This window comes from Tolypothrix campylonemoides VB511288_2 (assembly GCF_045999855.1).
GTDB lineage: Bacteria > Cyanobacteriota > Cyanobacteriia > Cyanobacteriales > Nostocaceae > Scytonema > Scytonema bouteillei_A.
Map to the genome: position 1 here is coordinate 980,414 of NZ_JBFPMW010000001.1, position 93,954 is coordinate 1,074,367.

The window sequence follows — 93,954 nt, forward strand, 5'->3', positions numbered from 1 at the left end:
TTCCCCATTCAACCACTGTAGGAGAAACTTATCATGTCAGACGAAAAAATTAGACAAATAGCATTCTATGGTAAAGGTGGTATTGGTAAATCTACCACTTCTCAAAATACTCTTGCTGCTATGGCAGAGATGGGTCAGCGTATTTTAATTGTAGGATGTGACCCGAAAGCAGATTCCACCCGTTTGATTTTGCACTGTAAAGCTCAAACTACCGTATTGCACTTAGCTGCTGAAAAGGGTGCTGTAGAAGATTTAGAACTTGAAGAAGTTGTTTTGACTGGTTTCCGTGGTATTCGATGCGTGGAATCCGGCGGTCCCGAACCTGGTGTAGGTTGTGCCGGTCGCGGTATTATCACTGCTATTAACTTCTTGGAAGAAAATGGAGCTTACCAAAACCTGGATTTTGTCTCCTACGATGTGTTAGGCGACGTGGTTTGTGGTGGCTTTGCAATGCCAATCCGTGAGGGTAAAGCCCAAGAAATTTACATCGTGACTTCCGGTGAAATGATGGCAATGTTTGCCGCCAACAACATTTCTCGGGGTATTCTCAAGTATGCTCACTCTGGTGGCGTGCGCTTGGGTGGCTTAATTTGTAACAGCCGTAAAACTGACCGGGAATGGGATCTCATTAGCGAGTTGGCAAGACGATTGAGCACGCAAATGATTCACTTTGTTCCTCGCGACAACATCGTACAACATGCAGAGTTGCGCCGCATGACAGTGAACGAGTATGCACCTGAGAGCAACCAAGCAAATGAATACCGCACATTGGCAACTAAAATTATCAACAATACATTCCATGCCGTTCCAACTCCTCTGGAAATGGATGAGCTTGAAGCATTGTTAATTGAATTTGGTATCCTCGAAAGCGAGGAAAATGCCGCCAAACTGACTGACGTTGCTCAAGCTCAAGAAGAGGCTGAGAAAAAGCAGGAAGACCAGATCGGCGAAGCATTGGAAGCAATTAAAAAAGGCGATGTGGAAATCGTGGCAGGTGACAAGAAATGAAAGAATAAAGGGTAAAGGATGAAGAATAAAAGGTAAGTTTTTCTCCTTTGCCATTTTCTTGTAATACAGCCTCTGCTCTTCTCTCTGTGCTCTCTGTACCTCTGCGGTAAAAAAGTCATTTATTAACTGTGCTAGATGCAAAGAACGCAGAGGTAAAAAGAGTTGTTTGTCTGGAAATTTTGTTTAGTTTGATAGGGCTGGCTGTACCAGCCCACCTTTTTTAACCTTTGACCCCGGTTTACCTAATTATTAGAGACATGAAAATCAGCCAAGGAGAAATCAACGATTTGCCCGATCGCTCATCATACCAAGGCGATCGCCAAACGTGTCAAGCATCTTATCATGTTCGGGAGAATTGTACTTTTGAAGGTGCAATGTTTGCGCTTGTACCCATTGTCGATGCTGCTCATGTAATCCACGGACCAAGCGGTTGCACCATCAACTGCTGGCATAATGGAGCCAGTCTTTCTTCTGGCTCCATGTTATATCAAGTTCGTTTTACTACTGATATGGATGAAAGCGACATCATCTTTGGAGGAGCAAAAAAGCTGTACAAAGCCATCCTAGAAATAGAAAGAAGATACAAACCCTCTGCGGTATTTGTTTACTCAACGTGCGTCTCTGCCTTAATAGGTGATGACCTTGATGGAGCTTGCAAAGCCGCTTCCGAGCAAACAAGAATACCTGTCATTTCCGTAGACTCTCCTGGATTTTTTGGTAGCAAACATTTAGGTATTCGTCTGGCTGCTGAAGCTTTGTTAGAAAAAGTTATCGGAACAGCTGAACCATCATCTACCACACCCTACGATATTAACTTGATTGGTGAGTACAATATTGCAGGTGGAATGTGGAATATTGTACCAATACTAGAGAGACTCGGTATTAAAGTTCTGGCAAAAATTACTGGTGATGCTCGTTATAAAGAAATATGTTATGCCCACCGTGCAAAACTCAATGTTATCAGTTGTGGATCGGGATGGTTGAAGATGGCAAGAAAAATGGAAGAACGCTTTGGTATTCCCTACATTGAAGCATCTTTTTATGGTGTAGAAAATGTGAACAAATCCCTGCGGGACATTGCAGCGAAATTGAACGACCCTGGCTTACAAGAACGTACAGAAAACTTAATTCTCCAAGAGACTGCTGCGATAGATAAGAACCTTGCACCATATCGTACTTACTTTCAGGACAAGCGCATTGTCATTTATCCACAAGGGGCGAAGAGTTGGTCAATTATATCGGTACTTCTTAAGTTAGGGGTGGAAGTCATTGCGATCGCTCATCAAAAAGTTAGTCAAGAGGATAAAGCTCGAACTAGAGAATTGCTGGGTAAGGATAGCATCATTCTGGAACAAGAGTATTCTCAGGAAATATTGCAAATAATCCAGAAAAGTAAGGCTGATATGTTCATCGCTAGCGATCGCTATCAAGAGGTGGCTCTCACAGCTACAATTCCTTTTTTCAATATCAGCCGAGCGTTCTACCAGTCTTATGAAAGTTATGCAGGAATCTTAGAAGTCGCACGAGAACTTTATAAAACTTTTACCAACCCCATATGGAAGCAAGTACGCAAATTTGCACCATGGGAAGGGAGAAAAGGAAAAGAAGAATGATGTTATGAGAAATTACATAGCGGCGATTTCAATCGCAAACGTGTTTTTTCACTCATTGGGATGCTCCCACTTTACGGCGCAATGCATTGCCCCCTACAAACCAATAACCTTTGGATGTGGTACTGTACAAAAAGAATAACAGCGCAATTGTTTATTGATGATAGTCCCATTTCTTTCAAAGATAATGAAGTGTTTGAGCAGTTCTGTAAATCGCCGCTTGTCAAAAATTCCTTGAATCAATATCTCTAATTCTGTTTCTTCTTTATGAGAAAAGCTTTCTCCATCAACGGTTCGCCATGGTTGAAACTCTTCCCAATCAGAGGTTAAAGTACCAATTCTTGCTCGTCCTCCACAAGCGATCGCTAGAAATTCATTGTAGGCCAACCATTTAGGATTTTGTTGTTTGTCAGCTTGAAATTTCTGATAAACTTGCTTTAACGTAGTATACCTGCTGCTCGTGTCAGTACAAACAATTAATGCAAGTGGCAATCCGTTGATGAAAACAAGAGTATCCCAACAGCGAATCAAACGCCTTTCAATCGGGTTCTCTGAATAAGTCACTAACCAGTCATTGTTAAGTAAATTAGATGGATCGATGAGCCAAACTTTTTCAGAAACTATTTGGTCATTGTCCCGGTACACAATGTCTATACCTTCAGTCAAGTATTGATGAAAAATTTTGTTGCTTTCAAATATGTTTCTGTTATCGCTCTGGATGCCGACAATTTGAGAGATAGCTTTCTGAAGTACATCTGCTGAAACTTTGGAGTTAATCTGTTTTAAGGCTTTGTAGAGGCGATCGCGTAAAATTCCCCTGAAATCGCTGCTTTCTTCTACCCACTCTTTTCGGATATCTGAGTCTGATTGAATCGTATATCCAATGACCTCAAACCATGTTAGCCAGTCTTGTAAGGCGACATTAGATTTTTTGTCTATGCGTTGGCAAAGTCTACCAGAAAGATGGTAGGCTTTTACGGTTGCTACTTGTGACAATTTAGAGTTCATTAGAAAGACTTAGTTTTAAGGTAATGCAGAGTGTCTGCTTAAGCCTGCAATTAACAGAAAAAATTTTGGTTGGTAGATTTCAATGGAAGACGTAACCATCTCTAAAGAGTATCAAAACTGAAGTAGTTTCATAAAACTGTATCAATTGCATCATTTTACCAATATGGTTGGTACCAAAACACTCTTGATTTTTTACCAACTTAGCTGGTAATTTATAAAAGCATACAAAAATGTTGTTGTATATTCTGCGACAACAGGAGGAATCAAATCAAAAGCGTTAAAAGACCACAGTACCTGTTGTAAAAAGTACAAAGCAAATAAGCCTCAATATGTTTAGCTCAAATAATATAGGCAAGTCTTTACTTGCTATCTCTGTATTCACTTGTATTTCCAGTGTTACACCTACTAGGGCTTTCGCTGCGACATTTAGCAGTCAATCTCAATCTGAACCTCAAGCGATCGGTTTATATGGAGCCGGAAGTTTGAGAGGTGCTTTAACAGAAGTTGCTAACGCCTTCTCACAAGAGTACAAAAATCCTGTAACAACAGAATTCGGTCCATCTGGAACGCTGCGAGAACGCATAGAAAACGGAGACAAGCCTGACGTATTTGCCAGTGCTGACATTGGGAACCCGCAAAAATTGTACGAACAAGGTTTGAGCAATCCCATTGTTAACTTTACTAGCAACCGCATGACTCTAGTTGTCAGACCTGGATTATCAGTGACATCGGAGAATCTTGTAGATACGCTTTTAGATCCTGAGATTAAACTAGGTACTTCAACAGCCATATCCGATCCTTCTGGGGATTATGCACAGGAAATATTCCGCAAAATTGATGACTTAAAACCAGGAAGCTTTCAAACGCTTGATGCAAAAGCTTTGCGTTTGGTAGGTGGACCAAATTCTCCACCAGTTCCAAACGGAAAAAACAACCTAGTATACTTCCTTGAAGAGACTCAACAAGCAGATGTCTTTTTGTCCTATTACACTAGCGCCCTAGCAGCACTTGAAATCTCTCCTAATTTACAAGTGATAGAATTGCCTGACGAATTAGCCGTTAGAGCTGATTATGGTTTAACTGTTTTGAAAGACGCCAATCCTGATGGTACAAAGCTCGCTGAATATATTCTTTCACCGACAGGACAAAGTATTCTAGCAAAGTATGGCTTTAGTGCGCCTTCTCGCTCAACTAAAGTCCCCGAACACCAAAGTATAGCCATTTTTCTTGCAGCTAGTGTTGCGTTGTTACAGAAGAAAAAGTTTGTATCTTCCCAATCGGTTAACTAAAGTTAAAGCAGAATTTTTAACCAAACAGTGAACATGGTGGCTTAAAAGTGGCAAAGATGGGTTAATAACAGCATTAATTGCTGCCATGGCTACAGTCGCTTGATAGCTATCCCAAGATTGCAGCCAGGGTGCTAAGTTTGCGATCGCCGTGTTGACGAGTGTTCCCGACCAAGGTAAGGTGCGGGTTGGTTTTCCCGGACTCATACCTATGAATCACACTTTTAGTAAATTGCAAAGTTTATGCTGCATGACCGATCGCGTATCGTGGTATAAACAAAGTTGGTAACAGCTACAGAGTTGGTAGTAACTCCAACAGAGACTTCCTCTGTACTGGTTCCAACTAGAAATGAGCAACAGACAAACTGCCTCCTTGAATGAAAAGCTGAAACATACTTTATGCGTTTGACTCGCCGCATCGCTCTTGTGTCCCTGACGCTATCAATGTTGGGGTTAGGACAGCCTACTTTGGCTGACTCGTATAATGATAATGACGCAACTTTTGAACAACAAAAAGAGTGTTCTGCTGGTCCCTCAGACCGTTTCCGTTTGGGCGGTCAAGTTGTAAATTGGAGAACTTTTACCCTATCAGATCTTCAGTCATTACCGTCAAGTGAAGTCACTGTTAGTTTCCTAACAGGGCAAGGTCAAGAAACCCATACCTACGTTGGAGTGCTTCTATGGCAACTTATTGAGAGTGCAGGGGGATTAAAACCAAATCCTGACGAAAGTGTGAAAAATAACTTCCTGCGACAGTACATTGTCCTTGAAGCAACTGACTGCTATCAAGTCGTTATAGCAGTGGGTGAAATTCAACCAAACTTTGAAAACAAACAAGTGCTAGTTGCATATGCAACAAACGACGATCCATCTTTAGGTCCACAATTGCTAACAAATGAGGGGTTCGCCCGTCTAGTAGTCCCTGGTGATGCAAGAGGAGGACGTTATATTAGTAACATTAGGCGCATTTATGTGCTTTCCGCTCCAGATTTTCGTTTCAAAAGATAAACTTTCACTGCCAGATATAAGTAGGTAAGCGGAAATAAACAGAACTACCTTACAAAATTTGACATACTCACCGGGCTGAAGCCACGGTGATTCTAGTTCATGGTTCACAGAAGTCCACTTGCTATATCGAGTTTCCCTTCAATAGTAGAGGCGGTCTTCTCCCCATGCTTTCCCTCGCAAGAGGCGGATTCTTCTTGCCCAGAAGTACCGTTTAGTTGCCACTCAGTACCGAGTATCTTCATTCCTTTTTGCAAAATGTTCAGAGCCGCATTGGTATCTCGGCATAGTTCAATTTTGCACTTAGGACAGGAATGCGTTCTGGTACTGAGAGATTTTTTCACTCTATGACCGCAATTAGAACAATCTTGTGATGTGTAGTTAGGTGACACCGCCACAACTGCTTTGTCCCAAATCTTGCCATAATAGTCTAGCCATTGAGTGAATTGATACCAACCAGCATCAGAAATGGACTTAGCCAATTGATGATTTTTTACCATATTGGCAATCTTTAAATCTTCATAGACAACCACATCGTTAGAGTGGACTACGCACCGAGCTTGCTTAATTGCCCAGTCTTGACGCTGCCTCTGAATTTTTAGATGGATTTTACCCAGTCTTTTCCTTTGTCTGTGATAGTTTTTTGATTGGGGTTTAGCACCCTTGACGAATTTCTTACTCAGACGGCGTTGGGCTTTCTTTAATCGCTTTTCTGACGAACGCAAGAATTGTGGATATATCACGGCATTATCGTGTTGATCTTTGGTGAAAAACTTTAACCCCAAATCTAACCCAACAACGTTACCCGTATATTTTCCTGTTTCCTTGCGGTCAGCATCAAAGCAAAACTGAGCATAATAACCGTCTGCTTTTCTAATTACTCGCACCCGATTAATCTTTAATCTGTGCAAGTCTTCTTGAGTTTCATTGTTGCAAAATATAGAAAAAGTTCCAGCCTCAAAGCCGTCAGTGAAGGTGATTGATTTACAATCACTTGATAACTTCCATCCCGAAACTTTGTACTCTACCGAGCGGCAATGTTTTTTGAATTTTGGATAGCCTTTCTTCCCCGAACCTTTTTTGCATCGTGAATAAAACGTAGAGATAGCAGCCCAAGCCCGTTCAGCACTAGCTTGTCTAGCAGCAGAGTTTAACTTCTTTGCGAAAGGAAACTCTGCTGCCAAATCTTTGCATAAGTTGTACAAAATAGCTTTACTAACTCCTTTATTGTCCATCCAAAACCGTACAGCTTTATTTCTAATAAACTGCGTTGTTCTGATAGCCTCATCAAGGGCTAAGTATTGCTCTTTGGTTCCGTTTTTTAGCTTGGCTTCTCTTACTATCATGTCCTGATTATAACATATTTTATCTGCTATATTGCTAGATAAAATAATGTAAAGCCGTCCTTGAAGGACGGGGCTTTAAACCCAGTTTTTTGGTAAAAGTCCCTGACCCTTTAGTTCATTCATATTTTCACTAGAAGCTGAAATAAAAATATCTATTTTTGCGCCTTGTTCAATTTGTCGTGTCAGAACACCAGAAGCAGCAAAATTATAATTAATCTTGAAGTTCGGTGGCTTATGTGTATAAGCTTTTTGAATCTCTTCCAGCACAGGCTTCAAACCCGCACCAGCTGATACGGTTAGAGCGACTGTATTTGGCTGTTGGGCACTGCTTTGTGAGAGATTTGATAAATTTCCAACAAACACCGTGAGGGTTATTGTGACTATCATAAAGGCAATATTTAAAATATGCTTCTGATGTAAACTTTGTCTCAACATTGTGTTAAAAATGTCTTGATAAGATTGATATTTGAGTGACAAACTACCAATACTCTTGGTAATTTGTAGCTGCGAGTTTGTGGTGCAATTATCTTTGCCTGTGTCTTTGCGAAGAACGAGCCCTGAGACTCTTCCTTTCTTCAGAATCGAAATGTTGTCCGGAGAACTCCCGTGTAGATAGTATCGTTATTACTGTTATGTTCTGGATTAAAGATAACGATAACACCAGGTGTAATAGAAATGTTCCGATTGAGTTGATAGCGATACAGCGCTTCTAAGTGAAAAGAAGTATCGCTGTCCTCACGACGAGCAGTTGTAGGACCGGGGTTAGAAGGACCAAAGTCATTTTCAGTGACTTTAGGTGGTTGACCAAAGATAAGACCTCCAACGTTGCCTTTTCTACCAAGATCGGGAAAGGCTAATGTAACTGCCCAATTCCAAATATCTGCTTTATCACCTGTGTTGACTGTGGCTAAACCACGACCATTTTCTGCGATCGCTTGGGTATACCCAACCCAACCAGAAAGAGCAAATTTGGGGTGAAGACGAAGACTTGTTTCTACACTGTAGTGGTTAGCCGAAGTAGCAACGTTAGCACCAAAGGGCTGGTTGGCAAAAGCACTGCCATATGCACCTGAAACTGTCACATCGTTATTTGTACCGCTAAAGTAAGAGTGAGCGTAGGTCAAACCAATAGTAAAAATTTTACTGGGCTCGAAAGCGAGTTGTGCTAGCGCTCCATAACTTCCATCAAACAAACCCCTTCCCTGACCCGGATCGTTGCTTCTTCTGGCAAGATACCCGGCAGAAAAAGTGACAGAGTCGCTCAATTTAAAAATAGCACTCACACCAGAACCCGTGTTACTAGCAGAACCCGTGTTACTAGCCCGGTAAATAGGGGAAAAGCGACCAAAGCGAGATATGGCTCCTTGCGGTGCTGAGGAGAAGAAGGGGTTGACGGTGTTGAAATTGTCATAAAATTCTCCGCCTATAGCATCAACAATCACATTCAATCTATCGCCTATAGGAAACCGATAATAGAGCTTACCTAACAAAATGTCATTCTGAGTATCGCCATCCCATCCCAAACGGGTCATATTAGTACCTGTAACTGCTCCACTAAACGCAGTCGTATTATTCGACTCCAAACGAGCAAACAGTTGGTCTTTGCCTGTAAAACTGCTTAATAAGTTCAGGCGGACGCGATTGGCAAGAATAGGATTATCTTGAAGTTCGCGTCCTCCCCCCTGTGCATATTCATTTGCTCTAGCTGCTTCTCTCTGTGGTCCCGCAGGAGCAGCCTCAATTCTGCGCCATCGGTCAGAGTCCAATGCTCTCTCTTCACCAAATACACTCCCTAGAGTAAAGATGACCTCTCCATTTAACTTTGTCGTCGTGGAAAATTGTTGGCTTTCTACCACAGCAGAACGAGCTTCTAACCCATCTATCCGTCCGCGTATTTCTTTTAGCCCGTCAGCAAACTCTTGTTGCAGTCTTTGAAGAGTTTCTAAGTCTTCCTTTCTCATAGCCTCAGCTGTACTTGTGGCAATCAGCTCGTTCACTCTATCCAAACAGGCATTTAGACCAGCTGCAAATTCATAACGATTCAGTGCTCTATTGCCTCGGTAACTTCCATTTGGATACCCTGCAATACAACCATAACGCTCAACTAATGATTGCAATGCAACAAAAGCCCAATCTGTTGGTTGCACGTCAGAAAGTTGCGATACAGAAGTGACTTGACTTTTTAAAGAATTCGGATTTCTGTTGTCGTAATCCTGAATACGCTTTTGTTGGCGATCGCTCGTCAGCTTGACGGGTTCAGAGAAAGAACTGTCCTGCGTTTGTGCTTGCGAAACTAAGACTTCTTGGGTTTGTGTTTGAGCCAATGAATTGTTGATTTCTTGACTTTCATTTCTTGATGAACTTGTGCTTGCTGCATGAGTATCATTTGCATTCATTCCTAACAGGATTGCAGCTAGCCACAACGAGTTCCTAACGAGACCAGACATTTGCCTCACACCTTTAATACAATAATACCAATTTAACCAGTATATATACTTCTACCAACTAAGTTAGTAAAAATATGTGTTTAAAGTTACGGATAAACCCGATTGAAGGATAAAGTAAACCCAATCAATAACATTGAGAAGCGAGTATCCATTTATCAATCTATTTTTCATTCTTTGACAAAACACAAGTCACAATCGATGTTGGTTGTTTAATCTTTAAGAAAAAATTAAATGTCACGAGCAAACCAAGTATCAAGCTTAATGTGGTAAATTCTGAAGCTAGCGTCAGCTAGTATTGTGTAACAGTTAAAATTATCGGGGGCAAAATAGCCATGCAAGTTAGTGCTCGTAACGCTCTTAAAGCAACTGTTAAGAAAGTTGTTGAAGGATCTGTTAACACTGAGGTCATTCTGGAAGTCGCTCCTGGAGTAGAAGTGACAGCGATTATTACAAAGTCATCAGCAGAGAAACTGCAATTGACTGAAGGTAAGCAAGCATACGCCATTATCAAATCTTCAGATGTCATGGTAGCTATTGATTGATAGCTTCATCTTTGAGGTAATTCTCAGTCACCTTAAAAGCTACCCCACGGAACTTTGAAACCTCGATCGCGTAAAGGCTGAGTGGGTATTCTGTGCGGAAAGAAATTGCGAGGAGGAGACCGTGACAGTACTGTAAATGGGTCTCCCACTACAGACAGCTAATCGTTGCTTTCCTCCTTCGCAAACTATACCTTACAGACACGCTGTGCTCATGAAGAGAAATTTCCTTTAAAGAAAGTGTCCGTCCCGATATTTATGTCAGGGCAGAGATTTCGTGTCAGCTACTAAATATTCGCTGATTCAGCAGCAATCCATTGCAACTCCAACCACAACTGAGGACGATCGTGCTTGAGCGTTGATTTGGGATCTTGCAGCAAGCTCGTTGCGTTTAAACAGACAACCTCAGCCAACCCCATATATTTTGCAACTTGTCGAAACACAGAGATTTGTGCCTTAACAGATAAAAACACGTTATTTGGACAATAGATGGCAATGTATGGTAGAAGGTGTGCGTGAGATTGTCCCCAAAAAGATCGGACGAGTTGTACGGAACAGTATTTGAGTAATGCGCGTACTTCTGGAAAAGATTGGTTGACAATTGTCATGAATTCTCCAATGAGTTCTTGCTCATACCAACTTGAGTTCGTGAGTGTAAATGCCATACTAATTATGTAAGTCAAGAATTGTAAGAACGCTAATTGTTAGCGGTTAGTTAGATGCGACTCATAAATACCAACCACTAACTACCAACCTGTTTTCGTTAATGCAGAGTGTCTACCAAGCCTAAAGTCAACAGAAGAAAATTTTGGTTGGTATATCTCAACGGAAGACATAACAGCCCCTTAAACATTATCAAAACTGAATGAGTTTCACAAAACTGTATCAATTACATCATTTTACCAATAATATTGGTAATTCTATTCGGCTTGATTTTCACCAACTTTGCTGGTAAGTTATAAAAGCGTAGAAAAATACCGACGTATATTAGGCGACAACACAAGGAATTAAACCAAATGACTCAATCCAGTGGGACTTACTTGATTTGAAAGTTCTTTAGAGGTTGTTTGAAAAGTGGTTTGCTGTGTTTTTAAGCACCTATCGCTCCCCCTAGTCCCCTTTTTAAGGTGGAAAAGACCTCTTAAAGTCCTCCAATAAATTGGGGGAGCTAAACGTTTTGCTACCAACAAGAGGACTTTTAAAACATCCTCTTAGAGACATTTAACAGTATCTTGAGCGCATTTCTATCAGCATCTCTGGGTAAAGTGCGTTCAATCTAATTTTTGGTGTGAGGCAGAATCTTGAAGACAATTGAGTTACTTGGGTTATTAACCCTTACGAGCACTACGCTGACAGTACTTGTAGAGTCAGCACCAGCTCGAGCCGTATCAAATGGGGTACAAGGTGTATCATTAGAATCGAAAAAACACACGCACGCGATTGAGGAAAAAATTTCTAGCTTTAGTGGCTTAAAGCCCGCAGTTACAAACGCTTCTCTATTGCTTCAAAACTCGAACGATACAACTGTTGTACAAGTGACAGGAGTTAAGATTAACCCAACCTCCACTGGTGTTGAAATTGTATTGGAAACACCAACAGGAACATTACAACAGCCTTTTACAAAAACTGAAGGTAATACTTTCATAGCTAATCTTCCCAATGCTGTTTTAGCGCTAGAAGATCCTCAAGACCTTCGAGTAAAGAACCCTACACAGGGTATAAAAGTTATTACTGTTACCCAAATCAATACTTCCACTATCCAAATCAGCGTGACCGGAGAAACTGCTTTACCAGAAGCACAAGTTACTGCAAATGCTAATGGATTGCTATTCAACTTAACTCTTTCTCCAGGAAAGCCCGATATTGAATTAGATGTCATGGGAAATCCGTCAGGTTACAATGCTCCTGACTTTGCCACCGTTAACAAAACAGGAACTCCATTACGGGACCTTCCTTTTTCAGTGCAGGTTGTTCCACAGCAAGTGATTCAAGACCAACAAGCCTTGACTGTTTATGAAGCCGTTCGGAATGTGAGTGGATTTGCTCTCTCTGGTAGGGGAGGCGCACGCAATGAATTTTCCCTTTTAACTCGGGGTTTCACAGCTGACCAGTTTCGAGATGGATTGAATGAAGGGAACAACGCCAATCGAGTTTATACAGAATTTTCCAATATTGAGCGCGTCGAAATTCTCAAAGGTCCATCTGCTGTACTGTACGGACAGGCGGAACCAGGGGGAATTGTCAATTTAGTAAGTAAAAAACCCCTTTCCATGCCTTATTATGCAGCAGATTTTATTGCAGGAAATTATGATTTTTATCGAGCCAATCTTGACTTATCCGGACCTCTCGATCGCACCATTGATTCTCGGTATCGTTTAAACCTTGCTTATGAGAATAGTGGGAGTTTTCGCTCTGGAGTGGAATCAGAACGCTTCTTTGTTGCACCCAAAATTTCTTTTAATATTGCTCCAAACACAACACTCAGTCTCTTTTATGAATATTTAGAAGATAGCCGTCCTGTTGATTTCGGCTTGGTCGCTGTTGGCAATCGTGTAGCAGATATTCCTATCAGTCGCTTCCTTGGCGATCCCAATCGCAAAAATGATGTTTATCAGCAAAGGGGTTATGTATTTCTAGACCATCGCTTTAGTGAAAATTGGTCTTTGAATAGTGTTTTTCGGACGACAACAAGCGATCAATATTTCTCTGCCATTCAAGCACGAGGTAATAATGCCTTACAAAGAGATAATCGAACATTAAACTTGCAATTACAAGATAGCGAGCAGTTCTTTAGTACAAATACCTTTCAAACAAACATAATTGGTAAATTTTCGACAGGATCGATCGGACATACAACACTTATAGGGTTTGACTATGGTAATGAAGCTAGAGATGTTGACACAGACAATGCAACAGCAGGTTCGATCGATATTTTTAACCCTGTCTACCGCTTTCCTATTAGTCGAAGAACAAGAACCATAGATCGCAATGAAGAGACAAACCTTTTTGGGGTTTATTTACAAGATGAGATAGCTTTAGCTAATAACTTTAAATTCTTATTGGGTGGGCGCTTTGATTTTGTAGATTTCGATCTTCAGGACAATCTCCTTAGGAGAAAAACAAGCACCTACAGCGAAGCATTTAGCCCCAGGCTCGGCATAGTTTATCAGCCAACTCAACTCATTTCACTATATGCTAATTACAGCCGCTCCTTTGTCCCCCAATCTGGTAGCACTTTTGAAGGGGAATCATTTAAACCAGAACGAGGAACACAATATGAAGTCGGAGTCAAAGCAGATTGGCTTAATGGTCGCCTGACTTCCAATATTGCCTTTTATCAAATTACCAAAACAAATGTATTAACAGTCGATCCCCAACGTCCAAACTTCTCGCTCCAGACAGGAGAACAACGCAGTCGCGGTGTAGAGTTAAATTTAATAGGTGAGATTTTGCCCGGATGGAATGCGATTGCATCTTATGCATACACCGATGCTATCCTCACAGAGGATAACACTTTTCCTGAAGGAAACAGTCTTGCAAGTGTTCCGCGAAACAGCTTTAGTTTCTGGACAACCTATCAGCTCCTAAAAGGAGATTTGCAAGGATTGGGTTTTGGTGCTGGCGTGTTTTTTGCCAGCTCCCGCCCTGGCGATCTAAACAACAGCTTTACGTTGTCTGATTATGCTCGCGTTGACGCTGCTATTTACTATAAGAAGGAGAATGTGAGAGTAGCACTCAATATCAAGAATTTATTTGACATTCAATACTTTGAATCTGCTCAAAGTAGAACGCAAATCTTTCCTGGCGCACCGTTTACTGTTTTAGGAACTCTTTCCCTAGAGTTTTAGACCCTAGGTTACCAATTTTGTAGGAACAGTAACTTATTGCGATTGAGAACGATGCAGCCGTTTGACCCAAAATACTGTTGCTGCACCTAGAAACCCAGCGATCGCACCAAATACCAAATGTGTCATCAGAGGGTAAAACGGACCAGCAACAAATAGTGCTCCATACCGCCAACCTCCACCAGCACTTACGATCGTCTGAGATAAAGGTTTAATAAGGTGGACAAGCCCCGCAGCGATCGCCCAAAACCAAATTTTTTGTCGCCGTTGTTTGTTGAAGTGGTACGCCAAATCTAATAATTCTCCCACCACAAGATACAAAAACCAATCAAAAGGATTGTGTCTGACTCCGAGGAGGAGCGAAAAGCCTGTTGCGCTAAGGCTGGTAACAGATGCAGCACCAAAGAAAGAAGTTGACAAACGAGTCGCGACAAGAGGTGTTAACCAAGTCAGCCCGCGCCAACCGGGTAATCTCAGTGGTACGCGCAGATTTGCCTGCAAAAAGGCAATGAAAAAGCCTATTCCCAACAGACCGATAACTTTTAGCCAGTTGACTTTACCCAGACGCTTAATATTGACGAACGATGTTTTTGGGAGCCATTTGGTATTCATAGTCTTCCTGTTTTACTTCGCGAGCTTCATCAGTGGCTTGAGCCACCAGCATGATAATTTGACCGTTGAGTAGCACCGGACGAGGCCAACTGTTGACTTGTATTCGCATCCCTTCGGGTATTAACTCCCCTGTCAAATCTTGAATGCGATCGACACCAACGACATTTTGATAAAGTTGACGAGCAGTATATATGCCTTCTAGTTCGTATAAACCAGGTAACCAAATAAATCGCCCATCGTTTCCAGTTTTTCGCAAACCTACTCCAGCAAGTGCTCCAATGATTCCGCCTTTAGTACCTGTCAAACCTTCCAAAAAAAGCCCTGCTTCTTGAGCCACTGCAATTGCTTCCTTCTGAGTCAGGACTTTTTCTTTTGCCAGTTTGCCAAACGTCTGCACTGTAAGGTTAACCCTATTCCAGGGAGCCAAACACAACCCAGCATCCGATCCACTTGCACTGTTTTTAAGAAGAAATTCCCGGCAATAGCCAGTCAACTTGTCAACTTTGTCTGTATCAGTCTCTACCATCATGCAGGCTGAACTATTGTGGGAAGTAAAAGGAATTTCAGGGCTAACTAAAAGCTGGTGGCGAGTTGTTCCAATGACTTGGGCTAATTCTCGAGCAACTAGCTCTAGACCCAACATTCTGACCAATTTGCCAGTTCCAATACTTGTCAAATTATCAGTATCGTCTATGCCTATAAGAAGACGCATCCTATGCCGTGCTTTGTTTTGAGAACTCTACCAACCTTACCACAATTTTACCAACTTTTTAAGTTATCATATGGACGACAAGGATCTTTACGAATATGGCTACAAATACCTGAATCCTTGGTTTTGTTTCACAGCAGGCTGGATGTTTCTCTTAGCCAAAACCGCTTCAGCAGCTACTGCTGCATTGGGATTTGCTAGCTACACTGTAAGTTTTACGTGTGAGGAACTCCAACGCTCGATAGCCAGAGTTCCACTTCAGTCGCCAAGCTTGACAGTAAAAAAATTACCTAATCAACGGAAACAATCACATCTGAAGCTTTAATAATAGCGTAAGCTTGTTTTCCTTCTTGAAGTCCTAGCTTCTCTACTGAAGTTTTTGTGATAATCGCAGTTACCGCTACTCCCGGTGCAATTTCTATCTCTATCTCATCGTTGACTTCCTCTAGCGTATCTTTCAAGCTAGCAGCAGCAGATATAAGTAGGTTGGCGTTAGATTGTGCGATCGCAGGAGATGGATCGAACCATCGCAAGCCACTTACCAGGAGTAAACTAGCAACGGCTAATCTAATGAAGGCAAAAAGTTGTCTTCTTTTCATGGAAAAACTTAATAAAGAATTTGCGATTGGTAAAATCGTACCAAGATAAGCCTCTTTTTACCAATAATATTGGTAAAAAAATTCAAGAAACTAAGAAGGATGACTTGTACATTCAGCAAATCGCAAAGTTTTTCTCAAAGGCGATCTCTGCTTTGTATGCCAACACAGCTATTGCACTCTCCAGCTTAAGGAAAAGGTGTAAGGGCGCACAATACCTTACACCCCTACCAAAACTGTTGGGTAATTGACAAACAACTCTGGTACACTCGAGCCACATTGTTCAAAATTCGATTTCTTCCCGACCCTCACTAGTAGTTACTTTATCTGAACCTGCGATCGCCCAACGCATAGTTTCAATATATTTTGCCAGTTCTGCAACAGTTGGTGCTTCAAATAAATGACGTACAGACACATCAACATTCAAGACATCGCGTATTCGAGAAACTAACTGAGTTGCGAGTAAAGAGTGTCCGCCCAATTCAAAGAAATTATCGCACACCCCCAAGTTCTCTGTCCCTAAAAGCTGATTCCAAATGTCTGCTAGTACTTCTTCAACTGGTGTCCTTGGCGCTAGATAATCTTCGTCTCTATCAAATATCAATTGATTTGGTGCAGGTAAAGCATTGCGATCCACTTTGCCATTTGGTGTTAGTGGAAAAGATTCTAATACAATACAAGCTTTGGGTACCATGTATTGTGGCAACTTTTGTTTTAAGAATTGACGGAGTTCGTGGAGTTGTGAATTGTAGACTGTGGATTTTGGATGGTTGGCAATATCTATATACTGATTATCGGTTATGATATAAGCCACTAAGTCTTTCTCACCCCTCACTTCTTCCCGCACGATCGCTACACTGTCTCTGACGCCGGGATGCTGTTTTAAAACAGCTTCAATCTCTCCCAACTCAATCCGAAAACCGCGAATTTTCACTTGATTGTCAATACGTCCTAAAAATTCAATATTCCCATCTGGTAAATATCGGGCTAAGTCACCTGTTTTGAAAATAGGGGTTCGGGAAGAGGGATTTTTTTGCTTGGGTGTGCGAGATTGGTCGTAATTCTTAAAAGGATTGGGAATAAAGCGTTCAGCAGTTAGATTCGGGCGTTTGAGGTAACCACGCGCTAACCCATCACCGCTAATGTATAACTCACCCGAAACACCAATAGGTACGGGTTGTAAACGAGTATCTAAAATATATATTTGCGTGTTTGCGATCGGACGACCGATGGGTAGAGAAGCAGTTGTTTCTGGAAATTCTTTTACATTATAATAAGAAGAAAATGTTGTCCCCTCTGTAGGACCGTAAACATGGATCAATTGATGGGGTGAACCTTGTTTTAAAACCTTCTCAACCCATCTGACATCAACGGTTTCTCCACCAAATAACAAACATCGCAATGAAGCAAAAGCTTGTGGGTTGTCTCTAGCAATTTGTTGAAATAAAGCTGTCGTTAAAAATAAAATACTAATTTCTTTTTCTTGGAGTTGTCTTTTAAATTCACGTGATGATAGAAGAGTTTGTTTGTCGATTGAAACAAGTTGAGCCCCGTTCAATAATGCTCCCCAAATTTCAAAGGTAGCTGCATCAAAGGACATAGTTGATGCTTGAGCTACTTTATCTATTGTCTTTATTGTTATATAATTTGTGTTACAAACAAGTCGATTGACAGCTTTGTGAGTTACTGCAACTCCTTTGGGTTTACCTGTAGAGCCGGAAGTGTAAATCGCATAAGCCAAGCAAGCACTATCAATTTTAATTTTGGGGTTATCTGTGCTTTCCTGCGAGACTTTATCCCAATCTTTATCTAGATAAATGATTTGCTGAGAAAAATCCATAAATTGCTTGCTTGTATTTTCTTGCACCAGCAGTATGGAAACTCCTGCATCTTCTAGGATAAAATTGAGACGTTCTTGCGGATAGTTAGGGTCTAAAGGTACATAAACTCCCCCTGCTTTCAAAATTGCTAACAAACCGACAATTGCGTCTACAGATCGTTCTACACAAATCCCTACTAAAACTTCTATACCCACACCCCGTTGTTGTAGGTAATGTGCGAGTTGATTGCTGCGTTGATTTAATTCCCTGTATGTCGTCTCTACATCTCCAAATACTAATGCAATAGCATCGGGACTTTTTTGAACCCAATCCTCAAACAATTGATGAATGCACTTATCATCAGGATACTCAATATAAGTATTATTCCATTCTACTAATATCTGGTGTCGTTCAGCTTCACTGAGAATAGGTATTTCTGTAATGCATTGTTCTGGATGATGCACAAGACTTTTTAAAAGAGTTTTAAAATGTTTCAAAAAACGAATTATAGTGTTCTTCTTAAATAAATCAGTGTTAAATACGATGACACCTCGAATTCCATCAGAGTGTTCCCAATTCCCACCCCATAAACTTCTAAAATCTTGGGAACATTTCCAGAGATGTAACTCTAAATCAAAACGTGTTGTTTTAAAATCAATATTCATAAAACTAGGCACCAATCCAGGTAATTCCAGGGCTGACATTGGTGCATTTTCAAAACCAAAAACCACTTGAAAAAGTGGGTGATGGCTTAAGTTGCGATCGGGATGCAATTCTTCAACGAGTTTCTCAAAAGGCAAATCTTGGTGGCTGTACGCACCCAGTGTCACTTCTCTCACCCTAGCTAGCAACTCTCGAAAAGTTGGGTTTCCAGATAAGTCAGTTCTAAGTACCAGACTATTCACAAAAAAACCGATAAGCCCTTCAACTTCACTGCGGTTTCGATTGGCAATTGGTGAACCCACCACAATATCTTCTTGATAGGTGTAGCGGTAAAGCAACATCTGAAATGCAGCCAGAAGTGTCATAAATAAAGTGACACCCGCTTGCTGTGAAAGAATTTGGAGTTCGTCAGCCAACTGCTGCGATATCTCTAAAAATTGCGTTTCTCCTTTATAGGATTGTACAGTCTCTCTCGGTCGATCTGTCGGCAGATGCAACATGGAAACACCCTTCAATTGCTGTCGCCAGTACTCTAACTGAGTTTGCAGTGGTGAATAACCGTTTGTCCCTTCTCCATGCAACCATTCCCGTTGCCAGCAGGCAAAATCCGCATATTGTAGGGGAAGTTCCGGCAAAGATGATGTAGAAACATTGCATACAATGTCTTGATAGAGCGTTCCCAGTTCTCGAATAAATACTCCAATCGACCAATCATCACAAATAATGTGGTGCATATTCAACAATAAAATATGCTCCGTTTCAGAAAGCACAAGCAATTTCACTCGCAGTAGGGGTCCTTGGGATAAGTCAAAAGGGCATTCTATTTCTGAGGTGACAATCAGCTTTGCTTCTATCTCTCGTTTCTCTGTTGGCAACTGCTCCAGATTCAGTGTAGAAAGAGGGACACATAAAGAAGGTGAAATCAGCTGTACAGCCTCCCCCTCCAGTATCCCAAACCTAGTGCGTAAAGTTTCGTGACGGCAAACAATTTCCTGCAAAGCCTGCTGCAAAGCAGTGCAATTCAGCAAACCTGTCAAACGAATAGCAGTTGGCACATTATAAATAGTATTGCCCGGTATCAACTGGTCGAGAAACCAGAGCCGTTGTTGGGCGAAAGATGCGCGAAAGACGAAAACCTCTTCAGATGACATAAAGATTCTCCCAAAGCAATCTAGAATTTTAACTGATTTGGTGGAATTCCCCATCCCTCTTAAAGTTAACCTGAGTTCAACAGACCTCACCCCAAGCCTCTCTCCTCTTACCTCTGCGTACTTCCGTTCGCGTAGCGTGCCCGTTGGGCAAGTTTGCTCAACGGGGGCTTAGGGGTCCCCAAGTTAATAAGCAAAATTCGGGGTTAACATTAGGAATAACTTTAAATTATTATATCGATACAAAATAATATTTGATTGAGTTGACTGGGAAGCCCTAAAGTAAAAATTAACCAAAAAAACAAATTTTCGCCAGAGTAGAACTGATAAATTCAAGTCGAACCAAGAAGCAAAAGCTCAGCAATAGAAGGAGATAGCGCAACCTGTAAAACATCAGTCTTATACGAGTCACGATCTATTGCTACTCCTATGTGCTGGAATTTTTTGGGCTGCCACTTTAAGTTTGTTTGCCTGGTCCCTCACTCAAACAAGTGTGGCTATCTCTGTTATCTTACACAATTTAGCCCCTATCTTTACTACCGTAACAGCTTGTCTGTTGTTTCGTCAGAATTTTGACCGCCCATTTTTCATTGGAATGGTCATTGCTATCGGGGGAGCAATTATGATTGAAGTTGAGGAACTACATATTGCTCCGAGTCAATTCCAAGGAGGCTTAGCAGCAATTGGTTCCGCAATTTTGTTAACCGCATATTTATTAACAGTAGAAAAATTACGGTCTAAATTTGACCCGATGACAATTCAACTGTGGATTTGTGCGATCGCTTCATTAACTATTTTCCCCATACTTTTGGTAACTCAAGATGGGCTTTTTCCGTCTTCAGTTAATGGCTGGCTTTGCGTTACTTCTTTAGCATTTCTCTGTCAAGTTGTAGGACAAGGACTTATAACTTACAGCCTTGCTAGGTTTTCTTCTGTAATTGTGTCCTTGGTACGTCTATTAGCTCCGGTATTAGGTAGTGTTTATGCTCTAGCCATCTTTTCTGAAAGATTAAGTTTCTCTAACTGCTTGGGTTTTACAGGAGTTCTTATCGGTCTGTACTTAGCTGTATCCAACCAAGTTGTTAATAATTCTCTCATGAAGCCGAACTTTCCCCTCAAGCACAAAGAGTTAACTCTTTTCACGAAGAGTTTTCCATAAATTTTTTTTATCTTTTTCAAAGATAATAATGATTGCTTTTATTGGACAGAAAACTTAATATGACAAGCGCTACACACTAAAGATCAACAATTGAACTCTCTCCTGAATCGCGCTCACTTCTGGAAATAGAGAAAGACTACAAGCAACTTTGAATCATTGTAACAACGCTTATGAATTGGCTAATTGGTACATTAATTACAGGGATTTCTGTTGCTTTTGCAACTACCTTTGATGACAACATATACTTGACGGCTTTCTTTGGAAAAGTCAACCAGATCTTTCGTCCCAAGCACGTTATTCTTGGTGAATTTGTTGGATTCACTCTATTAGTGATTGCCAGTCTCCCCGGTTTCTTGGGTGGTTTAGTTATTCCAGAAGCTTGGATTGGATTGCTTGGTATCCTCCCAATTATAATTGGTATCAGTAATCTGATGAGTCGAGAAGATGGAGTAGAGGCTGTACAAGATGTGTCCTTTGACTTTGGTCATTCAGTTAAATCTAGGCATCGGAAAAAATCATTATTAGCAACTTTGACCGATCCTCAAACTTACCGCGTTTCAGCAGTTACCATTGCCAATGGAGGAAACAACATTGGCATTTACGTACCGTTGTTTGCGACTAGCGATCTTCCCAGTCTGGGCGTGATTGTGTGTGTTTGCTACTTGACTGTTGGAGTGTGGTGCTTCCTCTCTTACAACATGACTCGCAATCCTCTGATGGCTCCAGTTATAACCAGATATGGTCGAAAAATCTTTCCATTTGTGTTAATTTGGCTTGGGTTTTCCATCATGATGAAAAGTGGAACATTTCAACTTATACCGGGTCTCGCAACACTTTTCTCTTAAATAAGGCAGATGGCAGCTATGTTCACTTCTGTTGGGAATTCTGACCCCAACCTCTAACAGGACACCGTGTAGACAGTGGGTTTGCATATCGGAACAGTGCTTTGAGGTCTGTAATGCTAAAATCGGGATTAAATCGACGGAAGTGAGAAAGCAAAACCTGGGAAACATTAACCATAAAAGCCATCACCACAGCACCATTATTCCCAAAATGACCATCTAAAACCAAGTAAGTCAATGATAAAAACTTATTTAACTTTTTGAGCATTGTGATTCTTCCACTCATCCCTAGAATCGCGTATGTGATGACGCTCCAACGTCTTAGAGTTGTTCTTGCCGTATATCGCTGCAAACATTCCAAAAGTGCTAATATATCTGGCATGGGTTTTCTGTCGGTGTTGAGTTGTAGTTGTGGTAAACAATAACTCTACTACGGAAAGCCCTCTTTATTTTGGCGGAGGTATTGTTGGCATTTAAGATTAAGATCTTTGAGATTGTCAGGAGATTAAGTTATGGTACAAACTAAAATTTACGGATTAAGAGAGCGACTTAACCCAATCAAATCGCAACTCTCTGATATCATTCATTCTTGTGTCATGGATGCGCTTCAGTATCCCTCCGATAAACGCGCACATCGATTTTTCCCACTTGACGCTTCAGATTTTTTCTACCCCGCAGGTCGTACCGATCGGTATACCATTATTGAATTCAGTATGATTGAGGGACGGAGTGTTGAGACAAAGAAGCAATTAATTCGTCTATTGTTTGAGCGAGTTCAGGTACTTGGAATCTCAACACAAGATTTAGAGATGACTATTTTTGAGACACCAAAGCATAATTGGGGCTTTCGAGGTTTACCCGGAGATGAGCATCAATTGAACTACAAAATTGAGGTGTAACTGTAGATGATGTTTTTCATCATAGAGATACACAGAAGCCAGCGCCATGCAAGGGTTCCTCAAACAATAAGTTTTGCTCGAAAATTCCGCAAACGCAAAGCATTTGTAACAACGGACACCGAACTAAATGCCATTGCTGCACCTGCAACAATAGGGTTAAGCAGCCAGCCAAAGATAGGGAAAAGAATTCCTGCAGCGATGGGAATCCCCGCTACATTATAGATAAAAGCAAAGAAGAGATTTTGACGAATATTATTAATTGTGGCACGGCTCAGTTGAATTGCGGTCACAATTGAGAGTAAATCCCCAGATATTAATGTAATATCACTTGCTGCAATTGCAACATCTGTCCCAGTACCGATCGCTATGCCCACATCGGCTTGAGCTAATGCAGGTGCATCGTTGATTCCATCACCAACCATAGCAACAATGGAACGGGACTGTGGCGGAACGGGGAATAATTGTAAATCTTTTCCCGCCCTCTTCCTTTCTCCGCCTCTTCCCCTTCTTTCTGCTTGGAGAGACTGAATGACTGCAGCTTTTCGATCGGGACGCACTTCAGCGAAAACACGGTTAATACCAACTTCACGGGCAATAGATTCAGCAGTCCGGCGGTTGTCACCTGTCAGCATCACAACTTCTAAACCTAATTTTTGCAATGCTTTCACTGCTTGACCAGAAGTGGGTTTGATAGCATCTGAAATGCCCATCAATCCTTGCATTTGTCCGTCAACTGCAATCCAAACTGCTGTTTTGCCCAAGTATTCCAAACGTTCTTTATCTTGTTGCAAGGCTTGGGTTGGAATGCTCAATTCTTCCATCCAGCGTTGTGTACCAAGTTGTACGAGATGGTCACAGACTATACCTTGTACGCCACTACCTGCAATTGCTTCCAAATCTTTGACTGCGGCTAACTGTACTTCTTGAGATTCGGCATATCTGACAACAGCGTCTGCAAGGGGATGTTCTGAATAACGTTCCACAGATGCAGCAAGTTGCAACAATTTCATTTCATGACTGTTAGCTGTTCCATTTACCGTTATAAAGTCCGTGACTGTGGGTTTACCTTGGGTAATAGTTCCAGTTTTGTCAAGTACGATAGTTTGAATTTTGTGTGCAAGTTCCAAACTTTCGGCACTTTTAATGAGAATACCATTTTCCGCACCTTTCCCAGTGCCCACTATGACGGATGTGGGCGTAGCCAAACCTAAAGCACACGGACAGGCAATAATAAGTACCCCAACTGTTGTTATCAGTGCTAGGCTCAAGTTACCCGTGACGTTAAACCAAATGATAAAGGTCAGCAGTGCAATCGCTATCACCACAGGTACAAACCATCCAGTCACTTGGTCTGCGAGTCTTTGAATTGGGGCTTTAGAACCTTGAGCCTGCTGTACTAATTGGACTATCTGTGCCAGTACGGTATCTTTTCCAACTCGTGTGGCTTGAAATTTGAAACTGCCAGTTTTATTGATAGTGCTACCAATGACTTCATCACCTGGTTGTTTTTTAATGGGAACACTTTCCCCAGTAATCATGGCTTCATCAACAGTGGATGTGCCTTCTACTACTTGACCATCTACGGAGATTTTCTCACCAGGTCGGACTAATAGAACATCTCCAACTTGTACTTCCTCAATTGGAATATCGATTTCGCGTCCTCTGCGAATTAAACGTGCTGTTTTGGCTTGCAGACCAATTAACTTACGAATAGCTTCTCCGGTTTGACTTTTGGCACGAGTTTCTAACAGTCTTCCCAGTAAAATCAGTGAAATAATGACTGCTGCGGCTTCATAGTAGACATCAGGGCTGAGACCTTGGGCTGTCAACCAATTGGGAAAAAAGGTGGGAAAAAGAGAATAAACGTATGCAGTGGTTGTGCCTAAAGCTACGAGTGTGTCCATTGTAGCGGCTCGACGTTTTAAAGCTTTCCACGCATTGACGTAAAACGATGCACCGCACCAAAACAGTATTGGAGATGTTACAACCAACTGCAACCAGGGATTGTGCAGCCACGTAGGAATCAATGGAATATGTAGCCCTGTCATCATTGGTATTGACCCAATGACGAGCACTGCACTCAGGATACCCGAGATCGCCACTTTACGCGTTAACACTCGAATTTCTTGCGATCGCACCCGTTTTTCTACATCATCTTCCGCCAAAGGGCTCTGTTGCTGTAGGGGATAAGCAGAGTAACCCGCCTCAGCTACCGCATTTTGAATAACTTGTAAATCTGTTTTTTCGGGATCGTATTCTATTGTTGCCTGTTCTGCACCAAAATTCACAATGCATTCATCCACACCAGAAACGGAACTAATAGCTTTTTCAACACTTCTGGCACAAGAGGCACAACTCATACCCCGGAGCTTAAGTATAGCATTCTCCATAAGACTGCTCCTGACTCTCAATAGCACCCATTAACAACTTACTTTCATCATGAATGCTCCAGTACACTGGAGAGTCAAGAGGGTCAGAAGAAAAATATCTCTCACTTCCCACTACGAATATCGCCGATCTTCCTTTTTCTCGCTCTAGCCTGTGGCAACTCCTTCAGAGTACGCTTCCTTTGTTGCGTCTTTGCGGTTCATATCCTCACAACAGACATTTGCTAAAGCACAGATTGACAAAGCCCCCCATCGACTTGCAACATCACTCCATTGATAAACGAAGCCGCAGGCGAACACAAGAAAACAGCAACGTTAGCAAACTCCTCGGGTTTACCCATACGACCTAAAGGCACTGTAGAATTGATATTCGCAATTTCTTCTGCGGGAGATTTTCCATTTCTTGCAGTACGGGCTGCTATCAATTCTTCAACTCGTTCTGTATAAGTCCAACCAGGTAAGATACTATTAACACGGATTCTGTCAAGCCCGAGTTCTCGACTTAAACTTTTTGTTAAACCAATCACAGACAAGCGAATAGAATTCGACAAAATTAGATTTTGAACTGGCTGTTTCGTTGAAGAGGAAGTGATGGTAAGAATTGCCGGAGTAAATGATTTACGCAAATAAGGTAATGCCAGTTTAATCAGTCGAACTGCACTTAACAAAATCAAATTTACAGAAGTCTCCCATTCCGTTAGATCGACATCATCAAAACTACCCGATGGCGGTCCGCCTGTATTTGTTACAAGGATATCCAAACCTCCAAATCTGGTGACAGTAGTCTCAATAACCCGTTCAACATCTTCGGGTTTAGTCAAATCTGCACGTATGGCCAAGACTTCTGTACCCGTTTCGTTTTCAATTTCAGCAGCCGCTTTTTCAACTAACTCGCTGCGGGCGCAAATAGCTACTTTTGCTCCCTCACGAGCAAATTGACGCGCTGTCGCTTTACCCAAACCTTTGCTTGCTGCTGTTACTAAAACAATTTGACCGTTCAGTTGTAAATCCATTTTTTTATACATACTTACTAGTGAGTGATTAATAGTTAGTTGTTGTTAAAAAGATTACAGCTAACAACTAACTACTAACCACTAACCATTCTCTACCGTTATCGCAGCTCGAAGCCTAAAGTTTTCAAAGCTTCACGCAAGCGATCGCGTCCGGATAAAGACTCAGCCGAAATCACTCGCTTAACAGAATGCTCCGACCAGTCGCCTGGAACGCTCATCTGTTGCGAGGTGTAAAAATCTTTCATGACCTCATTATATTGTGCGATCGCCTCATCTTGCTCTGCCAGCTTGTACGTTTCCCGATGCAATATAGCTGACTGGGACAAACGTGGTTTAATAGCAGCAGGTTGAGCGGGATTTGGATAACCCACGCACAACCCAAATACAGCAAAGACATGAGGAGGCAAATTAAGAACTTCAGCGACTTCCTCAGGATGATTCCGCAATGCACCAATATACACTGTTCCCAAACCCAGAGACTCAGCAGCTACAGTTGCGTTTTGGGCTGCTAGTGCTGCATCTATGGCTGCCATCAGGAACATTTCTAAATAATCCAAACCCTCATGAGGCAAACCGCGACTCTCAGCAATGTAAGCCAGACGGGCTAGATCGGCTAGCCAAACAAGAAATAGAGGACATTGCCGAATATGAGCCTGATTTCTAGCCAGTTGTGACAATTTTTCTTTGCGTTGTGCATCTTCTACAGCTACGACACTCCATGTTTGAAGATTAGAGGAAGTAGAGGCAGATTGAGCCGCAGCAACCAAAGTTTCCAGGGTACCGGGCGGTACAGAATCGGAAAGATAAGCACGAATCGAACGGTGAGAAAGCAAATTTGCTATAGTCTCGTTCCAAGGAATATCTGTATTAATGGTATCAACACCATAGCGGTGGTGTAATAACTCGGTTAGATTTGTCATAAGTGGTTGGTGGTGAGTGGTTGGTAGTTGGTGGTTTTCAAATACAAAATATCTTGCGATCGGGTATCTTGCTCGCTCCTAAATAAAGGACAGGCAAATAGTAGGGTGGCAATGCCCACCAATAACGGGATGTAAGTAGAGAGGCGCAAAAAAACGAATTATATAACGAAGCCTAAAAACCTCTTCCCTTCTGCCATCTGCCTTGTCATGACGACAATTTTTCACACCACCTACTTAGTAAGTATTACTACTAAAAACTACCCAAATTATGTTTTAGGAGACAGTGACGCGTATTGTTCTGGTTTTAACATAGCTTCTTTAACATCTATCTTCTTCGGTATCAACTTCAAGTTGTAGAATGTATCTGCAACTTGCTGTTGCGTAGCAATCAGATCGTCAGTGATGGGTACAACCCCAAAACGTTTTCGATTGGTAGCTCGTTTCATTGTATCCAAATCAATCCCCAATACGGGTGAAAGAGTTTCTGCCACCGCCTCCCGATTTTTATCAGACCATTCCTCCAATTTTTGGATTTCTTCTAAGACTGCCTTGATCGTTTCTTGGTTTTCATCCGCAAACTTGCGACTGGCTAAATAATATCCGCCTTGTTTGTTGACACCCGTACCATCTACCAAAACACGAGCATTCGCGTTTTTTTCAGCAGCTGCATAAAAGGGGTCCCAAATAGACCAAGCATCTATACTACCCTTGACAAAGGCAGCACGAGCATCAGCTGGAGGTAAATACACGGGTTGAATCTCACTGTATTGCAATTTTGCTTTTTCTAGCAGTTGCAACAACATATAGTGAGCGCTAGAACCTTTTTGAAAAGCGATTTTTTTGCCTTTTAGGTCGGCTAATGTTTTAATAGGAGAATTTTGCGGAACAAGAATTGCCGAACCTTGAGGGCTAGCGGCTATTCCTGCAATGTATGTCAGTGCTGCACCAGCCGCTTGGGCAAAAATTGGTGGTGATTCGCCTGTATGACCAAAATCAATACTGCCAACATTTAAGGCTTCTAGAAGTTGCGGACCCGCAGGAAATTCAATCCACTCAACAGATACGCCTTCGGGTTGCAGGCGTTTTTCCAAAACCCCCTTGGCTTTAATGAGAATTGCTGATTTTTGATAGCCAAATCTGAGGACTGATGCTTTGGTAGAACCACTGTTAGCAACAGATGTGGCTGTAGGGTTAGAAGTGTCAGCAGTATTATTGGCAGAACATGCAGCAAATAACAAGCTCAGAAATAAGCCAGCAAGAAAAGCTCCAAAAAATGGCTTGGAAAAGACAGACAACAGTCCCTGGCTTCTGTCACGCCTCTGGAAGCGGAGTTTTGTCAATGCTTTCCATTGACTGAGTAAGATTTGAAGAATTTGGTCAAGCACCCAACTTTGCTCCTACAAAAAACATTGCTTACTTTATATTGATTGATTTACCGTAGTATTTTAAGAAAAAAAACAAATTGGCAACATAAACTTTTGCTAAAAAGCAAAACTGGTACGAAGAACGCCTACCCAAATTGGGTCATTAGCATCATTATGTTCTGGTTTGGTAATCACATAAACAACGGGCGTAACACTGATATTGCTATTTAACCGGAAGCGATAGAAAGCCTCAATATGTAAAGAAGTATCTGGATCTTCTCTGCGCTGTCCTGCTACTCTATAGTCAGTATCTGTCACTTTGGGCGGTACACCAATCACAAATCCTCCTAAATTACCTTCTTTAAATAAATCGGGGAACCCAAGAGTGAGCGCACCATTGAGAATTGTTGCTTCGCTATCACCTCCTGTTTCTTGGTGTGCGCGAGTATAGCCAAACCAACCGCCCAGAGCAAAGCCAGGAGTGGCTCTCCAGTTGAATTGAAGCCCAAAATTATCAGATGTTGTAGCATTTTGCTGAAAAGGATTTCTGGCAAAGGCGCTTCCCGTACCTCCAGTCAAGTTAAAACCAGATTGAGCAATATAGTATTTGCGAGCATAAGTCAAAGCAACATCTAATTTGCGACTGGGAGAGAAAGTGAGTTGACCAATGGCGAGGGACGTGCTGTTGCTTAAACCTCTTGTTGGTAAATTAGATTGAAAGTTCTCAAGTATGTAACTTGCGTGAAATTGCAGTTGGTCGCTAAATCGGTAAGCAAATGCTACCCCCGCACCATCAAAACCGGGTCGGTAAACAGTGGGGTTAAACTGTCCAAATCGAGAAAAAGCACCGTTGAGAGCGCTACCCGTTAAGTTTGTAACTGTCGGCATATAAGCAGGTGGATTGAGTGTCCGAGTACCTACCCAAGCAGTTGCCTTGCTGCCTATGGGGAAACGATAATACAGAGCATCAACATACAAGTCATTATCTGGGTAGTTAGCCCCTCCATCTAAGGTAAAACGGGTCATTTGAGTTCCTGTGGAAGCTCCCATGTTAGGAATACCATATGCCGTTAAACTTGTTGTTAACTGGTCTCTACCGGTAAAACTAGTTTGTAAACCCAGTCTGGCGCGGTAACCAAAAATGGTGTTAGAGTCATCGTCAGTATCATCCGGTTCTGTGTTGTTTGCTCGCGGTCCGATGGCATCAGCCAGTACAAAGACGGCATCACCTACCAATTTGGTCGTTGTGGAAAATTGATTGGCTTCTACTTCAGCAACACGAGGTTCCAAACCGTCCACTCGCCCTCGTAACTCAGCAATTTCCGGTCCAAACTCTTTAGTTAATCTTTCTAAAGCAGCTAACTCTTCTTTAGTTAACAAATCAGCTGTAGAAGAGGCAATGAGGCGATTGATTTGATCCAAGCATGAATTAAGACCTGCAGCAAACTCATAACGAGAAAGAGCGCGGTTACCACGATAAGTGTTGTCTGGATAGCCTACAATACAACCATAACGCTCAACCAACGATTGAAGTGCGACAAAAGCCCAATCAGTTGGTTGTACATCCGAAAGTTGGGAAACCGATGTAGTTTGTGGCAAATTTCCTTTCTGTTTTGCTGAAGAACTTTGCGATTGTACAGTTGGTGTAGAGCCACTTTCCAACTCAGAAACTGATGGTGTTCGTGAGAAACTCTTTTCTTTAGGTTTGAGCAAAAAAGAACTTGATGAAGTATCTGGTTCACTTAATCTTTCTTCACTTTTTTTTGTCTGTTCTGTTGTTTCTGTTGACTGGGCAACAGCTTTTGTATGAGTGGCTGAGAAGATACTTAAAATAACCGGAGTAGCGAGCAGTAAGTTCCAAACAATTTTGTTCATTGCAGAAGAAATTTACTTTCAAGTTGAATCAACTACAGGATGCAGGATGAAGTATACAGTATGAAGCTATTCCCTCAATAAATTGAGGGAAATCATATTTATTTTGTCAGATTTTTGTTCATCCTTTACCTTTCATCCTTAATCCTTTTTTTGTCAAGTCAATAATTCAAAATTCAAAAGACTAGTGCTGAAAAACTATGGGTTTTTAGAGTAAAAAACTTTATTTTCAAACAAAGTACGGTAATACAGTCGAATTTATGATGTTTGATTCTACTAGATACAAGTATTTCATAAAAACTGTAGTTACTAAGTATTTTTAGCTACAATTCCTTATGAGTGACTTTTTGAAAACTTAAGTTGCTTGTTGAAGTTAAGTCTGATAGTATCTTAAGATTTTCTTGTAAATACGCATATTTTGGTAGGTTTGCAGTATTTTAATGTCAAGATGTAGTATTTTTAAGTCTTAGATAAGAAAACCATCGGAAAAAACTTTGTCTGACGTATGAAGTACAATCAGCTTGGTGAGAGCGACCTTAAGGTTTCCGAAATTTGTCTTGGAACCATGACCTACGGTCAGCAGAATACCATTGAAGACGCACATCTACAGCTAGACTATGCCGTTAGCCAAGGGATTAACTTTATTGACACGGCAGAAATGTACCCAGTACCACCCCGTGCTGAAACACAAGGGCGAACTGAAACTTTTATCGGTGAATGGTTGAAAAAGCAACAGCGGGATAGACTGATTATTGCTACAAAAATTGCCGGACCCGGTCGCCCCATAACTTGGGTAAGGGGAGGAGCGACGAACATAAAAAGCGACAACATCAAGCAAGCGGTAGATGACAGCCTCAAGCGATTGCAAACAGATTACATCGATTTGTACCAAATCCACTGGCCCGATCGCTACGTTCCTACCTTTGGACAAACAGAGTACAACCCTCATTTTGAGCGTGAGACAGTACCCATCGCCGAACAGCTAGCAGCTTTTGCTGATGTCATTAAGGAGGGAAAAATCCGCTACCTGGGTTTAAGTAATGAAACTCCTTGGGGAGTGGCTCAGTTTAGTCAGATTGCCAAAGAGTTAGGGCTGCCCAAAGTTGTTGCCATTCAAAACGCTTATAATTTACTGAATCGGGTGTTTGATTCTGCTTTAGCAGAAGCTTGCCGTTACGAGAATGTTGGTTTGCTAGCTTACAGCCCTTTAGGATTTGGTTTACTATCAGGCAAATACTTAGAAGGCAATAAACCGGAGAAGACACGACTGACTCTTTTTGAAAACTTTGGACAGCGCTATCTCAAGCCGAATGTAAGTGAAGCGGTTACGGCTTATGTTGAAATTGCCCGCAGTCACAATCTCAAACCCTCACAATTAGCTATCGCCTTTGTCATCAGCCGTTGGTTTGTCACCAGTACGATCGTTGGTGCAACAACTCTCGAACAACTTCAAGAGAACATAGATAGCGTTAATGTAACTCTAGATAAAGAGATACTGGCAGAATTGAATGCCGTTTACACTCGTTATCCCAATCCTGCCCCATAACGGGTAATCTTTTTTTTAAACTGCTTGCTTTTCCCAAGAAACTATGCAAAACTCTCCTATTAGGTTAATGCGGTAAATCTACCAATTAACCGTATTTTATAGATGCCAATGCGAACTCGATCGGCAGCTTTTGCTAGAAAGCTGCTGGTTTTCATCCTTACACGAGTGGTTTGTCACATGAATTTTGATGGAGTTGCGTATCTGGCAGCCCCTCACAATTCATGCGGTCAAAGACTAGCAAACAATCATCAGGAATCCCTATTATGAAGCATTCATCTACAGGCGATTTTGACCCAAACATACAAGCAGATGTACTCGTTATAGGAGGCGGTCCTGCTGGCACTTGGGCTGCTTGGAGTGCAGCAACTTCCGGTGGGAATGTTGTTCTCGTAGATAAAGGATATTGCGGTACAAGTGGATGTGCGGCTGCATCTGGAAATGGTGTGTGGTATGTACCGCCCGATCCAGAAGCAAGGGAAGCAGCTATGGCATCTCGCGAAGCTTTGGGTGGCTATTTATCAAACCGCGATTGGATGAAGCGGGTTCTCGATCGAACCTATACCAACGTGAACTTGCTTGCTGACTGGGGTTATCCCTTTCCTACAGATGATGAGGGCAAACCCTACCGCCGTTCTTTGCAGGGTCCAGAGTATATGCGACTGATGCGAAAGCAAGTCAAACGGGCAGGGGTAACAATTTTAGATCATAGCCCAGCTTTGCAACTGCTTGTAGATTCTGAGGGTACAGTTGCAGGAGCAACCGGAGTCCATCGTCAGTCTGGTAAAACATGGATGGTTCGGGCTGGGGCGGTCATCATTGCAACTGGAGGCTGTGCTTTTTTAAGTAAAGCACTCGGGTGCAATGTCTTGACAGGGGACGGCTACCTCATGGCAGCCGAAGCGGGTGCTCAAATGTCAGGTATGGAATTTTCTAATGCCTATGCGATCGCACCCGCTTTTTCTTCCGTTACCAAAACCCTATTTTACAACTGGGCAACATTTACTTACGAAGACGGCACACCAATTCCGGGTGCGGGATCGCAACGAGGTCGTTCCGTTATTGCCCAAACCCTTTTGACACAACCAGTGTATGCCATATTGGACAAAGCAGAAGAAGATATGAGGGCAGCTATGCGGAAAGCACAGCCTAACTTCTTCTTACCATTTGACCGTGCGGGTATCGATCCATTCACCCAACACTTTCCCGTCACGCTCCGTTTAGAAGGAACCGTGCGCGGTACTGGCGGAATCAGAATTATAGATAATACCTGTGCCACATCTGTTGCGGGATTGTATGCAGCAGGAGATGCTGCAACAAGAGAATTAGTTTGTGGAGGATTCACAGGAGGCGGTAGCCATAATGCAGCTTGGGCATTGTCTTCCGGTTATTGGGCAGGGCAGTCTGCGGCATCCTACGCCAAACAACTAGGAGAGCGAGCAAAAGTTCGCGACACCGAACCAATAGGCGAAATTGCATTCAATCCTACAAGCAAACACACTCTTAACGTGGAAGAAGCAATTCGGGCAACTCAAGCCGAAGTCTTCCCATACGATCGCAATTATTTCCGCACCGAAAAAGGCTTGACAGAATCCCTACACAACTTAGATGACCTTTGGAAAGAAATCCGCACTAGCCTTGCAGTGAACGATCGCAATCTCATCCGAGCAAGAGAAGCCGCAGCGATGGTAGCAACGGCAAGATGGATGTATAACAGCGCTCTAGCAAGGAAAGAGACTCGCGGAATGCACAAACATTTAGACTATCCACAACAAGACACCAATCAACAGCGTTCTTTAGTTAGTGGAGGTTTAGATAAAGTGTGGGTTAAGGGACTGGAGGCTGAGAACTGGGGACTGGGAAGTAAAAACTAGAAAAAAGAAACTTCCCAATCTCCAATCTCCAATCTCCAACATCTAAGGAGTAAGAGCATGATAGAGTTAGTCAGTGAGTCAAAGTGCATTGAGTGTAATGTGTGCGTAAACGTTTGTCCAACAAACGTATTCGATATGGTACCAGATGCACCGCCAACTATTGCCAGACAAAGCGACTGTCAAACCTGTTTCATGTGTGAGTTGTATTGTCCCACAGACGCTCTTTATGTCGCACCCCAAGTTGAGCCACTTGAGTCAGTCAATGAACAAGTTTTGGCTGAAAAAGGGTTTTTGGGAAGTTACCGCCGAGACATTGGCTGGGGACGCGGGCGTGAAAGCGGGGCAAAACAAGACTCAACTTACGAGTTGTTGAAGCATATGAAGTAACACAACAAGTTTTTAAGCACATCACACATATCAATATCTGACTATGAAAAGGAAGTGTCACTCTGTTCGCGATTCCTACCTCATGCAGATTCTACCAAGTTCAAAAGTTCTGCCAAAAGCAAGCAGACCAGCTAAATTCACAGCCCTAGTTACACTTGTGCCATTGTTTTTGGGAGTGTTTCACGGTTCGAGTCCAACTTTATCTCAACCTGCATCAAGCAATGGTGCTACCCTACGTCTTGGTTATATTAGTAGCGGCGGTGGTAAAAGCCCAATAGGACCTGCGGGATGGGCGCTTCATAAAGGTCGCCTCAAGCCAGAGTTGCAGAAGTTGGGTATTACAGAGTTGCGATTGCTTAGTTTTCCTAACGGACCAAACCTCAATGAAGCCTTAGTAGCAGGTCAAGTAGACGTTGGGATTTATGGTGATACACCAGCTATTGTAGCTCGCTCTAATGGGGTACCAACAAAATTGATCGGTCAAGAACAGGTAGGTACAAATGCTTGGTTAGTGGCTAAAAAAAATGGGCCTCGTTCATTAGCAGAGTTGAAAGGGCAAAAAGTAGCTACATCAAAAGGGTCCTATATGCACCGCTATTTGATAGGATTGTTACAAAAGTCCGGTATTGCCCAACAAGTCACTGTTGTTCACTTATTACCTCCTGAAGCACAAGCAGCATTAGAAAGAGGCAATGTAGCTGCGATCGCAGCAGCAACCGGAACAGGTCCCCTTTTACGTGCTAAAGGATATCCAGTTCTGGATGAAGCCGTCAAACATCCAGATTTACCTGGCACAAGCGTGGCTGTAGCAACCGAAACTTTTCTGACTAAGTATCCCGATTTTCCCAAAACATGGAATCGAATTAGACAAACATCACTCAAAGAAATCAAAGCTCGTCCACAAGAGTATTACCAATTTCACGCTCAAGCGTCTGGATACCCAGTCGATATTGTGAAAGCTTCTTTTCCTTTATCACAATTTCCTGAAGAACCACTACCAGCAAGGGGGCTGCAACTGTTAGAAAGTACAAAGAAGTTTTTAGTTTCACAAAAACTTGCCAGAGCGGATTTTCCACTCAGTGAGTGGATTCACAATCAAAAACAATAGTAAAAAATTATACTTGTTTTTCATCTCCGACGTTTTAACCTACCTCAACCTCTCCGATTTAGCTAACTTGTGCGTAGAAGTGAGATTTACCTCCCTTAATCTCCCCGATAGAGGGAAGCGAATTTTCAGTTCCTTCTTTATAAAGAGGAGGGTTAGGGTGGAGTAAAGTTCGCTATTACAGACTTGTGTGTACACCGTAACTTAATAAAGGAGAGGCTTCTCTAAATTTATCTGTCATTTATAACTAAACAATGAAACTTATATTACCTACAGACATTGTAGAAGACCTCAAACCACAACTACCTTCAGACGTCAATGTTGTACGTCTAGATAGTGATGGCAATATTGATGGCGATGCGACAGATGCTGAAGTTTATTTCAGTTGGTTTTTGCTAAAACCGACAATCTTAAATACAGTACTAGAAGCAGCACCAAAACTACGGTGGCATCATGCACCTAATGCTGGCGTCGATCGCATTCTCACACCAACGAACTTGGAACAGTACTTAAAACGCGATATTACTCTCACCAATGGGGCGGGAGTTCATTCGATCCCCATAGCTGAATTTGCGATCGCTTTTATGCTAGCTCATGCCAAGCATCTGCGAGAATTATACGATTTACAAGACCAACATCTCTGGAAAAGAGGTTTTCCCATCCGAGAATTATTAGATTCAACTCTATTAATTATTGGTGCTGGTGGTATTGGACAAGAGATTGCTGCTCGTGCTAAAGCCTTTGGTATGAGAATATTGGGAAGTCGCCGCGATCCCCAAGCATTACCAAATTTCGATAAAATTGTGGGTGCAGATGAATGGCGTTCTCTTCTCTCTGAATCAGACTATGTCGTTGTTGCAACACCGCTGACCCCGGAAACTAGGGGTTTGATAGATGAAGCAGCACTGCAAGCCATGCGTCCTGACACCTACTTGATTAATATAGCTCGCGGTGGAGTTGTAGATGAACCTGCATTGATCAAAGCTCTCCAAGAAGGTTGGATTGCAGGTGCTGGATTAGACACAGTATTGACCGAACCCTTACCACCCGAAAGCCCTTTGTGGTCGCTTCCCAACGTCTTTCTAACACCACACTGCACCGGTCACTCTCCAAGAGTCAAAGAACGCACTCTAGCTCTTTTTTTAGATAATTTAGAACGTTACCGTACAGGGAGATCCCTACGAAATGTGGTGGACAAAAAAGCAGGCTACTGAATCATCTCAACAACACGATCCCTATGCAGCATGGCGCTACCGCGATTACTGTTTTTATGCACTCGGTCACAACCTCTTACTTTTAGGCAACCAAATGCAAAGCGTTGCTATTGGTTGGGAACTTTACGAACGAACGGGTTCGGCATTGATTTTAGGTGGAGTTGGTTTAGTACAGGTTATACCTGTTATCTTACTGACTTTACCTGCAGGTCATATTGCAGATAGGTGGGATCGCAAGCGCACTGTCTTGTTGACCACTTTAATGCTGGCATTATGCTCCCTTGGTTTAGCAGTTTTATCTTATGCGCGAGGTTCAATACCTCTTATTTATGTTTGTTTGCTTTTAGGTGGTGTTGCTAAAGCCTTCAATAACCCAGCATCTTCAGCTCTTCTACCTCAACTCATACCGTTAGAAGTGTTTGGTAATGCAGCAACATGGAATAGCAGTGGGTTTCAGCTAGCTGCAGTACTCGGTCCGGCTTTGGGAGGATGGGCGATCGCACTCACAACAAGTGCTACATCAGTTTATGTTATAGATGCCGTGCTGATTTTAATTTGCTTTGGCTTAATTGCAAAAATTAGCGAGGTACAAGCAGTACGTGCGATCGAACCTCTAAGTGTTAAAAGTCTATCAGCAGGGCTCAATTTTGTCTGGAAGCAAAAAATTATATTTGCTGCCATTACTTTGGACTTGTTTGCAGTCTTATTTGGTGGAGCAGTTGCTTTACTACCAATTTATGCTAAGGACATCCTGCAAGTTGGTCCTTCCGGTTTGGGATGGCTGCGTGCTGCACCCGCTTTTGGAGCTTTGACAATGGCGCTGTCTCTAGCTCACTTACCACCTATGAAAAAAGCAGGCAAAGCACTGTTATGGTCAGTTGCGGGATTTGGTGTTGTGACTGTTGTTTTTGGGCTGTCGCAATCGTTTTGGCTCTCGATGTTAATGCTTGCATTGAGTGGAGCTTTGGATAATATCAGCGTAGTCATCCGTCATACTTTAGTACAAATAGGTACACCGGATCGACTGCGGGGAAGAGTCTCTGCAGTAAACGGTGTATTCATTAGTATATCTAACGAATTAGGAGCTTTTGAATCCGGATTTGTTGCAGCTTTTTTCGGACCTATTTTTTCTGTAGTCAGTGGTGGTCTTGGAACACTGTTAGTTGTGCTGATGATTGCTTTATTGTTTCCAGAAATTCGCCGCTTGCGATCGCTTCAAGAAATTGATAGCACTGGATTGAATGCTTGAGGTTAAGTTGGTGGGGAGCGAAGGCTCCCTCACTTCTCAATTAAATCCCAACATATAACTTTGACTGCGTCTAACTCTTGATATTATTTTGAGTCACTTTTGCTTCAAATCAATCACTTTTTTTCCATCAGATCCAACAACGTAAAAATTTTGAGGGTAGACCCATTGTGTCTCTAAAGGTCCGTGGATTTGAATACCTGTCATGACAGCATAATGGAATATAGAAGAGTTTAAAGTCTTCAAAAGCTTTTCTATATCTTTAGAAATAATCTGGCCAGCTAACTTTGTGATCTCAACTAAATCGGGTTTATCTCCATATTGGAGGGTAGAAATAATTTTCTGACGAACAATGCTTTGCTCAATGTCTTGCATATCAGTTTCTAGATGGAGACATCCTAATTCCAGTTCTTTGACAATCGCTTCCAATGCACCGCAAGCATGAGAAGGTTTGTCGAGACCTTGGCGGTAGACTTTCCCAATCTCACCATACCGCGAAATCGCAATATGAGGCATGGCATAAAAAGTGAAACGACGCAGACCGTCAAAGATGGGAGTATGGTCCATTGCTGCTGCCAAACCCGTTTTGCCCATCGTGATGAACCCTGCTAAGCTGCAACAGTTGAATGTTTTCCCCCAATATCTAATGACGGCATCAAAGAGTGGATCTGTAATCTCATCACGACATATAGCTACCATACCCATTGTGTTTTCATCAATAAAGCCATGGGAATTCAAACACTCATAGGTCTTGCTCATATAGCTTTCTAATGGCAAAGTTCCTGGGAAATGACTTTGAACCGTTTGGTGGAAAGCAGGAAACACATTAGGATTGTAGCCATTTAGATCTTGCACAATGGTTTCTTGTTCTCGAACGTGGTAGTTTTGTATCATAATATGACTGCTAAACTTAACACTTCTTAATGGTTATAGCAAATATTGAGTCGTGAAGCCCTGATTGAAGTTGGAATTCATTTAGGATTTCTTGCAGCATCTGAGTTAATTTGAACAATGGCATCTTCCCTACCACTCAGACCTGAGTATTTATACGTATTTTAAGCAAACGAATCGCACACAAAATTTTACTTTGTATCCATTTTTACACGTGTTTTATTTAGCATCCTATAACACTTTCAAATTTTGGACAACTTACATAAGCTTCCATCCTTAAGGAAGCTTGAATGAAAATGAAAAATTTTCTAAAAATGTTATCGGCTGTATATTCTTCAATATTTTTAGTATAAATTGAGTCGATTCTATCCAATCTTGTTTTGATAACCATAGCCAAATCGAGTTATGTTTGGCTGTGTTTGCTGAGAGAGCAGATCTTGGACAAAATCTTCCGAAAAAGGACAATTTCAGTTTGTAGATAAAGCTATACAAACTTAAACAAACCAATTATGAAAAACGTAGATTGCAAAGGGACGAAATCTCTTTTGGGAATTTTAGCTATAGCTTCTGGAACTGCTTCCATATTAACAGCAACACTGGGAATAGCGAAGCCTGCTCTTGCCGCTAGAGGAATATTTAGCTGTAGCGCTGAAGGTGTAGTTGTTGAAGTTTCTCGACTCAACACCGGAACACTTCGTTATTCCGCATATAATATACCCACGACATTACAACGCCCGGATCTTATAATTGATAATGGTACAGTTAGATATAATCGAAATGGAGAGACAGTTTACAGATTTAGAAATAGAAACTATCAATATGTAGCCGTTAAAGATTCAGGTTATGGTAGGGTTTTGGTATATAGAAATAATCAACTAATCGCTACAAAATATTGTGGAGATGTTTAAAAATAACTGCAATAAAAAATTATTAATTCTCTAAATTAACTTTTATTCACTCTTGGTAAATAGAGTTAAGTAGAGCGCAAACTAAACTTCTTTACCAGAAGAGTATGATTATTACCCCTATACAATCTTATTCTAGTACAGTTCAGCGTAAATAAAGCAACCATTAGTGACAGAGAAAAAGCTTACGCGTTCGGATTCTAAATAGGATTGCTTTAGCTCTGTTAGATATTTTTATCTAAAACATTAACCTCCTCAGCATTGGACAAATTTTTAGCTCAGTTATGATGCGGAAAGTGCCATTCAGATAGAGAATGGCACTTTTTTCAGTCAAAAACTTAAAAACTCCCCGCTACCCAAACTGGCTAGAGAGGAAGTGCAATAGGGCTATGGGAGATAGCGATCGCCAATAAAATCAAAATTTTCTGTAGATTTACTGACTGGATCTGGCAACAGATTTTTGTAAGCGCTATATTTTTAGAATTGCACCAAATTTCACAATTGGCTAGTGTTTTTTTCGACCTTATCCAAAAAAATACATAGAGAACAAGTTAGTTATAAGTACTGATTCTTTTTGCTGAAATATTTATTTTTCATGAAGACAATCCTTTTATTATTCACAATATATAAATTTTTATCTGACCTCTGATATAGAAAGCCAACACAAATTAAGTTTGACTATCGCTCATCAAATTTCATCTCACTTCTGTACTCTCAATCAAGCTCTGTCAAAGACAATAGTACTGCTGACTGTTGAATCTACCGTACTTTGCCAGATTCAGTAATAATTTTAATTAAGTATCTCATTAGCCCTTGAGTGTAACCCAATCAATTAGTCACTTCTTTTTTAAAAATTCTGAGTATGGTTAAATTAGCCACAATTAATATCCTGTTCGATTTAGAAGAGTGGGAGCAGCGACGGTCTCTATTAGTCGATGGACTAGCAGCAGAGCAAGCTGACCTGATTGCTTTACAAGAGGTTAAGCTGCCAGAAAATACAGCGTTGGAGCTTGCAGAGCGGCTCGGTATGCCTTACGTGCAGTTAGTGCAAGAGCCAACATTAGGTTTACAACAAAAGACTCACACAATAGCAATTCTGAGTCGCCATCCATTTGTTTTACAAGAAGTACTCGATTTACAAAGTCAAGGACGTTTTGCCCAGTACGTTCAGGTTGTTATAGACGGTCAACCGTTGGTGTTCTGCAACGGACACTATTACTGGTATCCTGGTTCGCATCCAGAACGCGATCGTCAGGTACAGTTGCTGCTTGACTGGTTAAGTCATCTGCCACAAGAGATGCCAATTGTAGCTGTCGGTGATTTCAACGGTACACCGGAAACAAGTGCCATCGCTCTCATGCGATCGCGATTCTCCTCAGCTTATGCTGCACATCACAGTCATGAGCCAGAGTACACTTGTCCGACACCTCTTGCTCGCCGTACATGGAAAAAAGCACTGCGTCTACTGATAAGAGATTGGAGATCTAACCGTACCTTACGTCCTTGGCGCGGCACACTAGATTACATTTTTGTTAACCAGCACATCCGCGTGCAAGATGCATATATTATTCTTGATAAACCTGCACCATCAAGCCGTACCTTATATCCCTCTGACCACTTTGGCATTGCTGCTGTTGTGGAAATAGTGGGAAGTTAATCAATCATGCGATGATACCGTGTTTTTTCCCTAGCAAGAATATCTTTAACGGTTGCACGATCGCGCTTAATCTACTGCCACTTTTTTATAAGAAAAACGGTTTAAAGTCATAGGTAGCGGGAATGTCGTTGATAGTTGCGCCATACTCGTTCCAGTAGGTCGCAGGATCGAGTTGTTTAGCATAGCGATCCGTAGTAGGTTATGAGAACAAGTTTTTGGACAGTTTTGGAAAAAGAAATTTGGACACAAAGAAGCCAGGTATTATCTGTTTCTTGGCGTGCATCTCCCAAACTACTTTTAATCTGGTAATTTCATCCTGTAATCCACAACTGTACATCATGGTTACAAAACTCGTCCTCTTTCTTCTAGTCGCACTTGGTGGAGCGGGTCTTACACTTCAGATGGCTTGGAATGCTCGTTTGCGAACTTCAACAGGCTCTCCGGTTCTCACGACGATGATCTCAGTATTCGTAACTCTCGTTTCACTCGCTCTGTTGTGGGCCAGTGGAACGACTGACCGGGGCTCCATCCCTGCGTTTAATTCTCTTCCAAAATGGGCCTGGTTTGGTGGCATTTTTGCCGCTTACTACCTTGTGGCGTCTCTGATTGCAATCCCAAAATTAGGTACCGCAGTAGTTTTTTCTCTCGTGATTGCCGGACAGATGGTTGCGGCACTCATCTTGGATTCTACAGGCGCATTTGGTGTTCCTCAGATTTCCCTCAACACGTCTCGCGTCTTGGGAACAGTATTATTGCTGATTGGAGTCATCTTCATTCAAAGACATTGAGAAACACCTAACCAAGGGCTGTAGCTAAACTGGTCATGGTTCACGTGAGGGTGAAAGCAGAATTCCCCAACTTCTAGTTGGGGGAGTGGCGCAAAATCAATTTTTTGCTGAGATTCTTTAAGAAGTTTGATAAATGTAACACTGAATAAAGGCAGTCTTTACCATTACATTCTCTTCGCGTATATTCGTACAGTTAACCTTTAACAATTGCTGACGTTTTCTTTGCTTATGACTGCAACTCTAAGTACAAGCGTCATTCCCAGCGCCGAGCAGATCGCTAAGACTCAGGAAGCCATTAATACATATATTCGCAGCATTGATACCAACCCAAATCATCGATCTGGTGCTTACCCCTACTATCGTTTTCACGATCCAGGAAAACCTATTCGTGGAACGGTGCTGCTGTTCCACGGCTTAAGTGCTAGTCCTCACCAAATGTGGCGATTGGCTGATTACTTATTTTCTAATGGGTTTAATTTCTATCAGCCCTCGATTGCAGGTCATGTCTTGCTTCCACCAGACAAATACTGGCCTCAAATCGATTTGAAGCCAGAAATTGCTAATCCCTTGCGTCAAAAGGTTCAGCAAGACTGGGTTATGCAAAACTTCTTGTCCAATTTAGCAACAGCAGACACGAGTAACTTTAAGCGTCCCAATTTGTTCATCACTGCTGCCTTGGTTGCTCGTATTTTCAAAATCGAGCCACGTCTACTCGATATAATTAAGGCGCTCCAGAAGCAGGACGATCCAGATTTTGACAAGTATTTTATCTCGTCCCATATGAATTATCTCATCGAAGCTCGTGCCAGACTAGCCGAACTAGATACCATGCCGGGACCAATTTATACTCTTGGGCTATCAGTAGGAGGAGCCGTGGCGCTAGCGCTGGCGGCGGACAGACCGGACCGGGTTAAAAAAGTTGTAGCTTATGCACCACTATTGAAAATTTATAGCGAAGAGCGACGGCAGTATGTTCTGTTAACTGGACCACTTGATATTCGCGAGACAGGTTGGGACCCAAATCTACAATTTCCTGTTGGGGTATTTACTGCTTGCGATCGCTTTGGTGGATTTGTCCGCAATGCCAAGAATCTAGCTAGTTTACAAAATGTTCCTACATTTCTCGTGCTAACTGAAAATGAGGATGCTGCCGATGTCCAAACTAACAAAGACTTTTTTAACAAGATTGGTGGTGAGCGAAAAGGGCATTGCTTGTACACCTATCCTACAACCGATCTTGTACCGCATCCAATGGTTGACCCAACAGAAGTCAGCCAAAATATGAGCAATCGCTTTTGGCAAAGCCTTTACCAAGAAACTTTCCGCTTCCTCACCACTGGTAAGGTTAATGCTAGCAACATGAGTAGCATTGGTCAGGAATCAGATGTGCCTGTTGTTGCCCCTGTTTCTTAAAGGTCGCTAATAGAAATCTCTGGAAATAAGGGAGTCACTCAGACTGTAAGGGGTTTTCATCTATTTTTCTTATAATCTTTTGACTGAGCCACAGGTTTTTACCAGAAAGTCGGGTTTTTATAAAGTTGCGATCGCAATTATGTTACCCCATGGCTTTGTAGAGACGCTATGAATAGCAAGTCTCTACAAAGAAACCTGATGTTTAATACTGTAAAGTCGTGTAGCTATCGAAAATCGCAATAATATGGTTGAGTTTTCAGAAACTGCTTCAGTATTCGCTTGAGTGAATTTCTTTTAATCACGCGAACTGCTTCACGAGCATCCAACCATTGTCGTTTTCTTTGAGTCACTTCCGGATAATTATCGCTGACTTGCTCAACAAATAGTGTATAAAGTTTGACTTTGTGATTCTTGCCTCGTTTGCGATATCTGTAGCTTCCCAATACATTAGTATTGACTTGTCCTACAACTCCAGCTTCTTCCCATGCTTCTTTTGCTGCAGATATGGGTGGACTCATCCCCTTGCAAATTCCCCCTTTGGGAATTAACCAATTTTTGCGGTTAGAAGTTGTAACTAATAAGACTTCAAGTTTTCCGTTGTCTATCCGATATGGAAGTACGCCAGATTGTGTAAGTACCTTTTTGTTTTTCTGACCCATATTTACTCACGAACCTTTTTAATTAACTTTTGTATAATTTTGACTGGTTTAAGCCACGTATGATGCATCAGCAAAAACAATTTCTACGTGACTCTCTCATCCATAAATTTAATCTATTGATTCAAGGCTTGTTGCGATCGCAATTTAGTCAAGTAATCATGACATTTCGGACGAACTCAACGACTCCGGTAAATTTATGGATAAGGTGTAGTAAAGATTTTAGGTTGGACAGAAAGTTAAGGTAAGATTAATTTATTTAAGAAAAGGTTAATAAAATGGAAGCATCCAAGTCAATAAATAAAAGCAGTTTTCTCTACCCTTGCGGGCGCTATTACGGTCAAACAAAGCCGGAAAACATAGTATTTAACGCTAACCTTCAAGAATTTACACACAAAGTTAGCATTATTACCAGTTTAGAAACATCTGGAAAACTTTCTCCTTTGGAGGCTTACAACCAGATTCAATCACTTTGGGAACAGTTGAAGCGCAGTAAAACGGAACTGGGGATTGGCAAAGAGGTTTTGCAGTGATTGCTAAGCTTCATAAGTTTGCTCTTTGCGGCGTGTACTACTCTACGCACGCAAAACTGACAGCACAAATTGGGACTCTTGGTTGATGGCAACTGAAGGCGGGAAATCAGTACACTGGAGTAAGTAGCCCTGCTGGGATTCACGTCCGGAAAATCAATGACTCAACAACCTGCTAGAATTTGTATCCTTGGAGGAGGCTTTGGTGGTCTCTACACTGCATTGCGCCTGAGTGAATTGCCTTGGGAAAATTCACAAAAGCCGGAAATTGTTCTGGTAGATAAAAGCGATCGCTTCCTCTTTTCTCCCCTTCTTTACGAATTATTAACTGGAGAATTGCAAACTTGGGAAATTGCCCCACCATTTGAAGAACTTTTACAAGGCACAGGTGTACGCTTTTGTCAAAGCATGGTGTCCGAAATTGATATAGACCAACGACGCATACACCTACATGATGGACCGGAATTGTCTTATGACCGATTGTTATTGGCGTTAGGTGGCGAAACACCCTTAGATATAGTACCGGGAGCAACATCATACGCTTATCCATTCCGGAGTATTACAGACGTTTATCGCTTAGAAGAACGGCTGCGAGTGCTAGAAGAATCAGAAGCAGACAAAATCAGAGTAGCAATTGTTGGTGGTGGATATAGCGGAGTAGAGCTAGCTTGCAAACTAGCAGATAGGCTTGGGGAAAAAGGAAGATTTCGACTGATTGAACTCAGCGATCAAATTTTGAGAACTTCCCCAGAATTCAACAGACAAGCAGCAACCAAAGCTCTAGAAGAACGGGGTGTATTTCTTGATTTAGAAACCAAAGTAGAATCCATCGGATCGGACAGCATCTCCCTAGAGTACAAAAATCAGATTGACACCATTCCTGTAGACTTGGTTATTTGGACAGTGGGAACGAGAGTCTCACCTGTAGTGAGAAATTTACCCATCAAACAAAACCAACGAGGTCAAATCAGTGTAACACCAACTCTTCAAGTTGAAGATCGTGCTGAAATTTTTGCCCTAGGAGATTTAGTAGATTGCCGTGATGCAGACAGTCAGCAAGTTCCTGCAACAGCCCAAGCTGCTTTCCAACAAGCTGATTACGCTGCTTGGAATATCTGGGCAACTTTAACCCATCGTCCTTTGCTACCCTTCCGCTACCAATACTTGGGTGAGATGATGACGTTAGGTCTAGATAATGCAACGCTCACTGGGTTAGGAGTAAAATTAAACGGTCCGCTAGCATACGTTGCTCGACGTCTTGCTTATCTTTATCGACTGCCAACCTTAGACCAAAAATTTAAAGTTGGTTTTAATTGGCTCGCCCGTCCTATTATAGAAACACTAATAAAAAGCAGTTAGTGCTGATTGCTAATTGCTAAAAAGCTAATTGCTAATTGCTTTATGATGGAAAGACCGAAAGTTATCTTTTTAGATGCTGTTGGCACTCTCTTTGGGGTTAAAGGGAGCGTGGGCGAGGTTTACAGTCAAATAGCACAAGAGTTTGGTGTGGAAGTACTGTCTGAAATTTTGAACAAAGCATTTATCCAAAGCTTTAAAACTTCCCCACCGCCTATCTTTCCAGATGCAGAACCACAAGATATTCCTCAATACGAGTTTGAGTGGTGGTATTATATCGCCCGAAACACCTTTGAAAAAGCAGGTGTTTTAGAAAAATTTACCGACTTTTCTACTTTTTTTAGCGAAGTTTACATCCACTTTGGAACAGCAGAACCGTGGATTGTTTATCCTGACGTTCTGCCTGCTTTAGTAAACTGGCGACGACTGGGAATAGAACTAGGTATACTGTCTAATTTTGATTCTCGAATTTATTCAGTGTTACAGGATTTGGAACTCAGAGAGTTTTTTGGCTCGATCACCATTTCTACCCAAGCTGGCGCTGCTAAACCAGACCCTAAAATTTTTGCGACTGCTCTAGAAAAACACAACTGTCCACCTGAAGCCGCATGGCACATTGGTGATAGCGTTGCAGAAGACTACCACGGGGCTAAAACAGCTGGTATCAGGGGGATTTGGATAAATAGGAAGAGCTAATAGCTAATAGCTAATGGCTAATTGTCAATTACCATTAGCTATTAACTATTAGCCATTAGCCTCTTAAGCTATTTGCTTTGCTTCATCCTCTAGCAAGCGAATGAGATTTTCATCTCCCTGTTCTCGAGCAACTTGCAGGCGATGTTCTAAATTACGACGGATACTGGTGAGATGCGCTTTGGCTATCTCATTTGCACATTTTTTGACGCTGCCAGTTTCTACCACACTGGCTTCTTTACAGCGCTGCTTGGACAGCATCATTAATTCTACGTCTAATGGATCGCCGATAGTGTAATTTACACCACGATACTTCAACTCAGCTATGGGTTGAGTCTGAGGAATGTGTCTTGGGTAATGGCGCGTCCAAGCTTTACCCCGATACTTCCCTCGAGTCTCGCCTGCAGTAACTTCGGGATTTAGGGGATTGTGTTCATAATGAGTACCACGATATGTGAGTTTCATTTGTCTCGCCTCTGAATCGAAATGAGTTGTTTGAGTCGTTAAATAGAATGAGGCGCGTTCCTTGGGGATGTTTCCCTACTTCCGTCTCTACAAGAGATTGCGCTGAAAAATCTATTTTCGAGCCTCTTATAAAGATGAACGATTTATTTCTGTATTTATTGTAACAGTTTTTCTGCTAAGTTGGCAAATCATGACAAAAATCTATAGGAATATTTTATGTATATCTTGAGTCGCAAAAGAGATCTCCAGCCTTCTTTCTTAGGGTGTAACAAGGCGAGATGAGGGTATAACAGTAAGATAAATTCATAAAATTTAATAATTTATTCTCTAATCAGAAGGGGTAAGAGGCATAAAACTTCATATCCGCTACGCTGTTGTTATTGTTGTTATTTATAATTTAATAAGACATAAGTTTACGCCAGGGAGTTAGTCAATGACTTTTAACTACCTTCAATGTGTTTAAACTGCTATCTGCACATCCACTAATAAAACCGCCTGTTCTTTGGATGTATTGGAGATAATCTAAAGCTGTTTTGGTAATGACTTCTCCTGGCATCAAAACAGGAATTCCTGGAGGGTAAGGACAAACAATTTCGGCACAAATTCTTTCTGTGGTTTCTTTTAACGGTAAAGTTTCTGTTGCAGCAAAGAACGCTTTACGAGGTGAAAGACACAGAGAATTATTTAAGGATGTTAATTCCGAGCGCATAGAGAAACTATCAATATCACTCCCTATTTGCCAAACTCTACTGTTTATCTTTGTAGAAAGGATTGTGAAAGCTTGCACTAATTTCTCTATATCTTCTTGGGTGTTTCCCAAACTAATAATAAATGTAAGATGTTGTAGGGATGCCAATTCAGCAGTCACGCCTAATTTGTCATTGAGAATTTCTTCTGCTTCAAAGCCAGTTACACCTAAACCAGAAATGGTGACAGTTAAACGTGTTTTATCTAAGGCGATCGCTCCTTGAAAAGCAGGGTTGGGAGAAATTTCTAAAACTGAAAATCCGGGAATTTGACTGATACGGTTTCTGGCATTTTCTGCTAGTTCTAATGTACGCGACATTAACTCTTTGCCATGCAGTGCCATTTGTTGGCGTGCTGCATCTAGAGAAGCTAACAATATATAACTGGGGCTGGTGGATTGCACAAGTTGTAACGCTTTGCTCACTCGATCGGGATCTATCCTATTACCTTGAATGTGCAGCATGGATGCTTGTGTCATTGCACCAAGTACTTTATGTATGGATTGCACTGTTAAATCCGCACCTGCAGCTAAGGCTGGAGTGGGAAGTTGGGGATGAAAGGCAAAGTGTGCGCCATGTGCTTCATCTACAAGTAGGGGAATGTTATGTTGATGGGCAAGGGATGCGATCGCTCTGACATCTCCACACACACCGTAGTATGTAGGGTATACCATCAACACAGCCTTAGCATCTGGATGCTTTTTTAGTGCAGCATGTACGGCGTTGGGTGTGATGCCGTGGGCAAGATCTAAAACGGCGTCGTATTCTGGATAAACGAAAATAGGGATTGCGCCAGAGAGAATTAAGCCTGCGATCGCAGAAGAATGAACATTGCGAGGGAGTATAATTTTGTCATCGGCTTCACAAGTAGCCAGAATTGCTGCTTCGATACCACAAGTAGAGCCATTCACCAGAAACCAAGTTTGTGAAGCACCAAATGCATCTGCAGCTAATTGTTGCGCCTGATGGATAACGCCATTGGGTGAAAAGAGATTATCGAGTTCTGCAAGTTCTGGCAAATCCGCACGAAAGACAGATTGACCAAAAACATCAGTTAACAATGGAGAAATTCCTTGTCCTCGCTTGTGTCCTGGCGTGTAAAAGGGAGCATGAGGGCGTTCTGCACAAGCTTTTAAAGTGTCTAGCAGGGGTGTTTGATTTTGATCGAGCATCGCTGGCAGATATGTTTTTAGGAAGATGTCATTAGCATCTAATGTTATCTAGCTTGGGAATAAGAAATAATCATCTCAGTAGATACAATATGATTTACCCCGATCCCGGACCATTACCAAACGTCCCTCTAACTCCCGACCCAGTACCCCAGCCAATACCGGGACCGGTACCGGAACCAGTACCCGCACCAGCACCGGAACCAGTACCCGCACCAGCACCGGAACCAGTACCAGCGCCCATTCCTCAGCCAGTACCCGGACCAATTCCCCAAACAGTTCCCGGTCCTGTATAGTAGCTGAGCTACTATAATTTAGAATCCAAAATCTAAAATCCAAAATCCAAAATGCTACGAGCCGGAATTGTCGGACTCCCTAACGTTGGAAAATCGACTTTATTTAATGCCGTGGTTGCCAATGCTAAGGCAGAAGCAGCCAATTTTCCCTTCTGTACCATTGAACCGAATGTCGGCGTTGTTGCTGTACCAGATGAACGGTTAGATGTTTTAGCAAAAATTTCCTCCTCAAAACAAATCGTTCCGGCGCGTGTAGAGTTTGTAGATATTGCCGGCTTGGTTAAAGGTGCTAGCCAGGGTGAGGGGCTGGGTAACCAATTTTTGTCTCACATTCGACAAGTGGATGCGATCGTTCATGTGGTACGTTGTTTTGAAAATGACGACATTATCCACGTTGCTGGTTCAGTCGATCCCGTGCGGGACATTGAAATTATCAATCTGGAACTTGGGTTATCTGACTTGGAGCAAGTTAAACGGCGGATAGAACGCACCCGCAAGCAAGCGCGGACTAGCAAAGAAGGACAGATTGAATTAGCTTTACTCGAAAAAATAGCGGTTGCTTTAGATGAAGGGAAATCAGTGCGACAGGTAAGTTTAACTGAAGAAGAAGCTGAGATAGTTAAACCACTGGAATTACTCACTGCAAAACCTATTATTTATGCTGCCAACGTCTCAGAAGATGACCTTTCTACAGGAAATGAATTCGTAGAAAGAGTGCGGGAATTTGCAGCCAAAGAAAATGCCCAAGTTGTGGTTGTTTCGGCTCAAGTGGAATCAGAATTGATTGAGTTACCAGAAGAAGAAAGAGCAGAATTCCTGGAGTCTTTGGGAGTAGAAGAAGGCGGGTTAAAATCGTTAATTCGCGCTACTTATACTCTGCTAGGTTTGCGGACATATTTTACGACTGGGGAAAAAGAAACTCGTGCTTGGACGATCGTAGCAGGGATGTCAGCACCGCAAGCAGCAGGTGTCATTCACAGCGATTTTGAACGCGGATTTATTCGTGCGGAAACAGTTGCTTATAAAGATTTGGTAGCATCTGGCTCAATGAATGGTGCGAAGGAAAAGGGTCTGGTTCGCAGTGAAGGAAAAGAGTACATCGTTCAAGAAGGCGATGTTCTGTTATTCCGTTTTAACGTCTAAGTTTGGGCTACACTGAGCCGCAACCCGTGACGTGTGACCTGTAACCTCGTTCCCAGGCGGAGCCTGGGAATGCCTTTTGAGAGGCTCCGCCTAGGGTGTTGATTTACAGCCATTTTCAGATTAATAGACCACATGGGGTGAGGCGGGCGAGGACGTCCGCTTTTTGGAATGCCAACCGATTGAAATCGCGGCTATACAAACGAAGCCTGCCTGCGCGGACTAGATTATAAAGGGGGTACAAAATTATGGATGAACGAGCTTTCCGAGAAATACTCAAAAAGTGCTGGTCAAAAAAATCAAGTTCTCTTTGGTCTTCTGAGAATCCGAGTTGCGGACAATGTAGTGTAACGGCGCTTGTCGTGCAAGAAATATTTGGTGGAAGAATTCTGAAAACATCGATCTGCGATCGATGGCATTTCTACAATGAAATACAAGGTATAAGATACGATTTGACAGACGAACAATTCCAAACGCCTCTCAACTATGAGGACATTCCGTCGAATGCTGAAGAAGCATTTACTGATACCAGTCAGGAGCAGTATGAATACTTACGCCATCAAGTCAAACAAAAATTAAAACAGATGGGGTCGCATTTCCTCAAATCAAGTGCATCTGTAGGGAATTGCAGCCAGAATTAGGTTTGTTTGCACGGCTGTGCTGTCACTCATAAGAATGTATAAAGCAGATATTTAAGATTGACTTTTTGACAAAAGCAATTTATACCTTTTAATAGATGGAATTAAATTTAAATTGTGTATTTATGACCTAATTTAAACCTTTAGAGATAGGCAATGTAGTAAGTATCGATCGCTGTTTTATACTGCATTACGTTCTGACCGTAAGTCTATTGATAAATATGCCAATTTCAGTAAACTTACTAATATTTTATGTTTTAAAATTTTCTTAATTTCCGAATTTCTCTGGTTTTGAAAAGAATCTATTTTGTCTTTAATAAAGAAAATTAACTTTCATGTACTTCTCTGAATTTTTGTAAGGGCTGAGACCTCAGGGAAGAACATTGGACTTGCTTTTAAACAGGAAATTATGTTTCTTCCCCTCTGCCCTGGACGCTTTCTTCAATCGGTTGTGCAGTCTCTAATTGCAGGAAAAGTCAGCATGCTATTAACAGAAGAAAAAGTTTATCAGGTTGCGGATGTAATCCCATACATATACCAACTGAAAGAGGAATTTGAAAAAAGCAGATTAGTCCAATATATGCAGCAGGAAACAACACCTGTGGAAGAGCGGCTTAATTTTGCTCCCTACTTTGCATATTTTGCCAATTCTTTTTCGGATTTGAGTGCCTATATAATTCCGTATGAGAATCCAGACACGGACTTGAAGAAAAAGATTAATCAACATACCAAAGAGGATATGTGCCATAATGGCTTATTTCTTCAAGATATGCAACTTTTTGAAGAGAAGTTTCATGATTTTACCTTTACGAAATGTTTGGAGTTTTTGTGGGATGAAAAGATAAAACACAGCAGAATACTTTCATTTGGAATTACAAAATTAACATATCTTGCCTCAGAGCCATCACTTAGATATTGTCTGATACGTATTATAGAAGAATTAGGCAATACCTTTTTTCAAATTTCACACAAATGTAAAATAGGTGAAAGAGAGAGTAAGTACTTTGGGCATATACATTTGGGATATGAGCCCGGTCATCTTCATGTAGAAGATGAGAAATTGTTTGAAAGTCAGAAATTAACTTCAGAACAATATGAACTAGCTAAGCAGATTGTTCGTGAATGTTTTACTTTGTTTTTTAATATGATGGAAGAAATTTACGAGCGAACTTTAGAAAGAAAGTTCTGCTAGATCTTTGGGCAAATACAACCAAATAATTCCTAATTCTTCACAGGGAACGGAGATCTCTTAATAAGGAGATTTCCCTGGTTTCCCTGTATGTCCCATTTTGCGGACAATACAGCGAGAAAAATACCTTTTTTCTTAGTAGGCTTTAAACCTTGCATCTGCTTTCGCAGAGCAGTTGCAAAGATATAAGCATTGAAATAATTAACTGAACCCAGAGTGACGCCTTTTTTCTTAGGGTAGGATAACCCATATGCTTCAGCAAGAAAAACCTCAAGCCTTACAGAACACCCCCGCACAAGCAGCAATGCTACAAATGATTACTGGCTCTTGGCTCGCTCGGTCAATCTACGCCGCAGCTAAGTTAGGGATCGCCGATCTCTTAAAAGAGAGTCCCAAGAGTTGCGAGGAATTGGCAAACGCTGTTTTCGTCAGACCCAAACCCCTTTACCGTCTCCTACGTGCTCTTGCGAGTGTGGGAGTGTTTGCTGAAGAACAGCAGGGTTATTTTACCCTGACTCCTCTGGCAACTTGTTTGATAAGCGATCGCCCAGGCTCATTGCGTAGTCTAGCAATGATGCTTGGTAGCACTGAATTCCACCAGGCTTGGGGAGATATCCTTTACAGTTTGCAGACTGAGAAGAGCGCTTTTGAGCATTTATACGGAATGTCACTGTTCCAATACTATACCCAGAACGCAGAAACAGCAAGAATTTTTGATGAGGCGATGACTGCTTTTTCAACAACAGAAATTGCTGGAGTCATTGCCAATTATGACTTTTCCAAAATACACAAGCTGGTTGACATTGGTGGCGGGCAGGGGCTTTTGATAGCCTCTATCTTAAAAGCTTACCCAGCAATGGAAGGTATTCTTTTCGATCTCCCGTCGGTTATTGCAAGTAGCAAGAATTTTATTGAGATAGAGGAAATAAAAGATCGTTGCTCCGTTGTTGAAGGAAATTTCTTTGAGTTAGTACCAAGCGGTGGTGATGCCTATATTCTCAAGAGAATCGTTCACGATTGGGATGATGAAAGCGCAGTTGCTATTCTCAACAATTGTCACTGCGCTATGCAAGAGAAGGGAAAACTTTTACTCGTAGAGATGGTGATTCCACCTGGCAATGAACCTTTCTTTGGCAAGTTTCTTGACCTGGAGTTAATGACAGTGTTTGGCGGTCGCGAACGCACGGAAAAAGAATATCGAGAACTGCTTGAGGCTGCTGGCTTCCAATTGACTGGAATTATTCCTACAGGGTCATACGTGAGTGTGATTGAGGGAGTTAAGATGTAGTCCATTTTTTGAAGTTTTGTAGGGATGTAAAATTTCTACACATTGGCAGCTATCTGTATGTGCTGTTGGGATAAAGATGTTGAAGCTGCAACTGCGTAATCATCGGATGTAATGATAAATTACGTAAAGAATCATTACATTCGTCTGTAAGTGCTACTCAATTCGCTTAACCATAATTTGTATAAAATCATGGCGATCGATTAAAGAAGTCGGAAGAGAATGGAACAACATCGGAAGTCAACGGTCATAATTACGGGTGCCTCCTCCGGAATCGGTTTGCAAGCTGCAAAAGTTCTTTCCCAATCCGGGCAATGGCATGTGGTGATGGCTTGCCGGGATTGCTCCAAGGCACAAAAAGCTGCCCAATCTGTGGGTATGTCTCAAGATAGCTACACAATTTTGCACTTGGACTTAGCATCCTTAGAAAGTGTTAGGCAATTTGTGAAGAACTTCAGGGCAAGCGGAAGGTCTTTAGATGCGTTGGTATGCAACGCGGCTATTTATATGCCTTTATTAAAGGAACCGAAGCGAAGCCCAGAAGGATATGAATTGAGCGTTGCTACAAATCACTTGGGCCATTTCCTCTTGTGTAACCTCTTCTTAGAAGATTTAAAAAATTCTCCATCTTCGGAACCAAGGTTAGTGATTTTGGGAACTGTAACACACAATCCCAAAGAGTTGGGAGGAAAGATTCCCCCACGTCCGGACTTAGGCGATCTTAAGGGTTTTGCAGAGGGATTTAAAGAGCCAATTTCAATGATTGATGGTAAAAAGTTTAACTCTGTCAAGGCTTACAAAGACAGTAAGGTTTGTAACATCCTGACTATGAGAGAATTGCACCAACGATATCATAAGTCACACGGCATCACTTTCAGTTCCCTCTATCCTGGGTGCGTTGCAACATCGGCACTTTTCCGGGACCACTATCCCTTATTTCAAAAACTTTTCCCAGTTTTTCAGAAGAATATTACTGGGGGTTTTGTATCTGAAGAGGAAGCAGGTAAGAGGGTTGCAGAAGTCGTGACCTCTCCTGCATACAGTCAATCTGGTGCTTATTGGAGTTGGGGAAATCGACAAAAGAAAGATGGCAAGTCTTTTGTTCAAGAAGTTTCTCCGGAAGCAAGCGATGAAGAGAAATCGCAACGTCTGTGGGAACTGAGTGCAAAGTTGGTTGGGCTGGCATGATGTTTAACGGGGCTTAGCTGCTGTTCGCTGCTTGCGATCGAGATGCTTCAAACAGCGAGTCTTCCCATTTTGGTTTTCACAGCATTCCCAGGCAGAGCCTGGGAGTGCTTTCTGGGAGGCTCTGCTTTCTGCACACAGCATATCTAATGTAAGTGTACGGACAACACAAATAATCTTTGAGCGATCGCACCCAACCCCAAACCTATGAGAGATAAAGTGGATAAAATCCAAAAGGTCTGTCCTTGATTAAAAGCAGATGTTTGAAAGTCTATTCTTGCCAAGATAGAAGCAGCAATAATAACTAAAGTATCTAAGAATACTCGAAACCAGGCAAGCATGGCAAAAAACAACAGAGCTGCCAAAACAGTCGTGGTAAAAGACCTGAGATTTGACTTGAATAGAAAAAAGGTGTAATCTGCAACTTTACTGAAAGGACTTGTTAACCCTCCTACAAGGAGGATAGCAGCCGTAATAGCAAGGAGCCATACAAGCAAGGGTGGGTTTGCTTTGGATATCAACCAGCCATAGGTGGCATAGGTTAGTAGCAGGAGAGAAAGGGAAACCCAAGGAAGTCTTCTCAAAAATGACATGGGTTAGATTTTCAGGGCGAGCAATAACTCTGGAATTCTCTCAAAATAACCCATCTCCTCGGTCAATAAGGGCATACCTGAAAACTTTTTCTACCCTTCTACACTCTAGAGTCTGCCTCGTGCTGTTCCCAAAGGCTGATAAACTTGTATAGAATGTAGCTTCAATACTTTAAACTATAAGCTTATCATCATAATTTATTCTTCATTAAATCAATAGGAATTTATGCTCTCTCAAAGAAAGCAAAACAAGGTTCGCCAGAAGTGCTATATAAAGTATTAAATATTTTCTTAAACATTTGTAAACTATTAGCAGAATGCGTAGCTGCACATCACGTCTTGTAAGGGAATTATCATGAGACAATTGGTTATCACTGAGCGTATATGCCTGATCGGTCATATTTCAGCCAAGGTTTTTGGGCTGATAGGTATTCTATTGGTTATACCTCATGCCGAGGTTATTCTGAACTTGGGAGGGGGCGTTGGACAGACAGCTATGCAGTTAAGTATGGCTGATGGTGGTGTGGTAGACATCATTTTTGGGACAATAGCTGTCTCAATTTTTGCCTCGCGAGTCTTGGGGTGGCGCAATTGGCTGTTATTTATGATTCCGGCTCTGTTGATATCGGTAGGGAGTGAGTTATTGGGAACCAGTACGGGGTTTCCTTTTGGCTACTACAGTTATCTGAGTGGATTGGGTTATAAAATAGCGGGGCTTGTGCCGTTTACAATTCCCTTATCTTGGTTCTACGTAGGTTTGTCTGCCTACCTTCTGGCTCGTGCAGGGCTGAAAGTGGCTGAAAAGCCCTCTTTAGGTCGTCAAATTGCCGCAGTACTTCTTGGGGCTTTACTGTTTACGAGTTGGGATTTTGCGTTGGAACCCGCTATGAGTCAAACAGCCTTTCCTTTCTGGTATTGGGAACAACCAGGCGCGTTCTTTGGCACACCTTATCAAAACTACGCTGGTTGGTTCGGCACCAGTGCCTTGTTTATGAGTGTAGCAGCACTGTTGTGGAGAAACACACCCGTTAAATTAGAGCGATCGCAACTCACCGTGCCAATTATTGTATACTTGAGCAACTTTATCTTTGCTGCCGGACTCAGCTTGGGGGCTGGGTATTTTATACCAGTTTCCTTGGGATTGGGACTTGGGGTTGTTCCTGCTGTTGCACTTTGGTTGTCTGCAACTGCGATCGACAATCTCAAGGTTACATCTCCCACAGCCTCTGCTGAAGTTTCAATAGCAAATGTTAAGGTTGCTGTCAAGTAGACTTTACCAATTGTGATTGATACCTGGACGATAGCAAATGCTATCTCACTTCTTCTGTTGGTCATCCAACTACCAGCGACAGCCATATTACTGTCGCGCCTTTTGAAAGGTCCCAGCCGTCAACCCCCCATCTCACCCCAAAAACCAACTCCGGAAATTTTGGGGTGCGTGAGCATCGTGATTCCCACCTTAAACGAAGCCAGTCGTATTAGTCCTTTACTAACAGGCTTAAGTCGGCAAAGTTACGAAGTGCGGGAAACGATTGTTGTCGATAGCCGGTCAAGTGATGGTACTCCTGACTTGGTAAAAGCAGCTGGGCAAAAAGACCCTCGCTTTCGCCTCATGACAGACGATCCCCTCCCTCCTGGCTGGGTGGGGCGTCCTTGGGCGTTACACAATGGATTTTTGCAAAGTTCAGAGGCAAGTGAGTGGTTTCTAGGTATGGATGCTGATACTCAACCCTCACCTGGTTTAGTGGCTGGATTAGTCAAGACAGCAGAATCTCAAGGATATGACTTGGTTTCTCTATCGCCTCAGTTTATTCTCAAGTACCCAGGGGAGTGCTGGCTGCAACCAGCCCTCTTGATGACTCTGCTCTATAGGTTTAATCCAGCTGGGGTGAACTCAGAACAGCCAGAACGAGTGATGGCAAATGGGCAATGCTTTTTATGCCGTCGCTCTGTGTTAGTTGCTGTTGGAGGCTATTCCAGTGCAGGTCATTCATTTTGCGATGATGTGACGCTAGCAAGAAATATAGCCGCCTCTGGATACAAGGTGGGTTTTTTGGATGGGGCAAAGGTTTTAAAGGTTCGGATGTATGAGGGAGCACTAGAAACGTGGAAAGAGTGGGGGCGAAGCCTCGATCTTAAAGATGCTTCCTCTCGCGCTCAACTTTGGGGCGATTTATGGCTGCTTACCTCAGTCCAAGCTCTACCCCTTATCGTTATCCTCAGTTATCTCGTCTTTTTCTACCCTATCCCCCTATCTCCCACTCCCCCCTTCCTCCTCCTGGGACTCAATCTCTTCCTACTGGTGATTCGCTTTGCACTACTTTTTGCGATCGCACCTTCCTACGATCGAGCACAAGCAAAAGGCGGTTGGTTATTTTGGCTTTCTCCCTTTGCCGATCCCATAGCAGTGCTGCGAATCTTTTTATCCGCATTTCGTACTCCTAGAGAATGGAGGGGAAGGAAGTATGGTATGGGGACTGGGGATGAGTGATTGGGGAGACAGGGGGAAAAGGGGGACATGGTAGAAAAAGCTACCTTGTCTCCCCCCCTCTACCTTGTCCCGATCGCTCTAATCACCTTCCTCCTCACTCGCTACTTTATCACCGCGTTCTAGTTCCCAAAGTATCTGATTGCCTTCACGCCTTACCCGCGAGACAATCCAATTTCGCCATCGCCATTCGTCGCCACGACTGGTAACTGCACTTGCATGGACATCCATTAGGTCTGCAAGTTCGGAACTCGTGATTAAATAGCCTTTGTCTGCTATTTCGTCTGCAATGCGGAGGGTTTCTACTAAGTTACGGAGTTGTGTAACCCTCATTTCTCGTGGAACTTCTTCAGAGACAGAGCTAGCATGGGAGGTTTGTGGTTCCATAGGATTGGTTATATTGTTTTCAAGAGTACTGATTTCTTGTTTCTTTTCGTTAATTATTGTAGAGTTTGACTCAAAATCAGATGCTCTGGTTGCATTCCCCTCATTTTTTTGCTCTTTTGGTTCGTGTTTGAAGATTTTTTGTTTTAAAGCCAGACTTCTGCCGTTTGCATAGGCACGAGCGATCGCATCACAGCGTTCGTTACCAATATTACCAGCATGACCCCGGACGTACTCCCACTTTACTTTAGAGTTATTGAGTCGATCTAGAGTTTCTAAGAGGTCTTGGTTGAGAACGGGTTTGCCGTCTGATTTCTTCCAGCCTTTGTTTTTCCAGCCTTTTACCCATTTGGTAATGCTATTAATGAGATATTCGCTATCGCTATAAAGGGTTATTGGCTGGATTTGTCCTGATTCTTTCAGAAATTCAAGGGCGGCAATTGCTGCTTGCATTTCCATCCTGTTGTTTGTGGTTTGAGGGTATGCGTCACCCATTTCGTGAGTGGAACCATCACTGAAATAAACGACTACGCCCCAACCTCCTGGGCCGGGATTTCCCGTACAAGCTCCATCTGTGTATATGCTTTCGATTTTAGGAAGTGAAGACATAAGTGATATTTACATAAATGCCAAAACCCCAAGAAAGGGGTTGTGTGATGTGCTGACTGGTCTGTTGCATTAAGGGTGGGGGCGGATCGCTCCCCGACTTCTTTGAGATGCCGGAGAGCAGAATGTCCATAAAACATAAAGGTTAATTAAGGTTAGCATAACTGCTAACTCTGTTTGTTTCAGTGTGAGTCATTGGTACTGACTTGGGTAGGTAATACCGCTCGCTACACGCGTACATAGTGAGTGATGAAAGCTTTACTCTTGCGGTTTGTGGTCTCGATACATCAATTGAATACCACTTGTATTAGCCGTAAAGTTCCACTTTTCATAGAAAGGAATCATCTCTGGCAGACAGTAAAGAGCAATTTGCTCGACTGAGGCTAACTTAGGATGGTTAACAACACTATCAAGCAATTGAGAACCAAGCCCCTTATTTCGGTGAGTGGATTTAACAATAACATCATAAATAGTTGCCCTGTATACGAAGTCTGTTAAAACTCGTGTAAATCCAATTAATTGGTCGCTATCATCAACTAAAGCGATCGCAATATCTGTTGCTGCAAGCATTTTAACAACATCATCTCGCTTGCGTTTCTGACTCCAAAATTCTTGTTTGTACAAATCCAGCAGTTGTGAAATCTGATGTTCAGTTAAATGATGAACAACTCGGTACCCCGTAACTGAATCTATATTCATTTGGCTCTGTGAGATTATTCGTTTGCTATTATACACTCAGTACTTTGGGGTAAGTGGTATGGGATGATTTTCAGATGGAGCCGATTTCGCTGGCTTTTTGGAAAGGTTCCAGATGGTATGGGTTCCCATACTTGTCGGTTAAGCCTAAATTCATTGTAACTATGCGTGTTTCCTCGTTCTTTGCTGGTATTGGTGGTTTCGATCTCGGATTTGAAAGAGCGGGAATGCGTGTTGTTTTTCAGTGTGAAATAGATCCTTTCTGTCAACAAATACTCAAGCGCCACTGGCCACACGTACCTTTTCATGACGACATCACGACCCTCAATTCAACAACTATCCCTACCTCTGAACTTTGGTGCGCGGGATGGCCATGCCAAGACATCAGCACTGCCAACACAGACCGAAGAGGGCTCTCAGGCGAGCGAAGTGGTCTTTTCTTCACGTTTATGGCATTGGTTAGAGAAGTTCAACCAACTTGGCTGGTCATGGAAAATGTGCCTGGGTTACTCTCAGCAGAGCAAGGAAACGCTCTTGAGACAGTTATCAACACGTTGGAAGAGAATGGGTATTTGGGGGGATGGGTATCGTGCAACGTTGTGCATGCGGGCTTACCCCACAACCGAGACAGAGTATTCTTTATCGCAAGTTTTAGATCGGAACGTGCCTATCACTTCTTTACTAACAGCAGCGAATTGTCTTGGGATACTTCGACGAGAGAATCGAGCCGGAAGAAAGCTAGATCCAATTTTCGTCAAAGCGCTCTCGGAAACCCTCCGCTTGTGGTACAACGTCGCGGAGGCTTCGGGTATACCTTGGCACAAAGCATCTGCCCCACGCTACGTGCCCAAACTGGAGGACATCAAGGAGGTCATTCAGATCGACCAATACTGTGTGGCGAGAAACTTGACTTGGACAGAGTGGGAGAGGCTTATGGGGTTTCCCCCAGGTTGGACGGTCGTCGAGGGAGACTCCTTGGTAACGCCATCGTCCCAAGCATTAGTGAATGGATCGGAAAGCGAATTTTAGATATTGAGAACAACGAATCTTAGCTACTCCCTTTCCCTTCTAAAAATTACAAAGAAAGGCAACCTTGCTGGAAGCACCTATGCTGCTATGCTTTCTGCCTCCTACCCTCTGAAATAAAAATGCGTATTGTGGGAGTAGCGCCCACTAGAAAAAAAGATGTGTTTCCAAGCGGAGAGTGCCACGAGGAAAAACGGTGAGTTCACAACTGTCATCGGGTTTCCCTCCGGATATTTTCGTATTGATATAAAAATTAAGAAATTTTTTTGAAAATATTTTTAATGATTTAAAAGTACAAAAAGTAGGAAAAGTGCTTTAGCAAAAATTATCATGATAAAAAATAGTCAAAAAAGTGGGGATGTCACCTACTTTTTTGACCTTCCGTTCTTCTTCAACTGTAAAAATACTTAATAAAGTAATAGGAGACTTTAACATTCGCTATTGGAACTTAGCCTGCAACGTCCCTGACTTTTACCTTCAATACGCTTTTGTCGTTCAGCAACAATCGTCGCCATATTTGGTCGTCCGGTAAGAGCAAGTCGCAAATTAGCCCATACCCCATAAATTGCGTCAACAATCGGTCCGATAACGGGCAATTTGGTGGCTGCATAAACCCAACCCATTCCTAGAGTCTCATAAACTCGACGAAAAACTTCCACATTTTTAATAACTGTACCGTCAGAAAGCACGGCATGGATTCGTCCCATCGCAGTTTCAAAGTCAATACCACCATGAGCTTCAGGGGTATAGTTATCATCTGCAATATCCACAAACGCTACCAAACCTCGACCTGCATCCCGTCTTTTCAAAAAGTTGACCTCTCGCAGACATAGCGGACATTCACCGTCGTACAACAGCTTAATTTGCCATGACGGTGAAGAGGTGACTTGAGTAACATCAGGAGATTCGGAGGACTGAATTTTGAAAGATGGCATAGGTGGTTCTAAGCAATATTTTTATAAGATTCATATAACTATTTTAAGAAAAGTTAAGACTCTATTGCATTAGAACAACGTGTAACGGCGGTTAATCATATGCGTGAAAACTCAGACAGTTGGCTCCTGGTATTTGACTCCTCGTTTTTTATGACGTTACTCAGCGACGATAGGATAAACTATACCGCATAACCCCACCTACCTACGCTTTCCCTTAATACCCGTGGGGTTGTTCAGTTCTCGATCTCTACCTTGCCTTAAAACGGTCTTTGGCTTCCTGAAATGCTTGTTGCATAACTGACTGAATTTTTTGGGGATCGGGTTTTTTGCCTCCCATTAAATCACCAAAGTAAACACAAGCTCCTTCACCTAAAGCCCAGGTGTATGCGGCTGCCCAAGAAGCAGCTATAACGCTGCCAAAACCTGGGATAAATTTGATTAGCTCACGTCCAATTGCCCGTGCTAAGAAACCACTCGCAATTGTACTGACAATTCCCCCAGCTTGGGATGGACTTAATGTTTGTCCGTATAATTTCCCTAGCAAACCTACCATTGATACTTGCAAAGCCGTAAGTACTGGCAAGGTAGCAAATGGTAACGGGACAACTGCGATCGCAGCTGTCATGACAGAAAACACTAAAATATAGCGCCGCCCGGTATCGCGGTAAAGATTACCAATTTCTTTTCCCGTGTCCTCATCTAACAACTGATGAATTGCACGGGATTCTGCTTCTGGAAGCAAGTCTGCAAGTGTGTCTCTGAATGCTTCCAAACCGTAAAAGACTGGCGTGTAACCATCCTCTTCCAAAGTAAAGTCAATCAAGACGGCGCGATCGTACAATCCTGCAAAAGCTTCTTGCATGGCGGTAAACGCTCTATTAACCTCCTCGTAATCCGGTGGATAAGCCGGATGATCCTCTACACCGGGAGGATAAACTTCATGCAAGCAGGTTACCGCTAACAGACAGGGAATTTCTGGGTGCTTTTGACGCAGTTCTCGAGCGATTTCCCGCAGTGTATCCGTTGCGAAATCATTAATTTTGACTGTCAAAATCAGGGATCTAGCACCATGATTTTGCTGTTGTAAATCCCCTAGCAGTTCTTGAACGATCGCCTCAGTCTCCTGAGTCACATCTCCAAGTCCCACCGTATCTGTAAAAATGAGCAACGGTAGATCGTTAGAAGGATAGGCGTAACGTTCGGTGTGTTGCGTGTGAGGGCGAAATCCCTGACCAACAATTGCCGCAGAAACGCCTGTCAAGCCCCGCACAATCGAACTTTTCCCCGCTTGGGGTTTGCCTATCAATAAAGCTTCAGTCGTTGGTAGTTCTGCTCGAACTCTCTCCAAAATTTCCGCAACTTGACTTTCACTGACACTAAACCATTTAACCAATATCCGAGCGATCTGGTCTACAGGTAGGAGTTTCAGGAAACTTGCTGTTGCTTGATTCCAAATGGCGGCTGCAGAATTTGTCAGGGAAGTTTCCCCTGACTTCAGATTTCCTTCTGGAGTCGGCAGACTCGGTGGTTGAGAATCAGTTGACGGCAAGTCAGTGTTGCTTTGCTCAGCCATTGGGCAAAATAAGGACTAGGGATTACGGGCTAGGAAACAGAGGTGGTGAGAGACTGCAAACTCCCCGACTTCTTCAAGAAGTCGGGGCTCTATCCAGAGCAGCAACCATTCACCGGTCACTGTTAATATCTTATCTATTTTCAGGACGCACAATATACTGATAAGCAGGCGTATTAATAGCCACTGGTTCCATCCTTCCGGCAGCTACCAGTGTTTGATAAACTAAAGCACTCATTTCACCACGAGATAGGGTTTTTCTGGGGTTAAGAACGTTACGCTTTGGATAATTCACTACAAGATTTGCCCTAGTTGCTTTTGCGATTTCATCTACCTTGTCTTGAGGAATTTCTTCAGCATCCGCGTACAAACTCGTGACCGCATACGAGCTAGGGCGGTTAGAATTGGCCGAGCGAGCGCTTGTTTTTGCCTCTTCACCCTTACCCATTTGTTGTACTGGAGGAACACTAGCTGCATTGGCTTTTGCTAGTAATAATGGCTGCATGAGAGAAGTCATTGCCAACGGCAACAGTGCAAACTTTCTTGTTGGTTTTCTTGCTTGTTGAGTCGCTACAGGTACGGTAGTAACTTGTGTCGCTGTTTGTGCCTTTGTGGAAGTTGAATTTACCACTTTTGATAAAGCAGCTATTGCATCAACCTTTGAAACATTTTGATTGGGACGAAAGACACCATTAGGATAACCCGTCATCAATCCTTGTTCGTAAGCGTCTTCTATAGCAGGAGCTGCCCAATAACCTTCCGGGACATCTTTATAAGCGCTGCCGCTAGATATTTGCCGGACTGGTGGTTGATTGAACGCCTTGTCAATCATGGCAGCAAACTCATCACGATTGACTGATTGTTCGGGTCGAAACGTACCATCTGGATACCCAGCTACAATATTTTTCTCTGCTAGCCCCTGAATAAATGGCTGCGCCCAATGATCGGGCTTGACATCTGGAAAAATTTGTTGAGCTGTATTTTGAGCGGAAGTTTCTTTCGGTATACCTGACAGTAAGAGTAAACATAAAGTTGGCAAAGATATAAGTGGTAAAAATAACCGCAGTAACCCGTTCATTATTTATGCCCCCGAATACATCTCTCTTTACTGGTAATTTTAAAGAAATTACTTTATTCGTTTATCCCTCTAGCGATATAGAGGATTTTTACCAATTAACACGCTGTTCAAAAAAAACTAAATCTTTCTCATTATTGCGAAGCTTTTGCCTTTGTTCGGGAGTGAGAATGGCTTCTATTTTTTGCACATATAACTGCATGAGTTCTTGCAATTTAGCTTTTTGTTCTGATGTTGGTCCTTGCAAAGTAATTTGTACGGTATGACCGGATTGAAGTTGATTCTGTTGTTCTTCTGTTAATTGTGGCTGAGGAATCAGTTCTGATATCTGGGGTAATATTTCTTGTCTAATTTGCCAAATTTGCTTTTTTTGTTTATCAGTTAAATTAATATCTTGGACTTCAGAAAGCGAATCTTTTTGTGAAATAGCTCCATCATGAGGTTTAACTTTTAGTGTTCCGAGTTCGGTAGAAGGTTGAGCAAAAGTTTTTGCTTCCCCAAATGCGATCGCAAAACTGATTGTGACAATTAGTATGGATATAAGGTGAGGTTGCATAAGTTTGAGTATTGTTAGTTATTGTGGGTGATTGTAGTGAGTGGATAACCGATAACCACAAACTACTAACCATCAAACACTCACTAACTTTATACATTTGCGATCGCTTTATACATGGAACAAAATTCCTAGAAAAGGATAAGCCTAAAGTACTAACTTCGATCGGTACTTAAGTCCTATTTTAACTATAGTTAAAATAGGACTAATGTCTCTTTGAAAATTTTAAGGAAATTATAAAAAATCTTATCTATGGTGTGCATAACTACCACACATTTGTTTAAAAAATCAAATAAAATTTATATACTCCCTACAAAATCTTGTTTCATAGAGTGAAAAAAACTAGAATTGCCACCATACAACACCTCATTCAGCCCAAGCCTCATCCCTTTCGCTTACTACTCTATCTTGAGTGGATACTTTTAGGTATTGCGCTTCTGGTTGAGTTCCCCTTAGTCGAAGTTCCACATCCAACATTTCTACCGCCTCCCTCTTCCTCCCAAGATCCTCTGCCATTATCTTTATGCATTGCTAGCTTTGGAATAGCAGGTTTGTGGTTACCAACTGCTAGATCCTTAATTGTAAAAATACTTTACACGGGATTTGAGTTTGGACTCGTTTTTTTAGCAATTGTCATGAGTCGTCGAGTCGTAGGTCTTTCACCTGCACTTTTGTTGATTCTTGTCGTTAGAAGCTGCTTGCTTTTTCAATTGAGCGGACGTTTGCTCGTAGCAGGTTTAGCTTTTCTATCTTTTGTTTTCACTTGGTTGCTACCGCTACAAAATGTGTCTTTTTTACGAGCACCCCTACAAGCACCCCTCCCCCGAGTACCCCTCCCCAAAGTACCGCCGCCGCCTATGGCAGCTTTGATGCCAAAACCAATGCCAGATGGAGATTTTAGAACATTGGTTTGGCATTTGGCATTAAATTCAGGGTTAATGTTTGGGTTGGTGCTAGTCTTTGTGTTACTTTTGGTTAATGCTTTGCTTGCAGAACGACAAAGCCGGGAAAAGTTAGCTAAAGCCCACCAAAAACTCCGAGAATATGCTCTTCGGATCGAAGATCAGGCAACTTTACAGGAGCGCAACCGCATTGCACGAGAAATTCATGATTCACTCGGTCACTCACTGACAGCCCAGAGTATCCAATTAGAAAATGCTGTAGTCTTCCTACAATCTAATCTTGACAAAGCCACAACTTTTTTATTAGAAGCAAAACAACTGGGTAGCAATGCTCTCAAAGAAGTTAGGATGTCCGTCGCCACATTGCGTTCTGACCCTCTTTATGGAAAATCTTTAGAGTCTGTACTAACAGTTTTACTAGTAGATTTTCAGCGTCGAACTGGGATCACTCCAAATTGTATCTTTAACTTATATCAATCTTTACCTGCTGAAGTCTGTACGGCAAGTTATCGTATTGTTCAAGAAGCCCTGACAAATACTGCAAAACACAGTGGGGCAACTCATGTAACAATTAATATACAAGTAACCGTGACTTTACTCAGTTTAGAGATTTATGATAACGGTAAAGGCTTTAACCCACATCAAAATACAACTGGATTTGGCATACAGGGAATGAGAGAACGAACACTGGCATTAGGAGGTCAATTCTATATTGATAGCAAACCGGGTGAAGGTTGCTGTATAAAGGCTTTATTACCTTATTAATGGAAATGGGAAATTGTATGAATTTTCACAATACCCAGTACTTCATACTCTGTTTCTCATGGAAAGTCCAAAATCTAAAACAGTAAATCCAAAATCTAAAATCCAAAACCCCATGATTCGCCTGTTACTTGTAGATGACCAAATTATTATTCGTCAAGGTTTAAAAAGTTTGTTGGAGTTAAAACCCGACTTTGAAATTGTGGGGGAGGCAGAAGACGGTGAAAGTGCGATTTCATTTGTTGAGATGTTTGACAACAGTTCTCAACAACCAGATTTGGTTTTGATGGATATTCGCATGCCTGTGATGGATGGTGTAGCAGCAACTCAGGTGATTTGTCAGCGATTTCCTCTTGTGAAAGTGTTAGTATTAACAACCTTTGATGATGATGAATATATAGCTCAAGCTATGCGATTTGGAGCAAGAGGATATTTATTAAAAGACACTCCTTTAGAACCATTAGCAAATGCAATTCGTTCTGTTTATTTGGGACACACCCATTTAGGTCCGGGGCTATTTGAAAAAGTTTTTACTCCCTTACCAGACGTCCCAATAACCAAATCTCCCAGTCCTCCGCCCGAATTTGCTGAATTAACTCCTAGAGAAAGAGAAGTGTTGCATTTAATTGCACTTGGTGCCAATAACAGAGAAATAGCTGAGTCTCTCTATATTTCGGAAAGAACTGTAAAAAATCACGTGACCAGTATTCTCAGTCGGTTAAATTTACGAGACAGAACTCAAGCTGCTATCTTTGCCAATTCTTTTTACAGCGAGCGATGAGTTGCGATTGGTGAATATTGAATCAATATTGTACTTATTCCCAGTAATTGTTCCAATTGTCTTTAAAAACTTCTTGAAGTCTTTTTAAATATGCATTTGTCTTAATTTTTACCATCCATAAATCCTCACTACTTTTCCCTCCTTTACAGATAACACCTTCCGCTACATTGTATTTTCCTTCACGAACATCATCAATGAATTTGCCAGTCAGTTTGCCTCGATAAACAACTTTTGCAATGTTTAATTCCTGAAAATCTTTCACAAATTTTTCCGGTTCAATAATGCCTTTATCGGTTTGTACGTCAAACAGAACAAGTTGCTTTGAATCTTCCTTTTTGTGCATTCCTGCAAATGATGAAGCTCCAAAAAATTCAGTAAAAACAACGATTTCTGGGCTATGATAATCTGGATTGTTTTGGAAAAGAGTTGTGAGTGGATTCGCAAAGTCTCTTAAAAAAATGCTAGCTGCTTCCTCTAAACCGGGATGAGCAGCATTAAAGTCTGTAATACCCATTTCATCAAAGTCAAATCTGTCACGTCGTGTACCGAAGGCATACCAGCCCAGTTCGGAATCCCAAACCCAGTGTAGATTCGTACCATCGTACTTCTCAAAAGCGATACATTGCTTGAAAGGGCAGTTTTTACTGTCGGGAATTTTGGGATACGCAAGCTTAATTGGAGCCATATTGTCATTAACTGAAATGCAATCGCACAAGTATTATCACGGATTTTCGATTTTAAACCGGAAGTTGAGATATACAATATGTAACAGACAATTGTAGATAAAGGAAATTGCTTCTTTAACTTATGCCTATCCTCTCGAACCGAACATTCCGCATAACAATAGGTTTTGCTGCTTCACTACTTGTTTGTTTAGCCAGTCATCATCTCTACACTCAGTTAAAAATTAAACCAACAGACCAACAAAATTTAACTTCCCAAAACCTATCCTCAATCTACAGTAATTTCCTTGTTCCACAATCCTTTAACAAGCAAGATAAGCAAAACACTCCATCAACCAAACAACTAACAAGTACTCCAAAGTCTTATCAAGTTATTGATGAATTACAAAAAGATAAATTTAACGTTTCTGGCGATCGCGTTTTTACACGTGGAAAACTACCTACTGTTAAAGTAGATTTTAATCAAGCAGAGTTATTAGCGACTCTCACAAATACCAGAAAGTATTTTGAAGACTATGCTGCAGAAGATCCAAATATTCAAAGACCGGGATTGCTAGAAACTCAAGGAATTACCGTACAAGATGCTCTGAATACTTTGGATTTCATGATTTCTGTCTTACAGGAAGATATTAGCAACAAGCGAGTGACACGCTTGCAAGATCCAAATTTCATTAATACTCATTTTCGGGTGATGAAATGGTCTGCTTATAATCCGGGAAATCCCAGTCAAAAACAACTGCGGCTCACAAAATATGCTGTTTTTACTCATCCAGGCTCTCGTAAGAAAACTCCCACTTTTAATACAGCTATTTATAGTTTAAAAGACCATTCAATTACAGACAATTTTTATACCAAGTATACCAAGCAAGATGTTTTACGAGGTATTTACGAACCAGGAGGTAAAGAATTTGGCAAAGTCGAACCTCTTGCCTACTTAACTCGAGAGGGTTTGGAAGAAGCTCTGATGGAGGGAACAATTCTTATTAAATTTAGTGATGGTTCTCAAGCACTGTTTAATGTAGATCGAAATAATGGTATTCCTTATATTCGAGGTGCAGCAGCGAGAGCACAAAAACGCTACTGGTATTTTAGGGAAGTCGATGCTATTAAAGGTTATGGATATAAGATAGATGCCAAAATTTCTATTTCTCCAGGAGTTACTTTTGCAGGAGATATCCTTAATATTGGTTTGGGAAAAGTTGTTGCTCTTGAATATCTTCAAGGCGGACGCAAACATTTAAAACTGGGAATCATTGCGGATACAGGCGGAGCGTTTTTACCCAATCTTCATCAACTCGATTTCTTAGCAGGTATTTTCCAAGGGAGAACAGATTTCGATCGCAATATCAGGCGACTCCCCGAGTACGCGACAGCGTATATTTTGGTAAAGAAGTGAACTATTTTGTTCGCCCTCATTCCCAGCTGTTCTCCCTGTTCCCTACTGCCCGCCCCTTATTTTCCAGTAAGATGATTTTGACAATGACTACTTAATTTGGGAGTTTAAAGCCATGCCAATGGCAGTTGGGGTTATTGAGACACAAGGTTTTCCTGCTGTACTGGCTGCAGCCGATGCAATGGTGAAAGCGGCTGCCGTTACCCTTGTATATTATGGTCTGGCAGAAAGCGCTCGATTGTTGGTTGCAGTTCGTGGAGATACTGCTGAGGTAGAAAGAGCCGTTGAAGCAGGGATTGCTGCAGGTAACGAGCAGTCTAATGGTGGTAAGGTCATTACTTACTACATTGTTCCCAATCCTCCAGAAAACGTGGAAAGCGTTTTGCCCATACACTTTACAAAGAAATCAGAGCCATTCCGTGTTTCCTAAAAGAAAACCTATCAAAATAGGTAGAAACATTCGTACAATTATCTTGTTGCGCCAGATACGTTTACTGATATAGGAGATAACCAATGCCACTACAGGCAGTTGGATCGATTGAAACTAAAGGTTTTCCTGCCGTACTTGCGGCAGCAGATGCGATGGTGAAAGCAGGTCGAGTCACCCTCGTTGGATATATAAGAGTGGGTAGTGCTCGCTTTACAGTTAACATACGGGGTGATGTTCAAGAAGTAAAAACCTCTATGGCAGCTGGTATTGATGCTGTAGAAAAAGTTCATGGCGGTACTTTGGAATCATGGGTTATTATTCCGCGTCCCCATGAAAACGTTGAAGCTGTTCTACCTATTGGGTATACACAGGAAGTCGAACAGTACCGACAAGCTGTAGAAAATCCGATAGTACGAAGGTAATTTGTCATTTGTCATCGGTTACTAGTTATCGGTCATGTATGTCTAAAGTCTCTATTATTATTCCGACTTTAAATGAAGCGAAGTGCTTGGGACGTACTCTACGCCATCTGAATCTGTTAACGCCACCTGCAAGGGAAGTGCTTGTTGTTGATGGCGGAAGTTCTGATGGCACCGTTACTATAGCCGAACAAGCAGGCGCTTCTGTCCTGATTGCTCAAAAACGCGGGCGTGCTGCACAAATGAACCAGGGTGCGGAGGTAGCCTCTGGGGAGTATTTGTGTTTTGTACATGCTGACACTTTAGTGTCAGATGACCTTGTGACTTTAATTGAGGAGACTTTGGCAGACGGATCTGTGACGGCTGGTGGTTTTATTTCCCTCATGACTGGAGATAAAACCACACGTTGGGGTGTGACGCTGCATAACTTTTTAAAAACTTATTACGCACCACTGCTGTTTCGCCCGCATTTGTTTGTTCGGGGATTGCGTTTGTTGTTTGGGGATCAAGCTATCTTTGTACGTCGTACTGATTTTTGGGAATGTGGGGGTTTTGATAGCAATCTCCCCATTATGGAAGAAGCTGACTTGTGCTTGAAGTTGGTGCAACAGGGAAGAATTTGTTTGCTGAACCGAGTTGTTCATAGTAGCGATCGCCGCGTGGCACATTGGGGATTTTTTAAAGCAACAGCTATATATCTTTACATTGGTTTCCTTTGGGGTTTTGGTGTTTCGCCGCAATACCTCAAGCGTTTTTATGAGGAGATTCGCTAGTTGGGGGTTGGGCATGGAGCCATCCGATCGGTGGTATAATCCCTAAGTAACCCTAAATACACTGGTCACTTAAATTACGGTATAAAAAACATCTATACGGTACACGGTAGAATGAGGCAACTTTAATGAGTGCCTCGCACTCACCAGATAACTCGTAACTGGGAACTGATAACTCCAAAAGGGTGAAACATATATTCGCAAAACCGCGTCTAGACGGGGGTGAGTTATCTTCGCGCTACGAGAGCGGGTGCAAAATGTTAATGTTTCCAAGACCCTCATTACATATACCGTGCATAACTGTATGTTGTCATCAAAATGGTTTTCTAGGTTCAAATTACCTGCCGTAGATTAACAAAATGTAAATTTTTGTAAAGCTGCACAAGGTCTAGAAAACAAGGTTTTCCGTGATTTGGGCTAGATAAAGATGCTTCGGAAGATAAAACTTTCTGCATAACTCTAGTGAACTAGAACGTAATACAAAGTAGAGACGCGCTTAGTTTATGACGGACATGATTTTATCAGGGGCAACTGCCAGTGAAAAAGTTAAGTGGGATAAAAGGGGGTTGTGATGCAAACTTTAAAACAGGGTCTCGAGGAGCGCAATCTCACTATGGCGTTGGAGGCAGAAAAACTGGCACATTATTGGCGAAAGCGGTTAGCTGAGGAGTGCCCGGAACAAAATCTTGTCAATAGGGAAAGTATCGTTGATTGGCTTTTAGGAAGTGATTTGCAACGATTTGAGGTACTCTCCTCAAAAGAGTTAGATATTGCTCAGCAAGCAATGGAGTACCGCTATCGGATTTTACGTCAACGTTACTTGGGTATTGCCAGAGAACGTGCTTATCGCAACTTAATAACTCGGTTGGGGAGTCTGGTAACATTACGGAACAAAATTCAGACTTGGGTGGCGTTAAGCCGGGATCGCCAACGGACAGTGCTAGATGTGTTGCAAGAAGTTATCCAAGAATTATTGCAAAGTGATAACTACATGCAGCAGCAAATGCTTTCTATTGGGGAATGCACGACTGATGATAGGTTAAAAAATGCCCTCCTGTTTGCCAGTGTGGAAGAGTATTGTTTGCGCCCAGTTCGCAATCAACCATTGCTCGTATATCGTTTTGTAAACTATCTGAGACGGACTCAGCGTGGTGGCTTAACTCAAGTGCCAAGCAGCGATTTAGTTAGGTTGGTTTCAGAAGAAATTCTCACAGATGACAGCGATAACCGCATTAACTTGGTTGATACTCAAGCTATCGTAGAGTATCAAGAAGCACAAGAAGCCGAGGAACAACAAACGCTGCGTCAAGCTGTGAAGCAGGAATTTGAAACTTACTTGCGAGAACATCTCGGACAAGAAGCGGTTGAGTGGCTGCATCTCTACCTAGAAGGGAAAACACAAGATGCGATCGCCAAACAACTCGGTAAACCCATTAAAGAAATCTACCGACTGCGAGAAAAAATCAGCTACCATGCAGTCCGTGTATTTGCGCTGAAAGATAAGCCAGAACTGGTAGATGGCTGGTTGTCAACTTCTTTAGAAGAGCACAATTTGGGTTTAACGCCGAACCAATGGGAGCGACTGCAAGAGAAATTAACCGCAACGCAGCGCCAAATACTAGATATGCGAAAAGCAGGTCGTTCCATAGAGGAAATCGCTCAACAATTAAAAATTAAGACCCATCAAGCTATGGGTGAATGGACGAAAGTCTACTTGATAGCTCAAGGAATGAGAACCCAAGCTGAATGAGTGTTGAAATTTCAGTCAATCACCACACATCTATAAATATGGATATGAGAATTAGTCAGGAAAAAAATTGATTTTATTCACTTGAGCCATAAATTAAGTTTGGAACTGCGTGTTTACCGAAGGCGCAGCACTTAGTAACAATTTACTCCAAACGTTGGCGCGTCCATCTCAAAAATGGTGTACATAAGTTGTAGGTTGACATTACCCATCCTAACAACACACCACCTGAGTTTGGACGCGCCACTCTTAGTTATTTATTTAACTTTTTTTAGTCTAGAATCATATTCTGTTTACTGCCAACTTATTTGTGGGCAGTATAGGATATATAGAAACATCTAGCATCAAAACCGTATGTTGTCTTCAGAGGGTAAACCAGCTGATACCGCAGCAAGTGGTAAGCAAGTGCTACCCAGCACACAAAATCAGTCGGAACAAGGACTAGACCGAGAGCAAATCTTTCGGTTGATTGAAAGTACCTTGTCCTTTGAAGCGTGTCTGTATCACCAGATTTTGCCCTTTAACATAAAAGACAACAATTTGGTACTGGGAATGGTGAATCCCCAAGACAATGCGGCTATAGATTACGTAAACCGCATACTGCCATACATCAATTGCACCATGGAAACTCAGCCTATCAATGGCGATACTCACCGTACCATACTCTCAGCGTACCTGAATCATAAAAATACAGGAGCGATTGCGGGCAAACCAATGCCAAAATCTTGGGAAGACATTGCTCAAGAAAAAAAACCGGCTGCGATCGTGGATAGCTCCGATACGCAAATTAACACTATCATCCCTGAAGCGCCAGAACGACGGGTAGATAAGACACATACTCAAGCACAAACGGTACACAATGGCGATACTGTTTGGCAGTTTGGGTATTCAACCTCCTTGAACGAATCGGAAGGTTCGACACCAACTCCCCACCATGAAAGACCCAGCTCCACCAAAGAATATAAAGACAGGGATGGTGATAGAACAACCCTACCTTCCAACTTGCACGTTTTGCACTTACCCAGCGTTGATATTATCAGTTCGGTTGAAGAATTAGCGACATTACCACCTAGAAAATTACTAGAACAGTTACTAGGACGAGTGTTATCAGATGGAATTGGTCGTTTGTACTTGGAGAGAAGACCTTACCACGGCAGAATACTCTGGAGTGAAAATGGAGTTTTACAGTCTGTCCTGGAAAAAGTACCTCTCTCTGTCTTCCAAGGAGTATTGAATGAATTAAAACGTTTTGCATCTCTACCCATGACCACAGTTGTCGAACCAAAACAGGTAGAGAAAGAATGCCTTTATCAACACAATCGCTTGTTACTGCGTTTGCGCGTCATGCCGGGAATGTATGGTGAAGAGGCAACATTACAAGTGTTGCGGGGAGCCGCTTTAAAATTTTATCAACAGCAACAATTAGCACGTTTGAGCCGCGATGCAGTAGGAATTTCCCAGCAATTGACCTACAAGTTACGCGAACTTAAAGACCGTCTTGCTCTTAATTCCAATCTCAATAACGGACAACTAGAAGCTTTTAATAGCTTAAACCTAGTACTGGAAAACTTAGACCTACAGATAAAGGCACTAACGGATATTCCAGAACAACCAAAAAAAGAGAAGAAAAAGGATAGTTAGTCGAGAGTCATCAACTACTAACCACTAACCACCAACCAATAACCTTCAATAACCTTTTATTTATTAAAGATATATTTCATGCAGACTGAGGTTTTTAGTGAACTGTTTCCTTTGATGAGCACTGCCAACCCCCAAACAATAGAATGGCTGCTCTCTGTTGCTATCGATCATGAATACCCGGCAGGAAGAGCTGTTCTCATGGAAGATGCCTGGGGTAATGCTCTCTACTTTCTGGTTTCTGGTTGGGTTAAAGTTCGGCGTACTGTAGGTGAAGATTCTGTCGCTATAGCAATTTTAGGTCGGGGCGATTTTTTTGGAGAAATGGCAATTTTAGACGAATCCCCTCGCTCAACAGATGTTATTGCTCTTTCTCCCGTAAAGTTGCTGAGTATTTCTAGAGAACGCTTTATTCAAATATTATTTAAAGACCCACAATTACATCATCGAATGCTGCAACTGATGGTTCGGCGGCTCAGGCAAATTAATGTCCGCTTGCAAATGCGTTCTTCTCCCCCAGCTGTCAAGTTAGCTCACACTCTTGTCACCCTAGGTGAAAGTTACGGTCAGTCTTTAGAAAATGGAAAAGAAATATATAACATTCCTTTCAAGGATTTAGCAGATGTTACAGAAATTAGTGTTGAAGAAACAACAAAAATTATGGAAAAACTACATGAAAAAGGCTGGATTAAAATCGATAAGATCGAACAGAGCATTTATTTAGCCAATTTTAAACAGTTAGTCAACTTAGCAGGTAAAGTCTAGTACGTGAGATCGCTACTACGGCAGAAGGCGCAAAAGCTTATTACTGAAGATTTTTTCTTATTGCTAATGGTAGGTTTATTTCCTCCGTACTCTACTAGTAATAAATAGCAAAATTATACCGAAGAAAGGCAGAAGGGAGAGATCGAAAGGTAATAAGTGTAATTTTTGTTGGAATGTACTGAGTGATGCAACAAAATCAATGCATAGCTTGATTATTAATAAAATATTAATTTTTTTACATTTTTGCACGATTTACCCTTACCATAATTGCCTTTTCAATGAACAGATAGCTTTTGTCAATGGTTCGCAATATAACAATCAAAATTTCTTCTGTATAAATTTGGTTGTCAAGAAAATCTTCTTAATTACAGATTTTCTTGTAAAGTAGATTTTTTATGGTACAGGCGTCTCGCCCGTATTTATATCCCACAATATCTGTCATTAAACAGATGTATTTTATATGACCAGTAAAATTCACATATTCTCTCCGATCTAAATTTATTCTTGAAGTAGTGCTATTAATGATAGAAAGTAATTGATTTTACCCAGTAAAAAGTATTGATTACTGTATTGGTAAGCAAGTTTTTTTACTTGAAGCTATTGACTGTTGACCATTGATTGTTGGCTAATGACTATTAACTAGTCACTTGTCACTAGTACCTAGATCTCCTAACACACAACCACTGATGACTAAAGCAACTGTACTGCAGAGCAATACTTATCAGCAGCAGACCGTCCCGACAATTCACTATCAAGTCGCGATGCCTCAACCAGAAGCGCATCTGTTTGAGGTGAATCTGCAAATTGCAGGCTACCTATCCCCTATCTTGGACTTGAAGTTTCCTGTATGGACTCCAGGTTCGTATTTAGTACGAGAATACGCCAGACATTTGCAAGATTTTGCTGCTATGACTCGAGACAAGCCTTTACCCTGGCAGAAAATTAGTAAAAATCATTGGCAAATCGAGACAAATGGTGCATCAAATATTACTATATCTTACCGTGTTTTTGCGAACGAGCTAACAGTAAGAACAAATCACTTAGATGGTAGCCATGGCTATTTTAATGGTGCAGCCTTGTTTTTTAGAATACCAGGTTTGGAACAATACCCAATTGAGGTAACTGTTGTACCACCACTCCCAGACTGGCGGGTGACTACAGCACTACCCCCAGTTCCAGAAAAAGAAAATTCTTTTCATGCTCCAGATTTTGATACTCTCGTAGATAATCCTTTTGAAATTGGTAACCACCAGTTATATCAATTTGATGTTTTGGGAAAGCCTCACGAACTCGCTATCTGGGGTAAAGGCAATTTCCACGTCCAGCAAATGATTGCGGATCTCAAAAAAATTGTCACTACAGAAGCAAAGATGTTTGGTGGGTTGCCATATCAAAAATACGTGTTTCTGCTGCATCTATTTAACCAAGCACATGGTGGTTTGGAGCATAAAAATTGTTGTTCGCTGATATATCAGAGATTTGGATTTCGCGATCGCGACAAATACGAGCGCTTCATGCAACTCGTTGCTCATGAGTTCTTTCACTTGTGGAACGTCAAGCGTATTCGTCCCCAAGCATTAGAAGTCTTTGACTACGACCAAGAAAACTACACGCCTTCTTTGTGGTTCTGTGAGGGGACAACAAGTTATTACGACTTACTGATACCCCTAAGGGCGGGAATTTATGACGCCAAATCCTTCCTTAGCAATTTGAGTAAGGAAATCACTCGTTATGAAACCACGCCAGGGCGGAAAGTACAACCTCTCTCGGAATCGAGTTTTGATGCTTGGATTAAACTCTACCGTCAAGATGCAAACAGTGGGAATTCCCAAATTTCCTACTATCTCAAAGGAGAGTTGGTGTCTTTGCTACTGGATTTGCTGATTCGTTCGCGCAATGCAAATCAGACCTCACTTGATGATGTCATGGTCAAAATGTGGCATCAATTTGGTAGAGATGAAATTGGTTATACTCCAGAACAATTGCAGGAAGTTATTGAGTCTGTGGCTGGGGTGGATTTGACTGATTTCTTTAAACGCTACATTGATGGTACAGAAGATTTGCCCTTCAATGAGTATTTAGAACCGTTTGGCTTGCAACTGATTGTGGAAACTGAGGAGGAGCCCTATTTGGGTATAAGAGTCAGTAGCGATCGCGGTCGAGAAATCATTAAGTTCGTAGAAGCCGGCTCTCCCGCACAATTAGCCGGAATCGATCCCGGAGATGAGCTGCTGGCTATTGATGGTTTGCGGGTAACGGCAAATGATTTGTGCGAAAGGCTCAAAGATTACCAACCAAACGATACCATTCAAGTCACTGTTTTTCATCACGAAGAACTGCGAACCCTACCGGTGACTTTAGCTCTTCCACGTCCGAGTAAATATCAGGTCAAACCCCAAGAAAAACCAACTACGATACAAAAGAAAAACTTTAATGGTTGGTTGGGCACAAATCTTAATAATTTGTAATAGTTAATTCGTAATTCGTAATTAAATGAATAAATTGCGAATTACGAATTAGAAACTATGAAGTAAGATTGAGGCAATAACAAACAAAGTATGGAAGGGAAGATAGCATGCAAAAGTACATATGCACTGTTTGCGGTTATGAATACGACCCAGAACAAGGAGATCCAGACAGTGGTATAGAACCGGGAACAGCGTTTGAGGACATTCCAGAAGATTGGATTTGTCCTGTTTGTGGTGCTAGGAAAGAAGATTTTGAACCTGAAGAGTAAAAATTCTTTATACCCAGATAAGAAACGTAAGATCCAGACGCTCGGTTTCTTTAAAAAGCAGGATTTTTGACGAAAAGCATATCACAGACACTTCATAAAATACTTCGGGTGGGCAATTACTACATCTAACTATTACTTGGCAATGCCCACAATACACTATTTAAAGTTTTTCATCAATCATTTATAATTTCTAAATTTCATTGAGTTGCTATACTGAAAATTCATTCCTTTGATACATATAGTTTTTTATTAATTACAATATTATTTTTATTTTGAATATTTTTTTTAGTTATATTAAGAAATACCAACGGTGACCCAATCCAAAGCCTCAAGTCGAGAACAGGAATTACTAGATACGATATTAGTCGTGCAAGAGCAAGCTCAACTTCTAGATTTAGCTCTTGACGCAATTGTAGTTCGAGATTTGGACAATCAAATTACCTTTTGGAATCAGGGTGCATGGGAAATCTATGGCTGGACGAAAGAAGAAGCCTTAGGAAAAAACTCTCATACCTTGTTGCAAACCAAATTACCCCAACCGATAGAAGAAATTGAAGCTGAATTGTTTAACACTGGACGTTGGCAAGGGGAATTGGTTCACACAAAAAAAGATGGTGATTCCATTGTTACAATTGGTCGTTGGGCTTTAAAACGAGATCGGACGGGACAACCAACAGCCATTCTCGAAATTAACCGCGACATCACTGCTCGCAAACGTGTAGAAGAAGCACTTCATCAAACCGACGAACGTTTAAAATTGGCTGTGAAAGCGGCTCGGATAGTGGCGTGGACGTGGAATGCAAGCACAAACATGATTTCTCGTTCGGAAACAGCCTGCGAAATATTAGGATTAACACCTGAAGCCCAGAGCGGTACGGGAGACGAAGGATGGAAGCTAGTTCATCCTGATGACTTAGCAACTCACCAAGCACGCGTACAAAAAGCAATTGATTGTAAAAGCAGCTATGTTTCAGAGTTTCGCATGATACGACCTGACAATGGTGTTACTATCTGGTTGGAAGATAGAGGTAAAGTCACCTACAATGCACGAGGAAATCTTGTCAGCATTGAAGGAATACTTTTTGATATTACAGAACGAAAACAAGCCGAAATCGCCCGCCAACAAGTAGAATTCGAAAAAGAACAACTGTTGCAGCGAGAACGAGCTTCCCGAGCAGAAGCAGAAGCAGCCAATAGGATTAAAGATGAGTTTTTAGCTATTCTCTCTCATGAATTACGCTCTCCTCTCAATGCGATATTGGGTTGGTCAACAATGTTGCGTACCCGCAAATTAGACCAAGCAACAACTAGTCGTGCTTTAGAAACTATTGAGCGTAATGCTAGAGTTCAAACTCAACTTATTGAAGATTTGCTAGATGTTTCTCGTATTTTGCGCGGTAAGCTGAGTCTAAATGTTTTAACTATTAATCCAGCTTCAGTAGTTGAAGAAGCAATTAACACCATGCGTCCTGCTGTAGAAGCAAAGTCAATTGAACTGTTGCTACACATCAACCCAAACGTTGGTATGGTTTTAGCCGATCCCAACCGTCTCCAACAAGTTGTATGGAATTTACTCTCTAATGCGATCAAGTTTACACCCCAAGGCGGACGGGTGGAAGTGATTTTGTCATCTTCCCGATCGAATTCCCACGCTCAAATCATTGTGAAAGATACGGGTAAAGGTATCAGTGCAGATTTTCTACCGCATGTTTTTGAATATTTTCGTCAAGCTGATGCTTCAGTCACCCGCAATCATGGAGGCTTGGGACTGGGTTTGGCAATTGTCCGTCACCTGGTTGAATTACATGGGGGAAACGTGAGTGCTGAAAGCCTCGGAGAGGGACAAGGCGCTACCTTTACTGTCAGGTTACCTTTACTGGATACTCAGTCAGTGTCAAACCGAGACAGCGATCGTTTAGAAAATTTTATCAATCTTGAAGGGATAAAAGTATTGGTCGTTGACGATATAGCCGACACGCGAGAATTTTTAGTGTTTGTGCTTCAACAATATGGAGCGATCGCAATGGCTGCAGCATCAGCAAAAGAAGGCTTCGCTTGTTTTGAGCAATTTAAACCCAATATATTAATTAGCGATATTGGTATGCCAGAAGAGGATGGTTATAATTTACTCCGCAAAGTGAGACAATTGCCACCAGAGATGGGTGGTCAAATTCCCGCAATCGCACTCACAGCGTATGTTGGAGAGGGGGATCGAAATCAAGCTATAGAATCAGGCTACCAAAAGCATATCCCCAAACCAGTAGACCCATCTGAACTCATTGCGATTGTTGCTGAGCTTTTAGCAGTGACTGGCAAGCGGTGACCTATTTCTTAGTCCTCACGTCCCGCACCTATTCCATATCGCTTTTAGCATCGGTTGGAATGCGTTCATTTGAGACTTCGTCTCCTACAGTGCAAAGCAGCGAGTCTGTAGCCCAGGAACGGAAGCAATTGCCCTCAGAATAGAATTCTGGGGCTACACAAACAAAGTCCACCTACGTGGACTTCTTATTAAGTCCGCATAGGCGTGATTTTAATCACAAGCATATTTTTTCCAAATTGGGATGCTCCCAATCAGGGCTTCTATTTTTTAGAAACCATAGAAAAAATATGTTCGGAAAACTTCAGATAATTTGGGGAAGATTGGGGGTTTAAGGTTAGGAGTTTTTTTTGAGAAATGTTGGAGTTATTGTTATTACTATAACTGGTTGTTTGAGGACAATTCCTGATGAGTACTGTACCCCACTCTGACTACAAATACCAAATAGGGGGAAGTTTACCTCCTGATGCTCCTACCTATATTGAGAGACAAGCAGATGTTGAACTCTACAACGCTCTGTTAGCAGGTGAATATTGTTATGTCCTCAATTCACGCCAAATGGGTAAGTCTTCTCTAAGAATTCATACCATGTTTAAACTGCACGAACAAGGAATTTGCTGTGCAGAAATTGAACTTAGTGGAATTGGCAGTCAACAGATTACACCACAGCAATGGTATGGAGGTATTATTCAAGAGTTAATCAGTGGATTTGAACTAAAAGTTAACCGTCGAAATTGGCTGCGCGAACAAAATGACTTATCGCCAATACAACGTTTGGGAGAGTTTATTGAAACAATTTTATTAAAGCAAATTAACAAAAAAATTGTTATATTTATAGATGAAATTGACAGTATTCTCAGTTTGAGTTTTCCTACAGATGAATTTTTCGCTTTTATTCGTAATTGTTATGATAAACGAGCAATTAAGTCAGAATATAGAAGACTTTCTTTTGTACTGCTAGGAGTAGCAACCCCTTCAGATCTGATTAAAGATGAATTTGCAACACCTTTTAATATTGGTCGAGCTATTGAATTGAAAGGTTTTCAATTTCAGGAAAGTGCAGCTTTAATGGATGGATTACTTGACAAAGTCAGTCATCCTGAGACTGCTTTAAAGGAAATTCTTTACTGGAGTGGCGGACAACCTTTTTTAACACAAAAAATATGTTGGCTGATTTCTCAGGAAGCAGAAATACAAACTCCTGAATCAATCGATCGATTAGTACGAACACGAATTATTAATGATTGGGAATCTCACGACCGACCGGAACATTTGCGGACAATTCACGATCGCATTTTACGCTCTCGTTTTCAGCAAAAGTTATTACACCTATATTTACAAATATTAAAACGGGGCAAAATCCCTGCTAAAAATAATTGCGAGCATTTAGAATTACGTCTATCCGGGTTAGTGAACTTGCAACAAGGACAGTTAGTTGTTAAAAACCCAATATATCAAGCCGTTTTCGATCGCAATTGGGTTAAGCAAAACACCAAAATCCCTGAAAATCGCTTCAATGTCCTTCCTATTAAAACTGTAACTGTGGCAAGTCTTTTAGTCACGAGTTTAACAATTGGAATGAGATCGCTAGGTTTTCTGCAATCTTGGGAACTGCAATCTTACGACCAATTGATGCAGTTGCGACCCGATGAGGGACAAGATGAAAGGCTTTTACTTGTTACCATTACCGAACAAGACGTACAATCTCAACCTGTTACAGAGCGAGGGGCTGCTTCCCTGTCCGAACGCTCGTTGACGAAGTTGTTAGCTAAATTAGAGCGATCGCAACCGCGAGCTATTGGTTTAGATATTTACCGTGAAATCCCTATAGGAGCAAATAACAGAGATTTAGCAATGGGGATGAAAAACAACAGCTTTTTTGCCATCTGTAAGTATGGTAACCCAGGCATTACACCGCCCAAAGAAGTGTCAAAAAAGAATCAAGGTTTTAATAATGTTGTTAGAGACGTTGATGATGTTCTCCGCCGCCATGTTTTAGCAGTCAGTCATGCCGAACCATGCCAAAACAGTTATGCTTTTAGTTGGCAATTAGCCACACATTACTTACTTAAGGAAAAAATTGAAAGCGGTTTCACTTCAGAGTCGTATTTAAGAATTGGTCAAACTGTCTTTAAAACTTTAGAAAAAAATACAGGTGGTTATCACAATATTAATACTAGCGGGCATCAAATATTGCTCAATTACCGCGCCGCCGAACCTATTGCTCGAAAAGTTACCCTGCAAGAAGTACTGAGTGATGGATTCAACCCCAATTTAGCCAAAGATCGCATCGTTCTCATTGGTACAACCGATCCCAGTTTTAACGACCATCGTTGGCGCACAACCTCTGGTAGAGGTCAAGGGTCAGTACGAAGTTTGACTGGTTTGGAAATTCAAGCACATATGGTCAGTCAACTTCTCAGCAGTGTATTGGATCGCAGACCGTTAATTTGGTGGTTGCCAAAACCACTAGAAATTCTCTGGATTGGGCTTTGGTCATTAGTCGGGGGTGCGATCGCTTGGTCTTTTAGGTCACCTGCAAGCATTCTACTAGGAGAAGCGATCGCAATTACAGTTTTATACGGCAGTTGTTGGGGTTTATTAGTGTTACAGGGCGCTTGGTTGCCATTAGTTCCATCTGCTTTTGCTTTGATAGTAACTGCTAGTGGATTAGTAATTATTTATACTGTACGATTCAAAACAAATTTTCAATCGATCGATTAAGAGTTTATTTAAAAACTATTGAGCCTACAAGATCCCTGACTTATGGGAGCAGTCGGGGATCTTAGAAATTTGGTAAAGAGGTGTCATCGATATTTCCTCCCGCACCTCGTTCCCAAGCTCTGGCTGGAAATACCTTCTTTAGAGGCTCTGCCTCTTAATATAAAGCAGTTCGTGACTGCCTGGGAACGACAGACGAGAAGTCCGGAATCAGATAATTTAAATTTGTAGTTCAAGTTATTGCGGTTAGCGTGAGATGCAATATTATTCCCATATGAAAGAATTACAGAAATTACAGTTAAAACAGTTATTGATTCTACCTTGGGTAATATGTGGCTGGAATCTCGTTTCCCTACCCTCACAAGCACAAGCACAAACCCAAATAATTACAAATAAAGCATCTCAGACAAAAATTCGTTTTATCCCACCACACAACGATCCACCCGATCGGGGAACGCCTCCAACAAATGACGGTACGGGAAGCCGAGGAGATTGCCTTGCTAAAAAAAACAAGCCTCCACTGACTCGTCTAGCAGGCAGTCATAACTTAAAATTAACCACAAAAGAACATCCTACTCTCTGGATTTATGTTCCTTATACTTCTGAGGAAGTGAATGATGGCGAGTTTGTCTTGCAAGATGGTGATACAGACGTTTATCGCACTCGTTTTAAATTAAATGCAACACCCGGTATTGTCAGTGTCAGTTTACCGTCAAGCGTTCCACCTTTAGCAGTTGGTAAAGAATACCGTTGGTATGTAGATATTAACTGTCCGAGTGCAACCTCCAAGAGCGAATCACTGACACCAGCTTCCTTAACTGGAGTCGTACAACGAGTCTCAGCATCATCTGAACTTCAAAAGGAGTTAGATACAGCAAAAACACCTCTAGAAAGAATTGCTGTCTACGCCAAACACGGTATTTGGTTGGAGACATTAACAGAATTAGCCCAACTGCGCTTAAAAGAACCACAAAATCCCAATCTTCAGAGTGTTTGGAGAGAACTGTTAAATGCTGAAAATGTTAACCTGGGAAAAATTGTACAAGAGCCTATTGTTGGTAGCGTGACAGCGATCTCCGATCGGTAAGTCGTTAATCTCCAACTTTTAAGTATGGAGATTGAATAATTCGTAAATAAATGTATCGCTTGGCAATGTGTATGCGTTTACAGTCATGTTATTTCAAAAACAGAAAATTATGAAAGTCAAAAAAATATCTCATATATCGGCCATAGGATTCTCTATTAGTGTTTTTGCAGCTTCTACTATTAGTATTTTTGCCAACACCTCTGTTGTTCAAGCACAGCAAACAACTAAATTGCCTCAAATTGCCACAGTCACGGGTATTACCAACGGTGATATTTCGTGCTATGTGGATTTAATAGATAGCAAGAGAAAAAAATACCAAGGACTTTACGCATCTTACGATATTTGTGCAAAGGAAAAAACTTATTTAAATAAGAAAGTGCGCTTATTTTACGGACCGGGAAAGGTTAATGATTGTCAGAGTGCTGAGCCCTGCGGTAAAAGCCGAACAGTCACCTCAATCAAGCGCATGCAGCTTGTTCGTTAAGTGTCTGCAAAATTACAGCCAATTTCCTACAAGAATAAACGATGCCCAATGATAAGGTCGGTTATAATCCGTGCTAGAAAACTCTGTTAGGAAAGCACGCTGGACATTTCGTAATGCTTCTGCTTTCATGATTTGAGGATTATTCAGTTCTTGATATAACTTAATCATAAATTGAGCAGTTGAGGCATCATTGACTTGCCACAAGCTAGCTAATGTACTGCGTGCGCCTGCTTTGAGTGCGACTCCTGCTAGCCCTAAAGCTGCTCGATTGTCTCCTGTAGCTGTCTCGCAAGCGCTAAGAATGAGTAATTCGATTGGTTTAGTACGCCTTTGAAAATCTAGGTTCAGTAAGTTATCAAAATCCTTAACTTTGATACGTTTTTGCCAATCTAAAATGAAAGTTTGCTCTGGATTTGAACTGAATTTCCCGTGAGTTGCCAAGTGAACGATATTATAGGGTTTAGAATTAATTTGTTGTTCGATATTTTGTTGGAGAAATTTTTGGTTTTCCAACATTTGAGTGTGCAGAACTTTTTGCTTGACGCCCTCTAGTTCTACCGCTACATTATTTATGGCTCCTAAACCTTCCTTTTCAAAACTGGGAGCATCTGTAGCACCTCCTACTAAAACACTTAGCGATTCTCTATGAAGTGGTTTGGGTTCGAGCAGTTGCAAACCAGAAGTAACACTCACGGCGTATCTTTCTATAAGGTATCTTGTTCCATCATGGAGAACTGCCATAGGTAAATTACGCAACGAACCATCTAGAACAAATATCAAATTTTTTACCTTGCTTTCCTCTCGATTTTTGGTATTTTCTAATTCAGTTTCAAAAGGTTTAATCAACCAATTATAAATTTGTTGAGCTTCTTTTTTTATCTGGTTGGGGCTGATGCTGCGTCTTTTTAAAGATTGTCGCAGTCGTGTGACTGCTTCGTCTACTTGAGTGTTAGAAACATTTTGATGACCGTAATGACGTAAGTTATCGGTGCCTGGTAATTTGATAACCACTTCCAAACGGTCTGGCAAAATAATTGGATAGATAACAGCTGCATGGGGATCGAGATCGTCAATTTTGACTTGTTCTGGTTTAGCACAAGCATCGCCAAAAAAGTTATCGAGTTCTGCTAGCTGGAGTGCTTCCATAACGTCACGGGCTTGAATCAAACGATCGCGATTGGGATTTGGATCTCGCAAAAGTAAATCGACTAACTGTCGGTAGACTGGTTCTACAGTTTCTCGGAAGGAAAATTGTACTTCGGGACTGAGGACGACTAAATCGCCCCGTAAATTATTAAGAGTCTTAAAAGCTTGAGTGTAGTAACTTACTGCTTGAGCGTCAGCATTTTTGCTGCGATGCGTTGTCTCTGCTTGCTTTTGAAGCAACCGCCCCATTTGCCACTGCCAGCGATAGGCAATATCTGGTGCATTTGTCGCCTGAGCGATCGCTAAAGCTGATTGAGTTAATTCAATTGCCTTTGACTCGTCTAAAGTTTTTTCATATAACTCACCAAGCGTACCCAAAGCATATGATTCTGCTCTTCGATCTGTTAAACTTCTAGCTTGATCGATAGCAGTATTTAATATTTGAGTTATATCCTTTTTGTTTTTTGGTTCTTTACTTTCTTGTAACCATTGGATTAAATTTTTGGCAAAATGTACGCGTGCATATATGGAAGATCTGCTCTTAGGTAATCTCTCTAAAGAACTGCTAATTTGTGGTAGCAAAACTGGAAAAGAGGAATATTGCTGATTTTCCAGCAATATCGAAAATTGGTTAATTTTTGCTTGAACTTTTATCTGTTGTGAGATGGCAATATTAGCTGCTTGTTGATAGTCATTTAAAGCTTTCTGAGTGTAAGTCTGAAAATTTTCTTCATTTTTTAATGCTTTTGCATTTTTCGCTAGAGCTATTTCAGTATTGCCCAAACTCAATAAAACTTTACTTTGAAATTCAGGCGATCGCATTTTTTGAGCTACTTCTAGCCCCATCTGTAAAATTTTCTGCGATTGTTCCAAATCTCTTCCTTGACGGCGAATTTGACCGAGATTTAGCAAACTAGCAAATTTGAAAGAGGGGTCGGTTTCTTGATAAATTTCTTGTTCTACTTGAGCAATTGTTCGATCGGCGCGACGGGAAAGACCTAAAACTTGTAGTGCCAAAGCTTGATTGAGTAGACTCCCAAGAATCCCCAAGCGATCGCGAATTTGCCTGTAAAGTTTTTCTGCATTTTGCCAAGATTCCAGAGCAGTTTCAGCATTGCCTTTAGCCAATTGTAAATGTGCTTGAGCGTTCAAAGTTAAAGCACGAACTTGGATTGTATCTTTACGTTCGGGCAAGCTTTTTAACAAAGATAAACTATTATGAATAGAATTTTCTGCTGCTTGAAATTGCCCTAATTTGTGTTGAGCTAAAGAAGCAAAACTGAGTGCTTGAGCTTGGTTGAGAGTCTCCCCTGTTGCTGCGTATATTTGTACTGCTTGTTGTAATGTTTTTGTTGCTTCAGCAAACAATCCTTCTTCGTAGTTTTTTTTACCTGCTTGCATTAATGCGATCGCAGATTGCTGAGTGACTCCAGGTTGCTGTGCGATAGCAGAAAACAATATTGGACTGTGCAGGCTAAAGATGACGCTTAAAGCCGCAAGCAAAATAATTTGAAGAATTTTTCTGTTCTTATTAATAAGCTGCAAAATACGTGACTTCCTAGAGCTCGGCAAAATTCCCAACTGCTTCAACAAATTGGGTAACTGAGCAACTTTAATCTTTTCATTAGACTTCATAAGTTTGCCCTCAACCGCTGACAATCTAAAGGAGATAGCCAAGTTCCTTGAGGTGTCACGACAGCAGGCTGAGCTGTGAGAACCACCGTACCATTTGCACTCATAACCCAACCTTGAGCTTCAATAATATTTATAGGTTGAAGTTCTTTTGAATTTGGTTGATAATTTCTTGCACTCTCTGTTTTTTCAGATAAAGCCTGTGGCTGTACGATGCGCCAATCTTCCCACCCAGCATCAGGATTGAGGGTTTCATGAGGAGAAGGAGGTAAACCTCCACGTCCGGTTATGGTAAATTTACTTCCGCGATCGGCTGCAACACAAAGGTCCTGACGAATTAATCCACTGACATCGACGATATCCATTGGCAATTCAACCAACATTTTGGAAGGGTCAACGTCAGGCGTGTTGATGGTAATCTGACCGCTTAAAGAAGGGTTTTCTTGTGAAATAGCAGTGATGTCATTACTGAGCAGCCGACTCGGATCTGTATCGCCAGCTTGACTCGTTCCCAATAAAGTTTGGAGTTGTTCTCGGCTGCGTGGTTCTAACCCAAAAATACTTTGGGCTGTAATTTTCACATTACCGCCACTCCCACTAAAAGCATTGGCGGTGATATCGCTATTTTCATTGGAGACAGCTACGATGAAATTTGTATTAATGTTAATGTTTCCTCCATCTCCTCCTGCTTGTGCTGAACCTGCTGTGGTGGATATTAAACTATTACGGCGTAAAAGCAAGATATCTTGCACTTGTAGTGTAATATTTCCTCCCTGACCGGAAGCAGTAGCTGCAGTAATTTGTCCTTTATTATCCAAACGAACGGATCGAGCTGTTACGTCTAAAGTACCTGCACCTTGAGCTCTAGCATTTTCACTTCTACTACTTACAGTCACTACTGCGCCATCTCTCACAGTCAAGTTTCTGGTTCTAATTGTTAGATTTCCACCTTGTCCCGTAGGAGAATCAGATTCTCCCTGTCGGTTAACTTCTCTCAAATCTCTGCCCACTTCGGCTACTATTCTGCTGCGAATTTGCCCGTTTGTATTGAACAATTCCACAGAATCTGAGGCATTGATTTCTACACTTCCCCCATTACCTGCACTAAAGGTAGACGCAGAGAGTTCTGCTCCATCCCGAATCACCAAATTTTTAGTGTTGATAGCTAAATTTCCTGCGTCTCCAGAACCTGTTGTCTGTACGGATATGCCACTAGAACGCAGCCCTCCCATGGCGTTGAAAATACCAATCAATTCCACAGAATCAGCAGCATTGACCGTTATATTGCCTCCCTTTCCTTGACCTGCATTGCTAGCTGATATTCGTCCTCCCGGTCGGATAATCAATTGTCTGGTGTTGATTGTCAGTTCCCCAGGGATGTCCCCGACTTTTCGATTGTCAACAGACAGGGAACTGGGAAATCGTCGGTTATCTCCAAGATTGTCAGCAGTTGTCCCGCCGAGTTCTACTAGATCTGAAGCGGTTACGGTCAACTTTCCGCCAAAGCCCTTTTCCAAGCGAGTCGCTTCAATTTGCGAACCCTCCCGAAGCACTACTCTTTTGCCTCTGATTTCAATCTCACCGCCACCCTCGCCACTAGCATCAATTGCTGTGGCTCCGGACAGTTGAATATCTCCAAAATTAGCAACACCTTCATAACCTAAAGAAAAACCTTTTTGCACAGCAGTCAAACTGACATTACCAGTACCCGCAACGCTACCCAACTCGATTCTTCCTCCTGCAGTTTTCAATGTCCCACCTTCAAAAGTGACATCTCCACCTACTAGAGCTAGCGTTCGATCGGGTTGCGTGCGTAAAGCATTATTTGTATCAATGATTGGATTCTCCTGTCTCCTTAAACCTCGACCATTTCCCCGAACTAAAATTCCTTGGGAATTGCTTGTAAATTGCAAACCAATTGGAACGCTAACGGTTAGCAAGGGAGAGTTTTGGGAAGCTGTTGCACTGAATTGCGTATTATCGGCAAAGTTCAGACCACTAGCAGTACTTGCAATGAATGACCCTTGGATATCTAATCTGGCATTTTGACCAAAAATCATCCCATTGGGATTGATGAAAAATAAATTTGCACTGCCATTGACACCTAATGTTCCTAAAATGTTTGAGAGTTTAGTGCCTGTGACTCGAGTAATAATGTTTGTAATTCCTGCGGGATTGTTAAAATAAACTCTTTGCCCTTCGTTAATATTAAATTCTTGAAAACTATGAAAAAGATTGCTACCTCGTATTGCTCCCCCGTCTATGCGATCGCCTCTCACTCCTTGTCTAATTCCAACATTTGGCGCGAGCGATGAGCGTTCTGACCCTAAAGTTTCATCTGGATTAATCTGAGCCGATACACAGTTTTCAGAGACAATATTGACAAAACATACTGTTAATGTATGTGTAAAAGCGATCGCATATTTAAGGACTTTAGGCATAGTTTCATAGGAAATACAATAGCTATCTCAATCCAACTCAAAACTTTCTTTAAGAATCCAACTCTTTGGCAATATGGCAAGTATATTTAATTATGATTTTAGCATTGAAGGCGTACTATACCCGTACAAATTAAATAGTAGTGCAATTGCTGTAAGCCATCTACCTACTTACAATTGCTGCAAAATATTTTAAAAATCAGCAATTAATTTTGCCTTTCTCATGAAGAATTGTAATACAGTTTCTTCTCGAGAGATAATATCTGCTCTGCCTTGCATGCCCAAAGTTATGAGGCATTGACTTTTGCCTTGAGCTAGCACCAAGTTTTCTGGTTCTATACTAACCTCGTAGAAAGCACCACCCGTTACCATCTTGCTAGCTGTAGTGCCACTATTGGAGTTAGCACCTTGGGCTTGAGGGGAGATGGCATCTGGAGAAATAGCTGTGACTTTTCCTTTTAGAGTACCGTAATCTGGATGAGGACACGCAGATATCCGCAGGTGAACTTGTTGGCCAACTTTGACTTTACTCACTTCCTCTGCACTGACCGAACTCTTAGCGACTAGTTTTGAGTTGCTCGGAGCAATTTGGGCAATTTCTTCTCCCGAGCGCACGGTTTGACTGGAGTTCCGCAAGCTGAGTTTGAAGATAGTCCCGTCAGATGGGGCTGTGATAATTGTTTGTCTGATATCCATTCCCACTTGTTGCAATTCGCGGACATCGCGATCTAACTGTTTTTGGGCTTCAATCCTTTGTGCTATCAGAGCTTGGCGTTCTTTATCCAATGTAGCCAAGCTAGCTTTTCCGGCTGCTTTTTCTTGGGCAATACGTTCTGTTGCGATCGCGATTTCTGATTGGCTGGGATTTAAAGCGACTTTTACTTTTTGGCTTCTAGCAATAGACGCAGAAACAGCTTGTTCGAGGCGAGCAATAGTTTGTTTTTGTGCTTCAACAGCTGCTTTGTGTCCTTCCACTGCTTGTTCTTGTTGGCTAGCAGCGAGTTGTGCTTCTTCTAACTGGTCTTTTGATAGCGCTCCTACTTTAGCCGCCATTTCATATCGATTTTGTTTGGAGCGTGCAGCTATCAAAGCTGACCTAGCCGCATTTAAATTTGCTTGCGCCGATCTTAACTCTGCATGAGCCTTGCGTAAATCCTCTTCAGAGATGCCAACATTTGCTTCAGCTTCTTGAACTTCTGCAACAGTAGTCATTCTTTTATCTTGGTACGATCGAACGCGCCCACTCAGTTCAGCTTCAGCAGAAGCAATAGTGCGGTTTATACGGTCAGTTTCAGCATGGATTTGATTGTTGAGAGCGCGAATTTGGGAGTTAATTTGAAAAAGTTGTAACTTTGCTTGTTGAATACTGCTTTGCAGTTGACTTTTTTTAGTTTGCAGGCGGGAGTCGTCAATAGTGGCTATAACATCTCCTTTTTTAATAGGTTGATTTTCTTGAACTGAAATTCCTATAATTTGACCTTCTGTTGCTGCTTGAACAATTCGCAGTTCACCTGCTGGACGGATAACAGCTTCTGTTTTAACAACCTCTTTATATTTACTAACAGAAGCAACTGGAACTGCTAAACATATGACACCTAAGATGAACATTCCACCGTAGGTTGTCCAGCGACTCATGGGGGGCAGAAAATCGTTTTCTTGGGTGAAGGATAGAGAATCGGATTTGAAGTGGCTAATCATAAGATTTTAGATTTTAGATTTTAGATTTTGGACTTTAGATTTTGGATTGTGCAAGCTTTTACACTGTAGGAAACTAGCAAAACTCTAAGATTTACTGCTCGCCGATCGCTGCTAACAATGACCTTTGAGTGCTAACATCTTCTAGGAAGTGTAGGTGTTCGCCAGGGATTTGTCGGAGGTATTCTGGAGTTCCTTGGATTTTTAAGCGACCTTGTTCGAGGACTACAATCCAATCAGATCTTTCAATGACTTTGGGGCGATGGCTGATCGTAATTGTGGTTTTACCGCGTCGGTGGTGTAACAGTTTATCTAATACTTCGGCTTCGCTAACTGGGTCAAGAGCACCAGTTGATTCATCTAAAATAAGTACGGGGGGATCGGTTGCTATTGCTCTAGCTATAGCCAATCTTTGCTTTTGTCCGCCGGAAAGATTTGCCCCAAATTCTCCTAAAACTGTTTGATATTTATCAGGTAGTTTGTTGATAAATTCATCTGCACCAGCAATTTGGCAAGCTTGTACAATTTGTTCAAAAGTAATGTTGGGATAACTGAAGCGGAAGTTGTCAATAATTGAGCGGCTCCAAAAGTGTGCTTCTTGAGGTACGAGAACGATTTGCTGTCGCAAGCATTCTAAAGATAGGTCTTGTTGGTTGTATATGCCATAAGAGACATTACCCGATTGAGTCTGATATAAAGCAGTTATTAATTTAGCTAAAGTGCTTTTGCCACAACCTGATTTACCAACTAAAGCAATGACTTGACCGCCGGGGATAGTGAGAGAAAAGTCTTGCAGTAGGTCTACTCTACCCGCATGGTGGAAGTTGAGGTTGGTGCAAGTGATATCTGCATTACTGGGAATTTGAACCCACGGTTTTTTGAAGTCGTTTTCGTCTTCTGCAGTGGCGTCAATAACTTCTGTCAGGCGCTGAATAACAACTTGTGCGGTAATAAATTTATCAACTAAGCCAATTGCCGAACTTAAGAAACCGAGAAAGTTACCGCTCATACCATTGAACATTAAGAGTTGACCAATGGTTAGGGTATGGTTGATAACTAAATAACTTCCTATCCAAAGTAAGGCAATATTGGTGAATGTGGAAATCAGACTGGTGATAGTACCACTGTATAACCCCAGTTTCATCGTACTCCACCCTAGGTTTGCAAGGCGACCGTAATTTGTTTGATACTCTTCCCACGCTTGGGGAGTTGCTTGGGTTGTTTTTAGCACTTGGACGCCACGAAAAGTTTCTACAAGAAAACCTTGATTTTCTGTTCGTAAAACGATAGATTTGCGGGTTTTATTCCGCATCATTGGGACAAAAAGCAGATTAATGCAAGTCAAGATAAGAAATGCAACAAAGGAAGCTATGGATAGTTGCCAACTGTAGAACAGCATAATTCCCAAGGAAACCACAGCGATAAAGAATTGGCTGGGTAAACCGAGAACAATTTGGGATACAAGAGCATTGATGGCATTGACATCAGAAATGCGGCTGACAACTTCCCCACTGCGACGCCCTTCAAAATATGACAGGGGTAAGTGTAAAAGTTTGCGTCCGTATTCTAAAATTAACCCGAATTGCAAGCGCTGACCAAAGTGACCGATGAGGTGGGATTGTACTAATGCGATCGCGCTCCTAATAAAATTCATAGTAATAACCCCAATTGCCACCGTTGTTAGCAATTGAGTATCTCCCCTCACCAACACATCATCAGTTAGTAACTGCATCATTAAGGGAGAAGCGAGGGAGAGAAGACCGATAGCTATATTAATACCAATTGCCTGAGCAAGAATAAAGCGATAAGGCCAAGTACGGGCAAGAAAACGTCCAAAACCACCAATTTTATCTTCTGGTTGTTCTAGAAAACGGCTGTAGTCTGGTTCTAGCAAGAGCATGACACCATTAATCCAACCCGTCATTAACTCTTTACGAGTGAGGTAACGCATACCAAGACTGGGGTCAGCAACAATGTATTTTTTCCCTTTTTGACCGTACAATACAACCCAGTGATATCCTTTCCAATGAATAATTGCGGGTAAAGGGACTTCGTTTAAACGCTCAAGCATTTCAGGATTAGCTTTTACCTGACGAGCATTAAACCCCAGTGCGTCTGCACCCCGTTTCAAACCCAGTAAAGAAGTGCCTCGCGAACCAGTTCCCACGGCTTCCCGCACCCGACTGATGGCAAAAGTACGTCCGTAATATTTGGCAATACTGGCAATACAAGCAGCACCGCAGTCTTCTTCGCTGTGTTGTAGAACAACTTGATATTTCATAATTGATAATAAGTATTGGTGTCCAAAAAATATTTGGGAAATTTTCGGTAAGATTGTGAATTCTATGCCAGAAAGCTTTTTGACTGCTTTCTATTGTTAGTATGATTGATAATTTTGTATAGAAGTTGAGCTAAATTCAGAAGCTGCTCAATTCATTTTTGGTTCCATAGGTCAGAAAAAGTCAGAAAATTCAGGGAAGTTTAGGTTTGCCCTGCTTCCTCGTAGGGATTCAATACTGCAAGGGCTGAGAAAATTGTCGAGTGAGACAAGCAGGGGTGCAGGGGTTGCACCTTTGTGCAGGGGAGGAAAAAAACGCTCTTTTCGACAAGTAGTGCGTAGGGATTTAGTACAAAAAGGCAGAAGTCCGGAGGAGCCACTGCGGTGGTGAGGCAACGCGCTCTTGGGTAGTTTACCCATGAGCGATTGCTGTGCGTGGTTTCACAGGCTACAGTAAGTAGCATGGCAGAAAAAGCAAAAGCTTGTAATATAAGCCATTACTAAAGGTTACACGATTTCAGCCGATATCTACTAGAGTCAGTATATTTAAGTTAAAATAAATACAAAAATTAAAAACTTTTTACGTGGATTTTACAGATTGATAAACCCGGTATTGGACAAATACCGAGTTTATTAAAACACCAATGTTATGTTCTAAATTTAAACAGAGTAAACATCATAGACAAGTTTGTAATTAGCGCCTTCCCTAGTGAAAGAGAGTTCCAAATCTGTTC

79 protein-coding genes and 1 riboswitch are annotated in these 93,954 nt (G+C 41.8%); of the genes, 47 read left to right on the forward strand and 32 right to left on the reverse strand.

The window, feature by feature from the left end:
- Positions 1 to 33: 33 nt before the first annotated feature.
- Together nifH and nifE are read left to right on the forward strand one after the other, a co-directional pair.
- On the forward strand, positions 34 to 1,008 hold the full coding sequence (nifH, locus tag AB0756_RS04125; protein WP_038089186.1) for a nitrogenase iron protein: 975 nt from the start codon (positions 34 to 36) through the stop codon (positions 1,006 to 1,008).
- 257 nt (positions 1,009 to 1,265) lie between these two features.
- Complete coding sequence (nifE, locus tag AB0756_RS04130) at positions 1,266 to 2,621, forward strand: nitrogenase iron-molybdenum cofactor biosynthesis protein NifE (RefSeq protein ID WP_038089183.1); 1,356 nt, start codon at positions 1,266 to 1,268, stop codon at positions 2,619 to 2,621.
- Between the two features lie 93 nt (positions 2,622 to 2,714).
- Here nifE and AB0756_RS04135 read toward each other — a convergent pair whose 3' ends face one another.
- On the reverse strand, positions 2,715 to 3,626 hold the full coding sequence (locus tag AB0756_RS04135; RefSeq protein WP_038089180.1) for a type I restriction endonuclease: 912 nt from the start codon (positions 3,624 to 3,626) through the stop codon (positions 2,715 to 2,717).
- A gap of 329 nt (positions 3,627 to 3,955) precedes the next feature.
- Here AB0756_RS04135 and AB0756_RS04140 point away from each other — a divergent pair, with 329 nt between their 5' ends.
- Positions 3,956 to 4,915: a molybdate ABC transporter substrate-binding protein gene (locus AB0756_RS04140; protein ID WP_167844806.1), complete on the forward strand. Its 960-nt coding sequence runs from the start codon at positions 3,956 to 3,958 to the stop codon at positions 4,913 to 4,915.
- On the opposite strand, the gene AB0756_RS04145 is transcribed toward AB0756_RS04140, so the two are convergent.
- The gene (locus tag AB0756_RS04145) at positions 4,874 to 5,119 is read right to left on the reverse strand and encodes a DUF4213 domain-containing protein (protein WP_237266008.1); all 246 of its coding nucleotides are present in this window, start codon (positions 5,117 to 5,119) and stop codon (positions 4,874 to 4,876) included. The genes AB0756_RS04140 and AB0756_RS04145 overlap by 42 nt on opposite strands.
- Positions 5,120 to 5,311: 192 nt before the next feature.
- Here AB0756_RS04145 and AB0756_RS04150 point away from each other — a divergent pair, with 192 nt between their 5' ends.
- A complete protein-coding gene (locus tag AB0756_RS04150) occupies positions 5,312 to 5,920 on the forward strand; it encodes a molybdopterin-dependent oxidoreductase (RefSeq protein ID WP_038089175.1) in 609 nt (202 codons plus the stop codon).
- Positions 5,921 to 6,024: 104 nt separating this feature from the next.
- Here AB0756_RS04150 and AB0756_RS04155 read toward each other — a convergent pair whose 3' ends face one another.
- The 3 genes from AB0756_RS04155 to AB0756_RS04165 all read right to left on the reverse strand — a co-directional run bounded on the left by AB0756_RS04155 (position 6,025) and on the right by AB0756_RS04165 (position 9,710).
- Positions 6,025 to 7,263 carry an RNA-guided endonuclease InsQ/TnpB family protein gene (locus AB0756_RS04155; RefSeq protein ID WP_050045131.1) on the reverse strand — a complete coding sequence of 413 codons (1,239 nt, stop codon included), beginning with the start codon at positions 7,261 to 7,263 and terminating at the stop codon, positions 6,025 to 6,027.
- A gap of 75 nt (positions 7,264 to 7,338) precedes the next feature.
- Positions 7,339 to 7,698: a molybdate ABC transporter substrate-binding protein gene (locus AB0756_RS04160; protein ID WP_082051921.1), complete on the reverse strand. Its 360-nt coding sequence runs from the start codon at positions 7,696 to 7,698 to the stop codon at positions 7,339 to 7,341.
- A gap of 140 nt (positions 7,699 to 7,838) precedes the next feature.
- Complete coding sequence (locus AB0756_RS04165) at positions 7,839 to 9,710, reverse strand: iron uptake porin (protein ID WP_038082319.1); 1,872 nt, start codon at positions 9,708 to 9,710, stop codon at positions 7,839 to 7,841.
- 332 nt (positions 9,711 to 10,042) lie between these two features.
- Here AB0756_RS04165 and AB0756_RS04170 point away from each other — a divergent pair, with 332 nt between their 5' ends.
- Complete coding sequence (locus AB0756_RS04170; RefSeq protein ID WP_038082320.1) at positions 10,043 to 10,252, forward strand: TOBE domain-containing protein; 210 nt, start codon at positions 10,043 to 10,045, stop codon at positions 10,250 to 10,252.
- Positions 10,253 to 10,536: 284 nt separating this feature from the next.
- Here AB0756_RS04170 and AB0756_RS04175 read toward each other — a convergent pair whose 3' ends face one another.
- The gene (locus AB0756_RS04175) at positions 10,537 to 10,914 is read right to left on the reverse strand and encodes a hypothetical protein (RefSeq protein ID WP_038082321.1); all 378 of its coding nucleotides are present in this window, start codon (positions 10,912 to 10,914) and stop codon (positions 10,537 to 10,539) included.
- A 636-nt stretch (positions 10,915 to 11,550) separates the two neighbouring features.
- Between AB0756_RS04175 and AB0756_RS04180 the strand changes: the two genes are divergently transcribed.
- Positions 11,551 to 14,097, forward strand: coding sequence for a TonB-dependent siderophore receptor (locus tag AB0756_RS04180; protein WP_050046554.1), 2,547 nt, complete (start codon positions 11,551 to 11,553; stop codon positions 14,095 to 14,097).
- 33 nt (positions 14,098 to 14,130) lie between these two features.
- Here the strand turns inward: AB0756_RS04180 and AB0756_RS04185 are convergent, their stop codons facing one another.
- The gene (locus tag AB0756_RS04185; RefSeq protein WP_038082323.1) at positions 14,131 to 14,706 is read right to left on the reverse strand and encodes a hypothetical protein; all 576 of its coding nucleotides are present in this window, start codon (positions 14,704 to 14,706) and stop codon (positions 14,131 to 14,133) included.
- Positions 14,663 to 15,418, reverse strand: a complete 756-nt coding sequence (locus AB0756_RS04190) for a hypothetical protein (protein WP_050046555.1) — start codon at positions 15,416 to 15,418, stop codon at positions 14,663 to 14,665. The genes AB0756_RS04185 and AB0756_RS04190 overlap by 44 nt, the downstream gene beginning before the upstream one ends.
- 70 nt (positions 15,419 to 15,488) lie before the next feature.
- Here AB0756_RS04190 and AB0756_RS04195 point away from each other — a divergent pair, with 70 nt between their 5' ends.
- Positions 15,489 to 15,740, forward strand: a complete 252-nt coding sequence (locus AB0756_RS04195) for a hypothetical protein (RefSeq protein WP_072040816.1) — start codon at positions 15,489 to 15,491, stop codon at positions 15,738 to 15,740.
- Here AB0756_RS04195 and AB0756_RS04200 read toward each other — a convergent pair.
- Both AB0756_RS04200 and AB0756_RS04205 read right to left on the reverse strand, forming a co-directional pair.
- Positions 15,706 to 15,894, reverse strand: coding sequence for a TOBE domain-containing protein (locus AB0756_RS04200; RefSeq protein ID WP_408019773.1), 189 nt, complete (start codon positions 15,892 to 15,894; stop codon positions 15,706 to 15,708). The two genes, AB0756_RS04195 and AB0756_RS04200, sit on opposite strands and share 35 nt — an antisense overlap.
- Before the next feature lie 400 nt (positions 15,895 to 16,294).
- Entirely contained in the window at positions 16,295 to 19,645 is a 3,351-nt protein-coding gene (locus AB0756_RS04205) for a non-ribosomal peptide synthetase (RefSeq protein ID WP_082051860.1), read from the reverse strand.
- 370 nt (positions 19,646 to 20,015) lie between these two features.
- On the opposite strand from AB0756_RS04205, the gene AB0756_RS04210 reads away from it, so the two are divergent.
- Positions 20,016 to 20,801, forward strand: a complete 786-nt coding sequence (locus AB0756_RS04210; RefSeq protein WP_082051861.1) for a DMT family transporter — start codon at positions 20,016 to 20,018, stop codon at positions 20,799 to 20,801.
- Positions 20,802 to 20,971: 170 nt separating this feature from the next.
- Positions 20,972 to 21,646, forward strand: a complete 675-nt coding sequence (locus tag AB0756_RS04215) for a cadmium resistance transporter (protein WP_038082325.1) — start codon at positions 20,972 to 20,974, stop codon at positions 21,644 to 21,646.
- 22 nt (positions 21,647 to 21,668) lie between these two features.
- Here the strand turns inward: AB0756_RS04215 and AB0756_RS04220 are convergent, their stop codons facing one another.
- Entirely contained in the window at positions 21,669 to 22,025 is a 357-nt protein-coding gene (locus tag AB0756_RS04220; RefSeq protein ID WP_038082326.1) for a hypothetical protein, read from the reverse strand.
- Positions 22,026 to 22,155: 130 nt separating this feature from the next.
- Between AB0756_RS04220 and AB0756_RS04225 the strand changes: the two genes are divergently transcribed.
- Positions 22,156 to 22,542 carry a tautomerase family protein gene (locus AB0756_RS04225; RefSeq protein ID WP_038082327.1) on the forward strand — a complete coding sequence of 129 codons (387 nt, stop codon included), beginning with the start codon at positions 22,156 to 22,158 and terminating at the stop codon, positions 22,540 to 22,542.
- 59 nt (positions 22,543 to 22,601) lie between these two features.
- Here the strand turns inward: AB0756_RS04225 and AB0756_RS04230 are convergent, their stop codons facing one another.
- From AB0756_RS04230 to AB0756_RS04250, 5 genes are all read right to left on the reverse strand, one after another.
- A complete protein-coding gene (locus AB0756_RS04230) occupies positions 22,602 to 24,932 on the reverse strand; it encodes a heavy metal translocating P-type ATPase (RefSeq protein ID WP_038082328.1) in 2,331 nt (776 codons plus the stop codon).
- 221 nt (positions 24,933 to 25,153) lie between these two features.
- Complete coding sequence (locus tag AB0756_RS04235; protein WP_237266007.1) at positions 25,154 to 25,954, reverse strand: SDR family oxidoreductase; 801 nt, start codon at positions 25,952 to 25,954, stop codon at positions 25,154 to 25,156.
- An 86-nt stretch (positions 25,955 to 26,040) separates the two neighbouring features.
- Positions 26,041 to 26,862 (reverse strand): NADPH-dependent oxidoreductase, encoded by an 822-nt coding sequence (locus tag AB0756_RS04240; protein ID WP_038082329.1) that lies wholly within the window; start codon positions 26,860 to 26,862, stop codon positions 26,041 to 26,043.
- A 266-nt stretch (positions 26,863 to 27,128) separates the two neighbouring features.
- Complete coding sequence (locus tag AB0756_RS04245) at positions 27,129 to 28,247, reverse strand: sulfonate ABC transporter substrate-binding protein (RefSeq protein ID WP_038082331.1); 1,119 nt, start codon at positions 28,245 to 28,247, stop codon at positions 27,129 to 27,131.
- Between the two features lie 96 nt (positions 28,248 to 28,343).
- Complete coding sequence (locus tag AB0756_RS04250; RefSeq protein ID WP_038082332.1) at positions 28,344 to 30,101, reverse strand: iron uptake porin; 1,758 nt, start codon at positions 30,099 to 30,101, stop codon at positions 28,344 to 28,346.
- A gap of 502 nt (positions 30,102 to 30,603) precedes the next feature.
- Between AB0756_RS04250 and AB0756_RS04255 the strand changes: the two genes are divergently transcribed.
- The 6 genes from AB0756_RS04255 to AB0756_RS04280 all read left to right on the forward strand — a co-directional run bounded on the left by AB0756_RS04255 (position 30,604) and on the right by AB0756_RS04280 (position 37,470).
- On the forward strand, positions 30,604 to 31,644 hold the full coding sequence (locus AB0756_RS04255; RefSeq protein WP_038082336.1) for an NADP(H)-dependent aldo-keto reductase: 1,041 nt from the start codon (positions 30,604 to 30,606) through the stop codon (positions 31,642 to 31,644).
- Between the two features lie 263 nt (positions 31,645 to 31,907).
- Positions 31,908 to 33,515 (forward strand): FAD-dependent oxidoreductase, encoded by a 1,608-nt coding sequence (locus AB0756_RS04260; protein WP_050046559.1) that lies wholly within the window; start codon positions 31,908 to 31,910, stop codon positions 33,513 to 33,515.
- Between the two features lie 57 nt (positions 33,516 to 33,572).
- Positions 33,573 to 33,902 (forward strand): 4Fe-4S binding protein, encoded by a 330-nt coding sequence (locus AB0756_RS04265; protein ID WP_038082337.1) that lies wholly within the window; start codon positions 33,573 to 33,575, stop codon positions 33,900 to 33,902.
- Between the two features lie 43 nt (positions 33,903 to 33,945).
- Positions 33,946 to 35,010 (forward strand): ABC transporter substrate-binding protein, encoded by a 1,065-nt coding sequence (locus AB0756_RS04270; protein WP_237266006.1) that lies wholly within the window; start codon positions 33,946 to 33,948, stop codon positions 35,008 to 35,010.
- A gap of 251 nt (positions 35,011 to 35,261) precedes the next feature.
- Positions 35,262 to 36,221 carry a D-2-hydroxyacid dehydrogenase gene (locus tag AB0756_RS04275; RefSeq protein WP_038082340.1) on the forward strand — a complete coding sequence of 320 codons (960 nt, stop codon included), beginning with the start codon at positions 35,262 to 35,264 and terminating at the stop codon, positions 36,219 to 36,221.
- Positions 36,193 to 37,470: an MFS transporter gene (locus AB0756_RS04280; protein WP_038082341.1), complete on the forward strand. Its 1,278-nt coding sequence runs from the start codon at positions 36,193 to 36,195 to the stop codon at positions 37,468 to 37,470. Before AB0756_RS04275 ends, AB0756_RS04280 begins: the two co-directional genes overlap by 29 nt.
- Before the next feature lie 93 nt (positions 37,471 to 37,563).
- Here the strand turns inward: AB0756_RS04280 and AB0756_RS04285 are convergent, their stop codons facing one another.
- The gene (locus AB0756_RS04285) at positions 37,564 to 38,361 is read right to left on the reverse strand and encodes a hypothetical protein (RefSeq protein ID WP_038082342.1); all 798 of its coding nucleotides are present in this window, start codon (positions 38,359 to 38,361) and stop codon (positions 37,564 to 37,566) included.
- 506 nt (positions 38,362 to 38,867) lie between these two features.
- On the opposite strand from AB0756_RS04285, the gene AB0756_RS04290 reads away from it, so the two are divergent.
- The 4 genes from AB0756_RS04290 to AB0756_RS04305 all read left to right on the forward strand — a co-directional run bounded on the left by AB0756_RS04290 (position 38,868) and on the right by AB0756_RS04305 (position 43,121).
- Complete coding sequence (locus AB0756_RS04290; protein WP_038082343.1) at positions 38,868 to 39,266, forward strand: hypothetical protein; 399 nt, start codon at positions 38,868 to 38,870, stop codon at positions 39,264 to 39,266.
- 859 nt (positions 39,267 to 40,125) lie between these two features.
- Complete coding sequence (locus AB0756_RS04295) at positions 40,126 to 40,920, forward strand: endonuclease/exonuclease/phosphatase family protein (RefSeq protein ID WP_038082344.1); 795 nt, start codon at positions 40,126 to 40,128, stop codon at positions 40,918 to 40,920.
- Between the two features lie 338 nt (positions 40,921 to 41,258).
- On the forward strand, positions 41,259 to 41,708 hold the full coding sequence (locus AB0756_RS04300; protein ID WP_038082346.1) for a DMT family transporter: 450 nt from the start codon (positions 41,259 to 41,261) through the stop codon (positions 41,706 to 41,708).
- 228 nt (positions 41,709 to 41,936) lie between these two features.
- Complete coding sequence (locus AB0756_RS04305; protein ID WP_038082348.1) at positions 41,937 to 43,121, forward strand: alpha/beta hydrolase-fold protein; 1,185 nt, start codon at positions 41,937 to 41,939, stop codon at positions 43,119 to 43,121.
- 224 nt (positions 43,122 to 43,345) lie between these two features.
- On the opposite strand, the gene AB0756_RS04310 is transcribed toward AB0756_RS04305, so the two are convergent.
- Entirely contained in the window at positions 43,346 to 43,780 is a 435-nt protein-coding gene (locus AB0756_RS04310; RefSeq protein WP_038082349.1) for an NUDIX hydrolase, read from the reverse strand.
- Positions 43,781 to 44,055: 275 nt separating this feature from the next.
- Between AB0756_RS04310 and AB0756_RS04315 the strand changes: the two genes are divergently transcribed.
- From AB0756_RS04315 to AB0756_RS04325, 3 genes are all read left to right on the forward strand, one after another.
- Positions 44,056 to 44,310, forward strand: a complete 255-nt coding sequence (locus tag AB0756_RS04315; protein ID WP_038082350.1) for a DUF7219 family protein — start codon at positions 44,056 to 44,058, stop codon at positions 44,308 to 44,310.
- A gap of 156 nt (positions 44,311 to 44,466) precedes the next feature.
- On the forward strand, positions 44,467 to 45,666 hold the full coding sequence (locus AB0756_RS04320; RefSeq protein WP_038082351.1) for an NAD(P)/FAD-dependent oxidoreductase: 1,200 nt from the start codon (positions 44,467 to 44,469) through the stop codon (positions 45,664 to 45,666).
- A 45-nt stretch (positions 45,667 to 45,711) separates the two neighbouring features.
- Positions 45,712 to 46,359 carry an HAD-IA family hydrolase gene (locus tag AB0756_RS04325; RefSeq protein WP_038082368.1) on the forward strand — a complete coding sequence of 216 codons (648 nt, stop codon included), beginning with the start codon at positions 45,712 to 45,714 and terminating at the stop codon, positions 46,357 to 46,359.
- Positions 46,360 to 46,422: 63 nt separating this feature from the next.
- On the opposite strand, the gene pirA is transcribed toward AB0756_RS04325, so the two are convergent.
- A complete protein-coding gene (pirA, locus tag AB0756_RS04330) occupies positions 46,423 to 46,821 on the reverse strand; it encodes an arginine synthesis PII-interacting regulator PirA (protein WP_038082352.1) in 399 nt (132 codons plus the stop codon).
- Positions 46,822 to 46,872: 51 nt separating this feature from the next.
- Positions 46,873 to 46,964, reverse strand: a riboswitch (Glutamine riboswitch).
- Between the two features lie 287 nt (positions 46,965 to 47,251).
- Positions 47,252 to 48,739, reverse strand: coding sequence for an aminotransferase class I/II-fold pyridoxal phosphate-dependent enzyme (locus AB0756_RS04335; RefSeq protein WP_082051862.1), 1,488 nt, complete (start codon positions 48,737 to 48,739; stop codon positions 47,252 to 47,254).
- Positions 48,740 to 48,828: 89 nt separating this feature from the next.
- Between AB0756_RS04335 and AB0756_RS04340 the strand changes: the two genes are divergently transcribed.
- The 6 genes from AB0756_RS04340 to AB0756_RS04365 all read left to right on the forward strand — a co-directional run bounded on the left by AB0756_RS04340 (position 48,829) and on the right by AB0756_RS04365 (position 54,472).
- The gene (locus tag AB0756_RS04340) at positions 48,829 to 49,032 is read left to right on the forward strand and encodes a hypothetical protein (RefSeq protein ID WP_050046560.1); all 204 of its coding nucleotides are present in this window, start codon (positions 48,829 to 48,831) and stop codon (positions 49,030 to 49,032) included.
- A gap of 51 nt (positions 49,033 to 49,083) precedes the next feature.
- Positions 49,084 to 50,175, forward strand: a complete 1,092-nt coding sequence (gene ychF, locus AB0756_RS04345; protein WP_038082358.1) for a redox-regulated ATPase YchF — start codon at positions 49,084 to 49,086, stop codon at positions 50,173 to 50,175.
- A 245-nt stretch (positions 50,176 to 50,420) separates the two neighbouring features.
- On the forward strand, positions 50,421 to 50,813 hold the full coding sequence (locus tag AB0756_RS04350; protein ID WP_167844805.1) for a YunG family protein: 393 nt from the start codon (positions 50,421 to 50,423) through the stop codon (positions 50,811 to 50,813).
- 478 nt (positions 50,814 to 51,291) lie between these two features.
- On the forward strand, positions 51,292 to 52,002 hold the full coding sequence (locus AB0756_RS04355) for a hypothetical protein (protein WP_167844804.1): 711 nt from the start codon (positions 51,292 to 51,294) through the stop codon (positions 52,000 to 52,002).
- 247 nt (positions 52,003 to 52,249) lie between these two features.
- Entirely contained in the window at positions 52,250 to 53,287 is a 1,038-nt protein-coding gene (locus AB0756_RS04360) for a methyltransferase (protein ID WP_038082361.1), read from the forward strand.
- A gap of 219 nt (positions 53,288 to 53,506) precedes the next feature.
- Positions 53,507 to 54,472, forward strand: a complete 966-nt coding sequence (locus tag AB0756_RS04365) for a protochlorophyllide reductase (protein WP_038072107.1) — start codon at positions 53,507 to 53,509, stop codon at positions 54,470 to 54,472.
- Between the two features lie 143 nt (positions 54,473 to 54,615).
- On the opposite strand, the gene AB0756_RS04370 is transcribed toward AB0756_RS04365, so the two are convergent.
- Positions 54,616 to 55,062: a hypothetical protein gene (locus AB0756_RS04370; protein WP_038072110.1), complete on the reverse strand. Its 447-nt coding sequence runs from the start codon at positions 55,060 to 55,062 to the stop codon at positions 54,616 to 54,618.
- 352 nt (positions 55,063 to 55,414) lie between these two features.
- On the opposite strand from AB0756_RS04370, the gene cruF reads away from it, so the two are divergent.
- Together cruF and cruG are read left to right on the forward strand one after the other, a co-directional pair.
- Positions 55,415 to 56,329: a gamma-carotene 1'-hydroxylase CruF gene (gene cruF / locus AB0756_RS04375; protein WP_038072113.1), complete on the forward strand. Its 915-nt coding sequence runs from the start codon at positions 55,415 to 55,417 to the stop codon at positions 56,327 to 56,329.
- A 12-nt stretch (positions 56,330 to 56,341) separates the two neighbouring features.
- Positions 56,342 to 57,550, forward strand: coding sequence for a 2'-O-glycosyltransferase CruG (cruG, locus tag AB0756_RS04380; RefSeq protein WP_038072116.1), 1,209 nt, complete (start codon positions 56,342 to 56,344; stop codon positions 57,548 to 57,550).
- 78 nt (positions 57,551 to 57,628) lie between these two features.
- Here the strand turns inward: cruG and rnhA are convergent, their stop codons facing one another.
- Together rnhA and AB0756_RS04390 are read right to left on the reverse strand one after the other, a co-directional pair.
- Complete coding sequence (gene rnhA / locus AB0756_RS04385) at positions 57,629 to 58,540, reverse strand: ribonuclease HI (RefSeq protein WP_038072119.1); 912 nt, start codon at positions 58,538 to 58,540, stop codon at positions 57,629 to 57,631.
- 255 nt (positions 58,541 to 58,795) lie between these two features.
- Entirely contained in the window at positions 58,796 to 59,236 is a 441-nt protein-coding gene (locus AB0756_RS04390; RefSeq protein ID WP_038072122.1) for a GNAT family N-acetyltransferase, read from the reverse strand.
- A gap of 161 nt (positions 59,237 to 59,397) precedes the next feature.
- Between AB0756_RS04390 and AB0756_RS04395 the strand changes: the two genes are divergently transcribed.
- Positions 59,398 to 60,285, forward strand: coding sequence for a DNA cytosine methyltransferase (locus AB0756_RS04395; RefSeq protein ID WP_050046889.1), 888 nt, complete (start codon positions 59,398 to 59,400; stop codon positions 60,283 to 60,285).
- 402 nt (positions 60,286 to 60,687) lie between these two features.
- Here AB0756_RS04395 and AB0756_RS04400 read toward each other — a convergent pair whose 3' ends face one another.
- The 4 genes from AB0756_RS04400 to AB0756_RS04415 form a co-directional block, all read right to left on the reverse strand.
- A complete protein-coding gene (locus tag AB0756_RS04400) occupies positions 60,688 to 61,194 on the reverse strand; it encodes a thiol-disulfide oxidoreductase DCC family protein (protein WP_038072125.1) in 507 nt (168 codons plus the stop codon).
- Between the two features lie 247 nt (positions 61,195 to 61,441).
- Positions 61,442 to 62,767 (reverse strand): YcjF family protein, encoded by a 1,326-nt coding sequence (locus AB0756_RS04405; protein WP_038072128.1) that lies wholly within the window; start codon positions 62,765 to 62,767, stop codon positions 61,442 to 61,444.
- 130 nt (positions 62,768 to 62,897) lie between these two features.
- A complete protein-coding gene (locus AB0756_RS04410; RefSeq protein WP_038072131.1) occupies positions 62,898 to 63,842 on the reverse strand; it encodes an S-layer homology domain-containing protein in 945 nt (314 codons plus the stop codon).
- 88 nt (positions 63,843 to 63,930) lie between these two features.
- Positions 63,931 to 64,395 carry a Spy/CpxP family protein refolding chaperone gene (locus tag AB0756_RS04415; RefSeq protein WP_038072133.1) on the reverse strand — a complete coding sequence of 155 codons (465 nt, stop codon included), beginning with the start codon at positions 64,393 to 64,395 and terminating at the stop codon, positions 63,931 to 63,933.
- 329 nt (positions 64,396 to 64,724) lie between these two features.
- Between AB0756_RS04415 and AB0756_RS04420 the strand changes: the two genes are divergently transcribed.
- Complete coding sequence (locus AB0756_RS04420; RefSeq protein WP_038072136.1) at positions 64,725 to 66,059, forward strand: sensor histidine kinase; 1,335 nt, start codon at positions 64,725 to 64,727, stop codon at positions 66,057 to 66,059.
- A gap of 112 nt (positions 66,060 to 66,171) precedes the next feature.
- Entirely contained in the window at positions 66,172 to 66,837 is a 666-nt protein-coding gene (locus AB0756_RS04425) for a response regulator transcription factor (RefSeq protein WP_038072181.1), read from the forward strand.
- A 34-nt stretch (positions 66,838 to 66,871) separates the two neighbouring features.
- Here the strand turns inward: AB0756_RS04425 and AB0756_RS04430 are convergent, their stop codons facing one another.
- Positions 66,872 to 67,522: an RNA ligase family protein gene (locus AB0756_RS04430; RefSeq protein WP_038072139.1), complete on the reverse strand. Its 651-nt coding sequence runs from the start codon at positions 67,520 to 67,522 to the stop codon at positions 66,872 to 66,874.
- 122 nt (positions 67,523 to 67,644) lie between these two features.
- On the opposite strand from AB0756_RS04430, the gene AB0756_RS04435 reads away from it, so the two are divergent.
- The 13 genes from AB0756_RS04435 (at position 67,645) to AB0756_RS04495 (ending at position 84,031) form a co-directional block, all read left to right on the forward strand.
- Positions 67,645 to 68,916: a protein-tyrosine phosphatase family protein gene (locus AB0756_RS04435; protein WP_038072141.1), complete on the forward strand. Its 1,272-nt coding sequence runs from the start codon at positions 67,645 to 67,647 to the stop codon at positions 68,914 to 68,916.
- A gap of 112 nt (positions 68,917 to 69,028) precedes the next feature.
- Positions 69,029 to 69,343: a BMC domain-containing protein gene (locus tag AB0756_RS04440; protein ID WP_038072144.1), complete on the forward strand. Its 315-nt coding sequence runs from the start codon at positions 69,029 to 69,031 to the stop codon at positions 69,341 to 69,343.
- A gap of 83 nt (positions 69,344 to 69,426) precedes the next feature.
- Positions 69,427 to 69,765, forward strand: a complete 339-nt coding sequence (locus tag AB0756_RS04445) for a carbon dioxide-concentrating mechanism protein CcmK (RefSeq protein ID WP_038072146.1) — start codon at positions 69,427 to 69,429, stop codon at positions 69,763 to 69,765.
- A 38-nt stretch (positions 69,766 to 69,803) separates the two neighbouring features.
- Positions 69,804 to 70,535, forward strand: a complete 732-nt coding sequence (locus AB0756_RS04450; protein ID WP_038072149.1) for a TIGR04283 family arsenosugar biosynthesis glycosyltransferase — start codon at positions 69,804 to 69,806, stop codon at positions 70,533 to 70,535.
- Between the two features lie 568 nt (positions 70,536 to 71,103).
- Positions 71,104 to 72,282, forward strand: coding sequence for a HetZ-related protein 2 (locus AB0756_RS04455; protein ID WP_038072151.1), 1,179 nt, complete (start codon positions 71,104 to 71,106; stop codon positions 72,280 to 72,282).
- Positions 72,283 to 72,633: 351 nt separating this feature from the next.
- Positions 72,634 to 73,920: a GspE/PulE/PilB domain-containing protein gene (locus AB0756_RS04460; protein ID WP_038072154.1), complete on the forward strand. Its 1,287-nt coding sequence runs from the start codon at positions 72,634 to 72,636 to the stop codon at positions 73,918 to 73,920.
- Positions 73,921 to 73,998: 78 nt separating this feature from the next.
- Complete coding sequence (locus AB0756_RS04465; RefSeq protein ID WP_038072157.1) at positions 73,999 to 74,682, forward strand: Crp/Fnr family transcriptional regulator; 684 nt, start codon at positions 73,999 to 74,001, stop codon at positions 74,680 to 74,682.
- 686 nt (positions 74,683 to 75,368) lie between these two features.
- Positions 75,369 to 77,150 (forward strand): M61 family metallopeptidase, encoded by a 1,782-nt coding sequence (locus AB0756_RS04470; protein WP_038072160.1) that lies wholly within the window; start codon positions 75,369 to 75,371, stop codon positions 77,148 to 77,150.
- 107 nt (positions 77,151 to 77,257) lie between these two features.
- Entirely contained in the window at positions 77,258 to 77,419 is a 162-nt protein-coding gene (gene rd / locus AB0756_RS04475) for a rubredoxin (RefSeq protein WP_038072163.1), read from the forward strand.
- Positions 77,420 to 77,729: 310 nt separating this feature from the next.
- On the forward strand, positions 77,730 to 79,742 hold the full coding sequence (locus tag AB0756_RS04480) for a PAS domain-containing hybrid sensor histidine kinase/response regulator (protein WP_050046563.1): 2,013 nt from the start codon (positions 77,730 to 77,732) through the stop codon (positions 79,740 to 79,742).
- Positions 79,743 to 80,147: 405 nt separating this feature from the next.
- The gene (locus AB0756_RS04485) at positions 80,148 to 82,463 is read left to right on the forward strand and encodes a CHASE2 domain-containing protein (protein WP_050046564.1); all 2,316 of its coding nucleotides are present in this window, start codon (positions 80,148 to 80,150) and stop codon (positions 82,461 to 82,463) included.
- Positions 82,464 to 82,734: 271 nt separating this feature from the next.
- Positions 82,735 to 83,547, forward strand: a complete 813-nt coding sequence (locus AB0756_RS04490; RefSeq protein WP_038072166.1) for a DUF928 domain-containing protein — start codon at positions 82,735 to 82,737, stop codon at positions 83,545 to 83,547.
- A 109-nt stretch (positions 83,548 to 83,656) separates the two neighbouring features.
- On the forward strand, positions 83,657 to 84,031 hold the full coding sequence (locus AB0756_RS04495; RefSeq protein ID WP_050046565.1) for a hypothetical protein: 375 nt from the start codon (positions 83,657 to 83,659) through the stop codon (positions 84,029 to 84,031).
- 12 nt (positions 84,032 to 84,043) lie between these two features.
- On the opposite strand, the gene AB0756_RS04500 is transcribed toward AB0756_RS04495, so the two are convergent.
- The 4 genes from AB0756_RS04500 to AB0756_RS04515 form a co-directional block, all read right to left on the reverse strand.
- Entirely contained in the window at positions 84,044 to 86,812 is a 2,769-nt protein-coding gene (locus AB0756_RS04500) for a CHAT domain-containing protein (RefSeq protein WP_082051864.1), read from the reverse strand.
- Complete coding sequence (locus tag AB0756_RS04505; RefSeq protein ID WP_050046566.1) at positions 86,809 to 89,250, reverse strand: two-partner secretion domain-containing protein; 2,442 nt, start codon at positions 89,248 to 89,250, stop codon at positions 86,809 to 86,811. Before AB0756_RS04505 ends, AB0756_RS04500 begins: the two co-directional genes overlap by 4 nt.
- A 189-nt stretch (positions 89,251 to 89,439) precedes the next feature.
- A complete protein-coding gene (locus AB0756_RS04510; RefSeq protein ID WP_038072169.1) occupies positions 89,440 to 90,945 on the reverse strand; it encodes an HlyD family efflux transporter periplasmic adaptor subunit in 1,506 nt (501 codons plus the stop codon).
- Between the two features lie 91 nt (positions 90,946 to 91,036).
- On the reverse strand, positions 91,037 to 93,223 hold the full coding sequence (locus AB0756_RS04515; RefSeq protein ID WP_038072172.1) for a peptidase domain-containing ABC transporter: 2,187 nt from the start codon (positions 93,221 to 93,223) through the stop codon (positions 91,037 to 91,039).
- Between the last annotated feature and the right edge of the window lie 731 nt (positions 93,224 to 93,954).

Coding starts and splice junctions, on each gene's coding strand:
- AB0756_RS04230 (WP_038082328.1), bottom strand. CDS start 24,932: ATGGAGAATGCTATACTTAAGCTCCGGGGTATGAGTTGTGCCTCTTGT.
- AB0756_RS04510 (WP_038072169.1), bottom strand. CDS start 90,945: ATGATTAGCCACTTCAAATCCGATTCTCTATCCTTCACCCAAGAAAAC.
- AB0756_RS04250 (WP_038082332.1), bottom strand. CDS start 30,101: ATGAACAAAATTGTTTGGAACTTACTGCTCGCTACTCCGGTTATTTTA.
- AB0756_RS04405 (WP_038072128.1), bottom strand. CDS start 62,767: ATGGCTGAGCAAAGCAACACTGACTTGCCGTCAACTGATTCTCAACCA.
- AB0756_RS04460 (WP_038072154.1), top strand. CDS start 72,634: ATGTTGTCTTCAGAGGGTAAACCAGCTGATACCGCAGCAAGTGGTAAG.
- AB0756_RS04500 (WP_082051864.1), bottom strand. CDS start 86,812: ATGAAGTCTAATGAAAAGATTAAAGTTGCTCAGTTACCCAATTTGTTG.
- AB0756_RS04360 (WP_038082361.1), top strand. CDS start 52,250: ATGCTTCAGCAAGAAAAACCTCAAGCCTTACAGAACACCCCCGCACAA.
- AB0756_RS04195 (WP_072040816.1), top strand. CDS start 15,489: ATGGACGACAAGGATCTTTACGAATATGGCTACAAATACCTGAATCCT.
- AB0756_RS04320 (WP_038082351.1), top strand. CDS start 44,467: ATGACTCAACAACCTGCTAGAATTTGTATCCTTGGAGGAGGCTTTGGT.
- AB0756_RS04305 (WP_038082348.1), top strand. CDS start 41,937: ATGACTGCAACTCTAAGTACAAGCGTCATTCCCAGCGCCGAGCAGATC.
- AB0756_RS04425 (WP_038072181.1), top strand. CDS start 66,172: ATGATTCGCCTGTTACTTGTAGATGACCAAATTATTATTCGTCAAGGT.
- AB0756_RS04220 (WP_038082326.1), bottom strand. CDS start 22,025: ATGCCAGATATATTAGCACTTTTGGAATGTTTGCAGCGATATACGGCA.
- AB0756_RS04440 (WP_038072144.1), top strand. CDS start 69,029: ATGCCAATGGCAGTTGGGGTTATTGAGACACAAGGTTTTCCTGCTGTA.
- AB0756_RS04445 (WP_038072146.1), top strand. CDS start 69,427: ATGCCACTACAGGCAGTTGGATCGATTGAAACTAAAGGTTTTCCTGCC.
- nifH (WP_038089186.1), top strand. CDS start 34: ATGTCAGACGAAAAAATTAGACAAATAGCATTCTATGGTAAAGGTGGT.
- AB0756_RS04455 (WP_038072151.1), top strand. CDS start 71,104: ATGCAAACTTTAAAACAGGGTCTCGAGGAGCGCAATCTCACTATGGCG.
- AB0756_RS04290 (WP_038082343.1), top strand. CDS start 38,868: ATGAAAAACGTAGATTGCAAAGGGACGAAATCTCTTTTGGGAATTTTA.
- AB0756_RS04175 (WP_038082321.1), bottom strand. CDS start 10,914: ATGGCATTTACACTCACGAACTCAAGTTGGTATGAGCAAGAACTCATT.
- AB0756_RS04140 (WP_167844806.1), top strand. CDS start 3,956: ATGTTTAGCTCAAATAATATAGGCAAGTCTTTACTTGCTATCTCTGTA.
- AB0756_RS04465 (WP_038072157.1), top strand. CDS start 73,999: ATGCAGACTGAGGTTTTTAGTGAACTGTTTCCTTTGATGAGCACTGCC.
- AB0756_RS04135 (WP_038089180.1), bottom strand. CDS start 3,626: ATGAACTCTAAATTGTCACAAGTAGCAACCGTAAAAGCCTACCATCTT.
- AB0756_RS04355 (WP_167844804.1), top strand. CDS start 51,292: ATGCTATTAACAGAAGAAAAAGTTTATCAGGTTGCGGATGTAATCCCA.
- AB0756_RS04435 (WP_038072141.1), top strand. CDS start 67,645: ATGCCTATCCTCTCGAACCGAACATTCCGCATAACAATAGGTTTTGCT.
- AB0756_RS04485 (WP_050046564.1), top strand. CDS start 80,148: ATGAGTACTGTACCCCACTCTGACTACAAATACCAAATAGGGGGAAGT.
- AB0756_RS04275 (WP_038082340.1), top strand. CDS start 35,262: ATGAAACTTATATTACCTACAGACATTGTAGAAGACCTCAAACCACAA.
- AB0756_RS04430 (WP_038072139.1), bottom strand. CDS start 67,522: ATGGCTCCAATTAAGCTTGCGTATCCCAAAATTCCCGACAGTAAAAAC.
- AB0756_RS04260 (WP_050046559.1), top strand. CDS start 31,908: ATGAAGCATTCATCTACAGGCGATTTTGACCCAAACATACAAGCAGAT.
- AB0756_RS04415 (WP_038072133.1), bottom strand. CDS start 64,395: ATGCAACCTCACCTTATATCCATACTAATTGTCACAATCAGTTTTGCG.
- AB0756_RS04165 (WP_038082319.1), bottom strand. CDS start 9,710: ATGTCTGGTCTCGTTAGGAACTCGTTGTGGCTAGCTGCAATCCTGTTA.
- AB0756_RS04490 (WP_038072166.1), top strand. CDS start 82,735: ATGAAAGAATTACAGAAATTACAGTTAAAACAGTTATTGATTCTACCT.
- AB0756_RS04255 (WP_038082336.1), top strand. CDS start 30,604: ATGAAGTACAATCAGCTTGGTGAGAGCGACCTTAAGGTTTCCGAAATT.
- AB0756_RS04190 (WP_050046555.1), bottom strand. CDS start 15,418: ATGCGTCTTCTTATAGGCATAGACGATACTGATAATTTGACAAGTATT.
- AB0756_RS04340 (WP_050046560.1), top strand. CDS start 48,829: ATGATTTACCCCGATCCCGGACCATTACCAAACGTCCCTCTAACTCCC.
- AB0756_RS04450 (WP_038072149.1), top strand. CDS start 69,804: ATGTCTAAAGTCTCTATTATTATTCCGACTTTAAATGAAGCGAAGTGC.
- AB0756_RS04240 (WP_038082329.1), bottom strand. CDS start 26,862: ATGACAAATCTAACCGAGTTATTACACCACCGCTATGGTGTTGATACC.
- AB0756_RS04160 (WP_082051921.1), bottom strand. CDS start 7,698: ATGTTGAGACAAAGTTTACATCAGAAGCATATTTTAAATATTGCCTTT.
- cruF (WP_038072113.1), top strand. CDS start 55,415: ATGAGACAATTGGTTATCACTGAGCGTATATGCCTGATCGGTCATATT.
- AB0756_RS04470 (WP_038072160.1), top strand. CDS start 75,369: ATGACTAAAGCAACTGTACTGCAGAGCAATACTTATCAGCAGCAGACC.
- AB0756_RS04295 (WP_038082344.1), top strand. CDS start 40,126: ATGGTTAAATTAGCCACAATTAATATCCTGTTCGATTTAGAAGAGTGG.
- ychF (WP_038082358.1), top strand. CDS start 49,084: ATGCTACGAGCCGGAATTGTCGGACTCCCTAACGTTGGAAAATCGACT.
- AB0756_RS04270 (WP_237266006.1), top strand. CDS start 33,946: ATGAAAAGGAAGTGTCACTCTGTTCGCGATTCCTACCTCATGCAGATT.
- AB0756_RS04215 (WP_038082325.1), top strand. CDS start 20,972: ATGAATTGGCTAATTGGTACATTAATTACAGGGATTTCTGTTGCTTTT.
- AB0756_RS04145 (WP_237266008.1), bottom strand. CDS start 5,119: ATGAGTCCGGGAAAACCAACCCGCACCTTACCTTGGTCGGGAACACTC.
- AB0756_RS04285 (WP_038082342.1), bottom strand. CDS start 38,361: ATGATACAAAACTACCACGTTCGAGAACAAGAAACCATTGTGCAAGAT.
- AB0756_RS04495 (WP_050046565.1), top strand. CDS start 83,657: ATGAAAGTCAAAAAAATATCTCATATATCGGCCATAGGATTCTCTATT.
- nifE (WP_038089183.1), top strand. CDS start 1,266: ATGAAAATCAGCCAAGGAGAAATCAACGATTTGCCCGATCGCTCATCA.
- rnhA (WP_038072119.1), bottom strand. CDS start 58,540: ATGTCTTCACTTCCTAAAATCGAAAGCATATACACAGATGGAGCTTGT.
- AB0756_RS04400 (WP_038072125.1), bottom strand. CDS start 61,194: ATGCCATCTTTCAAAATTCAGTCCTCCGAATCTCCTGATGTTACTCAA.
- AB0756_RS04315 (WP_038082350.1), top strand. CDS start 44,056: ATGGAAGCATCCAAGTCAATAAATAAAAGCAGTTTTCTCTACCCTTGC.
- AB0756_RS04280 (WP_038082341.1), top strand. CDS start 36,193: ATGTGGTGGACAAAAAAGCAGGCTACTGAATCATCTCAACAACACGAT.
- AB0756_RS04395 (WP_050046889.1), top strand. CDS start 59,398: ATGCGTGTTTCCTCGTTCTTTGCTGGTATTGGTGGTTTCGATCTCGGA.
- AB0756_RS04170 (WP_038082320.1), top strand. CDS start 10,043: ATGCAAGTTAGTGCTCGTAACGCTCTTAAAGCAACTGTTAAGAAAGTT.
- AB0756_RS04155 (WP_050045131.1), bottom strand. CDS start 7,263: ATGATAGTAAGAGAAGCCAAGCTAAAAAACGGAACCAAAGAGCAATAC.
- AB0756_RS04225 (WP_038082327.1), top strand. CDS start 22,156: ATGGTACAAACTAAAATTTACGGATTAAGAGAGCGACTTAACCCAATC.
- AB0756_RS04515 (WP_038072172.1), bottom strand. CDS start 93,223: ATGAAATATCAAGTTGTTCTACAACACAGCGAAGAAGACTGCGGTGCT.
- AB0756_RS04335 (WP_082051862.1), bottom strand. CDS start 48,739: ATGCTCGATCAAAATCAAACACCCCTGCTAGACACTTTAAAAGCTTGT.
- AB0756_RS04390 (WP_038072122.1), bottom strand. CDS start 59,236: ATGAATATAGATTCAGTTACGGGGTACCGAGTTGTTCATCATTTAACT.
- AB0756_RS04185 (WP_038082323.1), bottom strand. CDS start 14,706: ATGAATACCAAATGGCTCCCAAAAACATCGTTCGTCAATATTAAGCGT.
- AB0756_RS04370 (WP_038072110.1), bottom strand. CDS start 55,062: ATGTCATTTTTGAGAAGACTTCCTTGGGTTTCCCTTTCTCTCCTGCTA.
- AB0756_RS04150 (WP_038089175.1), top strand. CDS start 5,312: ATGCGTTTGACTCGCCGCATCGCTCTTGTGTCCCTGACGCTATCAATG.
- AB0756_RS04325 (WP_038082368.1), top strand. CDS start 45,712: ATGGAAAGACCGAAAGTTATCTTTTTAGATGCTGTTGGCACTCTCTTT.
- AB0756_RS04410 (WP_038072131.1), bottom strand. CDS start 63,842: ATGAACGGGTTACTGCGGTTATTTTTACCACTTATATCTTTGCCAACT.
- pirA (WP_038082352.1), bottom strand. CDS start 46,821: ATGAAACTCACATATCGTGGTACTCATTATGAACACAATCCCCTAAAT.
- AB0756_RS04365 (WP_038072107.1), top strand. CDS start 53,507: ATGGAACAACATCGGAAGTCAACGGTCATAATTACGGGTGCCTCCTCC.
- AB0756_RS04350 (WP_167844805.1), top strand. CDS start 50,421: ATGGATGAACGAGCTTTCCGAGAAATACTCAAAAAGTGCTGGTCAAAA.
- AB0756_RS04235 (WP_237266007.1), bottom strand. CDS start 25,954: ATGTATAAAAAAATGGATTTACAACTGAACGGTCAAATTGTTTTAGTA.
- rd (WP_038072163.1), top strand. CDS start 77,258: ATGCAAAAGTACATATGCACTGTTTGCGGTTATGAATACGACCCAGAA.
- AB0756_RS04505 (WP_050046566.1), bottom strand. CDS start 89,250: ATGCCTAAAGTCCTTAAATATGCGATCGCTTTTACACATACATTAACA.
- AB0756_RS04310 (WP_038082349.1), bottom strand. CDS start 43,780: ATGGGTCAGAAAAACAAAAAGGTACTTACACAATCTGGCGTACTTCCA.
- AB0756_RS04300 (WP_038082346.1), top strand. CDS start 41,259: ATGGTTACAAAACTCGTCCTCTTTCTTCTAGTCGCACTTGGTGGAGCG.
- AB0756_RS04205 (WP_082051860.1), bottom strand. CDS start 19,645: ATGTCATCTGAAGAGGTTTTCGTCTTTCGCGCATCTTTCGCCCAACAA.
- AB0756_RS04265 (WP_038082337.1), top strand. CDS start 33,573: ATGATAGAGTTAGTCAGTGAGTCAAAGTGCATTGAGTGTAATGTGTGC.